Origin of the sequence: Enterobacter sp. MGH 38, assembly GCF_000492855.1 — a bacterium.
GTDB lineage: Bacteria > Pseudomonadota > Gammaproteobacteria > Enterobacterales > Enterobacteriaceae > Enterobacter > Enterobacter hormaechei_C.
Map to the genome: position 1 here is coordinate 79670 of NZ_KI535608.1, position 114910 is coordinate 194579.

A 114910-nucleotide genomic window follows, 5' to 3' on the forward strand; every position below is an offset into this window, starting at 1 on the left:
GCGCATTGAACTTAATCGTTATTCATTAAAAACGCAGGGCTTACTCGGCCGCCGCTGTCCAACTCCGATGATGTCCGGTTTCTGGAAGAACGATCCGTTTAGCCCGGAAGAGGAGTCACGCTTAATCACGTCGTCATCTTCTGATGGTAAATTGCTGGAGGTGCCCTTCAGCCCGGTGTACCAGAATTTTGACAAAGCGCTGAAAGAGATCACACGCTGGATCACGCAGAGATTGTGTTAATAGTTTGCTAAATTTCGTTGGTTTGGTAAAACAGTGCTTCACAAAAGGAGATCGCAATGACGTTACCGAGTGGACACCCGAAAAGTAGACTGATTAAGAAGTTCATGGCTCTTGGCCCGTATATTCGAGAAGAGCAGTGTGAAGAGAATCGCTTTTTTTTCGACTGCCTGGCTGTTTGCGTCAACGTGAAGCCTGCACCCGAAAAACGTGAGTTCTGGGGCTGGTGGATGGAAATGGAAGCACAGGAAAACCGTTTTACCTATACCTATCAGTTTGGCCTGTTTAATAAAGACGGGCACTGGCAGGCGACGAGCATCAAAGATCAGGAAGTGATCGATCGCCTGGAGCATACGCTAAAAGAATTTCACGGCAGAGCTCGCGACCTGCTGGCAACATTGGATCTGAAGCTGGAGCCTGCGGACGATTTTTCCAGCGAAGCGGTGAAACTGAGAGCCTGATGATGTCCCAGCCCCGGGTGGCGGCTACGCCTTACCCGGTCTGAAAAATGTACTATCCCGTACGCCCGGTAAGCACAGCGTCACCGGGCACAAAAAAACCGGCTCAGCGCCGGTTTTTTTATTACCACAACATCAGAACTGGTAGGTCATGCCCAGCGCAACGATATCATCGCTGCTTACGCCCAGTTTATTATCGTCATCAATCTGATTGATCTTATAATCAACAAACGCAGACATATTTTTGTTGAAATAATATGTCGCACCTACGTCGATGTATTTCACGATATCTTCATCGCCGATACCTTCGATATCTTTGCCTTTAGACTGCACGTAACCCAGAGATGGACGCAGACCAAAGTCAAACTGATATTGCGCGACCACTTCGAAGTTTTGCGCTTTATTTGCAAAGCCACCGGAAATAGGGGCCATATTGCGGGTTTCGGAATAGATAGTGGCCAGATAAATATCATTGGCATCATATTTCAAACCGGTTGCCCAGCCTTCTGCTTTTTTACCTTCGCCGCGTGCCTGAAGGTTTTGCTCGTTGGTGCGGTCGGAGCTGGCATACGCACCAATCACAGAAAAATCGCTGCCGCCGAAGTCATAGCTCAGTGAGGTACCGAAGCCGTCACCGTTTTGCTTCTTCACGTCGCGGTTTTCATTTTTGCCCTGGTATTGCAGGGTCATATTCAGGCCGTCAACCAGGCCAAAGAAATCGGTATTACGGTATGTGGCCAGACCGGAGGCGCGTTTCGTCATGAAGTTATCGGTCTGTGCCAGGCCGTCACCGCCGAACTCCGGGAACATATCGGTGTATGCGGCGACATCATACAGCGCGCCCAGGTTACGGCCATAATCCAGTGAGCCGAAGTCTTTCAGTTTCAGCCCGGCAAATGCCAGACGTGTTTTTTGAGAAGAGTCGCTTTCAGCTTTGTTACCCGCGAACTCAGCTTCCCAACGTCCGTAGCCCGTCAGCTGATCGTTAATCTGCGTTTCACCCTTAAAGCCGAAACGAACATAAGTCTGGTCACCATCCTTAGCGTCATCATCACTGATGTAGTGCATTGCTTTTACTTTGCCGTACACGTCCAGTTTATTCCCGTTTTTATTATAAACTTCTGCTGCCTGAACAGATGCGGAAGCAACTACGCCCATTACCACTAATGCCAGAGTGCTCTTTTTCATTTTCAATCCTGATTTTATAAAAACGCGCTAATATTCGCTGAGTAATAAGATTCGGCTTATTACCCCGTGAAAAACAGGAAGGGTTTTATCGTTCGTGGGTGAAAGTTTTATGACAAAGTAAGAATATGTCTAAAAAAGTATGTTTTAATTTTTCGGTAATAAAATTGTCAAAATCTGCCGCTACGCTTCCTGATCCCGCGCAACAAAGTGACGGGTCATGCGCTAAGGCAGTTGGCAACGGGGCTGACACCTGTTAAAACGTCTGACTGACATCATTTTCCCTTATTGTTGAACGGCAGAGAATCATGAGTGACAGCCAGACGCTGGTGGTAAAACTCGGTACCAGTGTGTTAACAGGCGGATCGCGCCGCCTGAATCGTGCCCATATCGTTGAGCTTGTACGTCAGTGCGCTCAGTTGCATGCCGCAGGGCATCGTATTGTAATTGTGACATCCGGGGCGATTGCCGCCGGGCGTGAACACCTGGGCTACCCCGAACTCCCCGCGACGATCGCTTCCAAACAGCTGCTGGCCGCCGTGGGACAAAGCCGACTCATACAGCTCTGGGAACAACTGTTCTCCATCTACGGCATTCACGTCGGGCAGATGCTGCTGACGCGTGCGGATATGGAAGACAGAGAACGTTTCCTGAATGCCCGCGATACGCTGCGTGCGCTGCTGGATAACCATATCGTTCCGGTCATTAACGAAAACGACGCTGTTGCCACCGCTGAAATCAAAGTGGGCGACAACGATAACCTCTCTGCGCTGGCGGCGATCCTGGCAGGGGCCGATAAGCTGCTGCTTCTGACCGATCAGCAGGGGCTGTTTACCGCTGATCCGCGCTCTAATCCACAGGCTGAACTGATCAAAGACGTTCACGGCATTGACGATGCGCTGCGCGCCATCGCGGGTGACAGCGTTTCTGGTCTGGGGACAGGCGGCATGGGCACCAAGCTCCAGGCCGCGGACGTGGCGTGCCGGGCCGGTATCGACACCATCATCGCCGCGGGCAGCCGTCCGGGCGTAATCGGTGATGTGATGGAAGGCATCTCTGTGGGTACTCGCTTCCACGCCCAGGCGACCCCGCTGGAAAACCGAAAACGCTGGATCTTTGGTGCGCCCCCGGCTGGCGAACTGACCGTGGATGAAGGCGCGACCGCCGCTATTCTGGAAAGAGGAAGCTCGTTACTTCCAAAAGGAATTAAAAGCGTGACAGGCAACTTCTCGCGTGGTGAAGTGATCCGAATCCGTAACCTTGAAGGTCGCGACATCGCTCATGGCGTAAGTCGTTATAACAGCGACGCGCTGCGTCGGATTGCTGGCCACCATTCCCAGCAGATCGACGCCATCCTGGGCTATGAATATGGCCCGGTTGCCGTGCATCGTGACGACATGATTATTCGTTAAGGAGCCAGAACATGCTGGAACAAATGGGCGCAGCCGCGAAAGCCGCCTCGTATAAACTGGCGCTCCTTTCCAGCCGCGAGAAAAACCGCGTGCTGGAAAAAATCGCTGATTATCTGGAATCTCAGTCGCAGGAAATTTTGCTCGCCAACGAGCAGGATCTGCTGGAAGCGCGTCGCAACGGCTTGAGCGAAGCGATGCTCGACCGTCTGGCGCTGACCCCGGCGCGTTTGAAAGGTATTGCCGACGACGTCCGTCAGGTGTGCAACCTCGCCGACCCGGTAGGGCAGGTGATTGACGGTGGGGTGCTCGACAGCGGGTTACGCCTTGAACGTCGTCGCGTGCCGCTTGGCGTCATTGGGGTGATTTACGAAGCGCGTCCAAACGTGACGGTGGATGTCGCCTCCCTGTGCCTGAAGACCGGTAACGCCGCGATCCTGCGTGGCGGGAAAGAGACCTGGCGCACCAACGCCGCGACGGTAAACGTCATCCAGCAGGCGCTAGAGGAGTGTGGTTTACCGGCGGGTGCCGTGCAGGCGATTGAAAGCCCCGACCGTGCTCTGGTTAACGAGATGCTGCGCATGGACAAATACATCGACATGCTCATCCCACGCGGCGGTGCGGGCCTGCACAAGCTGTGCCGCGAGCAATCTACCATTCCGGTGATCACCGGTGGTATTGGCGTATGCCATATCGTGGTGGATGACACCGCGGAGGTAGAACCTGCGCTGAAGATTATCGTCAACGCTAAAACCCAGCGTCCAAGCACCTGTAATACGGTAGAAACGCTGCTGGTGCATCAGGGCATCGCCAGTACCTTCCTGCCAGCGCTGAGCAAGCAGATGGCGGAAAGTGGCGTCACGCTGCATGCGGACGAGAGCGCTTTCGCCCTGCTGAAAGACGGTCCGGCGAAGGTCGTTCCGGTTAATGCGGAGCAGTACGACGATGAGTATTTGTCGCTGGATCTGAACGTGAAGGTAGTTGCGGATCTCGATGACGCTATTGCGCACATTCGTGAACACGGAACCCAGCATTCTGACGCGATCCTGACGCGCACCCTGCGCAATGCCGATCGGTTTGTGAATGAAGTGGATTCGTCTGCGGTTTACGTCAATGCCTCGACGCGCTTTACCGATGGCGGCCAGTTTGGTCTGGGCGCGGAGGTGGCGGTGAGCACACAGAAGCTGCACGCCCGCGGTCCGATGGGGCTGGAAGCGCTGACCACCTACAAGTGGATCGGCTTTGGTGATGATACCATTCGTGCGTAAATAATCGCGGGTGATGCAAAAATAGCCGTTTGATTCAAAAGGGCATTGACGCATCACCCGGTTAGATCTACTCTTTTGCCCCGTGGTTACGCTCGTAACCGGCCTTTCAGGGCCGATATAGCTCAGTTGGTAGAGCAGCGCATTCGTAATGCGAAGGTCGTAGGTTCGACTCCTATTATCGGCACCATTCAAATCAAGTAGTTACGCGTCATTTGTACCTTCCTTATTTTCACTATGGGACAGATTTGGGACTGAACACCCAAAAATCGAGTCTATTTGCCGCGCATGTTCGGTCAAGTGATTGGGTGCCAGATGAGCATAGCGACGAACCATTTCGATTGACTCCCATCCTCCCATCTCCTGCAACACAGAAATAGGCACTCCAGCCTGAACAAGCCAACTTGCCCACGTATGTCTCAGGTCATGAAATCGGAAATCCTCAATCCCTGCTCGTTTTAGCGCACCCCTCCATGCAGTGTTGGCATCGTAGCGCATCTTCCTCACTACAGGTGATTTGGTTCCGTCAGGCTTAGTGCTGCTTTCCTTGTAAACGAACACCCACTTGTGGTGATTTCCGATTTGCTTTTTCAGCACCCTGCAAGCAGTATCATTCAGCGCCACGCCAATGGCCTGATTAGACTTGCTCTGCTCCGGGTGAATCCACGCAACTTTTCTCTGCATGTCTATCTGCTGCCATTCCAGATTGATGATGTTCGAACGTCTTAAGCCAGTAGAAAGCGCAAACTCTACGACTGACTTAAGCGGCTCCGGGCATTCATCAATCAACCTTCTCGCCTCGTGAGGTTCAAGCCATCTGATACGCTTGTTCTTCGGTTGAGGAACTTTGACGATCGGAGCCTTATCCAGCATCTTCCATTCACGTTCTGCTGCCCTGAGCAACGCCTTAATGAATGATAGGTGAGTTGCTTTTGTGGCTACCGCTGCTGGCTTTGGTTTGTATTCTGGAGGCTTCTTCCCTTTCTTGCGACACGCCTCTTCCATGAGCTTCCAGTTCTCCTCGTGACGGCGATTTGTCATCTTCTGGATAGCAGAGTAAATCTTCGTTTCTGTAATGTCCTTCAACTGCATCCCTGCAAAATGCTGTAGCCAGAATCCGATCCGGCCCTTGTCGTCGTCCAGTGACTTCTTATGAGACTTCTCCTCAAGCCACCTGACACAAGCCTCCTCAAAGGTCATTTCAGGGGTTTCTCCTAATTTACTCACCCTCCATGTTTCGGCCTTTAGCTTGTCATGAAGCTCCGTGGCCTGCCTTTTGTCCTTTGTCCCAAGAGACTGCTTAAATCTTTTGCCGTCCGGCAATGTGAAGCTGGCGTACCAGGTTTCACCTCTGCGGAATAGTGACATTTCAGTTCCTCTGTTATGCCATCACCCGCGCTCACGCCGACAGTATGCAGCGGAGACTGAAGCGCCGCAATGCAGGCTTGCCGTGTAGTGAGGTATGGGGATTTTGGTTTGGAAGGGTCTTTGCGTGTTGCCTGAAGTCGGCCTGTGCGAATCCAGTTGGTTGCGGTAGGTCTGGATATCTTGAGAAATGCACAGGCCTCATCGAGTGTGAGGCTGTGTGATTCCATGGTTACTCCGATAGCTTGAATCGCTTCTGGAATTCTTTCCTTGTTACGCAATATTCAAGATAACTTTCGTTGAATTTAATCATCGGAAAGTCAGCAAACAGGACGCGGGAGAGTCCAACCACTGTAACGATGAACTTTGAATTATCGCCATCAATATTCTGTGACTCGTAAATGCAGCCGCCTTCGATTTTGATTTCTTCGCTGTCTGACATTATCTATCTCCAATAAAAAACCGCCATTGCGGCGGTCTAGTCGATGCGGATGTGTGGAATCTTTCCTGCTGCAACATCTGCGTACAGTCTGTTTAGTTGCTCTTCTGTAACCGATCCATTTGCCCGGAGAGAATGAGACAGTTGTCGCATTGTCTCGTGGCGTCTCTTATCTGCTTCTGATCGGATAGGGCGGAAAGAGCCTGACTTTTGCACTCCGACACAATCAAGCCCATTGTAAGCCTGGCTATTTGACAGCCATGTAAAGGCGATCCCTTCAGATTTGATTAGCTCAATTCGTACTGGCTGCCATCCATCAAATTTAGTTTCATACTCACATTCACACCCCACAGGAGGCAATCCCTCACCATCCCATTCTGGCTTGCTGGCAACTAGTGCGGCTTCGTATTGCTCGCGGGTTACTTCATCATCACCAAAGTCATCTGCCCTTTGGAACTTAAAGTTACTTTGATAATTAGGACCATCAAACAGAGCCCCATCAGGATATTGCTCAAGGCGTTCAACGCCATCGGGCCACCCGCCCCTAGATGGCAATTCCTTAACCAGCAATTCAAGCAAAGTCATCATCAATCTCCTTACGCTAATTTCTTATACACGCGAGGCTCATCAACAGTAGCCGCGCGAAGTTCGTATTCGTGATGCACCGAGTAGTTGCCGTCATCCCACCTGCACCAGTATTTCGGGTGGTCACCCTCTGGCTCAATCTGGCTCTCAACCATCCCTCTGATGCCTCCAGACTTAAGCTGCACTAACGCGCCCACAGCAAATTTAGCCATTTCACACCTCACGCTGCGTCTGTGAATTCAAATAAAAAACCGGCCTGAGCCGGTTCTTTTGCCTTTCTTTCTACCCACTCCGGTATTGATGGAGGGTGGACATTTTCTATGGCTGCGCGCAGCACAGCTGTGCGAGCTAATTTGTCTGTTATCTCAGGAAATCGTTTCTCGGTTTTTGGTACGTTAATAGCAACATTGGTAGAATCTGCGCTGGCGAATGGGTACATACCAAGCACCCTGACATCTAGCATCCTCAATCCGTGAAGCTTAACTTCCGAATTTCTATTGATGTATAGCTCGGTAAACACCTCATTCATGCGATGCTCCCACCACTTTGAACGTATATGCCTGTGAGGTCCGCAGCATCCTATTGCCACCCATTCATACCGATCTGATAGCCTTACAAGTCTTTCAATTGATTCATCAGAGTGCCAAACTGGAACGGCCTTTGAAGCAAGCCAGTGAGGCACAAGCTCTAACTGCTCATCATTCTCTTCCTCAGACCCCTCAATAACATCAGGTATAAGAAACCACTCAATGCGGCTGAACCATTTCCCTACGAAGTCATAAAACTTCTCACTTCGCCTCCCCCAATCCACGGCTATCTTTTTCTTTTTGGATTTATCCCATGCAGAAAACGCTCCGTTATCAAGCCTGATGTCACATGGAAACATCGCGACTTTCTTCATCTGTTCAGGCCTTGCAAAGGAAATAAACGCCCCACCGTCACGGTACAGAGCCTTTATGAGCATATCTGTAGGTGAATCCTTATCACCCCAAATAGGACCTCCGTGAAAGTGGACTGTCATCATCTCTTCCTTAAAATTAATGACCAGATAAAACCTCCGCCAACCTTAGCAATGAACTGGCCGGCAATGATTCCTGGCATAAGAGAGCCGAATGCGATAAGCGGGAACGATATAGAGTCAATGGCTGAAGCAGTTATATTTGAGGCATTTGCCTTAACTGACCACGGCTTGCGAATCAATAATTGATAGACACTACCGTCACCTAGCGATGCGAGAACGAACGAGATTGAAGAGGCAATGGCTATCATCCCGCCTGCTGGATTTATGGTGTAACTGATGACTCCGGAGAGAACAGAAAGCCCAGTAACCTTTATAAATCCAATCCGTTCATGAAGAACGTCGCGAAGGATGAAGTCGAGTCCAATGAGAACGAAGGAGTTGATGATTGACCACCATGGGCCGAACACAAACACCAGGTAGTTAGCTGCGCAAATTGCTAATACATATACCAGTGCAGCCATAACAAGCCCTCTGACATGTGAATGAGTGAAGAGATAGCCGCCCATGCAATAAGAGCCATGATGACGGCTGCCACTGGGTTGAGTTGCATACGGGCTCCGGATAAAGAAAAACCCGCGATGTGCGGGTTTGTTATTTGGCTGGAGGTGAGGGGAGTGGCATCCAGTGAGTTGGCTGGCAGTAAACTCCACCTCCGTTTGGTAGGGGCGCAAAACGGAAATAACCATCCTGTTCATTGCGCTCCATGTAGCCTACCATTACTGCGGGCTTCCTGCCTATCGGTGACCTGTGCGTCATTCAGATGGGTCCAGGTCGCACAGTAGAGTACGCACAAGCATTCACTAAGGCGTTACGCACAAGCATTCACTAAGGCGTAATGAAATATGGGCGAAGAAAATAAAATCGGTCGCCCATCAGATTACTCAGAAGAGTTAGCGGAAAGCATCCGCCTGAGACTGGCGGAGGGTGAATCGCTGCGCTCCGTCTGTCGTGATGATGGGATGCCATGTAAGCAAACGGTGTTGAGATGGATTAGCCGAATCACCTGACCAGTTCCTGCGACAGGTTAACCTGATGTCTAACCAGACTGGAATCGCGTTTAAAGGCCGTGATGCTGCTTATCTGAGAGGGCTGAAGAACTATCTGGAGTCAACGAAGAGAGCGGGGCAGGCAGGGGTAACAACGCCAACCGGACAGCAGGCGATCCCGTTTATAATGGGAATTGGCACTGTAACTAACCCAGCATTATTAGGGGTTGGTGGTGGATATGGATTGCTGGCAAGGATGTATGAGAGCGAGCCAGCACGTAATGCAATGCTGCGTCTGGCAAACACCCCAAGAGGATCCACTGCTTTTGAGAAAGCGCTATCTGACGTCGAGAGAGTCGTTAACTCATTCGCTCAGGGTGCGAAGTCTGAAGCGCTAAGTGAATAGGGCGACGCCAAGACAGATACCGAAAATCAAGAATGCAAAGTTCAACCAGTCTCGTTCCATAAGTCCTCCATTTTTTTAACTAATTATAACCGACCTTAACGCAACGCTGCGCAAGTTCTAGCTTGTGCGGCTTTGCTGCGCCCGGAGCACAGTAAATGTCAGATATCACCGCAAATGTTGTAGTGAGTATGCCTAGCCAGTTATTCACTCTGGCGCGTTCATTCAAAGCAGTTGCAAACGGAAAAATCTATATCGGTCAGATTGATACCGACCCAACTATACCCGCTAACCAGATTCAGGTTTACATTGAAGGTGAGGATGGGGATTTAATTCCTGTATCCCAGCCAATCTTGATCAACGCCGGTGGTTATCCAGTTTACAATGGTCAGATAACCAAGTTCGTGACGGTTAAAGGTCACTCCATGTCTGTGTATGATGCATATGGAGTCCAGCAATTTTATTTCCCGAATATTTTAGGCTATGAGCCTGACCAATTTGCAAGCACTCTTAATCTTTCATGGCTAAGGGGGATGAACGGATTTTTGGGCGGGGATGTATACCCGCCATCAATTGGCGTAAATGCAAATGTTGGAGAAATTATTCCTGCCGGCACGAGATATATCAGGCTAAATGGAGTTGTGATGATGCTTAGCGCACCATTATCATCTCCTTTAACTATTGCGAGTTATGACACAACGTCTATCAATGGTTCTGTAGAACTTTACCCTGTAACCTTTTTTCATGAGGTTAATTCAGGGTGGAAAATCGCACAGAATGACGCCCAGTTACAGAGGTTGCTTGGTGTTGGTGGAAATATAATTCTGTCCTCAGAAAACTATACGCTGTCAGGCGATTTCACGGTAAATAGTGATTTAACTATTAAATCAAAATGGAAAAAAACAAAATTCACAGTCAACCAATTTTGGCTGAGAACACCATTAACAGCGTCAATCAGGCAACCATATGACATAACAATTGATGGTTCGATAGATTGGGAATTTCACAGCAATCAGATAACAATGCACCAAATCCATCATTTGCAATCATAACTGGGGGGAAATGTTTCTTAAGGGATATTTCTATGCATGGATCGTGGTACAGCAATGCAGAGTGCAACACTGGAACAGAATTCTATGCATACAACGTATATAGCTACGATGCAGGGCTAGGGAAGCAATCTGGAGGGTCAGGAGATGCAGAAACTAGGCTAGGCTCTGGCCTTGTAGTTAAAAACTTTGGTAAAGTATTTATAGATGGCTTCAGAGGCATAAACACCTACCAGTCAACCCTATTTGTCTACGCTGACATTGCAAACAGAACAAGCACCATTGATATTTCAAGGACTGAAATTAACAGCTCAGGAGGTAACGGTATCAGGGTGATGGGGTCGGATACAGATCACGTTGGTGCAACCAGGGTAGTTATAAGCAACTTCATCATCAAAAACTGTGAGTCTCATGGAATTAGGTGCAACTTTAGACTCGGTGTTATTAACACAGGTTATATTGAGTCTAGCAATGCATCTTTGGCGATAGAATATGCAAGTGATTTGCTGATATCTGATGTAGTGTCTAGCAGGTGTGCCACCGGGATACTATGTAGATATTATCCATTAGATGGCACAGATAAATTAACATTTTCCAATATCAAGATAAGCAACCCATCTGTACAGGCAATTTATTTCGCAAGAAACTCAGGTAACACTACGAACGCGTTGGGAGAAATAAGGTTCTCTGATATTGAGATAGATATCACAGACACAAACGCGAGAGCTATCGATTTTAGCGGGAAACCGACAGGTACATCAGGAAACTGTGATGTAACATTCAGTGATATCTCAATTACAGGAGCCTGGGCTGACACAAACAGGGCTTTTGTCGAGGTTACTGATTGCAGGCATATTAAATTCGCAGGTGTTACATTCCTGTCAACTCAGGGAACGCCTAGTTCATATATCAAAACAGGAGCATCAACAAGCGTCATAATGAAAGAAGTAACAGCTCTTTCGCACTTCGGCTCCTCATCTGTTGTAAGGCCATTTGAGATCTTGACAGGAACCGAAACTGTTAATATTACTGGATGCGTTATACATGTGACCAGTAATGGTAATGTTGCATATTCCAGTACCCCCACATATAGATATGAGTCGTGCAATCAATTTTTGAATAGCAGCAACAATAAAACATGGACACTGACCAACTACTCCACACAAACAAGGAGCGTAGATGCGGCAAGTAACCCTGCATTAGCAACCCTTATTGCAGATATTGCAAGCAACAATGCGATAACAAGGTAAGCCGAATTCAGCTTACCATTCAATCAGCAACCAACGGGAGATGAGGAAAACCCTCTCTCTCTAATACCTTCTTTTCCAAGGGCATACAAGACAAGGCATAGAGGTATTACAGCAGTTCCAGAGTACACAATATGTCCAGCAACGAATGAAACAAAGAGCGTCATCCAAAAAAATGCCACGCAGATTAAATTATTTTTAGCTTCGTAAGTGATCTTGTTGAGGAGTCGTTTTAGCTTATAGAAATAACTTACAAAGAAAATAATTCCTGGAATTCCAAACCATAAGTAAACATCAACAAAGTCCATTTCTGTTGAGCTTTTAACACCAGAGAATGTCAAATAATCCCTTCCAAATCCAAATACGTAACCGGCACTGAAGTCTAGTAAATTCAACTGGTTTAATGCATCTATTATAAACGTATCACGGTCAGAAAGAACCGCCCTTAACAAACCACCAGTCTCATACATCCATGATAATCTGCTAACAATATCTGAAGAAGTCACTTTAGAAATTAAATCGTCAAAAAACAATACTGTAAATATCATTATGATAATAGTAGTGAACGCCTTTACAACTGCATTTGTTCTGCCAAACGCCCAAACAGCAAATATTATTGCAGTAGATGCCAGAGATGCTTTTGTAGAAAGCATGACTGAACAAAAGAGAAGCATTGACATTGCAAATATGCATACAATTTCATTTTTAAAATAGCATACAGAAAATAATGAGAAAATCATAATAACGAAGGAAAGCTCATTTCCCGAGTAAAAGTATCCTTTTACGCCCATGCTATCACCAGCTGATACTAGTTCGTTGCCATATGAAGAATACCCAAAGCCAAAGAAACCAAGCAAGAAATTAACAAAAAGCAATATAAGCAGTATTGCACATATTTTTCCGATAAATTCTTTACTTGGATTTAAATATGTTAATGTTGTCATTACGATGAAGAACATCATGCATCTTATTGCTATCTGCACTGTTTCAGATATTGTTTCTCCACCTCCGCTTAACGCGAGCACAAATGCCGAGCCGCAAACAAGGAATATTACTGCGGAGATATACCATGATACAACTAAAGGTTTTTTTATTATCAAAATGGAAAAGCAAACTAATATAATGAATGATTTGTATATTTGCGAAACCACCCCAGTATCATATGTATTCAATACATAACCGTTAAGCATATCAATGGGGATTGACATGCTTAACAGCGCAGGGAAAATCAAGTTTATCACTTTCATTCTACTTACCTTGCTTATATTCTAATTTATTTAACAACTTATTACACCTAACATAGTATAAGTCAGAATTATTTTTCGCATAAAAGCCGTCCATTTCCTTATTGAAGGACGTTGCGTACCCTTCAAAGTCTTCTTTTAAAGCTGGCAATCTTTTTATGCAATCATCATATTTCAAATCGAATGATGACCTAATTGTGAAGTTAATATTTGAATCAGGCTTGGCGGTGCTTTCATCTGCACTCTTAGGATAAAAAACAAAAACTACAATGAATATTATTAATGTCAATATTAAAAGGTTGATATATTTCATAGTATCTATTATTAATGAATAGTGTTTTATCATGATATCATCTTACGACATTTTTAGTAAATAATTGACATGAAATCATTTTTAACCATGCCATAACATGCTGCCTTTATTTTGACCGGCAAGACAAAAACTCATCCTAACGCCACCTAATTCTGGTGATCTGCGCTGCTGCGTAGAACGGTTCTTTCTGATAAATGCACTGGCAGCATCAATGCTGACTAGGCAACCCTAAAAAATTTAACATGATAAAAATTAGTGAATTCGGAAAGGTCTGAAGTGTAGCACCATAAAGACTATTGATCGATACCGCCGATAGATAATGCTGTATGCATATACAGTAATTATCGGAGGTGAGTTATGGGGTTCCCGAGTCCAGCTGCTGATTACGTTGAAACGCGCCTGTCACTTGATGAGGTGCTTATCCAGAAACCAGCCGCTACGTACTACATGCGAGCTGGTGAGACTATCTACAGGTGCGGCATCATGAAGGATGCGCTCCTTGTCATCGATTCGTCGCTTAAGCCGTGTGACGGATCGCTTCTTATCTGTGACTGCAACGGTGAGTTTAAAGTAAAGAGGTATCGCACATATCGTCAGCTCCGCCCGAACCTCCTGCGCGAAGTCATCGTCTGGGTTTTCCTCCAGCCAGCGCCGCATGGTCATCCATTTTGCGGCTTCGTACCTGTCCCAGCCTTCCTGGTCAGCCAGCACCATTTCAACCAGGTCATAGCCCTGTTGATCGAAAGACGCAACCAGACCGGGCAGAGTGAGAAAGTCTGCAATCGACGAGACGCCGCAGGCCTGGGCTGTCTCCTCCGTCGCGGGTACCTGACGCCAGTACGGTTCGCCGATGAGCATTATTCCCCCGGGCTTGAGGCTTTTTGCCAGCAGATCCATTGTCCCGGCTACGCCCCCCGCAATCCAGGTTGCGCCAACGCAGGCCGCCACGTCACATTTTTCATTCGCGACGTAGCCGGCCGCATCGTTATGAATGAAATGGACGCGTTCGCTGACGCCAAGTTCCTCTGCGCGCAGTGTGGCCTGCGCGGTGAAGAGCGGGCTCATGTCGATGCCGGTACCGGTAATACCGTAATCACGTGCCCAGGTACAAAGCATCTCTCCCGAGCCGCTGCCAAGATCGAGAATGCGTGTGCCTGGCTTCATGCGTAACACGCGGCCCAGCGTCGCGTACTTCTCTGGCGTAAAGGGGTTATGAATGCGGTGTTCGCTTTCGCTAACAGTAAAAATACGTGGGATATCCATCATCCTCTCCTCAACGATTATCAGGCTGAGCGCGAACGTTGTTCAGCCCCGTAGTGTTAATGCGGTAGGGCTGACCGTTAACGGATTTGATCAGCTTTTTGGTTTTGAGCTTTTTGAAAACGGCGAGCGTGCAGTCAGCCAGCAGTATTCCTTCGCGGCTATAGCATTCAACGGCGGTGACGCGGCCGGAGGTATCGCGGACGTGCACAATACGGCCACCTTTGGCGAGAACGTGTAAGGTACGTTGTTCCTGACGGGATAAATTCATACTGGAAAACCTGTTTAATCATCATGGGCAAAACGTGCAAACACACAGCGGTGTCCGCATACGGTTTCAGCGCATTGATAATCAGTCCGGCCTGGAATGGTCGGGAAGCTGATTATCGGATGATTACATTCTCCAGCATCAAAGCCTCGGATTGAGTTGATAGATATTTACGGGGTGAATGATAACACCTGTTTATTGTCAGTGAATACCCAGGGGTGAAAAATGTGATCCCGGTTGGTATCGGGCTGAGGAGAGGGAATCATTCCGGGCCGCTCTTGATTTTGCTGTCGACCTGAGGCTGTGGTTTGCTGAAAAGATATCCCTGCACAAGCTCGCAACCCAGAGCCTGAAGCCGCTCAAGCTGCTCTTCGGTCTCAACGCCCTCAGCTATGACGCCCATATTAAGGCTTTTAGCCATACCGGTAATCAGCTTCACAATATTAAGCGCATCTTCCTGCGTAGATATCGGATTGACAAAAGATTTATCGATCTTGATTTTATCAAAATTCAGTTCGCTGAGTCTGGAGAGCGACGAATAGCCCGTGCCAAAATCATCAATGGAGATTCTTACGCCCAGTGCGCGGAGTTTTTTCAGAATCGCAATGGGGTTATTTCTGTCACTGAAGAGGGAGGACTCCGTGACCTCTAACTCAAGACGGTTAGCCGGGAGCCCGGTTTCAGCCAGAACGGACTGCACCGTATTAATAAATGATTTGCTGCCCAATTGAACAGGCGAGACGTTGACGGAGATCCTGGCCGGAACAGTCCAGGAGACCGCTTCCCTACAGGCCAGTTTAAGTACGGTTTTACCTATCTCGTTGATCATGCCTGTTTTTTCAGCGGCGAAAATAAAGCTATCCGGGGCAAGCATTCCCTTTACAGGATGCATCCAGCGAATAAGCGCTTCATAGCCGTAAATTTCCTTGCTGACGGAATTCACAATAGGCTGGTAATAAACAACAAATTCATCATTCTCTATTGCTCTTGCCATATCATTTTCAAGGGTTCTGCTTTCCTGCAACTTCTGTAGCATTCGCTGGCGGAATACTTTGATTTGCTGAGAACCTTCTTTCTTGGCTTCATAGAGCGCCAGATCGGCAAATTTATAAAGGTAATCTGAACGTCGTTCGTTATCCGATAAAACAATACCTACACAGGTGGCTATTTTTATGAGTTGATTATTGATTGTATAGGGCTTGCTGATGCTATCACTGATTTCTCGCGCGCGTGAGACGGCTGCGGTTTCGGTTAAGCCACTGGAGAGAAACGCAAATTCGTCGCCGCCCAAACGATAAAATGTCTCTGAAAAGCGGCCCAAAGCATTAAGGCGCGTGGATACCTCACGTAACAGTAAATCCCCGGTATCATGACCGTAGGTATCATTCACCTCTTTGAACCGGTCTAAATCGAATAACATCACCGTGACCGAAATATGTTTTTTCTCAGCCTGTAGATTAAGTTTATTGAGATCATCCCAAAAGAAAAGACGGTTTTTCATGCCGGTAAGGGAGTCATGATAAACATCGTATTCCAGTTTTGTATTCTGGATTTGCAGGGTTTCTTTGGATAGCTGAAGTTCTTCAGCCAGCGTTTTCACCTGCATATGGGCTTTCAGGATATTTTTATTTTGATAGATAATCAAAAAGCCCAGTATGAAGCTTAAAATAACCAGCAACAGAGAAAGTGCCGAGTAAATATAATACAGAACCTGTATTTTAAGGTTGGTTTCATTGATTGTATTAACATCTTTTGTTAAAGCCGTGGATGAAAGCTGGCTTAGCGGGGCATCCAGTGAATGCATATTTTTCAGATAGAGCTTTAACTCTGAACGGCTCATTTTCTCAAGATGACCATCCAGATAGTTCAGTATATTTTCCAGGCGTAAGGCGAGCGCCTGATGCGCTTTTTCGCTGTTTATATAACGACCCAGGCCGCCCTCTTTCAATAAATCATTCTGGCTCAGCATGATTTCCAGGCGCATGCGAACCTGGTCTACCGTAACGTCATCAGTCTCGGTTGCGTACAGTCCAATCCATGATTCAAATCGGTAATATTCAGATACCAGTTGGGCTACAGACCAGGACTCAGTGTAGTGAGTCAATTTTTGCAACTCTTGCTGACGATCGTAAACAAGAAATGCTATATATCCCGTAGTGATAAAAAGAGAAAAAATGATACCAACCAGTATCCTGTTCATTATGTTCTCCTGAACTACTATTCAATCTTCATTTTGCTGACCTGCCATGCCGATCGCGAGTAATAAATCTGATTATTGAGTTCAGGAAGACTGTCATAAGGGTAGACGATGAATGACGGACCTTTATCGCGGATGCGCATATATTCGCCATTGACCTTTAAAGCCAGGATGGCGTTGTATTTCTGGAAGTCGCTGAGAGGGATGACGGTAGTGTAATCATTGAGTGCAATCACATTCAGGACAGAACCCTTTGCACCCACATACTCCATGAGTTTGCGCATCGGGATACCCTCAAACTTCGTGCGGCCATTATACCAGGGAGAGGTCGTCTGGAAACTCACCATGCCCAGTTTTTCAAGGCTGGCAATATCAAAAACGGCATTTCCATTTTCGTTCGTATTTTCTATATTACCGCTAATGGTTAAGATGGGTTTGCCCACAGGCTTTGGCAGTTCGCCAGCCCAGCTTAAACTTTGTACCAAAAAGCAGCACAGCATTAGGATTATTCGCATATTGGCCTCCTCTTTTTAACAGAAGTATAAGAATTATAAGTTATTTATCCTATAAGTTTGTCTATTTTGTTGAACGCCACGCCTTTTTGCAAACGCTACTTGATTAAAATCATAAAAATCAAAATGATAGCTGTATTTTGCCCCGTGATTGCAGACCGCTGGCTGAAGCTTACGTTTTTTAAAACATAAAAACTTAGTGTAATAAACCACCCGAGTTTAAAAAATGATCGCTTTGATTTATTGATATATTTACGCACCCCCATTTTTTATCAATGGTGGCATCGTTAAGATGAATTTATTTGTACAAAGAATGATAACGCACCCTCAATGTGAGGGAATAAGAGAGTGCGCGTACCTCTGACGTCGTTGGCACTGAGTTTCGCTTAACCCGCCTCCAGCATACTGAAACTGACGATCCGCGAGCGCCCCAGCTCTTTCGCCCGGTAAAGCGCAACGTCTGCCGCGCGCAGCAGGTCGTCGCTTTGGGCGTGCTGCGGGTAACTGGCGATCCCGATCGACACATCTACCGGGCCAATCTCAGCAAGCCCATAACGTAGCGACAGCGTATGGACGCCGTTATAAATCTCCGTTGCGCAGGCGTGAGCCGCTTCCTCATCCGCACCCGTAAGTAGCACCAGAAACTCTTCGCCACCAAAGCGGAAGGCCAGGCCGGCATCGTGCACGGCACGCTGAACAATTGTCGCCACGCTCTTAATCACATGATCGCCAGCCTCATGGCCGAAGCGATCGTTAATGCTTTTGAAGTGATCGATGTCGATCATCATGCAGCTCACCGGTTCATCATTGCGCATCGCCTGAGCTATCTGAGTGCGCAGGGTATCTTCAAGGTGGTGGCGGTTACGCAAGCCGGTGAGCGGGTCGAATAGCGCTTTTTCCAGCAGGGCATCGCGCAGACGCTGGTTGGCCAGCGCCAGACCCAGGGCTTCCGCCATTAATTCGAGATAGGCGCGGGACGGTGCCGTTTCAGGCGTGATGTTCTGAAACGACAGCAAACCAATGGCTTCCCCCTGCGCAATGAGCGGCACGCAGAATGAACTGTCTTTTTGTGATTCAGGCAGATGCTGGCAACCGATATCCGGCTCGCCGTTGACCGGTGGGTGGCTCTGACCACGGCGTATGGCCCAGCATTGATCGGGGTGGAAAGCATTTTTTTCTCCCTGGGGAGATAACCATTCCGCCGCACAGCGCATCTCCCACGGGTTTCGATCCAGAATATACAGACGCCCGGCGACACCCGGCGCAATGTTGGGAGCAAACAGCTCTGCCACCTCAATCACGTCGCTAACGTTCTCGCAGCCCTGCAAGCGCTGGGTCATTCGCGCGAGCAGCTCGCGGATGGCCCAGTCTGCGTCGCGTTCTTTTTCAAGCCGCTGCCTTGCCAGCCCGTTCTCGCGGAAAATGCGAATGGCCTGCGCCATATCGCCTATCTCATCGACCTGGTTGAAATTTGGCGTTTCGACGGCGTAATCCTGTGAGGCCAGCCGGTGAACCACATCACTGAGGCGCACCACCGGGCGCAGCACGCGGTGCTTGAGAATAAAACCCATCACGAATAAGAAGAGCAGGGCGGTCAGGCCGACCATCATTTCAGAGGCGGTACGCAGGGTTTTTGACGTGTTGGTCGCTGCCTGGACATCGGCGATAATGCGCTTATCCAGAAGCACACGAAAATGGTCAATCTTGCTTTGGGCGCGTTCCATTTCAAGTTCGTAGATTTTGCCGAAGAGTAACGCAATGGCCTGTTGTTCCTCACCCCTGGCGACGCTGGCAATTGCTGCCTGCTGTTCATCCTGTAGGTCATCGACAATCTTCAGCCCTTCGTACAGCAGCGCCAGCTCTTCGCCCGTTGCGCCCGTATCTTTTAACTGGCCCAGCTTGCGCTCGATATTCTTCAGTTCGCCTTCTTTCGCCTGGTACGTTTTCAGCACATCGGGCTCTTTTTTGATGGCGTAAAGGCGCGCTAAGTCGGAGAGCATCCAGGTTTCTGCTTCAATCTCTTCCGTAAGCTGGTCAAAAATTTGTCGTTGCTTAACAGCCTGACGTTCTACGTTGTCGGCATGGGAAGCCATCAGCATGACGATACCGGAAGCAATGGTCAGGCACACCGTGACACCATAGGCCCAGTTTGTGATCGTGGCGATTCGCACCTGTTGGATCCTTCTACGACAAATGTGGAAGAGCGTTCATTAAAGATTATAGAAAACCCCTGATTTATCGCGAAAAAAAAGGCGGCACCGGGCCGCCTGTCAAAACGCGTTTAGTTAGAGATCCGGAGGATTTTTTCCTTCTTCGATAAAATCTGCGTCCAGCTCCTCGGCGTTGCCTGCGTGGTCGCGGCCGGAGAAGAGGTTCCAGCAGGCGATAAACAGGGCGGCAATCAGCGGCCCAATCACAAAGCCGTTAATGCCGTACAGCTCCATACCGCCGAGCGTGGTGATCAGTATCAGGTAGTCCGGCATTTTGGTGTCTTTGCCCACCAGCAGCGGACGTAAAAGGTTGTCCACCAGCCCGACGATAATGACAAAGAAGCCCACAATGAACAGACCCTGCCACAGCTGGTGAGTGGCAAACAGGAAGATGGCGGCGGGAACCCAGACGATAGCCGAGCCGACGGCGGGCACCAGGGAGAGGAACGCCATCAGCGCTCCCCACAGTACGCTACCGTCAATACCGACGATGGCAAAGGCGATACCGCCAAGCGTACCTTGAACCACCGCCACGACCGCCGTACCTTTTACCGTAGCTCGCGAGACGCCGACAAACTTCGCGAACAGGTGCTGTTTGACGAAGTCAGACAGCGGCAGCGAGTCGAGGATCTGGCGCACCAGATAGGGCCCGTCTTTGAGCAGGAAAAACAGCAGGTACAGCATAATGCCGAAGCTAATAGCAAAGCCGAACGTCCCTTTACCAATCAGGAACGCGCTACCCGCCAGATACTGTCCGCCCTGTAACGCGACATCGGAAAGCTTTTTCTGGATCTGCGCGGCGTTGGTCAGGTTGTGATCCGCCAGGAAGCCGCTGGCCCAGTCCGGCAGGCGGTTGAAGATACCGGCGATGACTTCCGGGAACTGCGTGTTGTTCTGTTGCAGCTTGGTGTAAACCATGTTCAGTTCCACCGCGAGCGAGGAAAGGATCACCATCAACGGAATAAACACGATCAGGCAGATAATGCCGAGTGTGAGGAGGGAAGCCAGCCCGTTGCGATCGCCCAGCGCGGTACGCAGCTTGTTTTTCACCGGGTTGAAAATGATGGTCAGGATCGCGGCCCACAGAATCGCCGAGAAATAGGGTGACAGCACGTCAAAGAAAGCCCAGGTTACAAGGGCCAGGATGAGAATAAAGAAACCTTTGGTCAGTCCGTTAAATCGCATAGTGAGTCCTGGTGAAGAAGAAACTGTGTCGACTATAGAACTGATTTAAGGATTTACCAATAATTGCGCCGAAGTCGTGCCGGGTGGCTTTTTGTTAACAATCGCGGTATAACACCCTTCTTTGGATGTTTAGATGTCCATACGTTTAGAAGGTAATATGCAAACAGAACAACAAAACGGGCAGCTTAAGCGCACCATGAAAACCCGCCACCTGATTATGCTCTCGCTGGGTGGCGTTATCGGCACAGGGTTATTCTTCAATACCGGATACATCATTTCGACAACTGGCGCGGCGGGCACGCTGCTGGCGTATCTTATCGGTGCGCTGGTGGTCTGGCTGGTTATGCAGTGTCTGGGCGAGCTCTCCGTGGCGATGCCGGAAACCGGGGCGTTCCACGTCTACGCCGCTCGTTATCTCGGCCCGGCGACAGGGTATACCGTGGCGTGGCTGTACTGGTTGACCTGGACGGTGGCGCTCGGATCGAGCTTTACCGCAGCCGGGTTCTGTATGCAGTACTGGTTCCCGCAGGTTCCCGTCTGGACGTGGTGCGTCGTCTTTTGCGTGGTGATTTTTGCTCTTAACGTGATTTCCACGCGTTTCTTCGCCGAAGGGGAATTCTGGTTCTCGCTGGTGAAAGTCATCACCATCATCGCCTTCATTATTCTCGGCGGAGCGGCGATCTTCGGTTTTATCCCGATGCAGGATGGTTCACCGGCGCCGGGCTTGAGCAACATTACTGCCGAAGGCTGGTTCCCGCACGGCGGTCTGCCGATCCTGATGACCATGGTGGCGGTCAACTTTGCCTTCTCAGGTACAGAGCTTATCGGCATCGCGGCAGGGGAAACGGAAAACCCACACAAGGTTATTCCGGTTGCTATTCGCACCACCATCGCCCGGCTCATCATCTTCTTTATTGGCACCGTGTTTGTGCTGGCGGCGCTGATCCCCATGCAGCAGGCTGGCGTGGAGAAAAGTCCGTTTGTGCTGGTGTTTGAAAAGGTCGGCATTCCGTATGCGGCGGATATCTTTAACTTCGTGATCCTGACGGCGATCCTCTCGGCGGCGAACTCGGGCCTGTACGCCTCTGGCCGTATGCTGTGGTCTCTGTCTAACGAGAAAACGCTGCCGCGCTGCTTTGCCCGCGTCAACAAAAACGGCGTGCCGCTGACGGCGCTCTCCGTTTCCATGCTGGGCGGCGTGCTGGCGCTGTTCTCCAGCGTGGTCGCGCCGGATACGGTGTTTGTGGCGCTGTCAGCCATTTCCGGTTTTGCGGTGGTGGCAGTGTGGATCAGCATCTGCGCGTCGCACTTTGTGTTTCGTCGCCGTCACGTGCAGTCCGGGCAACCGCTTTCGGCGTTGCAGTATCGCGCGCCATGGTATCCGCTGGTGCCCGTGCTTGGCTTTATCCTCTGCCTGGTGGCCTGCGTCGGCCTGTGGTTTGACCCCAGCCAGCGTATTGCCCTTTATTGCGGGCTTCCGTTTGTCGCCCTGTGTTATGGTGCGTACTATCTGACCCGAAACCTGACCACGCAGGAGCCTGAACATGTCGCAGAATAATCCGCTTACCGCCCTCCTTGAAAACCAGCCGTTTGTCGTGCTGGATGGGGCAATGGCAACGGAGCTGGAAGCGCGCGGTTGTAACCTTGCCGACAGCCTCTGGTCGGCTAAAGTGCTGATGGAAAACCCGGAGCTGATCCGTGACGTACACCTCGACTACTACCGCGCGGGGGCACAGGTGGCGATCACCGCCAGCTATCAGGCGACACCCGCGGGCTTTGCCGCTCGCGGGCTGGACGAGTCGCAATCCCGGGCGTTGATTGGCAAAAGCGTAGAGCTGGCACGCAAAGCGCGGGAAGCGTACCTGGCTGAGAACGCAAATGCAGGCACGCTGCTGGTGGCGGGATCTGTGGGCCCTTACGGCGCGTATCTGGCCGATGGTTCCGAGTATCGCGGCGATTACGTGCGTAGCGCTGAAGAATTCACCGCCTTCCACCGCCCGCGTGTAGAGGCGCTATTGGATGCGGGCGCGGATTTGCTGGCCTGTGAAACGCTGCCTTCGTTCACTGAGATTAAGGCGCTGGCGGCGTTGCTGACGGCGTATCCCCGCGCCCGGGCATGGTTCTCATTTACCCTGCGTGACAGCGAGCACCTGAGTGACGGAACGCCGCTGCGGGATGTCGTTTCTGCGCTGGAAAACTACCCGCAGGTTGTCGCACTGGGGATCAACTGTATCGCGCTGGAAAACACCACCTCGGCGCTGACGCATCTGCACAGCCTGACATCGCTGCCGCTGGTGGTCTATCCGAATTCCGGCGAGCATTATGATGCGGTGAGCAAAACCTGGCATCACCACGGTGAAGCGTGCGAGACGCTGGCGGGGTATTTACCGCAGTGGCTGGCGGCTGGCGCTAAATTAATCGGGGGATGTTGCCGGACCACGCCGAAAGATATTGCTGCGCTGACGGTTCAGCGCTGAGGTCTTTGCCGGGTGGCGGCTGCGCCTTACCCGGCGAAACAACCGCACAAAATTCACTATCCTTTCCCGCTTTTTTTCTAAAAACGAATCGTCATTAGCGATTCTTTTTTATTCCTTTATCAAAATTCTCGCGCCGGAAATACTGCTCTCATAACAACAAGGGAGCAGACATTATGGCAATTTCATCGCGGATCACACTTCTCGGCGCACTGGCGCTGTGGGCATTTCAGGCGCAGGCGGTGGACGTCACCGTCGCGTATCAGACTTCCGCTGAGCCGGCGAAAGTCGCGCAGGCGGATAACACCTTCGCCAAAGCGAGCGGGGCGAACGTCGACTGGCGCAAGTTCGACAGCGGCGCGGCGATTGTGCGGGCGTTAGCCTCGGGCGACGTGCAGATTGGCAACCTGGGCTCCAGCCCGCTGGCGGTGGCCGCCAGCCAGCAGGTGCCGATTGAAGTTTTCCTGCTGGCGTCGCAGCTCGGAAATTCCGAAGCGCTGGTGGTGAAGAAAAGCATCACGAAACCCGAAGATTTGATCGGCAAACGCATCGCGGTGCCGTTTATCTCCACCACGCATTACAGCCTGCTGGCAGCGCTGAAACACTGGGGCATTAAGCCCGGCCAGGTGCAGATCATCAACCTGCAACCTCCGGCCATTATTGCCGCCTGGCAGCGTGGCGACATCGACGGAGCATACGTCTGGGCGCCCGCCGTCAACGAACTGGAAAAAGAGGGCACCGTGCTGACCGACTCCGAAAAAGTGGGGCAGTGGGGCGCGCCAACCCTTGATGTCTGGGTGGTACGTAAGGACTTTGCCGAGAAACACCCTGAAGTGGTGAAAGCCTTCGCCAAAAGCGCCATCGACGCACAGCAGCCATACATCAGCAACCCGGATGAATGGCTGAAACAGCTCACCAACCTGGAGAAACTCTCACGTCTGAGCGGCGTGCCGGAAGCTGACGTGCCGGGGCTGGTAAAAGGCAACACCTATCTGACGCCTGCTCAGCAGGTCCAGCAGCTGAACGGGCCGGTAAGCAAAGCGATTGTTGACACTGCGACGTTCCTGAAAGAGCAGGGCAAAGTGCCTGCGGTGGCGGCGGATTACAGCCAGTTTGTGACCGATCGCTTTGTGAAATAAGGGGGCTGCAATGCTGAACATTACAAACCTGTCTGCCGATTACGGCGGCAAACCCGCCCTGGAAGCGATCAACCTGACGCTGGACAGCGGTGAACTGCTGGTGGTGCTGGGACCGTCCGGCTGCGGGAAAACGACGCTGCTGAACCTGATCGCCGGGTTTGTACCGTATCAGCACGGCTCGATCCAACTGGAAGGGAAACGGGTCACGGGGCCGGGCGCAGAGCGCGGCGTGGTTTTCCAGAACGAAGGGTTACTCCCGTGGCGAAACGTTCAGGAAAACGTTGCGTTTGGTCTGCAACTGGCCGGTGTAGCGCGTGAACAGCGCCTGAATACGGCGCGCGATATGCTGAAAAAGGTCGGGCTGGAGGGGGCTGAAAAACGCTTTATCTGGCAGCTTTCAGGCGGGCAGCGTCAGCGCGTCGGGATCGCCCGTGCGCTGGCGGCTAACCCACAGCTGCTGTTGCTGGACGAACCTTTCGGGGCGCTGGATGCCTTCACCCGCGAGCAGATGCAAACCCTGCTGCTGCGCCTGTGGCACGAAACCGGCAAGCAGGTGCTGTTAATCACCCACGATATCGAAGAGGCCGTGTTTATGGCGACGGAGCTGGTGCTGCTCTCACCGGGGCCGGGACGCGTGCTGGAGCGCCTGCCGCTCGAGTTTGCCCGGCGCTATGTGGCGGGAGAACCGGTACGCAGCATCAAATCCGATCCGCTGTTTATTGAACAGCGTGAATACGTCTTAAGCCGCGTGTTTGAGCAACGGGAGGCGTTCTCATGAGCATTGTTTTCAGTGAAAAAACGCGGCGGACGCGCCTTGCCTTACGCTGGCCGTTCTCTCGCCAGCTCACTTTAAGCGTCAGCACGCTGGTGGTGTTGCTGGCGGTATGGTGGGCGGTTGCCGCGCAGCAGTGGGTCAACCCGCTGTTTCTGCCCCCGCCAGGCCAGGTTCTGGAAAAACTGATTACTATCGCCGGGCCGCAGGGCTTTATGGATGCCACGCTCTGGCAGCATTTAGGCGCCAGTCTGACGCGTATTCTGGTGGCGCTGCTGGCGGCGGTCATTATTGGCGTTCCGGTGGGGATCGCGATGGGACTGAGCCCGACGGTACGCGGCATTCTCGACCCGCTGATAGAGCTTTACCGTCCCGTCCCGCCGCTGGCTTACTTGCCCCTGATGGTGATCTGGTTTGGCATCGGCGAGACGTCAAAGATCTTACTGATATACCTGGCGATTTTTGCGCCGGTCGCGATGTCGGCCTTGGCTGGCGTAAAGAGTGCGCAGCAGGTGCGCATACGTGCGGCGCAGTCGCTCGGCGCCAGCCGCGCGCAGGTCCTGCTGTTCGTCATTTTACCGGGCGCGCTGCCGGAGATATTGACCGGGCTGCGCATCGGCCTTGGGGTGGGCTGGTCTACGCTGGTGGCGGCAGAGCTGATAGCCGCCACGCGCGGCCTTGGGTTTATGGTGCAGTCGGCGGGAGAGTTCCTGGCGACTGATGTGGTACTGGCAGGGATCGCAGTGATCGCCGCGATCGCCTTTGGATTAGAACTGGGACTGCGCGCGCTACAGCGTCGCCTGACGCCCTGGCATGGAGAAATACAATGAGTGAACGTCTGACGATTATCCCGTTGGGGCCGTACATTGGCGCGCAAGTGTCGGGCCTGGACGTAACCCGTCCGCTGAGCGATAACCAGTTTGAGCAGCTGTACCACGCGGTGCTGCGTCATCAGGTGGTGTTCCTGCGTGAACAGGCCATTACCCCGCATCAGCAGCGCGCGCTGGCCCTGCGTTTTGGCGACCTGCATATCCACCCCGTCTATCCGCATGCGGAAGGGGTGGAGGAGATTATCGTCCTCGACACCCACAACGATAACCCGCCGGATAACGATAACTGGCATACCGATGTGACCTTTATCGACACACCGCCAGCCGGGGCGATTCTTGCGGCGAAGCTGTTGCCTGAGACGGGGGGCGATACGCTGTGGGCCAGCGGGATCGCAGCGTTTGAGGCGCTCTCCGCGCCGCTCCAGACCCTACTGAGCGGCCTGCGGGCGGAGCATGACTTCAAAAAATCATTCCAGGAATATAAGTACCGTAAAACGGAAGAGGAGCACCAGCGCTGGCTGGATGCGGTCGAAAAACATCCCCCGCTGCTGCACCCGGTGGTGCGTACGCATCCGGTGACCGGAAAGCAGGCGCTGTTTGTGAATGAAGGGTTTACCACGCGTATCGTGGACGTAGCGGAGAAAGAGAGCGAGGCGCTGCTCAGCTTCCTGTTTGCGCATATCACGAAACCCGAGTTTCAGGTGCGCTGGCGCTGGCAGGAGAACGATCTGGCGATCTGGGATAACCGCGTCACGCAGCATTACGCCAATGCGGATTATCTGCCGCAGCGAAGGATTATGCAGCGGGCGACGATTTTGGGGGATAAGCCGTTCTACCGTGCGGTTTGAGCCCCTCACCCTAACCCTCTCCCCAAAGGGGCGAGGGGACTGACCGGTGCGGTTTTCACCCTCTCCCTTTTAGGGAGAGGGCAGGGGGGAGGGTATTAAGTGCGCCTCTATATACCGCTGATAGCGGTTCGCCTTCAGATAACACAAATCCACCAGCACCAGCCCGTCGATACAGTTATTGAACGCCGGATCGCTGCCGAAATCGACAAACTGCACGCCGCCGGGTTCGCATAGCTCGGAATACTGTTTGTAGAGCGGCGGGATGCCGCAGCCCAGGTTGCCGAGCAGGGATTTGAGCTTTGTCAGGTCATCCACGTAATCCACCCCGCCAAATTGCGCCAGCACGTCTGGCAGGGATGCGGGATAGGGCTGGCGCGAGGCGGCTAGAGGATGCGTCGCCGGGAACCACAAGCGGTAAAAGGCGACCAGCAGATCCCGCGCGGCAGGCGGTAACCCCCCGGAGATGGAGACCGGGCCAAACAGGTAACGGTAATGAGGATAGCGTGCCAGATAGGCGCCAATACCTGACCACAGATAGTCCAGACCGCGACGCCCCCAGTAGCGCGGCTGTATAAAGCTACGCCCCAGCTCAATGCCGTGCTCCAGTATGTCCTGCATTTTTTCGTCGTAGTGGAACAGGCTGTAGCTGTACAACCCCTCGACGCCGCGCTTTTCCACCTGCATGGCCGTTGGCATAAAGCGGTACGCGCCGACAATCTCCAGGTCATCGTCATCCCACAAAATGAGGTGCAGATAGTCATCATCGTAGCTGTCCGTATCCCGCCGCTTCCCGCTGCCTTCCTCCACGGCACGAAAGGCAATCTCGCGCAGCCGCCCCAGCTCGCGCAGCAGAGGCGCCTCTTCCTGCCCGTTGCGCTGCCAAAGATAGATGGCCTTACCATCGCTCGTTTTTCCCAGACACTCGGCCTGCGCCAGTTCGCGCTTCAGCGTGGCCCTGTCTTCCGGGCGGGCAATGGCGCACTGGGTTTTAAAGACGCCAGGCAATCCCTTGCCAAGACGTATCACGTGCTGACGACACTGCTCGGCCATCTCACGCGATGAAAGGGTAGAACTAAACCGGTCATTCCAGGCAATCTGCTGGCCGATTTTGATCGGCAACTGACTGTGACGGCGGCGAAACATCTGTTGCATCAACAGCAGCATGGATACCGTTGGCGAGACCAGGGTACTGGCATAAAACAGCAGGCTGTTGTGCGCCTGGATATGTACCGGAAGTAGCGGCACCCGTAATTTGCCAGCCAGCTTGATAAAGCCCGGATGCCATTTTTTATCGCGTATGCCTTTGCGCGTTGGGCGGGAAACTTCGCCCGCCGGAAAGAAGATCAGCACACCGGCGTTTTGCAGGTGCTGCTCCATCTGTATCAGCGAAGCTTTTGCGGTTCTGCCGCCCATATTATCCACGGGAATAAACAATGAACTGAGGGGCTCAAGGTGGGACAGCATCCTGTTGGTAACAACCCTGACGTCGCGGCGCACGCGGGAAACGGCGTACAGCAACGCCAGCCCATCCAGCGTGCCAGTGGGGTGGTTCGCTATCACAATGAGTGGGCCGTGTTCGGGGATTTGTTCGAGATCGCGGGCGGAAACGGAGCAGTGAATATCAAGGTGTTCCAGAACCTGATCCACCATATCCAGCCCTTTCAGGTGACGGTGGCTGGCGGCAAACTGCTGAAATTCGTCTTCGTGAAGCAGTCTTTTTAACAGACTTTTTTGCCAGGGTGCGGGCCTCGCCTGAGGCCAAAGGTCATCAAGAACGCTGTCGAGACTAAACATTGATCACTCCTCCTGCCGTCTTGCCCAGACAGTAGAAGGAGGAGATGTCGTTTGTATTGCAGTTTGGTGAAGATTAGCGCAGAGAGCAGGCCGGGTAAGGCGAAGTCGCCACCCGGCGCTAAAGCGGATTAACGCAGAATTTTCTTCTCGGCCAGATCCAGCGCGAAATAGCTGAAGATCAGATCCGCGCCCGCACGTTTGATCGCCCCCAGGCTTTCGAGGATCACTTTCTCTTCGTCGATGGCACCCGCCTGCGCGGCGAATTTGATCATCGCGTACTCACCGCTCACCTGGTATGCGCCCAGCGGCAGTTCGGTGCGTTCGCGAATGTCGCGCAGGATATCCAGGTACGCGCCAGCCGGTTTCACCATCAGGCAGTCAGCGCCCTGGGCTTCATCAAGCAGAGATTCACGAATCGCTTCGCGGCGGTTCAGCGGGTTCATCTGATAGGTTTTACGATCGCCTTTCAGCGCCGTGCCCGCTGCTTCACGGAACGGACCGTAGAAAGAGGAGGCGAATTTGGTGGAGTAGGACATGATGGCGGTGTCGGTGAAGCCCGCGGCATCCAGCGCATGGCGAATCGCCTGTACCTGCCCATCCATTGCCGCAGAAGGCGCAATGAAATCCGCACCCGCGGCGGCGGCAACCACCGCCTGCTTGCCCAGATTCAGCAGGGTCGCATCGTTGTCCACGCCGTGATCGCACAGCACACCACAGTGGCCATGAGAGGTGTATTCGCAGAAGCAGGTATCGGACATGACGATCATCTCCGGCACACTCTCTTTGCAGATGCGCGACATGCGTGCCACGAGGCCGTCTTCTTTCCAGGCATCGCTGCCGGTCGCGTCAGTGTGGTGGGAGATACCGAACGTCATCACCGAGCGGATGCCCGCATTCGCAATGCGTTCGATCTCGCGGGCCAGATGCTTTTCAGGAATGCGCATCACGCCCGGCATCGCGTCGATGGCTTTGTAGTCATCGATCTCTTCTTCAACAAAAATCGGCAACACCAGATCGTTTAAGGTCAGTGTTGTCTCTTCAAACATGGCGCGCAGTGCGGGTGACTTGCGCAGGCGACGGGGACGTGCAATTAAATCGGTCATGGTATGCCTGATGTTTGTGGAACAAAGAGGTATAGTGTACCTGAAAGCAGGGAGCGGTGTTTTACTAAAGTTGTCTTTTAGATTTTCGAAATCGACTAATATACGCTGCATGTATTTAGTCTATATTATAAATCTTATTCTGATGTTCAGCGTGGCGTGTAATATTGGTGAGGCTTCTATATTGGTTTGGGATTATAAATATAAATGATTAATTGCTTTTTATTATATGTGTCGAAGCAACTAAAGTAGTTTGCAATCAGTTGAATTTATAATATTTATTCATAATGATTGATATTGCCGTGGGTTTATAAGCTTATTTGTCTGAATACGGACTTAATGGAATCATTCATTGAACCTTTTCGAAGTGAAACTGCATAATTCCTTCCGCAATTTAATGTTGCTAAATGATTTGATGGACAAACTTGCTTACGTCCCTGAGGAGGGATGACCCAATGCAAACATGGAAAAAGAAACTGGTTGTATCACAACTTGCATTAGCCTGCACACTGGCTATCGCTTCTCAGGCCAATGCGAAAGATATATCCGGCACGACATATAATACTTTTGGATATGACAATACTGCGTCCACGCCCTGGTATTATGGTTATGCTGACTGGAATTATTCAGATGCCACACATGATGGTGACATTTATCCGGTCGTCAATAAATCAACCGTAAACGGAGTTATTTCGACATACTATCTGGATGATGGTGTCAATGGCCGTGCGAACGCGTTGAGTATTTCTAACAGCACCATTAATGGCATGATCACCTCAGAGTGTATGACCACGACGTGTGCAGATGGCGTAGATACTGACGGCACCGCTCATACCCAGTATGATCGTTTTAGCCTGACCGTTGATAACTCCACCATCAACGATACCTACGAGCATTACGCGTATGATGTCGTCAATGGCGAAACCACTGAAACGCATTATCTGGACACCTATGAGCTGGGTAACGCCATCACGCTGGACGTTGAATCTGATATCGTTATTCAGAACAATTCCCACGTTGCGGGTATCACGCTGACGCAGGGTTACCAGGATCTGGATAACACGCCATACGACGGTGTTGAAGGCGTTGCTAACAGCAGCAATGTCTTTACCGATACGCTGGTGGTGAAAGACTCTGTGCTGACCTCCGGTGCGTACAGCGATCTGGGTACCAGCGGCTTCTACGGTCAAACGGCGAAGCCGAGCGACTACGGTGAAACCAACGCCACGGCTGCGGATGATGCGGCGCTGATCGTTGTGGCTGGCGCGTCTGATAACGCTATGCAGACCACCGCTACCTTCGATCACTCTACCATTACCGGCGACATCCTTTTCTCCAGCACCTTTGATAACAACTTCTACGAGAATGGCGATCCGGCAACGGATACCACCGATGACGGCATCTATAACCCAACTACCAACGGCTGGGATGATACCGACAAGCTGGATGTCACGCTGACCAACGGCAGTAAATGGGTGGGTGCCGCGCAGTCCAGCGTTGAGGCCATCGGCACGGCGCAGATGTATGGTGAAGGCTACAGCAATGTAGACTGGCATGCACTTTCTCCAAACAGCATCTGGCCTGATTCTACCTTTGATAGCAACGGTCACGTTGCAGGTGAAGAGGTTTATCAGAGCGGCCTGTTCAACGTGGCGCTGGATAACGGTTCCGAGTGGGATACCCGTAAGATCTCCAACATCGACGCGCTGACGGTGAACAACCAGTCTCAGGTCAATGTTGAAAACTCCGGCCTGCTGGCGGATTCCATCACCCTGACCAATGCGTCTAGCCTGAACATCGGCGACAACGGCGCGGTAGCAACCGATAGCCTGTATCTGGATAGCTACAGCCGTGCGGCACTGACTGAAGAGACAGCTGAGCTGTATGCCAACACCATTACCGTGGACAACGGTGCAGAGCTGGCGCTGGGTCTGGGTCAGGTTGATACGCACAATATGGTGCTGACCGATGGCGGTGTACTCAACGTTGCCAGCCGCGATTATGTGCTGAACAGCGACCTGAACAACGCACGGTATATCACCAACGATCGCAATAAAGCGGACTACGACTATGGTGTTGTCGCGCTGAACTCTGACGGTCATCTGGCGGTGAACGGTGACGTTGCCGGTAACTATAAAGTGCGCATCGACGATGCGACCGGCGCAGGCTCCGTAGCTGACTACAAAAACAAAGAGATCATTCGCGTCTATGACAATAACGCGGATACCGCTGCCAGCTTTACTGCGGCAAATAAAGCTGATTTAGGTGCATACACCTATCAGGCGCAGCAGAAGGGCGACACCGTTGTTCTCCAGCAGGAAGAGCTGACTGACTACGCCAACATGGCGCTGAGCATTCCTTCTGCTAATACCAACATCTGGAATCTGCAACAGGATACCGTGGGTACCCGTCTGACCAACAGCCGTCATGGCCTGGCAGATAACGGCGGCGCATGGGTGAGCTATTTCGGCGGCAACTTTGACGCGGATAATGGCACCGTTAGCTACGATCAGGACGTAAGCGGCATCATGGTAGGTCTGGATACTCAGATCGACGGTAATAACGCGAAGTGGATTGTCGGTGGTGCGGCTGGTTTCGCGAAGGGTGATATCAGCGATCGTACGGGTCAGGTCGATCAGGACAGCCAGACTGCGATGATCTACGCGTCGGCGAAGTTCATGAACGATATCTTCCTCGACAGCTCACTGAGTTACACCCGCTTCAACAACGACCTCTCTGCCACCATGAGCAATGGTCAGTATGTTGACGGTAATACCACGACTGACGCCGTTGGTTTCGGGATGAAACTGGGCTATGACTGGAAACCAAACCTGTCTGGCTACGTCACGCCTTACGCGGCGATTTCTGGCCTGTTCCAGTCCGGTGATGACTACCAGTTAAGCAACGACATGCGTATCGATGGTCAGTCTTACGACAGTATGCGTTATGAAGTCGGCGTGGATGCAGGTTATACCTTCAACTACGGCGGCGAGCAGGCATTAACGCCTTACTTCAAACTGGCTTACGTGTATGACGATGCTGACAACAATGCTGATATCAACAACGACAGCATTGATAACGGCGTAGAAGGCTCTGCGGTTCGCGTGGGACTGGGTACTCAGTTCAGCTTCACGAAAAACTTCAGTGCTTACACTGATGCGACTTATCTGGGCGGCGGCGACGTTGACCAGAACTGGGGAGCAAACCTGGGTGTGAAATATACCTGGTAAGAAAAAAACGCGGGGGATTTTGCCCCCGCTTTTTTATGTGCTTTAAAAATAATAAAGAACCGACAGATACAGATGACTTGAGGTATGCATGAACGTTAATGCGAAACCACTTTCTGAATTAAGCCGGCTCATTAAGTGTCTGGAAATCGCCGGTACCCCATTTAAGACCGAACCACAACAATTAATAACTACCGGCAATAATGATGATGAACCATTGACCGTTGTCATACAATCCGGTCTGACTGCCGTCCACCGTAAATCAGACGAATTACTTATGGGTATTGCGCGGGCACCGTATATCCACGGTTTAAGCGCATGGATAAATGACAACTATCTTGAATATTCTCTGATTGCACAAACACCTTGTACCGGATTTTATTTGCCTGCCTCTACTGCATGCGAACTTATTCAAGAAGCGCATGTTTGGCAAGAAGCTTTCTGCTGGCTGTCATGGCTAAACCATTTACTGGGAAAACGTGATATACAGCTGATTGGAAATAATTCCTATAGCCAAATTCGGGCGATGCTGTTGAATATGGCCGAGTGGGATGATGCGCTACGTTCAAAAATTGGTGTTATGAATCATATTCAGCGTAGCACGCGTATTTCTCGTTCGGTCGTTGCGGAGGTTCTGGCGGCGCTGCGTCAGGGGAACTACATCAATATGAGCCGGGGCAAACTGGTCAGTATCAACCGTTTGCCCACGGACTATTGAGATCAGTTAGAGGCCGTAAGCACCTGCGCTTTATTGGCGCTCAGCTCGGCCACCAGATTATTTACGCCATCACTCATATTCACGAAGCGTGTATTTGGCGACCGGGTGACCACCACAAAAGCACCTACGTTTGATTGCGGAATCATCGCCATATAGGTGATGAATCCGCCACCTCCACCGGTTTTTTGAATAATCCCCGGTCGGCCATCTTTTGGCGCCATATACACCCAGCCCATGCCGAGGGCATCGGCTTTACCGGGTACATCCATGCCAATGACGCGACGTAACTGAGCACGCTGGTAGATGAGCGTCTGCATGCGGTCGGCCTGATTGCTGCGCGCGTAAAAATCCGATGAGAGGAACTGTTGCATCCAGCGCATCATGTCGCCAGGCGTAGAGTAAACTCCACCGCTGCCAATGGCGGCCAGCGTGTTATTGCACGGGCTGGCCCCTTTTTCCGCCACCATCAGACGCTTGCACTGGTCCGGGGAGGGGGTGTAAGTGGTATCTTTCATCCCGAGCGGACGCGTGATCTGCTCTTCAAACAGTTGAGGGTAGGGCTTACCCGAGGCCGTCGCTAAAGCGTCGGCCAGCAGATCAAACGCCAGGTTAGAATAGCCGGCCTGCGAGCCCGGGGCCGATTTCAGGGTTGCTGTGCTCAGGTAGTTCCAGCGTTGCTCACGGGTTGGCCAGACAAAGACAGGGCGATGCGCAGCTCCACCGGGCTGTTCTCGCGGCAGGGCGCTGGTATGGGTCGCCAGATTCACCAGTCTGATCGGCGTTCCCTGATATGTCGGAACGCGAGCGCCGGGCGGCGCATATTTGCTGAGCGGATCGTCGAGTTTCACCACGCCCTGATCGAGCAGTTTCACCAGCATTTCGCTGGTCATCAGCTTGGTTATCGACGCGACACGGATAACGGAATCCAGCTGCGGACGAACGTTATTTCCCGGTCGTGTTTCACCGAAGCTGCGAAACACCCGCTGGTTACCGTCGATCACGACCAGCGCCATTCCCGTCGCACCGCTGCCGTAATAAATAAGGTTCGCGTAGCGATCGGCAATGTCAGAGGCCAGAACCGGGGCCGTCAGAGGCTGTGCTGCCTGGGCGGTGGACAGGCTCACCGCACACAGCGCGGCGATAGAGAGCAGACAACGTTTCAACGAAAAGCATCCATCAAGTGAATAAGGAAAGTTACGGGTAGTTATACTACTAATCGGCGTCGGGCAATGGCCCGATTTGCATAACGATAGCGAGAAAAACGTAACCGTGGGTAAATTTGAACAATTTACTTGCAGCGTGGCTCCCATTTTGTGACATCGACCGTATGATAGACGCTACGATCGCTGTTGCGAATGAAACGCACCGAAACAATTCTTGAAAACTGGGAAGCGAACTAATAATTCACCCGCAGGTCTCACTTTTTTGCCTGAGCCGGGAGGCTGGTACAGGCAAGGTTTCGTGTGGCGATATGTTGAACGCAGCAACAGCCATAACAACAAGAAGGAAGCACAATGTTTAAGTCTTTTTTCCCAAAGCCGGGGCCCTTTTTCCTGTCGGCATTTATTTGGGCACTGCTGGCTGTCATTTTCTGGCAGGCCGGTGGCGGCGCGTGGCTGACCCGTCTTACGGGGGCTACGGGCGATATTCCCATTAGCGCAGCGCGCTTCTGGTCCATGAGCTATCTGCTTTTCTATGCTTATTACGTGCTCTGCGTAGGGCTTTTTGCCATGTTCTGGTTTGTCTATTCTCCTCACCGCTGGCAATACTGGTCGATTCTCGGCACGTCGTTAATCATCTTTGTCACCTGGTTCCTGGTTGAGGTGGGCGTAGCGGTCAACGCCTGGTATGCGCCGTTTTACGATCTGATCCAGACGGCGCTGAGTTCGCCGCATAAAGTGACCATTAACCAGTTCTACCATGAGGTGGGGATCTTCCTCGGCATCGCCCTCATCGCCGTGGTGATCGGCGTGATGAATAACTTTTTCGTCAGCCACTATGTGTTCCGCTGGCGTACCGCGATGAACGAACACTATATGGCGCACTGGCAGCACCTGCGACATATCGAAGGTGCCGCACAGCGTGTGCAGGAAGACACCATGCGTTTTGCCTCTACTCTGGAAGATATGGGCGTGAGCTTTATCAACGCCATCATGACGCTGATCGCCTTCCTGCCGGTGCTGGTGACGCTCTCGTCGCACGTTCCGGAGCTGCCGATTGTCGGCCATCTGCCCTACGGCCTGGTGATTGCCGCGATTGTCTGGTCGCTGATGGGAACGGGGCTGCTGGCGGTGGTAGGGATCAAGTTGCCGGGGCTGGAGTTTAAAAACCAGCGCGTGGAAGCGGCCTACCGTAAAGAGCTGGTGTATGGTGAAGACGATGCCAACCGTGCGTCACCGCCTACCGTGCGTGAGCTGTTTGGCGCCGTACGTCGTAACTACTTCCGCCTCTATTTCCATTACATGTATTTCAATATCGCGCGCATTCTTTATCTTCAGGTTGATAACGTTTTCGGGTTGTTCCTGCTGTTCCCGTCCATCGTTGCGGGTACGATTACGCTCGGTCTGATGACCCAAATCACCAACGTCTTTGGTCAGGTTCGCGGTTCGTTCCAGTATCTGATTAGCTCCTGGACTACGCTTGTGGAGCTGATGTCCATCTACAAACGTTTACGCAGTTTCGAGCGTGAGCTGGACGATAAGGACGTGCAGGAAGTCACCCATACATTAGGTTAAAAAGGAATTGCTATGCCATTTGCCGTACCACGTGCATTACCTCTGACGTTACTCGCCGCTTTCGTGCTGGCGGGCTGTGCCGAAAAAGGGGCTGCCCCGCTCAAAGAAGGGGAGAAGCCTGTGGATGTGGCGAGCGTGGTGCGGCAGAAGATGCCCGCCAGCGTGAAGGATCGCAGTGAGTGGGCTGATGCGCTGGCAACGACCTTCAAAAGCCAGAAGATCGCGCCTACCGAAGAGAATATCTGCTCGGTGCTCGCGGTGGCGCAGCAGGAATCGATGTATCAGTCAGATCCTGTTGTGCCTGGCCTGAGCAAAATCGCCTGGAAAGAGATCGACCGCCGGGCCGAATCGATGCATATCCCTGTTTTCCTGGTACATACCGCCCTTAAAATCACCTCGCCAAACGGTAAAAGCTATAGCGAACGGCTGGATACGGTGAAAACCGAGAAGCAGCTTAGCGCCATTTTCGATGATTTCATCAATATGGTGCCGATGGGGCAGAGGCTGTTTGGATCGCTGAATCCGGTGCATACCGGCGGTCCGATGCAGGTGAGTATCGCATTTGCGGAAAAGCATACCGACGGCTATCCGTGGGATATCGATGGTACGGTGCGTCAGGAGGTCTTCTCCCTGCGCGGTGGGCTGTGGTTTGGGACGTATCACCTGCTGAATTATCCGGCCAACTACGATAAACCGCTGTATCGCTTTGCCGACTTTAATGCGGGCTGGTATGCCAGCCGAAATGCAGCCTTCCAGAATGCGGTAAGCCGCGCCAGCGGTGTGAAGCTCGCTTTGGATGGCGATCTCATTGCATACGGCAGCAGTGAGGCTGGGACCACCGAACGTGCGGTGCGAAAACTCTCGACGAAGCTGGAGATGAGCAACAGCGACATTCGCCGACAGCTGGAGAAGGGCGACAGCCTGGCGTTTGAGAAAACGGATCTCTATAAGCAGGTCTTTGCGCTGGCCGAGAAGAAAAGTGGAAAGGCATTACCCAGAGCCATTCTGCCAGGGATTCAACTGGAAAGCCCGAAGATCACGCGTAACCTGACGACCGCCTGGTTCGCGAAACGCGTGGACGATCGTCGGGCACGCTGTATGGGACTGTAATCAGTGGCGATTGCGCCAGCGCAGGACGAGGGCAATCACGCCCAGAACCATGCTGCCCGCGAGGAAGGGAATGAGTCCAAATACGGTGCTCACGCCTAAACCGATTTCAACGCGTGGGCGGCCTGTATCCTGCACCTGCATCAGATGCTCATACACGCCAGGAGCATGCACCAGCATATTCAGCAGTTGGGTTCCTGCCCAGAAACAAAACAGAACAAACAGGGCATAGGCAATATTCCCCGCCGTGGAGGTTTTTGGTTGTTTTCCGCCAAAAATCGGTTTCGACAATGTAAAGTCTGCCATAAGACCTCCCGAAAATATCACTCTGTTTTAATACGCGTCGTACAGGGTGAGTGTGACAGGTCATAGCATTTGTCAATATCAGAATCGTGGGAAATTCGGTTCAGGATTTCTCCTGGATTGTCGAATTCTGCATCACGTCACAAATTGATAACATAAGTGAAACTGCGCTGCTTTTCAGAATTTACGTATCCGCCACAGACGCCTTTATCAAACTGTGAGAGGATAGTTTTTTTTCTGCCGGAGTTGTCATGAAGCTCACTTCCAAACTACGCCGTGACTGGCATTACTACGCCTTTGCGATCGGGCTGATCTTTATTCTCAACGGTGTTATCGGGCTGCTGGGATTTGAAGCGAAAGGCTGGCAAACCTATGCGGTTGGGCTGGTGACCTGGGTAATCAGTTTCTGGCTGGCGGGATTCATTATCCGCCGTCGCCCCGATGAGACGACGACGGCAGAGAAAACCGACTAACCGTTAGTTAACGGAGCTTTTCAGGGCGCTGTCAGCGGCGTGACGCTCCAGCGCCAGTTCAATCAGGCGGGTGATCAGTTCCGGATAGCTTATCCCGCTGGCCTGCCACAGTTTCGGGTACATGCTGATATTGGTAAAGCCCGGCAGGGTGTTGATTTCGTTAATCACCACCTCGTTATCCGGCGTCAGAAACACGTCGACGCGCGCCATCCCACAGCATCCCAGCGCCTGATAGGCTTCAACGGCGATCGCGCGGATCTTGTCGTTAACGTCAGGATCGAGCGCGGCGGGGACCACAACCTGGGCACCTTTGTCGTCAATATATTTGGTGTCGTAGGAATAGAAGTCGCTGTTCAGCACTACTTCACCGCAGGTACTCGCCTGCGGGAAGTCGTTGCCCAGTACGGCGCACTCAATTTCGCGTCCGTTAATTCCCTGCTCAACCACCACCTTATGGTCAAACTCAAAGGCCAGACGAACGGCTTCGTTAAACTGCGCTTCGCTGGTGACTTTGCTGACGCCAACGGACGAGCCCTGATTTGCTGGTTTCACAAATAGCGGCAGGCCGAGTTGCGCCTGGATCTGCGCGAAGCTATGTTTATCGCGGTTGGCACGAGTAAGCGTCACGAACGGCGCAATATTCAGACCGGCGTCGCGCAGGAGACGTTTTGTGACGTCTTTATCCATGCAGGCGGCAGAGCCCAGCACATCGGAACCGACAAACGGCAGGTTCGCCATCCGCAGCATGCCTTGCAGGGAGCCGTCTTCGCCCAGCGTGCCGTGAACGATAGGAAACACCACGTCAATCTGTGCCAGCGCCTGCGCGTTCCCGGCATCGATAAGCTGTCCCTGTACCACGCCTGGAACCGTTGCGACGCTGATATCAGAAGGATTAAGGGCGATGTGCGCCGGATCGTCAGCGTGTAACAGATACTGGCTGGCATCGTTAACATGCCACTGGCCCTGTTTATCTATGCCCAGCAGCACCACGTCAAAACGGCTTTTATCAATCGCATCAACGATATTTTTAGCCGATTGCAATGACACCTCGTGCTCTGCCGATTTTCCCCCAAAGACAATACCTACGCGCTGCTTTGCCATCTCACTCTCTTCCAGTCTGACGAAAAGCCAATAACATACCACGATGCCCGGCGGGTTTCGCGGCCTTCTGCCATAATGTTTTGAGGGATGCTGAAGGGGGGCGCGTGAAAGGAAAAGGTCTGTTTATTCTTATTGTTATTGCCGGGATCGTCACGGTGGGCTACCGCTGGTTGCCGTCGCAGTACAACCCTTTCGTGCCGCTTACGCTTGACGATCCGCCCGGAAAAATAACCCAGTTTAAACTTCGGCGTTTAACCCCCCAGGCGTGCGAAAGCCTGTTAACGCAGGCGAACCAACGTCGGCTTATCCGTACCCAGGCGGTCGCTGACAGCGCCGGGGAGTGTCCACTGAGTAACGTGGTGCGCGTACGTGATTTTGGCCCGGTCAGTCTGAACAGCAGCTTTCTTGCCAGTTGCCCGCTGGCGTTAAGTTCGGCGCTGTTTGTCAGCCAGCAGGCCCGGCCGCTCACCAAAACCTGGACGGGAAGCGAGCTTGCGCGTATTGAACATCTGGGCAGCTTTGCCTGCCGCAATATCTACAGCCGCCCGGATGCGCGGCGCAGCGAACATGCCACGGCGGATGCGCTGGATATCAGCGCTTTCAGGCTGGCAAACGGACAGCGTGTTACCGTTCTAAACGGCTGGAAAGCGGAAAAGACGCAGCCCTGGCTACAGGCGCTGCTCTCGGCAAGCTGTGGTTATTACGGTAACAGTCTGGGACCGGACTATAATGCCGCCCATGCCAACCATTTCCATCTGGGAATGCGCGGATATGGATTATGTCGATGAAGCATAATCTTCCGCCGAAATTTGGATGAATTGTGACTTATTTCACAAATATGATGACTGGGAAGATAAAACACCAAAGTCTGCAAGGCCGCATCTCTGGCGCTATGTCATTGCGCGTAACTTGCTAATCTGTCGGCGAATTCGCCTAAAAATGAAGACTATTTCTGTTATGGAATCCTGGAAAGTTAACCTCATTTCAGTCTGGTTCGGCTGCTTCTTCACCGGACTGGCTATCAGCCAGATATTGCCCTTCCTGCCGCTGTATGTGTCGCAGCTGGGGGTCACTTCCCATGAAGCGCTCTCCATGTGGTCCGGCCTGACGTTCAGCGTGACGTTTCTGGTCTCCGCCATTGTGTCGCCGATGTGGGGTAGCCTGGCAGATCGCAAGGGGCGCAAGTTGATGCTGCTCCGCGCCTCGCTGGGGATGGCGATAGCCATTTTGCTCCAGGCCTTCGCCACCAACGTCTGGCAGCTGTTTATTCTGCGGGCGATAATGGGGCTGACCTCTGGGTACATTCCGAATGCCATGGCGCTGGTGGCCTCACAGGTACCGCGTGAGCGAAGCGGCTGGGCGCTCAGCACGCTTTCCACCGCCCAGATCAGCGGGGTCATTGGCGGCCCGCTGCTCGGCGGCTTCCTGGCGGACCATGTCGGGCTGCGTGCGGTCTTTATCATTACTGCGATCCTGCTGACGATCAGCTTTCTGGTCACCCTTTTTCTGATTAAAGAGGGCGGGCGGCCTGTTGTCAGCAAATCCGAACGCCTGAGCGGAAAAGCGGTTTTCGCCTCGCTGCCTTATCCTGGCCTGATGATTAGCCTCTTTGTGACGACGATGGTGATCCAGCTTTGTAACGGCTCGGTGGGGCCGATTCTGGCGCTGTTTATCAAGTCGATGGCGCCGGACAGCAGCAACATTGCGTTTCTGAGCGGGATGATTGCCGCCGTGCCGGGCGTGTCGGCGCTGATGTCTGCTCCGCGCCTGGGGAAACTGGGCGACAGGATCGGTACGGCACGTATTCTGATGGCAACGCTCATCATTGCGGTGATCCTTTTCTTTGCCATGTCATTCGTCACCACACCTCTTCAGTTGGGCATCCTGCGCTTCCTGCTTGGCTTCGCGGATGGCGCCATGCTGCCCGCTGTTCAGACGCTGCTGGTGAAATATTCCAGTGACCAGGTAACCGGCCGCATTTTTGGCTACAACCAGTCGTTCATGTATTTAGGCAACGTAGCGGGTCCGCTTATTGGCGCCTCGGTCTCGGCGATGGCGGGTTTCCGCTGGGTATTTGCCGCGACGGCGGTGGTGGTACTGCTGAATATTATTCAACTGGCCTTTGCCTTACGCCGTCGCAGGCGAATCGCTGAGGCAAAGTCGGCCCGGTAAACACGATAATATATTATTTATTCTTATGAACGCCGCATTTTTATATAACGAAATGCGGCGCCTTTCTTTTAGAAAAACGTTTCGCTTTCTCCACGAAATATCTTTTTTGGCAGCGATGTCACTTTTGCATAAGATAAAGCCAATCCATGCTTTTCATTATTCAGTGAGGGTGTTAATTTCAGGGGAAATCACATAAGGAAATAGCACCATGAAAAATCTCATTGCTGAGTTGTTGGTTAAGCTTGCCCAAAAAGAAGAAGAGTCGAAAGAGCTGGTTGCCCAGGTCGAGGCGCTGGAAATCGTTGTGACGGCGCTGCTGCGACAGATGGCAAAACCAGAGCAGGAGGCGTTGATCGACAACGTTGAAGGCGCGCTGGAAAAAGCTCGCCCTGATTCACAGGTTCCCGCAGAGGATGCGGAGCTGCTTCAGCAATACGTAAAAAAGCTTTTGAGGCATCCTCGCAGTTAACCGGCCAGAGGTGAAATGACATGTCACAGAATTGTCATGCAGGATGCCTGGCGTCGCTCTGTTTTTATTTTTACACATTTTTCAGGGTAAATTAAATTGAGACAGAGCACAGTTTTCACCGCATAATTTCTGCTATTAATTACCGCCTCCCTGCCGGCGAAACCGGATAATGATCATTGTGCCGCTACAGGGCTGAAATAACCGCGAAGCCCGGCGAAAATCAGGTGCGCAGGGTGGTTTTTTTTTCGTAACGAACCAGACTTAACGTGGAACTTCACATAAAGGATGGTGCAATGAAAACAACAATACTGATTACCCTGCTCTCTGGCCTGTGTCTGATGGCATCAGCACATGCGGAAGAGAAAACGTTGACGCCCCAGCAGCAACGCATGACGACCTGTAACCAACAGGCGACATCGCAAAGCCTGAAAGGGGATGCCCGTAAAACGTACATGAGCGACTGCCTAAAAAATGGTGCGACAAAACCCGGTGAAAAAAGCCTGACCCCGCAGCAGCAAAAAATGCGCGAGTGCAATGCCCAGGCGACACAGCAGATGCTGAAAGGCGACGATCGCAGCAAGTTCATGAGCGCGTGCCTGAAAAAACAGGCGTAGTGCTAACGGGTGAGTCACGGCTGTGGCTCACCCAAAATTTCATACTTTCCCCGCTATCCCCCTCTCTATAATTTGGGAAATTGTTTCAGAATATTCCCAAAGATGATGAATGATGAGTTTTATGACAGTCACGAGAACATTCGGGAAGCGTGGCACCAGCAGCTTTCTCAGGATGATTCATACCGTTCCGGTCTGCGATTTGCCCGGCGAATACGGCTGGCACGCATCGTTGGTCTGGCGGCGCTATTTGTTCCGCTTGCCAGCGTTCTGGTGAGCCAGTTTCTTTCCGGCGTTTGGTGGTTATTGCTGGTGGGCTGGGTCTTTGTCTGGCCCCATCTGGCCTGGCAGCTGGCTTTTCGTTCGGCTGAACCCCACAGAAGTGAAATTGTTAATCTGAAAATCGATGCCATTCTTGCCGGTGTCTGGATGGGGCTAACAGGGTTCAATGCGCTACCAACGGCGGCGCTGATCATGATGATCGGCATGAATATGATGGGATCGGGGGGATGTCGCTTATTTCTGACAGGACTGGCGCTGCTTGCCCTGTCTGCTCTGCTCACCGTGCAATCCACGGGTACTCCTGTGCTATTGACCTCTGAACCGCTGGCGTTGTGGCTGACGCTCCCCGTGCTGGTGGTCTACCCCATGCTGTTTGCATGGCTCAGCCACCGCACGGCGATCCGGCTGGCAGAGCATAAGCGTCGGCTTGAGCTGATGAGTACCCGCGACGGAATGACCGGCGTGTTCAATCGCCGTCACTGGGAAACGCTGCTGCGTTACGAATTTGAGGCCTGCCGTCGCAGCCATCGACAGGCGACGATACTGCTCATTGATATCGATCACTTCAAGACGATCAACGACACCTGGGGGCATGACGTGGGAGATGAAGCGATTGTTGCCATTACGCGCCAGCTTCAGCTGACTCTGCGCTCAGGCGATTATATTGGCCGCTTTGGTGGGGATGAGTTCGCGGTGATCATGTCCGGCACGCCTGCCGACAGCGCGATTGCAGCGATGTCGCGCGTCCATGAACGGCTGGTCAACATGCCGCTGCACGGAGCACCAACGGCGAGGTTGTGTATCAGCGTTGGGGTTGCCCCCTGGGGAGCGCAGTTCACCCACTATCGTGAATGGCTAAAGGCGGCGGACGTGGCCCTCTATAAAGCCAAAAATGCCGGACGGGGCCGCACCGAAGTGGCCGCCTGACGCCCGGCGTAGCGCATCAGGACTTACTGAGCTTCTCTGATTTTTCCATGCATTTTTCCATCGCCTCGATCACGGCGGAGCGGAATCCGCGATCTTCCAGCACGCGCACGGCTTCAATGGTTGTGCCCCCCGGCGAGCACACCATATCTTTCAATTCGCCCGGATGCTTACCCGTTTCCAGCACCATTTTGGCCGAGCCCATCACCGCCTGCGCTGCAAATTTGTAGGCCTGCGCGCGCGGCATTCCGCCCAATACGGCGGCATCGGCCATGGCTTCGATAAACATAAAGACATACGCCGGGGCAGAGCCGCTCACGCCGACCACCGGGTGGATCATCGGTTCGGCAATCACTTCCGCTTCGCCGAAGCAGCGGAAGATATTCAGTACATCTGCCACGTCTTCAGATGTGACCAGTGCGTTCGGGGTAACGGAGGTCATACCGGCATTCACCAGCGACGGGGTGTTTGGCATGGCGCGAACAATCTTACGGTCGTGACCCAGCGCGCGGGCGAGCTGATCGAGGGTCACGCCTGCGGCAATCGACACCACCAGGGTCTCTTTGTTAAGGCTGGAGGTGATCTCGCTCAGGACTTTAATCATGATATTCGGCTTAACGGCGCCAAAGACAATATCCGCCACCTGAGCCACTTCCTGCGCGCTTTCGGCAGCGTTGACACCATACTCATCACGCAGCGCCGCGACTTTATCCGGGGATGGGGTATAGACCCAAATCTGCCCCGGCAGCACCTGCCCGCTGGCAATCAGTCCGCCGAGGATAGCTTTGCCCATGTTTCCGCAGCCGATAAACCCGATTTTCTTATCCATCACGTCTCTCCGTTATTATGCGTTGTTATCTCTCATTGATAGCTTAACAACGAAATGCAGGCGACAATAGTCGCCAGAATCATAATGGGGAGAGACGATGGCGATTTGGGTTGATGCGGATGCGTGTCCGAATGTGATTAAAGAGATTTTATTTCGTGCTGCCGAGCGCGTGCAGATGCCGCTAACGCTGGTGGCGAACCAGAATATCCGCGTGCCGCCCTCCAGATACATCCGATCTCTGCGCGTTCCGGCCGGGTTTGACGTGGCGGATAACGAGATAGTACGCCTGTGTGACGAAGGAGATCTGGTGATCACGGCGGATATCCCGCTGGCTGCCGACGTGCTGGCGAAGGGGGCCGCGGCGCTTAACCCGCGCGGCGAGCGCTACTCTCCGGCAACGATCCGGGAGAAGCTCACCATGCGTGATTTTATGGATACGCTGCGTTCCAGCGGCGTGCAAACCGGTGGGCCGGACAGCCTGTCGCAGCGCGATCGCCAGCAGTTTGCCGCCGAGCTGGATAAATGGCTGCTGGAAGTGAAGCGCCGCCCGGCGTAGCCCACCTCCGGGCGGTTTTGTGGTACAGTGTGGCTTCCACAGGCTTGTCATTCCGTACCGCTTTGCAGTAAAGTTAGCGCAACATCTACTGCAATCATTTCTTTACAGCCTTCAGTTATCCGGCAGCAAGGGGAACACCTGGTTATGAACCCACCCATCTTTTTAGTTGGCCCTCGCGGCTGTGGGAAAACCACCGTTGGTCTGGAGCTGGCGCGTTTGTGCCAGAGTCAGTTTGTCGATACTGACCACTGGCTTCAGGAGAATGCGGGTAAGACTATCGCCGATATCGTTGAAGATGAGGGTTGGGAGAGCTTTCGTGCGCGTGAAACGGCCACGCTGGAAGCGGTGACCGCGCCGTCAACCGTGATTGCGACCGGTGGGGGCATTATCCTGGCGTCGTATAACCGCCAGTTTATGCGCGAAAAGGGTGTCGTGATCTACCTCTGTGCCCCGGTCTCTACGCTGGTGGGGCGGCTGGAGGCGTTTCCGGAAGAGGGGCAGCGCCCGGCGCTGACCGCGAAACCGCTGAGTGAAGAGGTCAGCGAGGTCCTCGCCGAACGCGATGCACTGTACCGCGAGGCGGCACACCACGTTGTGGATGCGTCGGCGTCACCCGAAAAAGTTGCGATTCAGATTATTACCGCCCTGCGTTTGGCTTGCGCCAGCTAACAGCCGTCTATACTCATAGCTCAGACATAAAAAAAGGATGAGCTATGCCAACCAGACCTCCCTATCCACGTGAAGCCCGCATCGTTACCGTTGAAAAAGGTAATGGTGATCAAACCGTAACCTGGTACCAGCTGCGTGCCGATCACCCTAAACCTGATTCGCTGATCAGCGAACATGAAACCGAACAGGAAGCGCTGGATGCGAAACGGCGCTATGAGGATCCTGAGAAGTCCTGACAGGAATCCGAATTCGTTACAACCGTGCCTGAATCACACTTTTAACTTATCGCTGATGTTAAGCAGCAGTTAATATTTAGTTATTACAGGTGGATTCGGAAAGGCCAGTCGATCTTTACACTACGGTGTTGAGATCCCCTGCTACGCTTGGTGCTGTTTTGTTGAATAAATGAACAGCGCAGCGTAGTGAGCCTGCACCTGTGTGGCAGTTGTGGTAGTAACGGAAGGCGATCAAAATGAAGGCGACGTTGGCGATCCTCACGATTGGTGTGGTGCCTGTAAGCGAAGTATTACCGCTCTTAACCGAGCATGTCTCTGAACAACAAATTACGCATCTCAGTCTGTTAGGGAAGCTCAGTCGGGAAGAGGTCATGGAAGACTACGCGGTCGGAGAGGGGGAAGATCCCCTGGCAACGTTACTCAGTGACGGTAAACTGGCGCATGTGTCGCGCCAGAAAATCGAGCGCGCGCTACAGGGCGTGATCGAAGTGCTCGACAATCAGGACTATGACGTCATTTTGCTGATGAGCACGGCACCCGTTAAAGGACTCAGCGCGCGTAATGCCATTCTGCTCGAACCGATGCGGATTATCCCCCCGCTGGTGGCCTCTATTGTTGATGGTCATCAGGTTGGGGTCATCGTTCCCGTTGAGGAACTGCTGGATAACCAGACGGTGAAGTGGGCTGCGCTGGAGCACACCCCGCTGTACGCGCTGGCTAACCCGTTCTGGGACAGCGAAGCGAAGCTGATTGCGGCCGGGCAGGAATTGATCGACAGAGGGGCGGATGTCCTGATGCTCGACTGCCTGGGCTTCCATCAGCGGCATCGTGATTTATTGCAAAAGGCGCTGGATGTTCCGGTGCTGCTCTCTAACGTCCTGATGGCGCGTCTGGCGTCAGAATTACTGGTGTAATGATTTTGCGTGACAGGTCATGAGCATGGCCCCTATAGTGGATTTTTCTCTATAAATATAAGGGCCAGTTCATGCTTCAAAGTAACGAATACTTTTCCGGTAAAGTGAAATCCATTGGTTTTACCAGCAGCAGCACTGGCCGCGCCAGTGTCGGCGTAATGGCGGAAGGGGAATACACCTTTGGCACCGCAGAAGCGGAAGAGATGACGGTGGTCAGCGGCGCGCTGAACGTCCTGCTGCCGGGTGAAACGGAGTGGAAAGTATATAGTGCCGGGCAGGTCTTCAACGTGCCGGGCCACAGCGAGTTCCATTTACAGGTTGCAGAGCCAACCTCTTATCTGTGCCGCTATCTGAAATAAAAGCATGCCGGGTGGCGCATTCGCTTACCCGGCCTACGTTTTGCCTGTCAGCGCTGCGCTTCGCCGCCGAGACCTTCCACCAGGTTCTGAATTAGCGCCGCCAGCTCGCCGGCCATCAGGATAAAGTCTGCGTCAAAGCGCTGAGCATAATCTTCGCGGTCGATATCTTCGTTCTGATCGCGCAGTTCATCGCAGAATTTCAGGCGCTTCACGGAGCCGTCATCACACATCACAAACTGAATGCGCTGCTGCCAGTCGAGAGCCAGTTTGGTCACCACTTTGCCCGCTTCAATGTGCACGGCGATTTCGTCGCTCACCAGTTCCTGTTTCTTCGCTCGGATCACGCCGCCATCTTCCAGCAACGCTTTCAGCTCTGCTTCATCAAGGATCTGGAAGCCCTGCGCGGCAGTCCCGCTGCGCACCCACTCGGTCAGGGTCAGCTCAATCGGCGTTTCCAGCGCCAGCGGTACCACCGGTAATGAGCCAAGGCTCTTACGCAGCAGCGCCAGCGTATCTTCGGCTTTTTTGGCGCTGGCGCAGTCCACCATAATCAGCCCGTTAACGGTGTCGATCCACATCATGGTCTGGCTAAAGCGGCTAAAGGCGCGCGGCAGCAGCGAGTGCAGCACTTCATCCTTCAGCGAATCTTTTTCGGTTTTTTTAAGCTTACGGCCCTGTTCAGCTTCCAGCTTGAAGATCTTCGCTTCGAGTGCCTGCTTAACCACGGGCGTCGGCAGGATCTTCTCTTCTTTGCGGGCGCAAACGATGATTTGCCCCGTGCTGCTGGCGTGGGTCAGCGCATCGCTTTGAGAACCCATTGGCGGAACCCAGCCGGTTTTTGCCATATCCTGGCTACCGCAAGGGGTAAAGGAGTAAGCGGCTAACTGTTTTTCCATCTCTTCTGCACGCAGCGAAACGTCGCGGCTGAGACGGTAAACCATCAAATTTTTGAACCACAGCATGATAATTTCCACGGCCTTGTCGTTAAATCAGCGGGCATGATAACGAATTGTCGCATCGCTTGCATTGCTAATCGGGAAGCGGGCTTCTACTCTGTTGATAATCAAAATAATGAGGAGTGTCTTGTGCGTATTGGGATTGATTTGGGCGGCACCAAAACAGAAGTCATTGCGTTGAGCGAGCAGGGGGAGCAACTGTTTCGCCACCGTCTGCCTACGCCGCGCGATGATTATCACCAGACCATAGAGACGATTGCCCGCCTGGTCGATATGGCAGAGCAGGCAACGGGCGAGACGGGCACAGTCGGGATGGGGATCCCTGGCTCCATTTCGCCGTATACCGGCGTGGTGAAAAACGCCAACTCCACCTGGCTCAACGGTCAGCCGTTTGATAAAGACTTAAGTCAACGCCTGAACCGGGAAGTGCGTCTGGCGAATGACGCAAACTGCCTGGCGGTGTCTGAGGCCGTGGATGGCGCAGCGGCTGGCGCGCAGACCGTATTTGCCGTAATTATCGGCACCGGCTGCGGGGCGGGCGTGGCCTTCGGAGGGCGCTCGCATATTGGCGGCAACGGCACCGCGGGCGAGTGGGGGCACAACCCGCTGCCGTGGATGGATGAAGATGAACTCAAATACCGCGCCGAAGTGCCGTGCTACTGTGGCAAGCAGGGCTGTATAGAGACCTTTATCTCCGGTACGGGGTTTGCCACCGATTATCATCGTCTGAGCGGCCAGCCGCTGAAAGGTAACGAGATTATGCGTCTGGTTGAGGAGCAGGATCCGGTGGCTGAACTGGCGCTCAGCCGCTACGAAATGCGGCTGGCTAAGTCACTGGCGCATGTGATCAATATCCTCGATCCGGACGTGATTGTGCTGGGCGGCGGCATGAGCAACGTCGACCGACTTTACGCCACGGTGCCAACGCTGGTGAAACAGTGGGTATTTGGCGGCGAGTGCGAAACACCGATCCGCAAAGCCGTCCACGGTGACTCCAGCGGCGTGCGAGGCGCGGCGTGGCTGTGGCCGGAATAAACGCAAAACGGTAACTTGCGTTGCCGTTTTTGATGTTTGTACCCTCTCCCACAGGGAGAGGGCCAGGGTGAGGGCATCAGACCGCACCGTCCCCCATTCAATTCACCGCAAACTCCCTGTCCAGCCTGCTATACCCCAGCCCGTTGATCTTCTTCACCTTGATCTGCACCGGAATACGCTCTTTCATCGCCTCAACGTGGCTGATCACGCCGATGGTTTTCCCGGTGGCGTTCAGTGCGTCGAGCGCATCCAGCGCGGTGTCCAGCGTTTCACTGTCGAGCGTGCCGAACCCTTCATCCAGGAACAGCGAATCAATGCGCGTTTTGTGACTGACCAGATCGGAAAGCGCTAAAGCCAGCGCCAGACTGACCAGGAAACTCTCCCCGCCGGAAAGGGTACGGGTATCGCGTATCGCATCGGCCTGCCAGGTATCGACTACTTCCAGCTCCAGCGCGTCGCTGGCTTTACGCTGAAGCAGATAGCGGCCATGCAGACGGTTGAGCTGCTGGTTGGCAAGCCACACCAGATTATCCAGCGTTAGCCCCTGGGCGAATTTACGGAATTTATCGCCGGTGCTGGAGCCTATCAGCGCATTGAGATAGCCCCAGTCGTCGGCCTGACGCGCCGCCTCCTCAATCTGCTGCATAAGCGCCTGCTGGTGCAGACGGTTATCGGCGTCCTGTTTGAGCTGCTGGCGGATCTCCCCCTGATGCGTGGTGTTGTCCCGAAGCTGTTGCGCCAGCTGATGTAACTGCGCCTGAAGCGTTGCGGCATCGGTTTCCAGCCCCTCGGGGCGCTGTGCCTGATGCGCCTGAAGCTGCTGGCTTGCCTGCACCGAAAGCGCCGTGGTCTGCTGGAGCTGGTTTTCCAGCGTCTGCTTTTGCTGTTCAAGCTGGCGGATCGACGCTTCATCCAGCAGGGCGGAGAGAAATGCCTCCCGATCGGCAAAGCAGCTCGCGGTCAGCGCGGCGTTGAACTGAGCCTGTGATTGCTGGAGCCGTTCACGCTCAAGCGTCTCCTGCTGCTGGAGGGTGGTGAGCTGGCTTTGCAGCGACACGCATTCGTCGTGGATGCCGCGCCAGTTCTCAGGTATAACCGCGTCGGCTTCTGTATCATCGGTAACCGGCAGCGTCTCCAGGATTGGCATCAGGGCGTTAATACGTTCCTGAATCGTACCGTGCTGGGCCTGTTTTTCCTGCCACAGTGTATATTCGCTTTCGCGCGCGCTCAGCCAGGCGCTTTCGGCCCCTTCATCGGGCACGCTAAGCGACAGCGACTCTAGCGAGGCCGCCAGCGCCTGACGCGTCGCCGTCAGCTGCTGCTGGTACTGGCGCGCCTGACCTTCCTGTTCAATGAGCTGGTTTTGCAGCGTCAGACGCTGGCTGAGCTGATACAGCTGGCGTTCATACTGCTCCTGTGCGCTCATCCAGAGTGCTATATCATCCTGAATATTCAGCGCTATGTTCAGGGAGGTGCAGACCTCCAGCCACTCTTTAGTGAGTGCTTGCTCTTCCTCAGAGAGAGCCTGTGCTTCCTCAGTCTCGCGCTGGATCTGTTGGGTCAGCGCATTCACCTGCCCGAGCACCAGCAATCCTTCCTCTTTTAGCGCAGCAACCTCTTTCTCCAGCGCGTCGCGGCGGCGCTGATTGTCAGTCAGTTCAAGCGCCTGATACTGCACAACTGCCGGGTGTTCGCGTGAACCGCAGAGCGGGCAAGGCTTACCCGCTTCCAGCTGAGCACGATAATTCTCAAGATCCTTGATTGTCGCCTCACGCTCACAGAGCGCTTTCAGGTCGGCATAGTGCTGATTTTTTTCTTTGAACTGCTGACGCCGCAGGATCAGCGTTTCATTGAGCTTACCCTGCTCAGCCTGCGCTTTCTGCACGCTTTCCGCATTCTGGCGCAGTCGTTTTTGCAGCGGCTGATAGCGAGCGTGAAGCGCAGTCAGACGCTGGCGGAGCGCCCGCGATTGTGCCTGTTGCTCCATTGCCGTCGCGAGATCCTCAGCCGTCAGCGTCAGCGTACTCTCCGGCAGCTCAGCCAGCTTCTGACGAAGCTCAGCCATGCGCGCTGCCTGGGCAACAAGCTGATTTTTATCGCGATTCAGCTGCGTAAAATGCGCCCGCCAGCCGGCAATTTCCTGTCCCCACTGACGGAAACGATCGTGTTCGGTTAGCCACTGCGTCAGCGCCGTGTGCTCTGTCTGCAACTGTTCACGGTTGCGCTGCGCACCGTTGCGGATACGCGCGCGCTGTGCCGCTCTGTCGAGTAAGCGAGTATTTACTTCGACAATTCGCTCTGCGGTTTGCGACAGGCGGGCGGTCTGCTCCTGCTGGTGCTGCCATAGCGGACGTAGCTGGGCGGCGGGCTGCGCCAGCTGGAGCTTAGCCAGTTGCGGCGCGGCGTCCGTCAGAGCCTGTTGCGCCTGCTGCTGCGAAGCGGCTGCGCGCTGCTGCTCACGTATCAGTTCGTCGTTACGCGTAAGCCACTGAAAATCTTTCTGTTGGCTCTGCTGCTGTGCCAGCAGGATTTTCTCTTCGTCAGTAAGTGCCTGCAAACTTTGCTGCAAGTGCTGCTGCTGTTCCTCGCTCAACAGCACAACCCCTGCGGCCTGCGCTTCGCACATCTCCAGCGCGTTACGTGCCGCTTTGTGTTTTTCAAAAACCATGGCGGAAATCTGGCCGTAAATTTCCGTGCCGGTCAGTTCCTCCAGCAGCTCAGCGCGATCGCTCGGTTTAGCATTCAGGAAGGCGGCAAACTGCCCCTGCGAGAGCAACATCGAGCGGGTAAAGCGACCATAGTCCAGCCCGGTGAGTGCGGCGGTTTGTTCCAGCTTATCCGTGACTTTGTCGGCCAGAATTTTGCCGTCTTCGCAGCGGGCCAGCTCTACGCGCGGTGCCTGTAAGTTCCCGTCCGGCTGGTTGCGGGCGCGGTTCTGGCTCCAGAAAGCGCGATAAGCAACGCCTTTGACCTCAAATTCCACTTCCGCCAGGCATTCGGCGGTATCGCGCGTCATCAGGTCGTTTTGCGCCTGAGAGACCTTATTAAGACGCGGCGTTTCGTGGTACAGCGCCAGGCAGATGGCATCCAGCAGCGTGGTTTTACCAGCGCCGGTTGCGCCGGTGATGGCAAACAGCCCGTTGCTGGCGAACGGCTCCGCGGTGAAATCAATTTTCCACTCACCCTTTAGCGAATTCAGATTTTTCAGACGCAGGCTCAGAATTTTCATGCGTTTTCGTCCTCGTCATGGAGGGAGTGCAGGGTCTGGGCAAACAGCTCGTTAAGCCTGGTGCGTCTGGCCTCGTCCACCTCTTCATGCGCAAGCCGCCGCGCGAACACCTCTTCAACCCGAAGTTCGCTAAGCGTTTCACGCTGGGCGTTGAGCAGAATTTTCTCGCGCTGCTCGCGGCTGCGGCGTACCAGCAGTACTTCCACGGGAAGGTCTTCCGTCAGCGTCTGAATTTTACGCTGCATATCGTACAGGTAGTCGTCGGTGGTGATTTCGATATCGAGCCAGACGGGGGGATTAAGCGCTGCGTCGCGCCACTGCTCAAGCTGAGCGGTAATGGCGGCCAGATCGCCTTTCAGCACCGCCAGCGGCTGGGTTACCGGCACCTCGAGCGTCTCAACGGCGCTAAGTTTGCCTTCGGTGAAGCTCACCAGATGGACGGATTTGGCTTTGCCCGTTTCGTCAAAACTGAGCGAAATGGGCGAGCCGCAGTAGCGGATATGCTCGCAGCCGCCGATGATCTGCGCCCGGTGAATATGCCCGAGGGCAATGTAGTCGGCGGGGGGGAAGTTTTGCGCCGGAAACGCGTCCAGCGTACCGATATAGATCTCGCGCACCGCATCACTCTTACTGGCTCCGACGGTGGTGAGGTGTCCGGTGGCAATGATCGGAATGGCCTGATCGCCGCGCAGGGCGCAGGCTTCCGTATGCTGCTGGTGATAATAGCGGGTGATGGCCTGCAACAGATGCTGCTGTTTTTCGCTGCCGGACAGACCCGCCTGGCTTTGCACGATATCTCGCGGACGTAAAAACGGGATTGGGCACAGCACCGCGCCCGGCGTGCCGTCGCGTTTTTTCAGGATCTGCGGCGCGTGCCCGACGCTGGCCACCACGGTGGTATTGAGGAACGCCAGAATATCGCGGGATTCATTCAGCGTCGCCACCGAGTCATGATTTCCGGCGACAATCACCAGGTGACAACCGGTTTGCTGGAGGTTGACCACAAAACGGTTGTATAGCTCACGCGCATAGCTCGGCGGCGATCCGGTATCAAAAATGTCGCCCGCCACAATAATCGCGTCCACCTCGTGAGCCTGAGCCGTCTCCAGCAGCCAGTTCAGGAACGCTTCATGTTCCGCGGCGCGGCTTTTGCTGTAAAAATTTTGACCCAGGTGCCAGTCTGAGGTGTGAAGTATGCGCATAAAAGATCCGTGGCAATAATAAGAAAGCAGGATTATAAACGTTCGGGGAACGGAAAATAACCGCTGTAATAAAACAACAGTTTGCCATTTATAGTGGTAATGTTTTTCATAAATCTGTCATAAATCTGACGCATAATGACGCCGCATTACAGACTTGTAACTTAAATACGATAAGACAGGGCAAAGTATGGCGAGACGTATTCTGGTCGTAGAAGATGAAGCTCCGATCCGTGAAATGGTGTGCTTCGTGCTTGAACAAAATGGCTTCCAGCCGGTTGAAGCGGAAGATTATGACAGCGCGGTGAACCAGCTGAATGAACCCTGGCCCGATCTGATCCTGCTGGACTGGATGCTGCCTGGCGGTTCCGGATTACAGTTTATCAAGCATATCAAACGCGAGGCGATGACCCGTGATATCCCGGTGGTGATGCTGACGGCGCGCGGCGAGGAAGAGGATCGCGTGCGCGGTCTGGAAACCGGCGCGGACGATTACATCACCAAACCGTTCTCCCCGAAAGAGCTGGTGGCGCGTATCAAAGCCGTGATGCGCCGTATTTCACCGATGGCGGTGGAAGAGGTGATTGAGATGCAGGGGCTGAGCCTGGATCCTACCTCACACCGGGTCATGACCGGCGAAAATCCCCTCGATATGGGACCGACCGAATTTAAACTCCTGCACTTCTTTATGACCCACCCGGAGCGCGTTTACAGCCGCGAACAGTTGCTGAATAACGTCTGGGGAACTAACGTCTATGTCGAAGACCGAACGGTTGACGTCCATATTCGCCGCCTGCGTAAAGCACTGGAACTGAGCGGCCACGATCGCATGGTACAGACGGTCCGCGGCACGGGTTATCGCTTCTCGACCCGTTTCTGAACAATGACAGGAGTGTGACGCGTGCTGGAACGTCTGTCATGGAAAAGGCTCGTCTTTGAACTGATCTTATGCTGTATTCCGGCCCTCATTCTGGGGGCTATCTTTGGCTATCTGCCGTGGTTTTTACTGGTGGCCGTGACGGGATTGCTCGTCTGGCATTTCTGGAATTTACTGCGTCTTTCCTGGTGGCTGTGGGTCGACAGAAGTATGACACCCCCGCCGGGAAGCGGGAGCTGGGAACCGCTACTCTACGGCCTGCACCAGATGCAGATGCGTAATAAAAAGCGCCGTCGTGAGCTGGGAAGCCTGATCAAACGCTTTCGTAGCGGTGCGGAGTCGCTGCCGGACGCGGTGATCCTGACGACAGAAGAAGGGACAATCTTCTGGTGTAATGGCCTCGCGCAACAGCTGCTGGGCCTGCGCTGGCCGGATGATAATGGTCAGAACATCCTGAACCTTCTGCGTTATCCCGAGTTCACGCTGTATCTGAAAAAGCGGGATTTTTCGCGCCCGCACAATCTGAAGCTCAATAACGGTCGCCATCTGGAGATCCGCGTGATGCCCTACAGCGATCGGCAGTGGCTGATGGTGGCGAGGGACGTTACCCAGATGCACCAGCTTGAGGGCGCGAGACGTAACTTCTTTGCCAACGTCAGCCACGAGCTGCGTACGCCGTTGACGGTGCTTCAGGGCTACCTGGAGATGATGCAGGAGCAAACGCTTGAGGGGGCGCCGCGTGAGAAAGCGCTGCATACCATGAGGGAGCAGACGTTCCGCATGGAAGGGCTGGTCAAACAGCTGCTGACGCTTTCAAAAATTGAGGCAGCCCCGTCGCTGGCGCTAAATGACATCATTGATGTGCCGATGATGTTGCGGGTGGTGGAGCGCGAAGCCCAAACGCTGAGTCATAATCAGCACACCCTGAGTTTTGACGTTGATAACACGCTGAAAGTGCTCGGCAGTGAAGATGAGCTGCGAAGCGCTATCTCAAACCTGGTCTATAACGCCGTGAATCATACCCCGAAAGGGACGCATATCGCGGTACGCTGGCAGCATACCCCGGCGGGCGCTGAGTTTAGCGTCGAGGACAACGGGCCGGGGATTGGGCCTGAACACCTCCCGCGTCTCACTGAACGGTTCTACCGGGTGGATAAGGCGCGCTCGCGGCAGACCGGCGGAAGCGGACTGGGGCTGGCAATTGTGAAGCATGCCGTCAGCCACCACGAAAGCCGGCTCAATATCGAAAGCACCCTCGGTAAGGGCACGCGCTTTAGCTTCGTGATTCCGGAACGATTAATTGCCAAAAAAAGCGCCTGACAGCGTGTGTGTCAGGCTACCTTTCCACGGGCCAGCGTTGCTGGCCCGTTTGCTTTGCAGTCAAGCGAAACGCGGATGAATATTATACGGCTGGTGCTTTTTTGTTCGCATGATTAGCCATGAGTTTTTCTTATACATGGCATATTATGTTGGTCTGGATTTTCATGCTGGCATATTGTTCTGGTTTTACGATCCCTTCTTGCCTTTAAACGTTATAAGCGTTTAAATTGCCCCCCATATACTGTCAGACCGACTGTATTTGCGTGGTAAATCGAAAAACTATTCTTCGCCACGCCAGGACGGGAGCATATCCCGCTGAAATTGAGCAAATTTTCCGCTGTATCGTCCCATCAGGGATGGCGAAAATCTCAACGTATTCAACACCACATCCACAGGCAGTAAGGTTTTATGACCCATCACTTGAAATCGCGTGACATTATCGCGCTGGGCTTTATGACATTTGCGCTGTTCGTTGGCGCAGGTAATATCATTTTTCCTCCAATGGTTGGCTTACAGGCGGGTGAACACGTCTGGACGGCTGCGTTTGGCTTCCTGCTTACTGCCGTGGGCCTGCCGGTACTGACCGTTATCGCGCTGGCGAAAGTCGGTGGCGGTGTGGACAGCCTCAGCACCCCGATTGGCAAAGTGGCTGGCGTTCTGCTGGCAACCGTCTGCTATCTGGCCGTTGGCCCGCTGTTCGCGACCCCGCGCACGGCGACCGTCTCCTTTGAAGTGGGTATCGCCCCGCTGACCGGTGACGGCGCGATGCCACTGTTTATTTACAGCCTCATTTACTTCGCCATCGTGATTCTGGTTTCTCTCTATCCGGGCAAACTGCTGGATACCGTAGGTAACTTCCTGGCACCACTGAAAATTGTGGCGCTGATTGTGCTGGCGGTTGCGGCCATTGTCTGGCCTGCGGGGCCCATCAGCTCCGCGATGGACGCCTACCAGAACGCGGCGTTCTCAAACGGTTTCGTGAACGGCTATCTGACGATGGATACGCTTGGCGCGATGGTGTTTGGTATTGTTATCGTTAACGCCGCGCGTTCCCGTGGGGTGACCGAAGCGCGCCTGCTGACTCGTTACACTATCTGGGCTGGCCTGATGGCCGGTGTCGGCCTGACGCTGCTGTATCTGGCGCTGTTCCGTCTGGGTTCAGATAGCGCAACGCTGGTCGATCAGAGCGCAAACGGCGCGGCGATCCTGCATGCTTACGTGCAGCACACCTTTGGTGGTGCAGGCAGCATGCTGCTGGCGGCGCTGATTTTCCTGGCCTGTCTGGTGACGGCTGTGGGTCTGACCTGCGCCTGCGCGGAGTTCTTCGCTCAGTATCTGCCGCTCTCTTACCGCACGCTGGTGTTTATCCTCGGCATCTTCTCCATGGCGGTTTCAAACCTCGGTCTGAGCCACCTGATCCAGGTGTCAATTCCGGTGCTGACGGCTATCTATCCGCCATGTATCGTGCTGGTGGTGCTGAGCTTCACCCGCCCGTGGTGGCATAACTCGACGCGAATTATTGCGCCGGCCATGTTTATCAGCCTGATTTTTGGTATCCTTGACGGGATCAAAGCATCAGCATTTGCAGAAATCCTGCCAGCCTGGACACAGCGTCTGCCGCTGTCCGAGCAGGGCCTGGCCTGGCTGATGCCTTCCGTTGTAGCGCTGGTTCTTGCGATTATCTGGGACCGTGCGGCCGGGCGTCAGGTGACATCCAACGCCCATTAATCAACGGCAACAAATTGTTTAACCACGGGGCTTAAGGCCCCGTGGTTTTTTGTTTTTTTCGTGTTGAATGGCAAGATTTTAATGGAAAGCACTAACAAACTTAAACGTGGATTGAGCACCCGCCACATCCGCTTTATGGCGCTGGGCTCGGCTATCGGCACCGGTCTTTTTTATGGCTCGGCAGATGCCATCAAAATGGCCGGTCCAAGCGTTCTGCTGGCCTACATCATCGGCGGTGCCGCGGCCTATATCATCATGCGTGCGCTGGGGGAGATGTCGGTTCACAACCCGTCTGCCAGCTCGTTTTCACGCTATGCACAAGAGAACTTAGGCCCGCTGGCCGGGTTTATCACCGGCTGGACTTATTGCTTTGAAATCCTGATTGTCGCCATTGCCGATGTGACGGCGTTTGGCATCTATATGGGGGTCTGGTTCCCTGCCGTGCCGCACTGGATCTGGGTGCTGAGCGTGGTGCTGATTATCTGCGCCGTTAACCTGATGAGCGTGAAGGTGTTTGGCGAGCTGGAGTTCTGGTTCTCCTTCTTCAAGGTCGCGACCATTATCATCATGATCCTCGCCGGTTTCGGCATCATCATCTGGGGTATCGGCAACGGTGGGCAGCCAACCGGCATCCATAACCTGTGGAGCAACGGCGGCTTCTTTAGCAACGGCTGGCTTGGGATGGTCATGTCGCTCCAGATGGTCATGTTCGCCTATGGCGGAATCGAGATTATCGGCATCACCGCCGGGGAAGCGAAAGATCCGGAGAAGTCTATTCCGCGCGCCATCAACTCGGTGCCGATGCGTATCCTGGTGTTCTACGTGGGCACGCTGTTTGTGATTATGTCCATCTACCCGTGGAACCAGGTGGGCACCAACGGCAGCCCGTTTGTCCTGACTTTCCAGCATATGGGCATTGCGTTTGCCGCCAGCATTCTCAACTTTGTGGTGCTGACCGCCTCGCTGTCGGCCATCAACAGTGACGTGTTCGGCGTGGGCCGTATGCTGCACGGCATGGCGGAGCAGGGCAGTGCGCCGAAGGTGTTTGCCAAAACGTCGCGTCGCGGCACCCCGTGGGTAACGGTGCTGGTCATGACCGTGGCGCTGCTGTTCTCGGTCTACCTGAACTACATCATGCCGGAGAACGTCTTCCTGGTGATTGCGTCACTGGCGACCTTCGCCACCGTGTGGGTATGGATCATGATCCTGCTGTCGCAGATTGCGTTCCGTCGCCGCCTGTCGCCAGAAGAGGCCAAAGCGCTGAAGTTTAAAGTGCCGGGCGGCGTGCCAACGACCATTGTCGGTCTGATCTTCCTGGTCTTCATCATTGGCCTGATTGGTTATCACCCGGATACCCGTATTTCCCTGTACGTGGGCTTCGCGTGGATCGTCCTGCTGCTGGTGGGCTGGATGTTTAAATGTCGCCGCGATCGTCAGCTGGCGGAAGCACAGTAACATTCTTTTCCCCTCTCCCCGTGGGAGAGGGTTAGGGTGAGGGCATCAGGCTGCACTGATGCCTCCTCCCCCGTCCTCCTCCCCCAATAAATCCCATCATGGTGAGCTATCCTTAATCACCCTGTGGCAAGGTGACGTCAATTTCATCAAAGGGGATTCGTGATGTTAAACGCCTGGCACCTTCCGGTTGCCCCATTTGTTAAGCAAAACAAAGACAACCTTGTGATTACGCTCTGGCTGGCAGGGGACAATCAGCCTGAACGTGTGACCCTGCGCGCCGAAGTGGATAACGAAGAAACGTCGCTGAAAATGCACAAAGTGCGCAGCCAGCCGCAGCCGGGCGTCACGGCGTGGCGGGCAAATATCGATTTGCGCAGCGGGCAACCGCGTCGCCGCTACGGCTTCAAGCTGCTGTGGAACAACCGCCAGCTGTGGTTTACCCCGCAGGGTTTCAGCCGTTTCCCTCCGGCCAGGCTGGAGCAGTTTGCCGTGGATCACCCGGATAACGGCCCGCAGTGGGTTAACGATCAGGTCTTTTACCAGATTTTCCCGGACCGCTTTGCGCGCAGTGAAAAGCGCACCGTCGATCAGGACAAGGTTTATTACCATCATGCGGTCGGTCACGACATCATTCTGAAAAAATGGGACGAGCCGCTGACCGCCCAGGCGGGGGGATCGACCTTTTACGGCGGCGATCTCGACGGTATCAGCGAAAAACTGCCGTACCTGAAAAAGCTCGGCGTGACGGCGCTGTACCTGAACCCGGTGTTTAAAGCGCCAAGCGTGCACAAATACGATACGCAGGACTACCGCCACGTTGACGAGCAGTTTGGCGGTGACGAAGCGCTGCTGCGGCTGCGGCACAACACGCAAAAAGAGGGTATGCGCCTGATCCTTGATGGCGTGTTCAATCACAGCGGTGATTCTCATGCGTGGTTTGACCGTCACAATCAGTCGATGGGCGGCGCATGCCATAATCCGGACTCACCGCAGCGTGACTGGTACAGTTTTGACGAGAATGGCCGCGCCCTGGACTGGCTGGGCTACCCGAGCCTGCCGAAGCTCGATTTCCAGTCGCCATCGCTGGTGAATGAGATCTACGGCGGCGACGACAGCATCGTGCGCCACTGGCTGAAAGCGCCGTGGAACATGGACGGCTGGCGGCTGGACGTGGTGCATATGCTGGGTGAAGCAGGCGGGGCGCGGAATAACCTTCAGCATGTCGCCGCCATTACCCGGTCGGCAAAAGCGGCCCGGTCGGAAGCATTCGTCTTCGGGGAGCACTTTGGCGACGCGCGTCAGTGGTTGCAGGCTGATGCAGAAGACGCGGCGATGAACTATCGCGGCTTCACCTTCCCGCTGTGGGGTTTCCTCGCTAACACCGATATCTCTTACGATCCGCAGCATATTGACGCCGAAACCTGCATGGCGTGGATGGAAAACTATCGCGCTGGCCTGTCGCATCAGCAGCAGCTGCGGATGTTTAACCAGCTCGACAGCCACGATACCGCACGCTTTAAATCGTTGCTGGGTAAGGATGTGGCGCGTCTGCCGCTGGCGGTGACCTGGCTCTTTACCTGGCCGGGCGTACCCTGCATCTACTATGGCGATGAAGTCGGGCTGGACGGCAACAACGATCCGTTCTGCCGTAAAACCTTCCCGTGGGAGCCTGAAAAGCAGGATCAGGATCTGTTCAGCCTCTACCAGCGCATGGCGACGCTGCGCAAGCAGAGCCAGGCCCTGCGATACGGGGGCTGTCAGGTGATGTACGCCCACGATAACGTGGTGGTGTTTGTCCGCGTCTATAACCAGCAGCGCGTGCTGGTGGCGATCAACCGGGGCGAGGCGTGTGAAGTCGTGCTGGAAGATTCACCGCTGTTGGCTGGTAAAATGTGGAAGAGCAAAGAGGGTAAAGCGACGTTCCAGGGGAGCGTGCTCACGCTGCCAGCGATCTCCGCTGCGGTCTGGTTCGGCAGCTAAGCGCAGGCAGAATGGTTTTCACCTTTTAAGATGGCGCAAATGCAACGATTTGTGTCAATCTTAACGGATCGTTTACGGTGAAGGTGGAAACATGGACGAGCTTTACATCCTTGGCTGTTTGTTCCTGGTTTTTGCGCTGGTCGTGGCACCCGTGCTCGCGGTGATAGGCTTTAACCGAAGCACGGCGGCGCGGCAGGAGATCGCCCGGCTTCGCCAGCGCATTGAGGCGCTCGAGCAGCGTAGTGTGGCTGAGAAAGCACCGGAGCAGGTGCAGACCGCCGCGCCGGTGAAGACGCCAGCGCCGGTGTCAGAGGCCGTTAACGCACCTGTCGATCCCTGGCGTCCCGAACCGCCCGTCACTGAAGCAGAGCCTGTGCCTGTACCGGCGGCAAAACGTCCTTCCGCCTTTGGCGGCATCCTGTCCTCGCTGACGCGCTGGTTTATGCAGGGCAATCCGCTGGCAAAACTGGGGATTGTACTGCTCTTCCTCGGCCTCTCTTTCCTGCTGCGCTATACCGTTGAACATTCACTGTTTCCGCTTGAGCTGCGTCTTGCCGCCACGGCGCTGTTTGCCATGGTTCTGCTGGCCGTTGGATGGCGGCTGCGGCACAGGCAGCGGATCTACGCGCTGATCCTCCAGGGCGGAGCGACCGGCGTGCTTTATCTGACCGTCTTTGGCGCATTCCGGCTGTGGCAGATGCTGCCGATGACGCTGGCGTTTGCGCTGCTGGTGGTGATTTGCGCGGCGAGCGTCGGGCTGGCCGTGTTGCAAAAGGCGCTGAGCCTTGCCATGCTGGCGAGCCTCGGCGGATATCTTGCGCCGCTGCTCCTGTCTACCGGGGGCGGTAGCTTTGTGGCGCTATTCTCCTTCTATCTCCTGCTGTCCATCGGCATTCTCGTCATCAGCATCTGGCAGCACTGGCGCGAGCTCAACCTGCTCGGGCTGCTCTTCACGTTTGGCGTTGGCGGGGTGTGGGGACTGAGCGACTACCAGCCGGAAGACTATGTTATTTGTCAGCTGTTCCTGATTGCCAATACGCTTATTTTTGGCGTGTTTAGCGTGGCGCTGTCGCTGCGGGCGCAGGAAAAAGGCAAACAGATTATTGACGGCGTACTGCTGTTTGCTCCGCCGCTGATTGGTTTTGGGATGCAGTATGGCATGACGTCTCACTGGACGTACGGCCCGGCGCTAAGCGCGCTGGGCTATGGTGCGTTTTACCTCTCGCTGGCGTTTCTCGCGCTGCGGCGTTACCCCTCCATCGGACGACCGCTGGTTATGGCGGCGCTGGCGATCGGCGGCGGGTTTGCCACGCTTGCCATTCCGCTGGCGCTTTCAGCGCGCTGGACGGCGATGGCCTGGGCGCTGGAAGGGCTGGGTATTCTTTGGTTGGGCGTGCAACAGCAGCAGCGGCGCATGAGCTATAGCGGGACGGCGTTGCTGGTGCTGGCGCTCGGCAGCGCGATATGGGCGCAAATGGACGGCGTCACTTCGCTGAGCCTCCTGCTTATTTTCGCAGTGCTCAGTCTTTGCTGGCTGGCTGCGGCCTGGCTGTGGCAGAAAATCGCGCTGCCGGGCAGCTGGGCATTGCTGGCCGGTGGGTTGCTGTTCTGGTTAGTGGCGTTGCTGGGCGCGTCGCAGTTGTTCCTGAAGCAGGAGTTATCGCTTCTGGCAGGCGTGCTGGCGCTGACGGCGGCGTCGGCCTGGGGATGGCGGCAGGCTGCCGCTCGTCTGGCATGGTGGGAGCTGGATGCCAGCAAATGGCTGCTGTGGCCGGTGATGCTGCTGATGGTGCTGTATCAGGTCTCGCACCAGCAGATTCTGGCGGCCGGCTGGGCAAATCTGGCCTGGGCTATCGCGCTGCCTGCCGCCCTGATGCTGCTGCGGCGCGACGAAGATAAACTTCTGCCGCGCATCTCAATGGGGCTGCATCTGTCGCTGTTGTGGATGATTTTACTCGCCCTTGCCGCCGAGCTTTACTGGTTTGCCCGCTCCCTGCCATGGGGCATGGCGGCCTGGGGAAGCGGCATTGCGATGGCTGTCGGCGGTGGGGTGATTATGGCGCTCTCCGCGGCCGTACGGCGTCGCGGATGGCCTTTCCGGGTATGGCCTGCGCTCTACGCCTGCCTTGCCGCGATCCCTGTGGTTGTGGCGCTGGTGGTATTGCTGGTCGTGACCAATTTCCAGGACGGTGTGGTCTATCGACAGACCTGGCTGCCGCTGGTGAACCCGCTTGAGGAAGGGGCGGCGTTCGCGCTGCTGGGGCTGGTAGTATTTTATCGGGCAGTGGATCGCTACTATCCGGCATCGCTTGCGCAGTCCCGACCTTGGCCCGCCGTTGTGCTGATGGCGCTTGGCTTCTGGTGGCTCAACGGCGCGTTGCTGCGTGCGCTGGCGTGGTACGGCGAGGTGGCCTGGAACATGGAATCGCTGTGGCATTCGCGGCTTATTCAGACCACCTTTGCCCTGTTCTGGATGTTCTGCGCGCTGGTGGTGATGATCCGCGCCACCCGTCAGGCCTCCCGTCAGCAGTGGCTTGGCGGTGCGGCGCTGCTGGGGGTGGTGATGCTCAAACTGATGCTGGTGGACAGCGCGGGCGGTGGCGGCCTGGCGCGCGCCGTCGCGTTTATTGGCGTGGCGATCCTGGTCCTGATTGTGGGCTATTTCTCGCCGCTACCGCCTAAAGCAGGAGAAGAAAAATGAAATGGATGAATGCGGTTGTTTGTGCAGCACTGCTGGCCATGGCCGGTCCGGCATTCAGCGAGGGCGCGCCAGCGGAATCCCCGCGGGATTATGCCTACGGCCTGTCCCTTGATACCTTTGCATCTTCGCCGTGGTATCGGGTCATGCTGCCGCTGGCGATTTATCAGCAGAGTACATCGCCCGATCTGCGCGACGTGCGCGTGTTTAATCAGTCGGGCGAGCCTGTACCGTTCAGCCTGGTTACTACGACGCGTCCGCAGCCGGCACCGACCACCACGGCGCTGCGCCTTTTTGCGCTTAACGCCTCGCCGGGCGGGGAAGAGGACAGCGGCGATAAAATTATGCTACGGGCCAGAAACGGTGTGGAAATTGTGCTGGAAGGGCAACACGCTGCGGCTGCCGGACAGCACTATCTGCTGACCCTGCCGGAAAACGCGACGGAGGTTCCGCTCTCTCAGCTCCAGCTTTTCTGGGACACGCCGCAGGGCTCGTGGCAGGGAACGGCATCGGTCTATTACAGCGAGGATCTGAAAAACTGGTATACCTTGCGCGAAGAGATGCCCCTGCTGGACGTGATGAGTGGACAGGATCGCCTGAAGCTCGACCGCATCGATACCGATCTGGTGTTATCACCTGAGGCGAATCGCTATCTGCTGCTGGTGCTGAACACGGGACGTTCTGCCCTGACGTTAACCGGCGTCAACGCGATTAACGCGCCTGCGCCGCCGGAATCAGAGCACATTAGCCTGGCGGGAGAGGGGGAGCGGTTATCCGAAAGTGAAGCCGTGTGGCGCTGGAAACATCCGCAGCCTCTGAGTGCGATCGCCTTCATGCTGAATGGCGACGGCGTTCTCCCGGCAGAAATAGCCTGGCGGGGGGCGGATAAGGATCGGTGGCATACGCTGAAAAAAGAGGTGATCTACCAGCTCGGCGGCAAAACGTCTGAACCTGTTCCGCTCCCTGGCGGGCTGGTCGAGGCGGTAAAAATCAAGACCCTCAATGCGCGTTTGCCCGAGAACCTGCCGGGCGTGATAGGGCAGCGCGTGCGCTACGATCTGGTGTTTAACGCGCAGGGGAAGGGGCCGTACCTGCTCGCGTGGGGGAACGGGGCTGCGAAACCGGCGAGCGTGGAGACGGATATGCTGATCCCGACCGAACTGCGTAAAACCTACGATCTGGCAGCCTTGCCGATGGCGGATACGCTGGAACCTGTCCCGCTGGGGGGCGAGGCGCGTTTAACCGCGACGTCTGCGGCTGAGCAGGAAAGCAGAATGAAAACGCTGATGGTCTGGGGCGTACTGATTGCGGGGGTGATGGTGCTTGCGGGTATGGCATGGCGCATCTGGCGCGAGGTAAAAAAAGACGGCGCAGCATAAGCCATAAAAAAACCCGCGTATTCGCGGGTTTTTTCGTAAACCGTGCCGATTACAGGCTGGATACGTTCTCAGACAGGTATTTAGCTACGCCGTCTGGGGAAGCCGCCATACCTTCTTTACCTTTTTCCCACTGAGCCGGGCACACTTCACCGTGCTCTTCGTGGAACTGGAGCGCGTCAACCATGCGCAGCATTTCGTCGATGTTACGACCCAGCGGCAGATCGTTCACAACCTGGTGACGAACGATGCCGTTTGCATCGATCAGGAAAGAACCACGCAGTGCAACGCCAGCGTCCGGATGTTCGATACCGTAAGCCTGCTGGATTTCGCGTTTGATGTCCGCAACCATCGCGTATTTCACCGCACCGATGCCGCCGTTTTCGACAGGGGTGTTACGCCATGCGTTGTGTACAAATTCAGAGTCGAAGGAGACGCCAACCACTTCCACGCCACGCTTCTGGAATTCTTCGTAACGTTTGTCGAACGCGATCAGCTCAGACGGGCAAACGAAAGTGAAGTCCATTGGCCAGAAGAACAGAACGGTCGCTTTACCGTTGGTATGCTGTTTGAAGTTGAAGTTTTCAACGATTTCACCATTGCCCAGAACGGCGGCAGCTGTAAAATCCGGAGCCGGACGAGTTACCAGAACCATATGATTCTCCTGTAGATACTAAGGTTATTTGGAACGCAACGCGGGCCAGTATAGAGGCAGTACGGGAATAAGACAAAGAGGTGGTAACAATCGTTCCACCAGCTTTTACCTATCAATCATACCGGCATCACAGTTCTTTATTTTTCGCCTGCGTCATCATACGCGGGTAGAACTGCCAGAAGCGGGTTTCCAGCGCATCGTAATGTTCATCCAGGTCATGCCATGAGTCGCGCAGCGCGTCCAGACGCGGTCGACGGCTCGCCATGCCGTTCAGGACGTTCTGAATGAAATCCATCTCGCGGTATCGCTCCAGCCAGCGTTCAGACCAGAGATAGTTATTCAGATTCACAAAGCGCGGCGGGGAGTCCGGCAAAATGATCGACACCTGCGCGTGGGCGTAGCGCACAAACTCAGGCAGCGACATATCAGGCGACAGCTGCGGCCAGTGGCGCGACAGGAAATGATCCCACATGACGTCGAGCGTGATCGGCGCCACCCGTCGCGTTTCGGGGCGGAACCAGGTTTTGGCTTCCGTCACTTCCGGCAGGTTATCGGTCAGCACGTCGATGCGGCGGTGCATAAAAATCCCGTCGACAACCTCAGGGGAATACTCTTCCGCCGGGTTGCCGCGTACAAAATCGGCCAGCAAATTGCCGGAGAGGGAGCTGTCCGCGAGGTGAGCGAGATGCAGGTGAGCGAGAAAATTCATGCGTTTTCGTTGTCCGGTGGCGGCTAGTTGTTGCAGCAAAAGGGTGTGAGCACTAGACTATGCCGCCTGTTTTTAAGTCACGAGTATACGTCATGCGCGTCGCCGATTTCTCCTTTGAACTACCTGAATCCCTGATTGCTCACTACCCCATGCCTGAGCGTAGCAGCTGTCGCTTGCTGTCACTGGACGGGCCAACGGGCGCGCTGACGCACGGTACTTTCACCGATCTGCTCGACAAGCTCAACCCTGGCGATCTGCTGGTCTTTAATAATACCCGCGTGATCCCGGCGCGTCTGTTTGGCCGTAAAGCCAGCGGCGGCAAGATTGAGGTGCTGGTCGAACGTATGCTCGATGATAAACGTATTCTGGCACATATTCGCGCCTCCAAAGCGCCTAAGCCGGGCGCGGAGCTGCTGCTGGGGGATGACGAGAGCATCAAAGCGACCATGACCGCGCGTCACGACGCGCTGTTCGAGGTGGAGTTCAACGACGAACGCACGGTGCTTGATATCCTCAACGCCATCGGCCACATGCCGCTGCCGCCGTACATTGAACGCCCGGACGAAGAGGCCGACCGCGAGCTGTATCAGACCGTCTACAGCCAGAAGCCGGGTGCGGTGGCGGCGCCAACGGCGGGCCTGCACTTTGATGAACCGCTGCTGGAAAAGCTGCGCGCCAAGGGCGTTGAGATGGCCTTCGTGACGCTGCACGTCGGCGCGGGGACGTTCCAGCCGGTACGCGTGGACAGCATCGAAGATCACATCATGCACTCTGAGTACGCCGAAGTGCCGCAGGAGGTTGTGGATGCGGTGCTGGCGGCGAAAGCGCGCGGAAGCCGCGTCGTGGCCGTCGGTACAACGTCGGTACGTTCCCTTGAGAGCGCCGCGCAGGCCGCGAAAAGCGAGCTGATTGAACCGTTCTTTGGCGATACGCAGATTTTTATCTACCCGGGCTATCAGTACAAAGTCATTGATGCGCTGGTGACCAACTTCCATCTGCCTGAATCGACGCTGATTATGCTGGTTTCCGCGTTTGCGGGGTATCAGCATACGATGAACGCCTACAAGTCTGCGGTAGAACAAAAATATCGCTTTTTTAGCTACGGTGACGCGATGTTTATCACGTACAATCCGCAGGCTTTGAATGAGCGTGTCGGGGAATAAGTCCGCGGCACTGTGTTACAACGTTGGACTGTTTTTCTGACGTCGGAGAAAAAATGAAATTTGAACTCGATACCACCGATGGTCGCGCGCGTCGCGGTCGTCTGGTGTTTGATCGCGGCGTGGTAGAAACCCCCGCGTTTATGCCTGTGGGCACGTACGGCACCGTAAAAGGAATGACGCCGGAAGAAGTTGAAGCCACTGGCGCACAGATTATCCTCGGCAACACCTTCCACCTGTGGCTGCGTCCAGGCCAGGAGATCATGAAGCTCCACGGCGATCTGCACGACTTCATGCAGTGGAAAGGCCCCATCCTCACCGACTCCGGCGGTTTCCAGGTCTTCAGCCTGGGCGATATCCGTAAGATCACTGAGCAGGGCGTACACTTCCGTAACCCGATCAACGGCGATCCAATCTTCCTCGATCCAGAAAAATCCATGGAGATTCAGTACGATCTCGGCTCCGATATCGTAATGATCTTCGACGAATGTACGCCATACCCGGCGGACTGGGACTACGCCAAGCGTTCTATGGAGATGTCCCTGCGTTGGGCGAAGCGTAGCCGCGACCGTTTTGACTCCCTGCAAAACAAAAATGCGCTGTTCGGCATTATCCAGGGCAGCGTTTACGAAGATTTACGCGATATCTCGGTTAAAGGTCTGGTAGAGATAGGCTTTGATGGCTACGCTGTCGGCGGTTTGGCTGTGGGTGAGCCGAAGGAAGATATGCACCGCATTCTGGAGCATGTCTGCCCGCAAATCCCGGCGGATAAACCACGATACCTGATGGGTGTGGGTAAACCAGAAGATCTGGTGGAAGGCGTACGTCGCGGCATTGATATGTTCGACTGCGTTATGCCAACCCGAAACGCGCGTAACGGTCATCTGTTCGTTACCGATGGCGTGGTGAAAATCCGTAACGCGAAGCATAAGAGTGACACCAGCCCGCTCGATTCCGAGTGCGATTGCTATACCTGTCGCAATTATTCTCGCGCGTACCTGCATCATCTCGATCGTTGCAACGAGATTTTGGGGGCGCGTCTCAATACCATTCATAATCTTCGTTATTATCAGCGCTTAATGGCTGGTTTACGTAAGGCTATCGAAGAGGGTAAATTAGAGAGCTTCGTGACCGATTTCTACCAACGTCAGGGGCGGGATGTTCCACCGTTGAACGTTGATTAATTTTAATAATGAGGGAATTTGAATGAGCTTTTTTATTTCTGATGCGGTAGCAGCAACGGGTGCACCAGCGCAGGGCAGCCCGATGTCTCTGATTCTGATGCTGGTTGTGTTCGGTCTGATCTTCTACTTCATGATCCTGCGTCCACAGCAGAAGCGTACTAAAGAGCACAAAAACCTGATGAACTCCATCGCGAAGGGCGATGAAGTCCTGACCAATGGTGGCCTGGTGGGTCGCGTAACCAAAGTAGCGGAAAACGGCTACATTGCTATCGCCCTCAACGACACCACTGAAGTGGTTATCAAACGTGACTTCGTAGCTGCCGTTCTGCCGAAAGGCACCATGAAGGCGCTGTAATCCCAACTTTTCCCAAAGGGAACTGCCGTGTTAAACCGTTATCCTTTGTGGAAGTACATCATGCTGGTCGTCGTGATTATCGTCGGCCTGCTGTACGCGCTTCCCAACCTGTATGGTGAGGATCCGGCCGTTCAAATCACTGGCGCGCGCGGTGTCGCCGCCAGTGAGCAAACGCTGATCCAGGTCCAGAAAACGTTACAAGAAGAAAAAATTACCGCTAAGTCTGTGGCACTGGAAGAGGGCGCAATTCTTGCTCGCTTCGACACCACCGACACGCAGCTCCGCGCACGTGAAGCGCTGATGGGCGTGCTGGGTGATAAATATGTCGTGGCGCTTAACCTTGCTCCTGCAACCCCACGCTGGCTGGCTGCGCTGAACGCAGAGCCAATGAAACTGGGTCTTGACCTGCGTGGCGGCGTTCACTTCCTGATGGAAGTGGATATGGATACCGCGCTCGGCAAGCTACAGGAACAGAATATCGACAGCCTGCGCAGCGATCTGCGCGATAAGGGCATTCCGTACACCACCGTACGTAAAGAAGATAACTACGGCATGAGCATCACGTTCCGCGACAGCGCGGCACGCGATCAGGCTGTGACCTATCTGTCTCAGCGTCACCGCGATCTGGTTATCACCTCTCAGGGCAGCAATCAGCTGCGTGCGGTAATGACCGACGCGCGTCTGAGTGAAGCACGTGAATACGCCGTTCAGCAGAACATTAACATTCTGCGTAACCGTGTAAACCAGCTGGGCGTGGCTGAGCCACTGGTACAGCGTCAGGGTGCAGACCGTATCGTGGTCGAACTGCCGGGTATCCAGGATACCGCCCGTGCGAAAGAGATTCTGGGCGCGACGGCGACCCTGGAGTTCCGTCTGGTTAACTCCAACGTTGACCAGGCTGCTGCGGCTTCAGGCCGTGTGCCGGGCGATTCCGAAGTGAAGCAGACCCGCGAAGGCCAGCCGGTTGTGCTGTACAAACGCGTGATCCTGACCGGTGACCATATCACCGACTCCACTTCAAGCCAGGATGAGTACAACCAGCCGCAGGTTAACATCTCGCTGGATAGCGCAGGTGGCAACATCATGTCTAACTTCACCAAGGACAACATCGGCAAGCCGATGGCGACCCTGTTCGTGGAGTACAAAGACAGCGGTAAGAAAGACGCCAATGGCCGTGCCGTGCTGGTGAAAGAGGAAGAGGTGATTAACATCGCCAACATCCAGTCTCGTCTGGGTAACAGCTTCCGTATTACCGGTATCAGCAACCCGAACGAAGCGCGTCAGCTCTCTCTGCTGCTGCGTGCCGGTGCGCTGATTGCGCCAATTCAGATTGTTGAAGAACGTACCATCGGTCCAACCCTGGGTATGCAGAACATCAAACAGGGTCTGGAAGCGTGTCTGGCCGGTCTGGCGGTGTCCATCATCTTCATGATCTTCTTCTATAAGAAGTTCGGCCTGATTGCGACCTCCGCGCTGATTGCCAACCTGGTGCTGATCATCGGTATCATGTCCCTGCTGCCAGGGGCGACGCTAACCATGCCAGGTATCGCGGGTATCGTTCTAACCCTTGCGGTGGCGGTCGACGCCAACGTACTGATAAACGAACGTATCAAAGAAGAGCTGAGCAACGGTCGTTCTGTACAGCAGGCGATTGAAGAAGGCTACAAAGGGGCGTTCAGCTCCATCTTCGATGCGAACGTAACAACACTGATTAAGGTTCTTATCCTGTATGCAGTGGGTACTGGCGCGATCAAAGGCTTTGCGATTACTACCGGTATCGGTGTCGCAACGTCGATGTTTACCGCTATTGTCGGCACCCGTGCCATCGTGAACCTGCTGTACGGCGGCAAGCGCGTCAAAAAGCTGTCTATCTGAGGAGTGCGTTGTGGCACAGGAATATACTGTTGAACAATTGAACCACGGCCGTAAAGTCTGGGACTTTATGCGCTGGGACTACTGGGCCTTCGGCATTTCAGGTTTTCTGCTGATCTTGTCCATCGTCATTATGGGCGTGAAAGGCTTTAACTGGGGCCTGGATTTCACCGGTGGTACGGTGATCGAAATTACCCTGGAAAAACCGGTCGATATGGACCAGATGCGTGAGTCTCTGCAAAAAGCGGGCTTTGAAGAGCCGCTGCTACAGAACTTCGGCAGCAGCCGCGACATCATGGTGCGTATGCCGCCGGTACACGATGCCAACGGCAGCCAGGAGTTGGGCAGCAAGGTCGTTCAGGTTATTAACGAAACGACCAGCCAGGACGCAACGGTTAAGCGTATTGAGTTTGTCGGCCCGAGCGTTGGTGCTGACCTGGCGCAGACCGGTGCGATGGCGCTGCTTGTGGCGCTGATCTCGATCCTGATTTACGTCGGTTTCCGCTTTGAGTGGCGACTGGCGGCAGGCGTGGTTATCGCCCTGGCGCACGACGTGGTGATCACCATGGGCATACTGTCCCTCTTCCACATTGAGATTGACCTGACGATTGTGGCATCCCTGATGTCCGTTATCGGTTACTCACTGAACGACAGTATCGTGGTATCTGACCGTATTCGTGAAAACTTCCGTAAGATCCGTCGCGGCACGCCGTACGAAATCTTTAACGTGTCGTTGACCCAGACGCTGCACCGTACGTTGATCACCTCCGGCACCACCCTGATGGTGATCCTGATGCTGTTCCTGTTCGGTGGCCCGGTGCTGGAAGGCTTCTCGCTGACCATGCTGATCGGTGTGTCTATCGGTACGGCCTCGTCTATCTACGTCGCGTCCGCGCTGGCGCTGAAGCTGGGCATGAAGCGCGAGCATCTGATCCAGCAGAAAGTCGAGAAAGAAGGGGCGGATCAGCCGTCCATTCTGCCGTAAGCGTCTTATGCGGTATCGAAATCCCGGCCTGCTGGCCGGGATTTTTTTTGTCTGCATCTCACAAACACTCCTGACAGTATGTTGTCAGGAGCCCTGTCGTAGACTCCTTCTGAACCCTAACAACAGGCAGGAGGACGTATGAAAAGTGTCATTAACTGGTTTGAAATTCCGGTCGCCGATATGGATCGCGCCACCAAATTTTATGAGTCGGTGATGCAGGTCGCGCTGCGGCGCGAGAAGATGGACGTGGCTGAGCTGGCGATTTTCCCGCACGAGGATCCGGCCACCGGCGGCGCGCTGGCGAAATTTGACGGCGTTACACCCTCTTCGCAGGGCGCTATTATTTACCTGCATACTGACAATCTGGCGGCCACGCTCGATCGTATTGCTTCTGCGGGCGGTGAGTGCGTGTTTGGCCCGCTGGAACTGCCGCAAGGCATTGGCACTATAGCCCTGTTTACCGACAGCGAAGGTAATCGCGTCGGCCTCCATCAACCGGTATGAGAGTAAACCGATGACCCGACGCGCTGACCGTTTGTTCCAGATTGTGCAGATCCTGCGGGGCAGGCGTCTGACAACGGCAGCGCATCTGGCGGAAAGGCTTGGCGTGTCCGAGCGCACGGTGTACCGCGATATCCGCGACCTGTCGCTTTCCGGCGTGCCGGTGGAAGGCGAGGCGGGAAGCGGATATCGGCTAATGTCGGGTTTTGATTTACCCCCGTTGATGCTGACCAACAAGGAGTCCGAGGCGCTGATGGTGGCGATCCGTCTGCTCAAAACCTGGGGCGGGGAATCGCTGTCGCGCGAGCTGGAGTCGGCCCAGGAAAAAGTGCTGGCGATCCTGCCAGAAGAGAGCCGCCGCAAAGCTGAACAGACGCGAATTTACGCGCCGGATATTGCCCTTCAGCCACACTCCCGTAGTGGTTTCGACGTGATCCACCAGGCAATTTCTGCCCTGCGTGTGCTGGCGCTGCACTATCGCGATGAAGCCGGGCAGTTAACCTGGCGTGAGGTTCAGCCGCTGGGGCTGTTCTTCTGGGGTGAGCACTGGCTGCTGGCCGCGTGGTGTGAATGGCGCGATGACTATCGCTGCTTCCGTCTCGACCGGTGTTTGCATATTACGCTGACGGAAAGACGCTTTAGCGAAAGCGCGGACAGGTCGCTGGCGGATTTTTTGCGCAAGGTGAAGCAGTAAAAAGCCGGGTGGCGAGGTAAAAGCAAAACGGCAACGATGTTGCCGTTTTTTGTGTTTGCGCCCTCTCCCGTGGGAGAGGGAAGGGGTGAGGGCACCAGCCCGCACAATCCCGCACTAATTAGAAGTTGTAACCCACGACCAGGTAACCGCCCCAACCGGTAGAACGAACGCTGAAGTCGCCGTTGCCGAAGTTCAGGCTGGCGTCGTCGTTCCACTGACCACCGTTGTGCCAGTAACGCGCAACAACAGAGTAGTGCCAGTGATCGTAGTTCAGCGCCAGGATGTGGCTGGACGCGATGGAGTCGTTAGTGCGCGCTTTTCTGCCGTTCAGGTCGCGGAAATCGTTATCGCCCAGGTCTGAACCCCAGTCAAAGTTGGTGAAGCCGATATAGCTCAGGTTGCCGCCCCACAGTTGGGTAATTGGCACAAAGTATTTCACTTTGAAACGGTAGCCATCCCACTCGTTCTCGTTCGCAGCGCCGTAGTTCTGCCACTGGTATTTTGCGTAGACGTTCATGGACAGGCTCATCGGCAGGCCAGTCTCAATGTCTGTACCCAGACCCATATACCAGGTGCTCTGGCGACCGGACTTGTTGCGGCCCATGTCGTAGATGTAGTTGTTTGCGAAATACCACTCTTTGAACGGACCAAACGCCAGGCTGGTACCAGTCAGTTTATCAATGGAGAAGCGTGGTTCGATCTCCATGAACAGTGGGGAACCGTGGTTCCAGATACCTTTCGCGTCGGTGTTACCGCCGAAGAATACCGGTGCGTCCATGTAGCCATAGAAATCAAACCAGTCTTTTTTAGCGAATGCTTCGTACTCGAGGTAAGTATCGTTACGGATCTGCGGTCCGAAACGGGTATGGTAGCTGCCTACCACGTTAACGCTCTGGTGCCACCAGTCGGAGAGGTATTGTGGTTTGTCGTTTTCCGCTGCGTTAACAGTGAAAGAGGAGGACAGTGCCAGAACTGCACCGGCTGCGAGTAATGTTTTTTTCATAATCATGCCACTGATTGAAATTCCCTTCCGGGAGTGAAAAATGCGCGAATTGCGTTTCTAAATATTTAGTGTTTCTGCGGAGCCTATTATAGGAATCCTTGCTCACAAAAATATGTGTTGTTTCACATATCTCTCACATACGTAATCGATTGCGTTCACGTTTGCGTACTTTAGACGGGCGCGATTGTAGCGGCAATCATTTATGTTGCCAATCCATACGAAATGTAAATGTTAGCGGAGTGACATTTCACTCCGCTAAAAGGGCGGGTTATTGCGCGGCGGGTTGAATGTCGTGAATACGGATAAAGCCCAGCTGTTCTGGCGTCAGTCCGCTCAGCTGGAGCGGGATGTCAACATCGCTCGGCGCCAGCGTGCTGGCGGGGGCGGTGAAGAGCTGATTCTTCACGTTCACTTCCTGATAGCTCTCCGTGGTGCCCTGAATCTGGCCCCACTCTACGGTGCCGCTGAACGCGGGCAGCGGATCGTTGGACTCACCCTGAATGCGTAATGTTGCGCGAGTACCATCGGCATTCGCTGCAACATTCACCAGAGACATCTTTAGCGTGCCAATCTGGCTGTTCAGACGCGCGGGCGTGTTTGCACCTGGCAATAAATAAACGCCATTGCTGGATTTGGCATTCAGCGCGTTCTGCTGGGTGATCTTCACGGTTTCTTTATTAAGTTTGTCCATCGCCACGTTAAGCGTATTCACGCTTTGTTTCATCTCGCGGACTTCGCTTTGCTGTGCGCAGGCGCTAAGCGTGAACAGGCTCCCCACCAGCACTATTTTCAGGTAACGTCTTGTCATTGCGTTTAATTCCTTGAAATCACAGATTGCTGCAATGGTAGACAGGATAGTGCCGTCAGGCATAGATCCTTTGTCTCAAAAAGCTCTTCCTTTGTTGTCGGGCCAGTTCAGGGTAAAATAGAAATCAGTTAACCAGATAACAGGGACATCGTATGCATTGCCCATTTTGCTCCGCTGTGGATACCAAAGTCATCGACTCACGTCTTGTAGGCGAAGGGTCTTCCGTGCGTCGTCGTCGGCAGTGTCTGGTGTGCAACGAGCGTTTTACCACCTTCGAGGTGGCAGAGCTGGTAATGCCGCGCGTGGTAAAAAGTAACGATGTGCGCGAACCGTTCAATGAAGAAAAACTGCGTAGCGGGATGCTCAAGGCGCTGGAAAAACGGCCCGTCAGCTCCGATGGCGTCGAAATGGCGTTAAACCACATTAAATCTTATCTGCGGGGGTTAGGTGAGCGCGAAGTGCCGAGCAAAATGATCGGCAATCTGGTGATGGAACAGCTGAAAAAGCTCGATAAAGTCGCCTATATCCGCTTTGCCTCCGTTTACCGCAGCTTCGAAGACATCAAAGAGTTTGGCGAAGAGATCGCCCGCTTACAGGATTAAGACCATGCACGACGAGATGTACATGGTGCGAGCCATGAAGCTGGCGCAGCGCGGTCGGTTTACCACTCACCCTAACCCCAATGTCGGGTGCGTCATTGTTAAAGATGGTGAGATCGTGGGGGAAGGTTTTCACTATCGCGCAGGCGAGCCGCATGCTGAAGTGCATGCCTTGCGCATGGCGGGGGAGAAAGCGCGTGGCGCGACGGCCTATGTGACGCTGGAGCCATGCAGCCACCATGGGCGTACGCCGCCGTGCTGTGAAGCGCTGATTGCGGCGGGCGTCTCGCGCGTTGTCGCCGCCATGCAGGATCCTAACCCGCAGGTAGCGGGCCGCGGACTGTATCGTCTGCAACAGGAAGGAATCGACGTCAGCCACGGCCTGATGATGCAGGATGCGGAAGCCCTGAATAAAGGCTTCCTGAAGCGTATGCGCACCGGCTTCCCGTTTATCCAGCTTAAGCTTGGCGCGTCACTGGATGGCCGCACGGCGATGGCGAACGGCGAGAGCCAGTGGATCACCTCGCCACAGGCAAGGCGCGATGTGCAACGTCTGCGCGCGCAAAGCCATGCTATTCTCACCAGCAGTGAAACGGTACTGGCTGACGATCCGGCCATGACCGTACGCTGGGAAGAGCTGAATGCAGATACGCAGGCGCTCTATCCGCAGGAGAACCTGCGTCAGCCGCTGCGCATTATTATTGATAGCCAGAACCGCGTGACGCCGGAGCACCGCATCGTGCAGCAGCCGGGGGAAACCTGGATTGCACGCACCAAAGAAGATACGCGCGAATGGCCGCAAGGCGTGCGCAGCATTACGGTGCCGGAACATAACGGGCATCTGGATCTGGTGGTGCTGATGATGTTGCTCGGCAAACAGCAGGTCAACAGTATCTTGGTTGAAGCCGGTCCGACGCTCGCCGGCGCACTGCTTCAGGCGGGGCTGGTGGATGAGCTTCTCGTCTACGTTGCGCCTAAACTGTTAGGTAACGACGCGCGCGGCCTGTTTGTGCTGCCCGGCCTTGAAAAACTGGCCGATGCGCCGCAACTCTCATTCAGTGAGATTCGTCCGGTAGGCCCGGATGTCTGCCTCCATTTAACGACAGCGTAATTGCTCCTGAAATAGGGAAGCAGTACGCAAAGTATTATGATAAAATCCGCCCCCCTGCGGGGCCAAATGAACCCGTAAAGGAAGAGTATGAACATTATTGAAGCTGCTGTAGCTACCCCGGACGCTCGCGTCGCCATCACCATTGCGCGTTTCAACAACTTCATCAATGATAGCCTGCTGGAAGGTGCGGTTGACGCCCTGAAACGTATCGGCCAGGTTAAAGATGACAACATTACCGTCGTTTGGGTACCAGGTGCTTACGAACTGCCACTGGCAGCGGGCGCGCTGGCGAAAACCGGTAAATACGACGCGGTGATTGCGCTGGGTACTGTTATTCGTGGCGGCACTGCGCACTTCGAATACGTTGCGGGCGGTGCAAGCAATGGTCTGGCGCACGTTGCGCAGGATGCTGAAATTCCTGTCGCGTTCGGCGTGCTGACCACCGAAAGTATTGAACAAGCCATCGAACGTGCTGGCACCAAAGCCGGTAACAAAGGTGCAGAAGCTGCACTGACCGCGCTTGAAATGATCAATGTATTGAAAGCCATCAAGGCCTGATTTTTTTGTAAGGGGAATTCCGTGAAACCTGCTGCTCGTCGCCGCGCCCGTGAATGTGCCGTCCAGGCACTTTACTCCTGGCAGTTGTCCCAGAACGACATCGCTGATGTTGAATACCAGTTCCTGTCAGAACAGGACGTGAAAGACGTTGACGTTCTGTACTTCCGTGAACTGCTGTCGGGAGTGGCGACTAATAGCGCGTATCTCGATGGTCTGATGAAGCCATACCTGTCCCGTCTGCTCGAAGAGCTGGGCCAGGTCGAAAAAGCAGTGTTGCGTATCGCGCTGTTTGAGCTGTCTAAACGTGATGATGTGCCGTACAAAGTGGCCATCAACGAAGCGATCGAACTGGCGAAAACCTTCGGCGCTGAAGACAGCCACAAGTTTGTTAACGGCGTGCTGGATAAAGCCGCACCTGCGATCCGTCCCCACAAAAAGTGATCCGCAAACCGGAGTTCTGCATTGCCTGACGGGCAGTGTGGCTCCGGTTTTTTCTTTTATTTGCTGAGGCATAACGTATGGCATGCGGCGAATTCTCCCTGATTGCCCGTTATTTCGACCGTGTCAGAACCTCTCGTCTTGATGTTGAAACCGGCATTGGCGATGACTGCGCACTTCTCAATATTCCCGAAAAACAGACGCTGGCAATCAGCACCGACACCTTAGTGTGTGGGCGACATTTCCTGCCCGACATCGATCCTGCCGATCTGGCGTATAAAGCGCTGGCGGTGAACGTCAGCGATCTGGCGGCAATGGGCGCCGACCCGGCCTGGCTGACGCTGGCTCTGACCTTGCCAGAGGTGGATGAAGCCTGGCTTGAAGCCTTCAGCGATGCCCTGTTTGAGCAGCTGAATTATTACGATATGCAGCTGATTGGCGGTGATACCACTGCCGGTCCGCTGTCGATGACCCTGGCAATCCACGGCTATGTGCCTGCCGGGCGCGCGCTGAAACGTTCGGGCGCAAAACCGGGCGACTGGATCTACGTGACCGGTACGCCGGGGGATAGCGCGGCAGGGCTGGCAATCCTTCAGAACCGTTTAACGGTTGAAGATGCTGACGATGCGGCGTACCTGGTGAAGCGCCATCTCCGGCCCACGCCGCGTATTTTGCACGGCCAGGCGCTGCGCGAGCGGGCCAGTTCGGCTATCGATTTGTCTGACGGGCTGATCTCCGATCTCGGCCATATCCTGAAAGCCAGCGGCGTGGGCGCGCGGATCGATCTGGATCTGTTTCCTCTGTCAGAGCCGTTGCGTCGCCATGCCGAGCCTGAGCAGGCGCTGCGATGGGCGTTATCCGGTGGAGAAGATTATGAGCTGTGCTTCACGGTGCCTGAGCTGAATCGCGGAACACTGGATGTGGCGTTAGCGCATCTGGGGGCGAAATTTACCTGCATCGGGCAGGTGATGCCGGAAAGTGAAGGGCTGCTGTTTGTCCGCGACGGCGCCCCGGTTACGCTTGACTGGAAAGGGTACGATCACTTCGCGTAATTTTGGCGCTCTGTATTGCCGGGTGGCGCTGCGCTTACCCGGCCTACGGATTTTGTTCCCTGAATTGTTTATTTAAACCCTACCACCGGATGTTGCTGATACGGCGTCTCCAGCTCGGCAATCTGCTCCGGCGTCAACGATAAGTCCACCGCACTCAACAACTCATCCAGCTGTTCTTCCCGCGATGTGCCCACAATCGGCGCGGCGACACCGCGCTTGCTCAGCAGCCACGCCAGTGCCACCTGCGCGCGCGTTGCACCGATATCGTCGGCGATCCCGGCTAAGCGTTCGGCAATTAACGCATCGCTGGTTTCTGTATCGTCATACAGGTTTTTACCCACTTCGTCCGATACCAGCCGGGCGGTGGTTTCGCCCCACGGACGGGTTAACCTTCCGCGCGCCAGCGGGCTCCACGGGATCACCGCCACGCCTTCCTGGTAGCAGAGCGGCAGCATCTCGCGCTCTTCTTCCCGGTAAATCAGGTTGTAGTGATCCTGCATGGTGACAAAGCGCGCCCAGCCGTGCTGTGCCTGGAGATCGAGCGCCTGGGCAAACTGTGAGGCATGCATGGACGATGCGCCGATGTAGCGCGCTTTACCGGCTTTCACGACGTCGTTCAACGCTTCAAGCGTCTCTTCGATCGGGGTGTTGTAATCCCAGCGGTGGATTTGCAGCAGGTCGACGTAATCCATGTTCAGGCGTCTGAGGCTGTCATCAATAGAACGCAGGATCTGCGCGCGAGAAAGGCCTTCCGCCAGGTCGCCTGACGGGTAGTACACCTTAGTGGCAACCACAACGTCATCACGACGGGCAAAATCTCGCAGGGCGCGGCCAACAATCTCTTCGCTGCTGCCGTCGGAGTAGCTGTTGGCGGTATCGAAGAAGTTGATGCCGCCGTCAATGGCGCGCTTGATGATGGGGCGGCTGCTCTCTTCCGGCAGCGTCCAGGCATGATTTCCCCGGTCAGGCTCGCCAAACGTCATGCATCCCAGGCAAAGCCGGGACACCTTAAGGTCCGTTTTTCCTAATGTCGTGTATTGCATGGTTCCGCTCCTGCTGTTTAAACAATACGTTTAAGCATAGCAGGAGCAGAAAAGGGGAGGGATCAGGCCAGCCAGGTGCGGATTTTGGCTTCGATACCGGCGGCGTCCAGACCAATGTCGGCGCGCGCCTCATCCTGGGTGCCTTGCGGGATGAAGTGGTCCGGCAGGCCGAGATTAAGCACCGGAACGGCTTTACGGTTCGCCATCAGCACTTCGTTCACGCCGCTACCCGCGCCACCCATGATGGCGTTCTCTTCCAGCGTGACCAGCACGTCATGGCTTTCCGCCATGCTCAGAATCAGAGATTCATCGAGCGGCTTCACGAAGCGCATATCGACCAGCGTCGCATTCAGGTTTTCAGCGACTTTTGCCGCTTCCGGCATCAGCGTACCAAAGTTCAGGATCGCCACTTTTTCACCGCGACGTTTCACCAGACCTTTACCGATGTCCAGTTTTTCCAGCGGCTGTAATTCAACGCCAAGGGCATTACCGCGTGGATAGCGTACCGCGCAGGGACCGTCCTGATAGTGGTAACCGGTATACAGCATCTGACGACACTCATTTTCGTCGCTTGGCGTCATGATCACCATGTCCGGGATACAGCGCAGGAAGGAGAGATCAAACGCGCCCTGGTGCGTCTGGCCGTCAGCCCCCACAATGCCCGCGCGATCGATAGCAAACAGCACCGGCAGCTTCTGAATGGCAACGTCATGGATAACCTGATCGTAGGCGCGTTGCAGGAAGGTAGAGTAGATCGCTACCACCGGCTTGTAGCCGCCAATCGCCAGGCCCGCAGCAAAGGTTACCGCGTGTTGCTCGGCAATGGCGACGTCGAAATACTGGTCCGGGTATTTTTTGGAAAACTCCACCATGCCGGAGCCTTCACGCATGGCAGGCGTCACCGCCATCAGCATGTTGTCTTTCGCCGCCGTTTCGCACAGCCAGTCGCCAAATATTTTTGAGTAGCTTGGCATCCCGCCGCTGCTTTTCGGCAGGCAGCCGCTGGTATGGTCGAACTTAGGCACCGCGTGGAAGGTGATCGGATCTTTCTCCGCCGGTTCGTAACCACGCCCTTTTTTGGTCATGATATGCAGGAACTGAGGGCCTTTCAGGTCGCGCATGTTTTTAAGCGTCGTCACCAGACCCAGCACATCGTGGCCGTCCACCGGGCCGATATAATTAAAGCCCAGCTCTTCGAACAGCGTACCCGGTACGACCATGCCTTTGATGTGTTCTTCGGTACGCTTAAGCAGCTCTTTGATCGGCGGTACGCCGGAGAAGACTTTTTTACCGCCTTCACGCAGTGAGGAGTAAAGCTTGCCGGACAGCAGCTGCGCCAGATGGTTATTCAGCGCGCCGACGTTCTCGGAGATCGACATTTCGTTATCGTTGAGGATCACCAGCATGTCCGGTTTGATATCGCCCGCGTGGTTCATGGCCTCAAAGGCCATCCCGGCGGTGATCGCCCCGTCGCCAATCACGCAGACAGTGCGACGTTGTTTATTCTCTTTTTCGGCGGCAACGGCAATACCAATGCCCGCAGAAATGGAGGTGGAAGAGTGGCCGACGCTTAACACGTCATATTCACTCTCGCCGCGCCACGGGAACGGGTGCAGGCCCCCTTTCTGGCGAATGGTGCCAATTTTATCGCGACGTCCGGTCAGAATTTTGTGCGGATAGGCCTGGTGGCCGACATCCCAGATCAGCTGATCGAACGGCGTGTTATAGACGTAATGCAACGCCACGGTCAGCTCAACCGTGCCAAGTCCGGAGGCGAAGTGGCCGCTGGAGCGGCTAACGCTGTCGAGCAGGTAGCGACGCAGCTCGTCACACAGCTTCGGCAGACTCTCTTTCGGCAACAGACGTAACTCCTGAGTGGAGTCAACTAACGCCAGTGTCGGGTATTTGGCAATATCAAAACTCATCAAAGGCTCATCGAGATTTATAGTTTATTTATCACGCTGGATTATGTAGTCCGCTAGCGCTTCCAGTGCCGAGGTATCCAGCGATTGCGCGGCCAGCTCATTCAGCGACTGGCGGGCATCGTCTATCAGATCCCGGGCTTTACGTTGGGCATGCTCAAGGCCCAACAGGGCGGGATAGGTACTTTTGCCAAGCTGCTGATCCGCACCCTGACGTTTTCCCAATGTTGCAGTATCGCCCACCACATCCAGAATGTCATCCTGAACCTGGAATGCCAGACCGATACTTTCTGCGTATCTGTCCAGAATCGGCAGGGCTTTACGCCCGCGTTCACCCGCGCTCAGCGCGCCCAGGCGAACGGCTGCACGCATCAGTGCGCCCGTTTTGTGACGGTGGATGCGCTCCAGCTGTTCCAGAGTAACCTGACGACCTTCAGCCTCTAAATCCAGCGCCTGGCCGCCGCACATCCCGGCGACGCCGCTGGCCATTGCCAGTTCGGACACCATTGCCAGACGATCGCGATCGCTCACTTCAACCATCGGCGCATCGCTCAGAATGGAGAAGGCCAGAGTTTGCAGCGCATCACCCGCCAGAATGGCATTCGCTTCGCCAAATTTGATATGGCAGGTTGGCTGACCGCGACGTAGATCGTCATCGTCCATGGCTGGCAAATCATCGTGGATCAGCGAATAGGCGTGGATACACTCCACGGCGGCTGCCGGGGCGTCCAGCGTGTTATCGCTGATACCGAACATGTTGCCCGTGGCATATACCAGGAACGGACGCAGGCGTTTACCCCCCAAGAGTGCGCCATAGTGCATGGCTTCAACCAGTGGAGTGTTCTGAAAAGGCTGCGGCTCAATGAATCGGCGCAGCGCATCGTTGGCGCGGATGACGCGCGCCTGAAGCGCGTTGGAGAAATCCATTTACTCGGCGTCCGGTGTGAATGGCGTGGTTTTAGCGTCTTCGCTGTCGGAAAGCAGGATCTGCACACGCTGCTCGGCCTGCTGAAGCTTTACCTGCCCCTGGCGCGCAAGCTGCACACCGCGTTCAAATTCGTTGAGGGCATCTTCCAGCGGTAAATCGCCGCTCTCGAGGCGGGTAACAATCTGCTCAAGCTCACTCAGCGCAGTTTCAAAACTGGCCGGTGCGTCGTTCTTCTTCGGCATAGTGAATTAACTCTTATATTCTTCGCCCCAACATGGTAACGGACTCGGGGCAATTATCAAATAACGCGAGTGGCGCGATGGTGGTATACTTGCGCGCCTGGATGCAGCCACGGGTGTGGGCTGCTGTATCATTTTCCACTACAAGCCTTTATAAGCTTGCCTAAGAAACATTGCCGCCATGAAGTTTATCATTAAATTGTTCCCTGAAATCACCATCAAAAGCCAATCTGTGCGTTTGCGCTTTATTAAAATTCTCACCGGGAACATTCGTAACGTATTAAAACACTACGACGAAACGCTCGCTGTGGTGCGTCACTGGGACCACGTTGAAGTCCGCGCGAAAGACGAAAGCAAACGTCTTGATATTCGCGACGCGCTGACCCGTATTCCTGGTATTCATCATATTCTGGAAGTGGAAGACGTTCCGTTCAGCGATATGCACGATATCTTCGAAAAGGCGCTGGTACAGTACCGCGACCAGATCGAAGGCAAAACCTTCTGCGTGCGCGTGAAGCGTCGTGGTAAACACGAGTTCAGCTCGATTGAAGTCGAGCGCTACGTTGGCGGCGGTCTGAACCAGCACGTTGAGACGGCGCGCGTGCGCCTGACTAACCCGGACGTTACCGTTAATCTTGAGATCGAGAACGATCGTCTGCTGCTGGTTAAGGGTCGTTATGAAGGTATTGGTGGTTTCCCGATCGGCACGCAGGAAGATGTGCTGTCGCTGATCTCGGGCGGCTTCGACTCCGGCGTCTCCAGCTACATGCTGATGCGTCGCGGCTGCCGCGTGCACTACTGCTTCTTCAACCTGGGCGGGGCGGCGCATGAAATCGGCGTACGTCAGGTGGCGCATTACCTGTGGAACCGCTTCGGCAGCTCTCACCGCGTGCGTTTTGTGGCGATCAACTTTGAGCCGGTGGTCGGCGAAATCCTCGAAAAAGTGGACGACGGCCAGATGGGCGTGGTCCTGAAACGTATGATGGTGCGCGCGGCGTCCAAAGTGGCTGAGCGCTACGGCGTGCAGGCGCTGGTCACCGGTGAAGCGCTGGGGCAGGTCTCCAGCCAGACGCTGACCAACCTGCGTCTTATCGACAACGTGTCTGATACGCTGATCCTGCGCCCGCTGATCTCTCACGATAAAGAGCACATCATCGATCTGGCGCGTAAAATCGGTACTGAAGATTTTGCCCGTACCATGCCGGAATATTGCGGTGTGATCTCAAAAAGTCCAACCATTAAAGCGGTGAAGGCGAAGATCGAAGCGGAAGAAGAGAACTTCGATTTCAGCATCCTGGAAAAAGTGGTGGCGGAAGCGTCCAACATCGATATCCGTGAGATCGCCCAGCAGACCGAGCAGGAAGTGGTTGAGGTGGAGACGGTCAGCGGCTTTGGTGCTAACGATACGATTCTGGATATCCGTTCTGTTGATGAGCAGGATGACAAGCCGTTGCAGGTGGAAGGCGTGGAGGTGGTTTCGCTGCCGTTCTACAAGCTGAGCACCCAGTTTGGCGATCTCGACCAGAGCAAAACGTATCTGCTGTGGTGTGAGCGTGGGGTCATGAGCCGTTTGCAGGCGCTGTATCTGCGCGAGCAGGGCTTCGCGAATGTGAAGGTCTATCGCCCGTAGTTTATTGTCGAGGAGTGCGGCCTGATGCCCTCACCCCGACCCTCTCCCACAGGGAGAGGGCGCAAACATTAAAAACGGCAACCTCGGGTTGCCGTTTTGCTTTTACCTTGCGCCACCCGACTTTTTTATAACTACTCTTCAAAGTAGTTATAAATCCCCGCCGCCATCACCAGCGACGAAGCCACTTCGTACGCTTTTTCGCGCCCAACCAGCAGGTCAATAATCTTCAGGCCAAAATCAATGGCGGTGCCCGGCCCCTGGCTGGTGAGCAGGTTAACGCGCGGATCCCAGACCACGCGTTTATCCACCCACTGGTCTTCCGGAATTGTATCCTTCAGACCAGGGAAGCCGGTCATATTGCCGATGGGGAAAATGTCGTGCGGAACCAGCACCGTACCTGCGGCTGCACAGATTGCCGCGACGATACGCCCGGAAAGATGAAACTGACGAACGGTTTCAACCAGCAGCGGGCTGTCGCGGAAACACTCAGCCCCCTTCAGACCACCCGGCAGAACGATAATGTCGTAATCACCGTCCGCCACCTGTACAAGCGGTGCATCCGCCAGAATCTTCACCCCACGCGAGCAGGTAATCGCCAGGCTTCCGTCGCTGGCGACGCTGGCGGTAGTAACCTTAATACCACCACGTACCAGCAAATCAATGGTGGTGACCGCTTCTGTCTCTTCGCTACCAGGGGCGAGGCATACCAGTGCCGATACGCTCATACTCACTCTCCTTTCGTTTTACTAACTCAAACAGACGGCTATTTTCCGCAACGGTAATGCCGTGTGCCCGGGCGCGTTTTAACAGATAACCGGTAATGTAATCAATTTCGGTATGCCGCATAGCCCGGATATCCTGCAACATTGAGGAGATATTTTCTGCCGTACTCTCAATGACCTGGTCGACATAATAACGTAAATCGGACTCTGAGGTGTGGTAGCCTTCGCGTTCAATGACGGCGGCAACTTCCCGGCAAATCAGCGCTACCCGATCAGGATGCTGGCGCAGTTCACCGTTAGGGCAATCCAGCAGGGCGGTCAGCGGATTAATCGCGCAGTTCACCGCCAGTTTGCGCCACAGTTCCGCGCGAATGTTATTGTGCCAGGCGACGTCAGGCAGCGTGCTTTGCAGGGTATCCGCAAGATAGCTGTAATCGCCGGGCTGTTCACGCGCGGGACCGATATGAGTGATACCACTGGCAACATGGATAATGACGTTACCGTCGCGACGCGCCGCGTGGGTGGTTGTCCCCATCAGCAGCGGTTGCCGGACAGATTTTAGCTCTTCAATGGTACCCATACCGTTGTGAATCAGCAGGATTGGCGTGCTTTCAGGTAACTGGGCGGCCAGGCTTTTCACCGCATCGGAGACCTGCCAGGCCTTCAGCGTGACCAGCAGCAAATCGCTGGTGGCAAGAAATTCCGGATCGTTTGCCGTCAAAGACTCATTAAAAATTGAACCGTCTGTACCCATCACGTTCACACTGCAATAGGGCTGGGGAATTCGCAGCCAGCCCTGAACGTCGTGTCCCTGTTTGCATAGCGCTGTAAGCCAGAGTTGGCCAAGGGCTCCGCATCCAAGCACTGTTACTTTCATCGTTCCTCCTCACCTGCAACGGCGCCAGGTGCTATGACGCTAAGTATAGCGCCATCAGCTAAGCTTCTCGTTATGCCTCGTTGCGGGTATTATGCAACGCAACAAAAATGAAGGGAGAAGAAAAGATGCCATCTTTCGATATTGTTTCTGAAGTTGATTTGCAGGAAGCGCGTAACGGCGTAGAAAATGCTGTCCGTGAGGTTGAGTCACGTTTCGATTTTCGTGGCGTTGAGGCGACCATTGAACTGAACGACGCGAACAAGACGATCAAAGTCCTGAGCGAGTCTGATTTCCAGGTCAACCAGTTGCTGGATATCCTGCGCGCCAAGCTGCTCAAGCGCGGCATTGAAGGGACCTCACTCGATGTGCCGGAAGATTTTGTTCACAGCGGCAAAACCTGGTTTGTGGAAGCGAAGCTGAAGCAGGGTATTGAAAGCGCCGTGCAGAAGAAAATCGTGAAGCTTATCAAAGACAGTAAGCTCAAAGTGCAGGCGCAGATCCAGGGGGAAGAGATCCGCGTGACCGGAAAATCCCGTGATGACCTGCAATCCGTGATGGCGCTGGTGCGTGGCGGCGATCTCGGTCAGCCATTCCAGTTTAAAAACTTCCGCGATTAAGACAATCATGCCCGGCTAAACCGGGCATTTTTTCAGGCCTTCAGCGCCTGCTCTACCTCAAAGCGGTTAGTCACTTTGCTGTCAATTTTGACATACGCACTGCGCTCTTCCGGGACAATCAGCACTTCGCTCACGCCCTCTGTCGCTTCCAGACGCTGTTGTAACGCGTCACCGATTGCCACGTCATCGGGAATTTCTACCCGCAGGCTACTCACGTAACGCGGCTCTTTCATGGTGCTGGCCACAAACAGCCAGAGCATCGCCAGCAGCGCACCGGCGAGGAAAACGGTCTGGGAGTCAAACAGACCATCCACCCAGCCGCCGAGTGACCCGCCGATCGCCACGCCGAGAAACTGGCTGGTGGAGTAAATGCCCATCGCGGTGCCTTTGTATCCTGCCGGAGACTCTTTGCTGATAAGCGACGGCAGCAGGGCTTCCATCAGATTAAAGGCCAGGAAGAACAGTTGTACGCCAGCGATCAGCTCCCAGAAATGCGGGCCGGCGCCCCACAGCACAATCTCGGCAATCAGCAGTAACGCCACGCAGCCCACGAAGACGCGTTTCATTTTGCGCTTCACTTCGGCGTAAATAATGAAGGGCACAACGGAGACAAACGAGATCAGCATTGTGACCAGATAAATTTTCCAGTGCTCTGCCGCCGGAAAACCTGCTGAGGCCAGTTGACCGGGCAGGGCGACAAAGGTGGACATCAGCAGAATGTGCAGGCACATAATGCCGAAGTTCAGCTTAAGCAGGCGCGGCTCGGCGATGACTTTGCTGAAGCAGCCTTTGACCATCCCGGATTCACGGTTGAGGACGTGGTTTTTACTGTCAGGTACAACCCACAGCGTGAGTGCGATCCCGATGGTCGCCAGCACCGCAATCATCCAGAACAGGGCGTGCAGGCCGAGTGAATGGGTGATAACGGGCCCCAGCACCATGGCAATGGCAAACGTGACGCCAAAGCTGACGCCGATAAACGCCATGGCTTTGGTGCGGTTTTGCTCGCGGGTTAAGTCTGACAGCAGCGCCATCACGGCGGCGGCAATCGCCCCGGAACCTTGCAGGGCGCGCCCAAGAATAATTCCCCAGATGGAGTGGGAGAGGGCGGCGATGATGCTGCCGAGCACAAACACCAGCAGCCCGCCGACAATCAGCGGTTTGCGACCCACTCGGTCGGAGAGCAAGCCAAAGGGGATCTGGAATATTGCCTGCGCCAGGCCGTAGATACCGATCGCCAGACCGATCAGCGCTTCGCTGGCACCCTGTAACGCCATGCCATATGTGGTCAGAACGGGCAGGACCATAAACATGCCAAGCATCCGCAGCGAGAAAACAGTCCCTAAACCCCAGGTCGCACGCAGTTCGCCTGGCGTCATTTTATAATCGTTCATTACCACCTCAGTTCAAAAGCAGGCCATAGTGTAGTGCGGGGAAGGGGCGGGGTAAATAATCGGTTATTTAACAAATATTACATACGTTACTAATAGATTTCATGAATAAAAAAGGGGTGCCGAAGCACCCCTTTATGTCCTTGCTATAGCTTACCAGACGTAAGTCAGCAGGTTTTGTGAATCAGGCACCATGAAGTCTACGGACATCATCACGGACAGGGAGGTGATGGCGACAATCGAGAACACAAACAGCTTGCGTGCCCAGACCTTGTCATCTTCCACTTTGTAACCGCGCAGGGCCATGCCGAGCCACCAGACGCTCACCGCAGCTGCTACCACCAGATATTTATATCCGGCGTAACCGCCCAGAGAGAGCATCAGCGTTGCCACGGCAAAAGCGATGATGTAGAGCGTGATGTGGTTCTTGGCAACCGAAATGCCTTTCACGACCGGCAGAACCGGAATGTTCGCCGCCTGATAATCCTTAAAGCGGAAAATCGCGATGGCGTAGGAGTGCGGCATCTGCCACAGGCTAAAGATAGCCAGCAGGATCAGCGCACCGCTGTCGAACTCGTTCGTGACGGCGCAATAGCCAATCACCGGCGGCGCAGCGCCGGAGAGAGAACCAATCAGCGTGCCGTAGACGGAGTGACGTTTCATATACAGGCTGTAGACGCCTACATACACCACGAACCCCATCACCCCCAGCCAGCAGGCCAGTGGGTTAGCACCAAACCACAGCAGCATAAAGCCAGCAATACCCAGCAAGGTGGCGTACACCAGCGAGACGGAAGGGGCAATCAGGCCTTTAACCAGCACCCGATTTTTGGTCCTTTCCATCTTCTTGTCGATATCCATGTCGATGTAGTTGTTAAATACACAACCGGACGCAACCACCAGTGACACACCGACCAGCGTGTAAATAAAGAGGGTGTAATCAATGCTGCCTTTAGAGGCCAGCAGGAACCCTCCGATTACGGAGATCAGGTTGCCAAAGATGATGCCTGGTTTCGTGACTTGCAGGTATTGCTTAAACATACTCGCCGCTCTTAGTGAACCATCATGTTGTAGTTAAGGTTCCACATAATCCAGATGGAACCGACTACCAGGATAGCGATGATAATCACGGTAAAGATAAAGGCCGTCATGTTCCAGCCTTCATCGGACTTGGTGTTCATGTGCAGGAAGCAAACCAGATGCACCAGAATCTGAATCACCGCGGTCACCAGGATTGCGCCCAGGATAACCGGCTTAGATGCAGAACCGTTCATCACCATCCAGAACGGGATCACCGTCAGAATGATCGACAGGATGAAACCTGTCATGTAGGTTTTTACGCTGCCGTGGGAAGCGCCATGATCGTTAGAATGACTCATTACATCGCCCCCATCAGATAGACAACAGAGAACACACAGATCCATACCACGTCCAGGAAGTGCCAGAACAGGCTCAGGCACATAATACGGGTACGGTTAGTACTGGTCAGGCCGCGACGGGAGATCTGGAACATCAGTACCGCCATCCAGATCAGACCCGAGGTCACGTGCAGACCGTGGGTGCCGACCAGCGCGAAGAACGCTGACAGGAAGCCGCTACGATCCGGGCCGAAACCTTCCATGATCAGGTGATGGAATTCATAGATTTCCATCCCGATAAAGCCAGCACCAAACAGCCAGGTCAACGCCAGCCAGGAGACAACCTGGCTCTTGTTGTTTTTGTACATGGCGATAGCCGCCATGCCGTAGGTGATGGAGCTGAATAACAGCAGTGCGGTTTCAACCAGTACGAACGGCAGCTCAAAGATGTCCTTACCGGTCGGGCCGCCCGCTGTGCCGTTCACCAGAACGGCATAGGTTGCGAACAGACAGCAGAACAGGATGCAGTCGCTCATCAGGTAGATCCAGAAACCGAAGACTTTCGTCGGTCCTGTATCATGGTGCGCATGTTCATGCGCGTGGGCAGTCGAGTGCGCCAGAGTATCAGTTGCCATTTTTCAGCCCCGCTTTAGAAATCTCGTCAAAATGCTGGTTTTCCAGCTTTTCAACTTCACGGACTGGTACGTAGTAGTCCACGTCCTCGTCAAAGCTCTTCACAATCCAGCTGATTACGATGCCAGCGAAGCCAACAATCGCCATCCACCAGATGTGCCAGATCATTGCGAAACCAAATACCGTTGCGAAGGCGGCAATGACGATGCCCGCACCGCTGTTTTTCGGCATATGGATCTCTTCGTAATGTTCAGGTTGCTTGTACGCTTCACCTTTTTCTTTCATTTCCCAGAATGCGTCACGCTCATGAATGTGTGGCACTACGGCAAAGTTATAGAACGGAGGTGGAGAAGAGGTAGACCACTCCAGCGTACGGCCACCCCACGGGTCACCGGTCAGGTCGCGGTTCAGGTTACGGTCACGGATAGACACGTAGTACTGAATCAGCTGGCACAGAATACCGCAGGCAATCAGCGCTGCGCCGCCCGCTGCAATCATCAGCATTGGGTGGAACTGCGGATCGATCTGCTGGCTCAGACGACGGGTCATACCCATGAAGCCCAGCACGTACAGCGGCATAAATGCTACGAAGAAGCCAATGATCCAGAACCAGAACGCGCGTTTACCCCATTTCTCGTTCAGCGTGAAGCCGAACGCTTTTGGCCACCAGTAGGTTACGCCAGCGAAGCAGCCGAAGACCACGCCACCGATGATAACGTTATGGAAGTGCGCAATCAGGAACAGACTGTTGTGCAGAACGAAGTCAGCACCAGGTACCGCCAGCAGTACCCCGGTCATCCCACCTACGGAGAAGGTCACGATGAAGCCGATGGTCCACAGCATAGCTGAGTGGAACACGATACGGCCCTGGTACATGGTGAACAGCCAGTTGAAGATCTTAACCCCGGTCGGGATCGCGATAATCATGGTGGTAATACCGAAGAAGGCGTTTACGTTGGCGCCCGCACCCATGGTGAAGAAGTGGTGCAGCCAGACAATGAACGACAGAACGGTAATACATACGGTTGCCCACACCAGAGAGGTGTAACCAAACAGACGTTTACGCGAGAAGGTTGCCGCGATTTCGGAGAACACACCGAACACCGGCAGAACCAGGATGTACACTTCCGGGTGACCCCAGGCCCAAATCAGGTTGATGTACATCATCATGTTGCCACCCATATCATTCGTGAAGAAATGGGTACCCAGATAGCGATCCAGGGTCAGCAGCGCGATGGTGACGGTCAGAATTGGGAACGACGCGATAATCAGGACGTTGGCGCACAGAGATGCCCAGGTAAATACTGGCATCTTGAACATCGTCATACCTGGTGCACGCATCTTAAGGATGGTCACGAAGAAGTTAATACCGGTCAGAGTGGTACCGACACCGGAGAGCTGAAGCGCCCAAATCCAGTAGTCAACGCCCACGCCCGGACTGTATTCAATTCCCGACAGCGGCGGGTAGGCCAGCCAGCCGGTCTGAGCAAATTCGCCCACACCCAGTGACAGGTTAACCAGGATAACGCCGACAACCGTGAACCAGAAGCTCAGGTTGTTCAGGAACGGGAACGCAACGTCGCGCGCGCCGATTTGCAGCGGAACGACCACGTTCATCAGACCGATTACCAGCGGCATCGCCACGAAGAAGATCATGATAACGCCGTGGGCGGTAAAGATCTGATCGTAGTGGTGCGGTGGCAGGAAGCCGGCTTCGCCCGCAGACGCAAGCGCCTGCTGGCTACGCATCATGATTGCATCCGCAAAGCCACGAATTAACATGACGATACCGACGATGCAGTACATGATACCGAGTTTTTTGTGGTCAACCGAAGTCAGCCACTCATTCCACAGGTAGCTCCACTTACCGAAGTAAGTGATCAGGCCAACTAAGGCCGCGCCACCAATGATAATTGCAGCCACCGTAACCATAATAATCGGTTCATGGTAGGGCACTGCATCCAGTGTCAATTTTCCGAACATTTTCTTCCTCGGCCCCTTAGTGAGCGGTTTCCGCGTGGCTCATGTCCATGCCTTCCATACCCTGGTGCGTGTTGTGCTCGCCTTCAGGCTGGGTCATGTCCATGCTCATGCCGTGATCCATAAATTTGCCAATAACATCTTTGAACAGATTCGGTTTCACGTTAGAGAAGTACTCCACCTTGTTGTATTCGCTAGGTGCAGCCACTTTTTCGAACGCCGCCATGTCAGACATGGTGTTGGTAGACTGCTTCGCTTTTGCAACCCACTGGTCGAAAGTCGCGCGGTCTGGCGTAGCGATAGCTTTGAACTTCATACCCGAGAAGCCCGGGCCACTATAGCTGGCGGAGATACCGTCGTAGGTGCCTGCTTCATTCGCGATCAGGTGCAGGTTAGTCTGCATACCGGCCATCGCGTAAATCTGGCTACCCAGACGTGGGATGAAGAAGGAGTTCATTACGGAGTTGGAGGTCACTTTGAACTGAACCGGAGTGTTCGCCGGGAAGGCGATTTCATTCACGGTAGCAATGCCCTGTTCTGGATAGATGAAGAACCATTTCCAGTCCATGGAGACCACTTCAATGGTAATAGGTTTTTCATCGTGAACCAGCGGTTTGCTCGGCTCAAGTGCGTGAGTGGTTTTCCAGGTCAGTACAGCAAGGAACAGGATGATCAGAATAGGTACCGTCCAGACCACAGCTTCCACTTTATTGGAGTGTGACCAGTTAGGGCTATACTTCGCATCTTTATTGCTCGCACGATACTTCCAGGCGAAACCAACAGCCATCAAGATGGCAGGAATAACCACAATCAACATCAGGCCAAAAGCCGTCAGTATCAATGAACGTTGTTCCAGTCCAATCTGTCCTTTGGGGTCTAGTAGTGCAGAATCGCAGCCACTGAGTAATACAGTGCCTGCGAATAATGACAACCATCCCAAACTTTTATTGTATTTCCTGAGTCTCATTTAACGACCTCAATTCCACGGGAGTCTGGTGGCGTTTAAAGTGTGGGGGCATTTTACGGGAAGGTTACATTACTGTAAACATCATTAGCCCTGTGTCAGGAAGGTGTTACCGGGTTCTGCCGCACATGTCACAAGTGTTGCAAATTATGTCGCGTTTTCCGGGGGAAGCCGCACGGAGTGGGCGTTATAACGAAAGGGTGTCCCAGCATACCGCAAAAGGGACAATTGGTATAACCATTGCGGAAAATACACAAATAATTAACAATTAATTATCAATAAAAAGACAACTAAAAAACGAAAATTCAATCTTTCGAATGCTGAATCGTTTAACGGAAAATAGCGTAGCGAAATAAGCTCCAATAATTTCCGAATGCTATCCCGCACAAAACAACAAATATTTTTTTTTGCCGATGGCGGTTATTTCGCCGTTATAATTTCGTGTCGTTATTACAACGGGAAATAACCTTTCGCTTTTTACTTCATGTCATCTGCGTTTTCCGCAGTGACATGAAATCCAGCATCCCACCGGTCAGGATACCCACGATGGCGAGAAACACGCCTGCATCAAGCAGCTGGGTTTCAAAAGGAAGCGACAAGGTGGTCGTCGCATTGATAATGAGAACCGCGAGCCACACTACCAGCGCAAGACAACCTGCCATCAGCAGACGCAGGGCAAACCGGTAAGCAGCCTGATATTCCGTGCGCGGCATGAAGTGTTCCGTCCGCTGGGTATATTCCAGCGTCTGGCGACAGACCAGCAACAATAAAATCCCCGGCACAGCCGCCACCACAGAGAAGAGATAAAATGTCGGCCAGCCGTGGGCTTCAACAAACCAGCCCGCGACGGGACCTACGTACACGCGCCCGACGGCTGAGAGGGCAGAGAGCAGGGCAAACTGGGTGGCGGAAAATGACTTATTGCACAGCGTCATCAGCAGGGCGACAAATGCCGCAGTGCCCATACCTCCGCACAGATTTTCAAAGAATACCGCCGTCGCCATGCTGATCATATGCTTGTCGGTGATCGACAGCAGCCAGTAACCGGCATTCGAAGCGCCCTGAAGGATGCCGAAGATCAGCAGAGCACGGAACAGCGACAGACGCTGCATCAATACGCCGCCGTACAGCGCGCCGACGATCGTGGCAAACAGCCCCAGGGTTTTGTTCACCACGCCGACCTCGCCCGCATCAAACCCGACGCCGCGGATCAGGAAGGTGGTGGTCAGACTCATGGCGAAAGCGTCGCCGAGCTTATAAAGGACAATCAGCAGCAGGATCAGCCAGGCATTATTGCGACCAAAGAAGTCGCGGAGCGGTGCGGCAACGGCCTGCTCCAGCGAGCGGGGAACCGGAATCACATCGCTCGGTTCAGGCGCGAATAGCGTGGCAAAAATGCAGGGGATCAGCAGAGCGGCCATCAGCCAGTACATTCCCTGCCAGCCGAGATAGCGGTCGGCAAGCCAGAGGGCCAGCCCGCCGGAAACCAGCATACCCAGGCGGTAGCCAAGCACGCTGATTGCCGCACCGGCACCACGCTCTTCCGCTGGCAGGACGTCCGTCTTCCAGGCGTCAAAAACAATGTCCTGCGAAGCGGAGCAGAAGGCGATGACCACCGCAAGCGCGGCCATCCAGCGCAGCTGTGTTGACGGCTCAAGGAAACCCATTGCGGCAATGGCCAGCAACAGCAGCACCTGCGTCATCGCTAACCAACCGCGACGGCGCCCGAGGAACGGTGGGGTATAGCGATCCATCACCGGCGACCACAGGAACTTAAAGACGTAAGCCTGGCCGACGAGCGAGAAGAAACCAATGGTTTTAAGATCGATGTTCTCAACCGTCATCCACGCCTGTAACGTGCCGGAGGTGAGCGCAAGGGGCAAACCGGAGGCGAAACCAAGGATCAGCAGAATAGCTGATTTCGGTTGCTGGAAAATGCGTAAGTAGTGACTGGACATGTTCTTATGAACTGACCCGGTGAAGCACCGGGTCAGTCAGCAGGATTAACGGGCGTTCTGCTTGATGAAGTCGTGAATGCTGGTGTCCTGTGCCATGTCGGCAATGGTGTCAGTCAGCACGCTGTTAACCGCGTCAGCGATATTTTTGTTGGAGGCCTGGAATGCGCCTTCAACGGAATAGCTCGCACGGTAGTTTTTGTTCATTTTGTTGCCGTTCTTCGCGGTAGCGATGATGGCGATATCGGCTTTAGTCGCAATGTTGTAGCGAACGTTACCCTGGGAGACGTCAGCGTACAGGTTGTTCACGATGATTTGCAGATCAACCGCGCCGCTTGGGCCAATCATGTAGCCGCGGGAGGTCATCTGTTTCTCCAGCACTTCCTGCAACAGGAAGCGCAGGTCGCGGGAGGCGGTCAGCGTGACCTGCTGGTTGTCGCGAGTCACTTTCGACAGCGCCTGGTCCTGACGCTGATCGGCGCCATTAATGCTGACCGTAACGCCCATCAGGCTTGGATCCTGCTGAGGCAGGGTAATTTTTGGTGAAACGTCAATGGTCGTCGGCGGAGTCGCGCAGCCGGCGAGCATAAAGAGTGCTACCAACGGAAAGAAGAGTTTTTTTAACATTTTCGGGTTCTCAACGAATCGTAAGCAAAGAGAGAAAAATTGCCGCCATCATAACATCGCTAACGGCCAGGGGAAGTGGTCAACGCATGTAAATTCATCGCCTTGTCCGAAAACTGACCACCTTTCCGCTTTTCTCTGTCTGTAAGTGACAAAACGTATGAACCTCATAGTGAACTTCATTCGTTTGGGTGAGAAAATCAGACGAAAGCTAAATATTTGTTGTCAAGGTGTAATGGAACCGGTAAAAGCGGCTAATATTTAAAGGGATGGGTGACATCTTAGCGTTGTCGGAGGAGTGATTTCATGATGATACGTGAACAGATAGAAGAAAAATTAAGGGCAGCGTTCAACCCTGTGTTTCTCGAAGTTGTCGACGAAAGCTATCGTCATAACGTGCCGGCAGGTTCTGAAAGCCACTTTAAAGTGGTTCTGGTCAGCGATCGCTTCACGGGAGAACGTTTCCTGAACCGACACCGCTTGATCTACAGCACCTTGACGGAAGAACTCTCCACAACCGTACATGCGCTGGCGCTGCATACCTACACCATTAAGGAATGGGAAGGGCTACAGGATACGGTATTCGCATCACCGCCTTGTCGGGGTGCAGGCACCATCGCCTGATAAATCGGATTTGCAACCGCCGGAGTTTTTCCAGTATGTTGCTTACAGATTTCGTCAAGACGGCCTTCGGGCCGTTTTGTTTTGTCTGAGTTTTGAGCGGATGGCGCGTTTTTAAGGCTAAAAATAGCCTTAAAGTGTGAAAAAAGCCGCAGCAACATGCTCCAACCGTTCTCGACTCACCTAAGTGATGCCGCTATAATGCCGCGTCTTATTGAATGTCTTCGGGATGATTCTGGCGACAGGGAATGTGAATCTGCACATAAGAGAGCATCCCGGTATAACAGACAGATTCAGAGTTGACCGAGCACTGTGATTTTTTTGAGGTAACAAGATGCAAGTTTCAGTTGAAACCACTCAAGGCCTTGGCCGCCGTGTAACGATTACTATCGCTGCTGACAGCATCGAAACTGCTGTGAAAAGCGAGCTGGTCAACGTAGCAAAAAAAGTACGTATTGACGGCTTCCGCAAGGGCAAAGTACCAATGAATGTTGTTGCTCAGCGTTATGGCGCTTCCGTGCGTCAGGATGTGCTGGGTGAACTGATGAGCCGCAACTTTATCGACGCGATCATCAAAGAAAAAATCAATCCAGCCGGTGCGCCGAACTACGTTCCAGGCGAATACAAGCAGGGCGAAGACTTCACCTACTCCGTAGAGTTCGAAGTGTACCCGGAAGTTGAGCTGAAAGGTCTGGAATCTATCGAAGTTGAAAAACCGATCGTTTCCGTGACCGACGAAGACGTTGACGGCATGCTGGATACCCTGCGTAAGCAGCAGGCGAACTGGAAAGAGAAAGAAGGCGCTGTTGACGCAGAAGACCGCGTAACCATCGACTTCACCGGTTCTGTAGACGGCGAAGAGTTCGAAGGCGGTAAAGCGTCTGATTTCGTACTGGCGATGGGCCAGGGTCGTATGATCCCAGGCTTCGAAGACGGTATCAAAGGCCACAAAGCGGGCGAAGAGTTCACCATCGACGTGACCTTCCCTGAAGAATACCACGCTGAAAACCTGAAAGGTAAAGCAGCGAAGTTCGTTATCAACCTGAAGAAAGTGGAAGAGCGCGAACTGCCAGAACTGACTGAAGAATTCATCAAGCGTTTCGGCGTGGAAGATGGTTCTGTTGCGGGCCTGCGTACCGAAGTGCGTAAAAACATGGAGCGCGAGCTGAACGGCGCTGTACGTAACCGCGTGAAGTCTCAGGCGATTGAAGGTCTGGTGAAAGCGAACGACATCGACGTTCCTGCTGCCCTGATCGACAGCGAAATCGACGTTCTGCGCCGTCAGGCTGCACAGCGCTTCGGTGGCAACCAGCAGCAAGCGATGGAACTGCCACGCGAGCTGTTCGAAGAGCAAGCGAAACGTCGCGTTGTTGTTGGCCTGCTGCTGGGCGAAGTGATTCGTACCCACGAGCTGAAAGCTGACGAAGAGCGTGTGAAAGGCCTGATCGAAGAGATGGCTTCTGCATACGAAGATCCATCAGAAGTGATCGAGTTCTACGGTAAGAACAAAGAGTTGATGGACAACATGCGCAACGTCGCACTGGAAGAGCAGGCTGTTGAAGCGGTACTGGCGAAAGCGAAAGTGACCGAAAAAGAGACCTCTTTCACCGAACTGATGAACCAGCAGGCGTAATTTCGCCCCAACGGTTTAAAGTTTGAACAAAAAACCCGTTGCCCTCCGGCGACGGGTTTTTTTTATCACAGCTTTAGTCCTGGAAGGGTGCTAAAACGCCCTTTCAGTGTTAGCGTTACAACAAAACGTTGTTATGCTTGAAATAGGGCATGGCGACCCCCATTAGTATGTAATCACGATGATTGAGACTGGCTGATAATCCGTCCATAAGGTTACAATCAGTACAGCAGGTGTTTTCAATTTTGAACCAGGAGACGGAAATGTCATACAGTGGCGAACGAGATAACTTTGCACCCCATATGGCGCTGGTGCCAATGGTTATTGAACAGACATCACGCGGTGAGCGTTCTTTCGATATCTATTCCCGTCTGCTCAAGGAACGCGTTATCTTTCTGACCGGCCAGGTGGAAGACCATATGGCTAACCTGATCGTGGCGCAGATGCTGTTCCTGGAAGCGGAAAACCCGGAAAAAGACATTTACCTGTATATCAACTCGCCGGGCGGTGTTATTACGGCGGGCATGTCTATTTATGACACCATGCAATTCATCAAGCCGGATGTCAGCACCATCTGTATGGGGCAGGCGGCGTCCATGGGGGCTTTCCTGTTAACCGCAGGGGCGAAAGGTAAGCGTTTCTGCCTGCCTAACTCCCGCGTGATGATTCACCAGCCGCTGGGTGGTTACCAGGGCCAGGCGACGGATATTGAAATCCACGCCCGAGAAATTCTGAAAGTAAAAGCGCGCATGAATGAACTTATGGCGCAGCATACGGGTCAACCTCTCGAGCAGATCGAGCGCGATACCGAGCGCGATCGCTTCCTCTCTGCGCCAGAGGCAGTTGAGTACGGCTTAGTCGACTCCATTTTGACCCATCGTAATTGATGCCCGCGACGCGAGTGTGCCGCTATACTAAGGTAGGGCGGCACGTTGCCTGTAAGCAGCTTGCGTCTGAGAATGGCATTTGCGTCGTCATGTGCGGCACATAGAACTTAAAAAGAGGTTTGGACTCATGACAGATAAACGCAAAGATGGTTCGGGCAAACTGCTGTACTGCTCTTTTTGCGGCAAAAGCCAGCATGAAGTGCGTAAACTGATTGCCGGGCCGTCCGTGTATATCTGCGACGAATGCGTCGATTTATGTAACGACATCATTCGCGAAGAGATTAAAGAAGTCGCGCCGCACCGTGAGCGCAGCGCGTTACCAACGCCACACGAGATTCGCCACCACCTGGATGACTATGTCATTGGTCAGGAGCAGGCGAAAAAAGTGCTGGCGGTGGCGGTATACAACCACTACAAACGTCTGCGTAACGGCGATACCAGCAATGGCGTAGAACTGGGCAAAAGTAACATTCTGCTGATCGGGCCTACCGGTTCCGGTAAAACCCTGCTGGCAGAAACGCTGGCGCGCCTGCTGGATGTTCCGTTCACTATGGCGGATGCCACCACCCTGACCGAAGCCGGTTATGTGGGTGAAGACGTTGAAAATATTATCCAGAAGCTGCTCCAGAAGTGCGATTACGACGTACAGAAAGCCCAGCGCGGGATCGTCTATATCGATGAGATCGACAAAATCTCTCGTAAATCAGACAACCCGTCCATCACCCGTGACGTCTCGGGAGAGGGCGTGCAGCAGGCGCTCCTGAAGCTGATTGAAGGTACGGTTGCGGCTGTTCCACCGCAGGGTGGGCGTAAACATCCGCAGCAGGAATTCTTGCAGGTTGATACCTCTAAGATCCTGTTTATCTGTGGTGGTGCGTTTGCAGGCCTGGATAAAGTGATCTCTCACCGTGTGGAAACCGGCTCCGGCATTGGTTTTGGCGCAACGGTGAAAGCCACGTCTGAAAAACCAAACGAAGGCCAGCTGCTGGCGCAGGTTGAGCCGGAAGATCTGATCAAATTCGGTTTGATTCCGGAATTTATCGGCCGTCTGCCGGTTGTGGCGACCCTGAACGAACTGAGCGAAGACGCGTTGATTCAGATCCTGAAAGAGCCGAAAAACGCGCTGACCAAGCAGTATCAGGCGCTGTTTAATCTGGAAGGCGTTGAGCTGGAATTCCGTGACGAAGCGTTGGACGCGATTGCCAAGAAAGCGATGGCTCGTAAAACCGGTGCCCGTGGCCTGCGTTCTATCGTGGAAGCAGCATTGCTCGACACGATGTACGATCTTCCTTCTATGGAAGACGTCGAAAAAGTCGTGATCGACGAGTCCGTCATTGGTGGCCAGACCAAGCCGTTACTGATTTACGGTAAACCGGAAGCGCAGCAGGCATCTGGCGAATAATTCACCATTTCATACAATCAGTTAATCAAAAAGGGGGGATTTTATCTCCCCTTTACTTTTTCCGTATTCATGGCGTTGAATGTATGGGAAACATCCCCATATACTGGATTACATGTTAATGGTTGTGTGAAGCACAGTTACATGACCAGTTTACCTGGCGGACACTAAACTAAGAGAGAGCTCTATGAATCCTGAGCGTTCTGAACGCATTGAAATCCCCGTATTGCCGTTGCGCGATGTGGTGGTTTATCCGCACATGGTCATACCCTTATTTGTAGGGCGGGAAAAATCTATCCGTTGCCTCGAAGCCGCCATGGATCATGATAAAAAAATCATGTTGGTCGCGCAGAAAGAAGCATCAACGGATGAGCCGGGTGTAAACGATCTTTTCACCGTCGGGACCGTGGCCTCTATTTTGCAGATGCTGAAGCTGCCAGACGGCACCGTGAAGGTGCTGGTGGAAGGCTTACAGCGTGCGCGTATTACCACTCTGTCAGACGATGGCGAGCACTTCTCTGCGAAGGCAGAGTACCTTGATTCACCGGAACTTGATGAGCGCGAGCAGGAAGTGCTGGTACGCACCGCGATTAGCCAGTTCGAAGGCTACATCAAGCTGAACAAGAAAATCCCACCTGAAGTGCTGACGTCGCTGAACAGCATCGACGATCCTGCACGTCTGGCGGATACCATCGCTGCGCATATGCCGCTGAAGCTGGCTGACAAACAGTCCGTGCTGGAAATGTCCGACGTTAACGAACGTCTGGAATACCTGATGGCGATGATGGAGTCTGAGATCGATCTGCTCCAGGTTGAGAAGCGCATTCGCAACCGCGTCAAAAAGCAGATGGAAAAATCTCAGCGTGAGTACTATCTGAACGAGCAAATGAAAGCCATTCAGAAAGAGCTCGGCGAGATGGACGATGCGCCGGATGAAAACGAAGCGCTGAAGCGTAAGATCGACGCGGCGAAGATGCCGAAAGAGGCGAAAGAGAAAGCCGAAGCTGAGTTGCAGAAGCTGAAAATGATGTCTCCGATGTCGGCGGAAGCGACCGTTGTACGCGGCTACATTGAGTGGATGGTGCAGGTTCCGTGGAATGCCCGCAGCAAGGTCAAAAAAGACCTGCGTCAGGCCCAGGAGATCCTGGATACCGACCACTACGGCCTGGAACGTGTGAAAGACCGCATTCTTGAGTACCTCGCGGTACAGAGCCGTGTGAACAAAATCAAAGGCCCAATCCTGTGCCTGGTAGGGCCTCCAGGGGTGGGTAAAACCTCTCTGGGCCAGTCCATCGCCAAAGCGACAGGGCGTAAGTACATCCGTATGGCGCTGGGCGGCGTGCGTGATGAAGCGGAAATCCGCGGTCACCGCCGTACCTACATCGGTTCCATGCCGGGCAAGCTTATCCAGAAAATGGCGAAAGTGGGCGTCAAAAACCCGCTGTTCCTGCTCGATGAGATCGACAAAATGTCTTCGGACATGCGTGGCGATCCGGCGTCGGCGTTACTGGAAGTGCTTGATCCAGAGCAGAACGTGGCGTTTAGCGATCACTACCTGGAAGTGGATTACGACCTGAGCGATGTGATGTTTGTGGCGACGTCGAACTCCATGAACATTCCGGCGCCGCTGCTGGACCGTATGGAAGTGATCCGTCTGTCAGGTTATACCGAAGACGAGAAGCTGAACATTGCCAAACAGCACCTGCTGCCGAAGCAGATTGAGCGTAACGCGCTGAAAGCCAACGAGCTGACCGTTGAGGACAGCGCCATTGTCGGCATTATTCGTTACTACACCCGTGAAGCGGGTGTGCGTAGCCTCGAACGTGAGATCTCTAAGCTGTGCCGTAAGGCGGTGAAACAGCTGCTGCTGGATAAGAGCCTGAAGCACATCGTGATTAACGGCGACAATCTGCATGCGTACCTGGGCGTTCAACGCTTCGACTACGGTCGCGCAGACAACGAAAACCGTGTTGGTCAGGTGACCGGTCTGGCATGGACGGAAGTGGGCGGCGATCTGCTGACCATCGAAACCGCCTGTGTTCCGGGCAAAGGCAAGCTGACCTACACCGGTTCGCTGGGTGAAGTGATGCAGGAGTCCATCCAGGCGGCGCTGACCGTGGTGCGCGCGCGTGCGGAAAAACTGGGTATCAACCCGGATTTCTACGAAAAACGCGACATTCACGTTCACGTTCCGGAAGGGGCGACGCCGAAAGATGGCCCAAGCGCGGGTATTGCCATGTGTACTGCGCTGGTTTCCTGCCTGACAGGTAATCCGGTTCGTGCTGATGTGGCCATGACCGGTGAAATTACGCTGCGTGGTCAGGTACTGCCTATCGGCGGGTTAAAAGAAAAACTGCTGGCGGCACACCGCGGTGGGATCAAAACCGTATTGATCCCTTACGAGAATAAACGCGATCTGGAAGAGATTCCGGACAACGTTATTGCCGATTTGCAGATCCATCCGGTGAAACGCATTGAGGAAGTTCTGACTCTCGCACTGCAAAATGAACCGTCCGGAATGCAGGTTGTAACCGCAAAATAGTGACCTCGCGCAAAGAGCGCCAATAAAAACAAGGCTGGTAAGTCATTTCGTACTTGCCAGCCTTTTTTTGTATAGCTAATTTAGATTGCTGATTGGGTTAGCCATCAACAACGGGTGTTGTAAGGTCATAGCAGGACTGATATAACTGCTGCGCGGTCGCGCTGTGAAGGATTCAGGTGCGATATAAATTATAAAGAGAGGAAGAGAACAGTGAATAAATCTCAACTGATTGACAAAATTGCTGCGGGTGCTGATATTTCTAAAGCGGCAGCTGGACGTGCTTTAGATGCTTTAATTGCTTCTGTTACTGAATCTCTGCAAGCTGGGGACGACGTTGCACTGGTAGGCTTCGGTACTTTTGCGGTTAAAGAGCGTGCAGCCCGTACTGGCCGCAACCCTCAGACCGGCAAAGAGATCACCATTGCTGCCGCTAAAGTGCCGGGTTTCCGTGCAGGTAAAGCGCTGAAAGACGCAGTAAACTGATTGCTTTCCCGCTCCAGGGAAGCTGAAAAGTACAAGGGCGCATCGTTTGATGTGCCTTTTTTGTTTGTCCAGACCTGATTTGTGCGAGTTTATGCGAGTTGTGGGCTGACAATTGCCCTGTTTTCTTGTCACAATACGCCTTTACGCGCGACGGTCAGGATTTTCCGTCAGCGTCAGGTAACCAGTCACCTACAGCGGAGTGTTGTTACACCATGATGGACAGCTTACGCACGGCTGCTAACAGTCTCGTGCTCAAGATTATTTTCGGTATCATTATCGTGTCGTTCATATTGACCGGTGTGAGTAGTTACCTCATCGGCGGTGGCGCGAACTACGCCGCAAAAGTGAATGGCCAGGAAATTAGCCGTGGGCAGTTCGAGAACGCTTTTGCTGGTGAACGTAACCGCATGCAGCAACAGCTGGGCGACCAATACTCTGAACTTGCAGCCAACGAAGGCTATATGAAAAACCTGCGTCAGCAGACGCTGAACCGCCTTATTGACGAGGCGCTGCTGGATCAGTACGCGAAAAGCCTGGGTCTGGGCATCAGCGATGAGCAGGTTAAAAAAGCCATCTTCTCGACGCAGGCTTTCCAGTCTAATGGGAAGTTCGACAACGCGCGTTACAACAGCATTGTTAACCAGATGGGTATGACGGCTGACCAGTACGCTCAGGCACTGCGTAACCAGTTGACCACGCAACAGCTAATCAACGCGGTGGTGGGCACCGATTTCATGCTGAAAGGCGAAACTGAAGAGCTGGCGGCACTGGTGGCGCAGCAACGTGTGGTGCGTGAAGCGACGATTGATGTCAACGCACTGGCAGCGAAACAGCAGGTTAGCGACGCTGAAGTTAATGCTTACTACGAGCAAAACAAGAACAACTTCATCTCTCCGGAACAGTTCCGCGTAAGCTATATCAAGCTGGATGCAGCTGCGATGCAGGAAAATGCGACTGACGCCGAGATCCAGTCTTATTACGACCAGCATCAGGATCAGTTCACTCAGCCGCAGCGTAACCGTTACAGCGTGATCCAGACCAAAACGGAAGCAGAAGCGAAAGCCGTGCTGGACGAGCTGAACAAAGGCGCTGATTTCGCCACCTTAGCGAAAGCAAAATCTACCGACATTATTTCTGCCAAAAACGGCGGTGATATGGGCTGGCTGGAAGAGTCAACTACCCCGGATGAGCTGAAAAATGCAGGCCTGAAAGAGAAAGGCCAACTGTCTGGTGTAATCAAATCCTCCGTCGGCTTCCTGGTGGCGCGTCTGGACGATGTTGTGGCGGCGAAAACCAAGCCGCTGACTGACGTTCGTGATGATATCGCTGCGAAAGTGAAGCAGGAGAAAGCGCTGGATGCCTTCTATGCTCTGCAACAGAAAGTGAGCGATGCCGCAAGCAACAACAACGAATCACTGGCGGGCGCTGAGCAGGCTGCTGGCGTGAAAGCGGTTGAGACGGGCTGGTTCAGCCACGAAAACCTGCCGGAAGAACTGAACTTCAAACCGGTTTCAGATGCCATTTTCAATGGTGGTCTGGTCGGTGAGAATGGTACGCCGGGCAGCAACTCAGATATCATTACCGTTGACGGTGATCGTGCGTTCGTACTGCGCGTCAGCGAGCACAAAGCCGAGGCAGTGAAGCCCCTGGCGGAAGTGAAAGATCAGGTGGTGGCGCTGGTGAAACACAACAAAGCGGCACAGCAGGCAAAACTGGATGCAGAGAAAATTCTGGCCGACCTGAAAGCCGGTAAGAACGATGCGCTGAAAGCGGCTGGCCTGAGCTTTGGCGAAGCAAAAACGCTGAGCCGTACCGGTCAGGATCCTGTCAGCCAGGCGGCGTTTGGTCTGAGCCTGCCGGCGAAAGACAAACCTGTCTTTGGCACCACGACCGATATGCAGGGTAACGTGGTGGTTCTGGCGCTGGATGAAGTGAAAGCCGGCACGCTGCCAGACGCGCAGAAGAAGGCCATGGTTCAGGGAATTACCCAGAACAATGCCCAGATTGCTTTCGAAGCGTTGATGAGCAACCTGCGTAAAGAAGCCAAAATCAAGCTGGGTGATGTGGTCACTCAGGAGCAATAATTACGTGTCTGCTCGCAGATTTTCGTAACGTTCTGCAAAAACTAAAGGCCGCTTTCGCGGCCTTTTCCATTTCTGCAATCTGCTGTTTGTCCCTGTTTTCCCGTGCGGCTATCGTGGCATGGCTGTCAACAAACAAGGAGAAAACAGCATGAAATGTGGAATCAAAGCACTGTTAATTACACTGGCTATTGCCACTTCCGGGATGAGTGCGGGCGCGCTGGCGGCGTCACCCTCGTCTAAAGCCCAGGCTGCACAAACTCAGGCCGATGCAACGTCACAAGGTCAGGTTAAAGCCAACGCGACGGCCAGCACGAAAGCCATTGAGGACGAGGGTACGCGGGTCAGTATTAATACTGCCTCTGCGGACGATCTTGCCCGCGTAATGAATGGCGTGGGCCTCAAAAAAGCGCGGGCCATCGTCAGCTATCGTGAAGAGTATGGTCCTTTCAAAACCCTTGACGATCTCAAGCAGGTGCCGGGTATGGGCAGCGCGCTGGTTGAGCGCAATCTCGCACACCTGACGCTGTAATCGCGTAATCACTTGCACTGCGGCAAAAATTTGCCAGGATAAAGAGGTCATACCAGTTATGACCTCTGAACCTATAACAACGAAAGGCTATTGCGCTATGCAGACACAAATCAAAGTCCGTGGTTATCACCTCGATGTTTACCAGCACGTCAATAACGCCCGCTACCTTGAATTTCTTGAAGAGGCGCGCTGGGACGGCCTGGAGAACAGCGCAAGCTTCCTGTGGCTAACCGCACACAACATCGCGTTTGTGGTCGTCAATATCAACATTAACTACCGCCGCCCGGCTGTGCTGGGGGATGTGCTCACCGTGACCAGTGAGGTTCAACAACTGAATGGCAAAAGTGGTGTATTGAGCCAGGTCGTTACGCTGGAGCCAGAAGGGCAGATTGTGGCCGATGCGCTGATCACCTTTGTCTGTATCAATCTCAAAACCCAGAAAGCGTTGCCGCTGGAAGGGGAGTTGCGCGAAAAGCTGGAGCTGATGATCGCGTAAATATTTGTCTTTTATAAAAGACAAGAAGGGTTTTCAGGGATAAAATCATGAACAGGGACTACGTTGTTAAACGTTACCGAACCCGCGACGGAAAAATACCGTTTGAGGATTGGGTAGCAAAGTTGAGACGAAAGGATCCGGAGCTGGCGTTTCGGATCCTTCTGCGAATCGACCGCGCTGAGAAGGGGAATTTTGGCGATTACCGTTATCTCAGAGAGGGTGTCTGGGAGTTGAAGGTTGATAGTGGTCCCGGTTATCGAGTCTATTTTGCGGTCCAGCATCGGGAAATCTTATTGTTGCTGATCGGCGGTGACAAAAAGAGCCAGAAAGCGGATGTGATGCTGGCAATAGATTACTGGAAAGATCATCAAAAGGATAAACTCCATGAGCAAAAGTGAGCGAAAATTCTCAAGTACCGTCAGCCATGATGAAGCTGTAGTCAAAATGCTGCGCGAAAATCCTTCTTACGCGCAACTCTATCTGCAAATTGCACTGGATGAAATTTACGAGGACCAGGGGATCCCAGCCTATTTGATTGCCCTCAGACGCGTTATCGAAGCGCGCGGCGGTATTGGAGAGATTTCAGCCAAAGCGGGGCTTTCACGTCAGCAGCTATACCGTACCCTGTCCGAAAATGGTAACCCAACGCTGACTACACTGATGAAAATTACCCGTGCTGCCGGTGTAAAACTGTTCGACAGCACGGTCAGGTAGCCCTTATTTCAGCCCGGTCTTTTTCTGCATTGCGGCCATAACGCCCGCTTTATCCGCAAAATAATGATTCAGACCGTTCGCGCGCAGGTTACAGGCGGCACACTGCCCACAGCCGTCCCCTTTAATGCCGTTGTAGCAGGTCAGGGTCTCGTTGCGAACGACATCCAGCTTGCCCCAGTAGTCGGCCAGCGCCCAGGTTTCAGCCTTATCCAGCCACATCAGCGGCGTTTCGAAGCGGGTCTCTTTTGCCATTCCCAGATCGACGGCGTGATTGAGTGCTTTCACGAATTCATCCCGGCAGTCCGGGTAGCCAGAGAAGTCGGTTTCGCACACGCCCGTGATCACCGCTTCGGCCTTCACCTGATAAGCGTATATTGCCGTCAGGGTCAGGAAGAGAATGTTGCGGCCCGGTACGAAGGTGTTCGGAATGCCGCTGGCATCAGGTTCGTAATCAGGCACCGGAATGCTGTCGCGGGTGAGGCTGCTGACGGCCAGTTCATTTAACAGCGTCACGTCCAGCACTTTATGAGCGCGGGCGCCCAGTTTGAGAGCCAGTTCACGAGCGACATCGATTTCAGCGCGATGACGCTGACCATAATCAAAAGTGACGCAGTGCACTTCATCATACTGGTGAAGCGCCTGAATCAGGCAGGTGGTGGAATCTTGTCCTCCGCTGAACACGACGACGGCACGTTTCATAGATCATCTCGACAGTTACAGTAAAAGCGTCATGTTAACGCCTGGCTAAAGCGGCGACCAGCTTCTTCACGCGTTTGGTGGAGGAAGCCAGGCTTCGGTGAAGTCAAACCAGCCGCGAGTGTTAAGGCGTATGCCGTTGACGCCCGGAGGCGCGCTGATTTGATACTGGTAGTTAAAGAGCGGCGTCAGGACGGCTGTCTCCATTAACCGGCTGAATATAGCCTGAAGTCCTGCGTGTCGGTCACGCTCGTCGGCCTGCGACTGCACCGCATCCAGCGTGGCCTGCAAATGGGCGAATGCCGGTGCGCTCAGCAGATGCGGCCAGAGCGCATCGCAGCGGAGCCACTGCTCAAGCGTGTACGCCGGCGCTTCGCCAATCAGTCTGTCTCCCATCATGATGTCTGCATCGGCAAGCTGCTGGCACCCGTCCCACGTTTTGGCGTCGTGAAAGATGACGGTCAGTTCACAACCCTGCCGCGCAAGGTATGCTTTTAACTGGCTGGCCATGGTGTGAAGCTCAACCGGCAGGTGGTAGACCAGCGTCAATGCCTCTGGCAGCGCAACGTCGGTTAAATCAGGCCACTGGGGGATCGCCCAGCCGGGAAGCAGTTCCTCGGTAGGAGTGATGAGCCCTTCGTTCAGGGGAAGCGTGTGCAGCAGCGTTGAGAGATGAATGATATTAATCAGCCGCTTTGCCTGAAGTTCGCTCAGACGTGGACTCTGTTTTAGCGTGAGGTAGCAGAAGCCCAGACTGGTGCTGTTACTCACCAGCCGCAGGCTGGCCAGCTCGTCGGCCTCGCCAATGGCGATTTGCACCGGGTGGCGACAGCTGGTGCCCAGACTGTAGTCAAAAAGCTGGGGCGTGATCCAGTACTCGATAGCCTTAAGCAACGGATGGCCAAGATGATACTGCTCGTGGCTTTCCAGACGCACCAGTTCAGGCTCAAAAACGCTCAGCCGAAAGGGACCGCTGCCTACCACAGGGTAATCGGGATGCGCCAGACGGCTACAGTAGGTTGCCAGCCTGTGCGCCAGCCAGTAGTCAGGTTGATGGAGAATAAACGTCAGGCACTGCGGGTGCGTGGTTTCGATACGTAAGACGCTGCGGAACAGCGTGCCCATGCCGGGCTGCGATAACAGCGCCGTCAGGCTTTGCCGGAGCTGTGCCGTCTCTATTTTATCGCCGTTATGCCAGTGCAGGGTGGAGCGAATGTAGAAATGCCAGCGCAGGCCGTCAGCAGAGACTTCCCAGTGATGCGCCAGATCGCCCGTGGGTTCACTGCTGTTACCATTAAAACGCGTCAAACCAGAGAATACCTGTCCCGCCAGATGCTGCTCCGCCCGGCCAGGGAGAAACCCCGGCTGAAGCGGCTCCAGCGAGCGATAGTAGGGAATACGCAGCGTCGGCGTATCGTTCTGCCACTGCCCGCCCATAAACGGATGCAGCAGCGATCGCAAATCTTCAGGCGCGAGCTGGGCCAGCTCCAGCGCGTTGTGCTGCTGTCCACTTTTCAGGGCCTCTTCCATCATCGTATTACGCAACGAATCCGGGGTGACGTGAAAGCGTAATTCCCCACGCTTACCTCGTCCGGAGCGGGCGTGCCAGCTTAGCCAGCCCGCCTCCTGCGCCTGGCGCAGCAGGGTGCGAACATGTCGCTCGCTGCAAAAGCAGCGGCTGGCAAGTTCACTGATGGTCACCTGCTGTGGTGCGCCGGCAGACGGGTGCCACAGACGCTGATACTGGTTAAGACGGTTAAGCTGGCGCATGAAAAACCCGGAACAATAATTATCATCTATTCACTATTACTTCCGTATATCCCACGTAATACTGATGCACAAGTTAACCGCATCACATTTCGGGAGTAATCATGGCTCGGCTCGCTGCATTTGATATGGACGGCACGCTGTTAATGCCGGATCACCGTTTAGGGGAGAAAACCCTGAACACTCTTAAGCGCCTGCGCGAGCGTGAAGTTACCCTGACGTTTGCTACTGGTCGTCATGTGCTGGAGATGCGCCATCTGCTGGGGACATTTGCCCTCGATGCGTTCTTGATCACCGGCAACGGAACGCGCATTCACTCCGTCGACGGCGATGTGCTGCACCGTCAGGATCTGAATCCGGAGGTGGCGGACATTGTCCTGCACAGCACCTGGGATACGCAGGCCAGCGTGCATGTTTTTAATGATGAAGGCTGGTTTACCGGGCGTGAGATCCCGGCCTTGCTGCACGCACACGTTTACAGCGGCTTTAAATATCAGCTTATCGATTTGCGCCGCATTCCGGCACACAAGGTGACCAAGATCTGCTTCTGTGGCGATCACGACGATCTCTGCCGTCTGCGTATTCAGCTTAACGAGGCGCTGGGCGAACGGGCGCACCTGACCTTCTCGGCGGTGGACTGTCTTGAAGTGCTGCCGGTGGGCTGTAACAAAGGATCCGCGCTGGCGGTGCTGAGCGATCATCTTGGGCTGACGATGCAGGACTGTATGGCCTTTGGTGACGCCATGAACGACCACGAGATGCTGAGCAACGTAGGTCGTGGGCTGATTATGGGGAACGCGATGCCGCAGCTTATCGCCGCGCTCCCGCATTTACCGGTTATCGGACACTGTCGTAACGAAGCGGTGTCCCATTTTTTGACGCATTGGCTGGACAAAAATAACCTCCCATATTCCCCCGAATAGTAAGACCCTTCCAGCAAGCCAGGCTAAGCCTGGCTTTTTTTATTTCACCAGCTGCGAAATCTGCGCTTTCCACGGCTCAACATCGCCAATATTGGCCTGCACCCATTCTGCGTTGTAATAGGTGTCCAGGTATCGCTCCCCGCTGTCGCACAGCAGCGTGACGACAGAGCCGGTACGGCCTTCTTCACGCATCCTCGCGGCCAGCTGTAGCGCGCCCCACATATTGGTGCCGGTAGAAGCCCCGACTTTACGGCCAAGCTGTGTCTCCAGCCAGTGCGCCGTCGCGACGCTGGCGGCATCCGGCACGCGGAGCATCTCATCCACAACGTCCGGAATGAACGAGGGTTCGACGCGCGGGCGACCAATCCCTTCGATCTTGCTCCCCACGGGGCTGCGCAGGCTCGCATCGCGGGATTGCCAGTAATCGAGGAACACCGAGTTTTGCGGGTCAACCACCATCAGCTGCGTATCATAACCCTGACAGCGGATATAACGTCCGATGGTGGCGGAGGTTCCGCCCGTGCCCGCGCTCATGACAATGTAAGAGGGGACAGGATGCGGCTCATGGGTCATCTGGCGGAAAATGCTGTCCGCAATGTTATTATTGCCGCGCCAGTCGGTGGCGCGTTCGGCGAAGGTGAACTGGTCCATATAGTGACCATTCAGCTCGCGGGCCAGCATTTCGGAGGCCGCATAGATTTCGCAGGCACTGTCCACAAAGTGGCAGCGTCCGCCGTAAAATTCGATCTGTTCAACTTTACGTTTCGCCGTGCATGAGGGCATCACGGCGATAAACGGCAGACCCAACAGGCGGGCAAAGTAGGCTTCGGAGACGGCAGTTGATCCGGACGACGATTCAATAATCGTGGTGCCTTCTTTAATCCAGCCGTTACATAAACCGTATAAAAAGAGTGAACGCGCCAGGCGATGCTTCAGGCTACCGGTAGGATGGGTACTTTCATCTTTCAGATAGAGCTGAATACCGGGAAATCCCGGCAGAGGCAGGCGGATTAAGTGGGTGTCTGCCGAGCGCTGATAGTCGGCATTTATTTCGCTGATGGCATGTTTAACCCAGGTGCTATTCATCGTAGTTATCCGTTTGTCATTTTGTGCCCAGCATAGCGAAAAGCACAGAAAAAATTGTTGCTATCTGACCTTTAAAATAGAATGTAAGGAGAATAATTTTCTCTTCGAGGTGGCTATGTTAGATAAAATTGACCGTAAGCTGCTTTCTTTGCTGCAAAGCGACTGTACCCTCTCTTTGCAGGCGCTGGCAGATGCCGTTAATCTGACCACCACACCGTGCTGGAAGCGCCTCAAGAAGCTGGAAGATGATGGCATTCTGCTGGGACGTGTGGCGCTGCTGGATCCCGAAAAACTGGGGCTTGGACTGACCGCCTTCGTCCTGATAAAAACGCAGCATCACAGCAGCGAATGGTACTGCCGCTTCGTCACGCAGGTTTCCGACATGCCCGAGGTGCTCGGCTTCTGGCGCATGGCGGGGGAATACGACTATCTGATGCGCGTTCAGGTGGCAGACATGAAGCGCTACGATGATTTTTACAAGCGGCTGGTCAATAGCGTACCGGGCTTGTCCGATGTCACCTCCAGCTTCGCCATGGAACAGATTAAATACACCACAGCGTTACCCATTGAATAACTTCTTAAAATACCTTCAGGAAAAGACCGCGTGCGATTATTTGCCCAATTAAGCTGGTACTTTCGTCGGGAGTGGCAACGCTACCTCGGCGCAGTGGCCCTGCTTATTATCATTGCCATTCTGCAACTGATCCCCCCCAAAGTGGTGGGCTACGTCGTGGATGGCGTTACCGAACAACATTACACCGCCGCACGGGTGATGATGTGGGTCGGTACGCTGGTGCTGACGGCCGTGGTGGTTTACCTGCTGCGTTATGTCTGGCGCGTGCTGCTGTTCGGTGCGTCCTATCAGCTTGCCGTTGAGCTGCGCGAGGACTTTTACCGTCAGCTGAGCCGCCAGCACCCTGAGTTTTATCTGCGTCACCGTACCGGGGATCTCATCGCCCGCGCCACTAACGATGTAGACCGCGTGGTGTTTGCCGCCGGTGAAGGGGTGTTAACGCTGGTGGATTCCCTGGTGATGGGCTGCGCGGTATTGATTGTGATGTCTACGCAAATTAGCTGGGAGCTCACGCTGCTGGCGCTGCTGCCAATGCCGCTGATGGCGCTGGCAATTAACCGCTACGGCGAGCAGCTCCATGAACGCTTTAAGCTGGCGCAGGCGGCGTTCTCGTCGCTGAACGATCGCACCCAGGAGAGCATGACCAGCATCCGCATGATCAAAGCGTTTGGTCTGGAAGACCGCCAGTCCGCGCTGTTTGCCGCCGACGCCGCCGATACCGGCGCGAAAAACATGCGCGTGGCGCGTATTGATGCCCGTTTCGATCCGACAATTTATATTGCGATTGGTATGGCGAACCTGCTGGCGGTGGGCGGCGGCAGCTGGATGGTGGTGCGAGGCTCCATGACCCTCGGGCAGTTAACCAGCTTTGCGATGTACCTTGGGCTGATGATCTGGCCGATGCTGGCGCTGGCCTGGATGTTTAATATCGTTGAACGTGGGAGCGCCGCTTACAGCCGTATCCGCGCCATGCTGGCGGAAGTGCCGGTCGTGAACGATGGCAGCGAGCCGGTACCGGAAGGTCCGGGTATTCTCAAGGCTGATATCCGCGCCTTTATCTACCCGCAAACGGAACATCCGGTGCTTGAGAACGTCAGTTTCACGCTGCGTCCTGGTCAGATGCTGGGCATCTGCGGCCCGACGGGTTCCGGTAAAAGCACCATTCTGTCACTGATTCAGCGCCATTTTGACGTGAGCGAAGGCGATATCCGTTTCCACGACATCCCTCTGCCACGTCTGCTGCTGGATGACTGGCGCAGCCGCCTGGCGGTCGTCAGCCAGACGCCGTTTTTGTTTTCAGACACCATTGCCAACAATATTGCGCTCGGGTGTCCGACGGCGACACAGGACCAGATCGAGCACGTGGCGCGTCTGGCCAGCGTCCACGAGGATATTCTGCGCCTGCCGCAGGGCTACGACACGGAAGTGGGTGAGCGGGGCGTTATGCTCTCCGGCGGACAAAAACAGCGTATCTCTATTGCCCGCGCGCTACTGCTGGACGCTGAGATCCTGATTCTGGATGATGCGCTGTCCGCGGTTGACGGGCGTACTGAACATCAAATTCTGCATAACCTTCGCCAGTGGGGAGAGGGGCGCACGGTCATCATTAGCGCGCACCGTCTGTCGGCGCTTACCGAAGCCAGTGAAATTCTGGTGCTTCAGCACGGGCATATTGCCCAGCGTGGTCAGCATGAGCAGCTCGCCGGGCAGACCGGCTGGTATCGGGATATGTACCGCTATCAACAGCTTGAAGCCGCGCTGGATGAGGAGGTGGCCGATGCGTAAGTTTGGACAGATGTGGCCGACGTTAAAACGGCTGCTGGCCTATGGCTCACCGTGGCGCAAACCGCTTTCCATCGCCGTGCTCTTGCTGTGGATCGCCGCGATTGCGGAGGTGACCGGTCCGCTGCTTATCAGCTATTTCATCGATAACATGGTAGCGAAAAGCTATTTGCCTCTCGGCCTGGTCGCCGGGCTGGGCGTGGCGTACGTCGGGCTACAGCTGACGGCGGCAGGGCTGCATTACGCACAGTCACTGCTCTTTAACCGGGCCGCCGTGGGCGTGGTGCAGCAGCTGCGCACGGACGTGATGGATGCCGCGCTGCGCCAGCCGCTGAGCGAGTTTGATACCCAGCCGGTCGGGCAGGTTATTTCGCGCGTCACCAATGACACCGAGGTGATCCGCGACCTCTATGTAACCGTTGTTGCAACGGTTCTGCGCAGTGCCGCGCTAATTGGCGCGATGCTGGTGGCGATGTTCAGCCTGGACTGGCGGATGGCGCTGGTGGCAATCACCATTTTCCCGGCGGTGCTGATCGTGATGGTGATTTACCAGCGCTACAGCACGCCGATCGTGCGCCGCGTGCGCGCTTACCTTGCAGATATCAATGATGGCTTCAACGAAGTGATCAACGGCATGAGCGTTATTCAGCAGTTTCGCCAGCAGGCGCGTTTTGGTGAGCGAATGGGGGAAGCCAGCCGCTCGCATTATATGGCGCGGATGCAGACGTTACGCCTGGACGGTTTCCTGTTACGTCCGCTGCTGAGCCTCTTCTCGGCGCTGGTGCTGTGCGGACTG

The 114910-nt window shown here is 54.3% G+C and carries 109 protein-coding genes, 1 tRNA gene and 4 pseudogenes (2 of these 114 cut by a window edge); 68 read left to right on the top strand and 46 right to left on the bottom strand.

The features are described 5' to 3' along the window. Positions 1-241, top strand: the 3' end of a protein-coding gene (frsA, locus tag L384_RS10915) for an esterase FrsA (protein WP_023295967.1). The gene continues 1004 nt to the left of window position 1, outside the view; only the last 241 of its 1245 coding nucleotides appear in the window; its start codon lies beyond the left edge, outside the window; the stop codon is at positions 239-241. 56 nt (positions 242-297) lie between these two features. After that, complete coding sequence (crl, locus tag L384_RS10910; RefSeq protein ID WP_003863201.1) at positions 298-699, top strand: sigma factor-binding protein Crl; 402 nt, start codon at positions 298-300, stop codon at positions 697-699. Between the two features lie 132 nt (positions 700-831). Here crl and phoE read toward each other — a convergent pair whose 3' ends face one another. Then, complete coding sequence (gene phoE, locus L384_RS10905; RefSeq protein ID WP_003863199.1) at positions 832-1884, bottom strand: phosphoporin PhoE; 1053 nt, start codon at positions 1882-1884, stop codon at positions 832-834. A gap of 305 nt (positions 1885-2189) precedes the next feature. Between phoE and proB the strand changes: the two genes are divergently transcribed. From proB to L384_RS10890, 3 genes are all read left to right on the top strand, one after another. After that, the gene (proB, locus tag L384_RS10900) at positions 2190-3293 is read left to right on the top strand and encodes a glutamate 5-kinase (protein WP_023324200.1); all 1104 of its coding nucleotides are present in this window, start codon (positions 2190-2192) and stop codon (positions 3291-3293) included. A gap of 11 nt (positions 3294-3304) precedes the next feature. Continuing rightward, complete coding sequence (gene proA, locus L384_RS10895) at positions 3305-4558, top strand: glutamate-5-semialdehyde dehydrogenase (RefSeq protein ID WP_023324201.1); 1254 nt, start codon at positions 3305-3307, stop codon at positions 4556-4558. Between the two features lie 111 nt (positions 4559-4669). Then, positions 4670-4745: transfer RNA gene (locus L384_RS10890), tRNA-Thr, on the top strand. 14 nt (positions 4746-4759) lie between these two features. Here L384_RS10890 and L384_RS10885 read toward each other — a convergent pair. The 8 genes from L384_RS10885 to L384_RS22905 form a co-directional block, all read right to left on the bottom strand. Continuing rightward, positions 4760-5878, bottom strand: a complete 1119-nt coding sequence (locus tag L384_RS10885; protein WP_233094110.1) for a tyrosine-type recombinase/integrase — start codon at positions 5876-5878, stop codon at positions 4760-4762. Then, on the bottom strand, positions 5800-6150 hold the full coding sequence (locus tag L384_RS22770) for a helix-turn-helix domain-containing protein (RefSeq protein ID WP_071789847.1): 351 nt from the start codon (positions 6148-6150) through the stop codon (positions 5800-5802). Before L384_RS22770 ends, L384_RS10885 begins: the two co-directional genes overlap by 79 nt. A gap of 2 nt (positions 6151-6152) precedes the next feature. Further along, positions 6153-6362, bottom strand: a complete 210-nt coding sequence (locus tag L384_RS10880) for a hypothetical protein (RefSeq protein WP_003863189.1) — start codon at positions 6360-6362, stop codon at positions 6153-6155. Positions 6363-6398: 36 nt separating this feature from the next. Then, complete coding sequence (locus tag L384_RS10875) at positions 6399-6947, bottom strand: hypothetical protein (protein WP_032628143.1); 549 nt, start codon at positions 6945-6947, stop codon at positions 6399-6401. 8 nt (positions 6948-6955) lie between these two features. Then, positions 6956-7156, bottom strand: a complete 201-nt coding sequence (locus tag L384_RS10870; RefSeq protein WP_003863184.1) for a YodC family protein — start codon at positions 7154-7156, stop codon at positions 6956-6958. Positions 7157-7164: 8 nt separating this feature from the next. After that, positions 7165-7968, bottom strand: a complete 804-nt coding sequence (locus L384_RS10865; protein ID WP_225622201.1) for a hypothetical protein — start codon at positions 7966-7968, stop codon at positions 7165-7167. Next, on the bottom strand, positions 7965-8426 hold the full coding sequence (locus tag L384_RS0121095) for a VUT family protein (RefSeq protein WP_022650433.1): 462 nt from the start codon (positions 8424-8426) through the stop codon (positions 7965-7967). Before L384_RS0121095 ends, L384_RS10865 begins: the two co-directional genes overlap by 4 nt. 130 nt (positions 8427-8556) lie before the next feature. Then, complete coding sequence (locus L384_RS22905) at positions 8557-8721, bottom strand: DUF551 domain-containing protein (protein ID WP_108082275.1); 165 nt, start codon at positions 8719-8721, stop codon at positions 8557-8559. Positions 8722-8807: 86 nt separating this feature from the next. Between L384_RS22905 and L384_RS22910 the strand changes: the two genes are divergently transcribed. From L384_RS22910 to L384_RS22455, 4 genes and pseudogenes are all read left to right on the top strand, one after another. Then, complete coding sequence (locus L384_RS22910; protein WP_331252503.1) at positions 8808-8972, top strand: terminase small subunit-like protein; 165 nt, start codon at positions 8808-8810, stop codon at positions 8970-8972. After that, positions 8965-9357: pseudogene (locus L384_RS10860) on the top strand (lytic transglycosylase domain-containing protein); the annotation flags it as partial. The gene L384_RS22910 and the pseudogene L384_RS10860, both read left to right, overlap by 8 nt. Before the next feature lie 155 nt (positions 9358-9512). Further along, a pseudogene (locus L384_RS21925) lies at positions 9513-9866 on the top strand (phage head-binding domain-containing protein); the annotation flags it as partial. A 572-nt stretch (positions 9867-10438) separates the two neighbouring features. Further along, entirely contained in the window at positions 10439-11653 is a 1215-nt protein-coding gene (locus L384_RS22455) for a hypothetical protein (RefSeq protein ID WP_023324205.1), read from the top strand. Between the two features lie 23 nt (positions 11654-11676). Here the strand turns inward: L384_RS22455 and L384_RS10855 are convergent, their stop codons facing one another. Beyond that, positions 11677-12897 (bottom strand): hypothetical protein, encoded by a 1221-nt coding sequence (locus L384_RS10855; RefSeq protein ID WP_022650438.1) that lies wholly within the window; start codon positions 12895-12897, stop codon positions 11677-11679. Positions 12898-13564: 667 nt separating this feature from the next. On the opposite strand from L384_RS10855, the pseudogene L384_RS22775 reads away from it, so the two are divergent. Continuing rightward, positions 13565-13735: pseudogene (locus L384_RS22775) on the top strand (LexA family transcriptional regulator); the annotation flags it as partial. Positions 13736-13795: 60 nt separating this feature from the next. Here the strand turns inward: L384_RS22775 and L384_RS0121110 are convergent. The 6 genes and pseudogenes from L384_RS0121110 to L384_RS10830 all read right to left on the bottom strand — a co-directional run. Continuing rightward, positions 13796-14470: pseudogene (locus tag L384_RS0121110) on the bottom strand (cyclopropane-fatty-acyl-phospholipid synthase family protein); the annotation flags it as partial. 10 nt (positions 14471-14480) lie between these two features. Further along, positions 14481-14738: a YjhX family toxin gene (locus L384_RS10850; RefSeq protein ID WP_023324207.1), complete on the bottom strand. Its 258-nt coding sequence runs from the start codon at positions 14736-14738 to the stop codon at positions 14481-14483. 259 nt (positions 14739-14997) lie between these two features. After that, positions 14998-16935: a putative bifunctional diguanylate cyclase/phosphodiesterase gene (locus L384_RS10845; RefSeq protein WP_023324208.1), complete on the bottom strand. Its 1938-nt coding sequence runs from the start codon at positions 16933-16935 to the stop codon at positions 14998-15000. Positions 16936-16952: 17 nt separating this feature from the next. Further along, entirely contained in the window at positions 16953-17447 is a 495-nt protein-coding gene (locus L384_RS10840; protein ID WP_023324209.1) for a putative pterin-binding protein, read from the bottom strand. Positions 17448-17830: 383 nt separating this feature from the next. Beyond that, complete coding sequence (locus L384_RS10835; RefSeq protein ID WP_023324210.1) at positions 17831-19615, bottom strand: diguanylate cyclase; 1785 nt, start codon at positions 19613-19615, stop codon at positions 17831-17833. Positions 19616-19729: 114 nt separating this feature from the next. Continuing rightward, entirely contained in the window at positions 19730-20839 is a 1110-nt protein-coding gene (locus tag L384_RS10830) for an AI-2E family transporter (protein WP_003863175.1), read from the bottom strand. A gap of 157 nt (positions 20840-20996) precedes the next feature. On the opposite strand from L384_RS10830, the gene mmuP reads away from it, so the two are divergent. The 6 genes from mmuP to tauD all read left to right on the top strand — a co-directional run bounded on the left by mmuP (position 20997) and on the right by tauD (position 26902). Further along, the gene (mmuP, locus tag L384_RS10825; RefSeq protein WP_017383140.1) at positions 20997-22397 is read left to right on the top strand and encodes an S-methylmethionine permease; all 1401 of its coding nucleotides are present in this window, start codon (positions 20997-20999) and stop codon (positions 22395-22397) included. Beyond that, entirely contained in the window at positions 22384-23316 is a 933-nt protein-coding gene (gene mmuM / locus L384_RS10820) for a homocysteine S-methyltransferase (protein WP_022650442.1), read from the top strand. Before mmuP ends, mmuM begins: the two co-directional genes overlap by 14 nt. A gap of 173 nt (positions 23317-23489) precedes the next feature. Then, positions 23490-24452 carry a taurine ABC transporter substrate-binding protein gene (gene tauA / locus L384_RS10815; protein WP_023324211.1) on the top strand — a complete coding sequence of 321 codons (963 nt, stop codon included), beginning with the start codon at positions 23490-23492 and terminating at the stop codon, positions 24450-24452. Positions 24453-24462: 10 nt separating this feature from the next. After that, positions 24463-25230, top strand: coding sequence for a taurine ABC transporter ATP-binding subunit (gene tauB, locus L384_RS10810; RefSeq protein WP_003863171.1), 768 nt, complete (start codon positions 24463-24465; stop codon positions 25228-25230). Next, positions 25227-26054 (top strand): taurine ABC transporter permease TauC, encoded by an 828-nt coding sequence (gene tauC / locus L384_RS10805; protein WP_023324212.1) that lies wholly within the window; start codon positions 25227-25229, stop codon positions 26052-26054. The genes tauB and tauC overlap by 4 nt, the downstream gene beginning before the upstream one ends. Further along, positions 26051-26902 carry a taurine dioxygenase gene (gene tauD / locus L384_RS10800; RefSeq protein ID WP_022650444.1) on the top strand — a complete coding sequence of 284 codons (852 nt, stop codon included), beginning with the start codon at positions 26051-26053 and terminating at the stop codon, positions 26900-26902. The genes tauC and tauD overlap by 4 nt, the downstream gene beginning before the upstream one ends. A gap of 69 nt (positions 26903-26971) precedes the next feature. On the opposite strand, the gene L384_RS10795 is transcribed toward tauD, so the two are convergent. Together L384_RS10795 and hemB are read right to left on the bottom strand one after the other, a co-directional pair. Beyond that, the gene (locus L384_RS10795) at positions 26972-28696 is read right to left on the bottom strand and encodes a bifunctional ornithine lipid synthase OlsF (protein WP_023324213.1); all 1725 of its coding nucleotides are present in this window, start codon (positions 28694-28696) and stop codon (positions 26972-26974) included. A gap of 128 nt (positions 28697-28824) precedes the next feature. After that, entirely contained in the window at positions 28825-29799 is a 975-nt protein-coding gene (hemB, locus tag L384_RS10790; protein WP_003859169.1) for a porphobilinogen synthase, read from the bottom strand. A 452-nt stretch (positions 29800-30251) separates the two neighbouring features. Here hemB and L384_RS10785 point away from each other — a divergent pair, with 452 nt between their 5' ends. Together L384_RS10785 and L384_RS10780 are read left to right on the top strand one after the other, a co-directional pair. Further along, positions 30252-33026: an autotransporter outer membrane beta-barrel domain-containing protein gene (locus L384_RS10785; RefSeq protein ID WP_023324214.1), complete on the top strand. Its 2775-nt coding sequence runs from the start codon at positions 30252-30254 to the stop codon at positions 33024-33026. A gap of 88 nt (positions 33027-33114) precedes the next feature. Beyond that, on the top strand, positions 33115-33741 hold the full coding sequence (locus L384_RS10780; RefSeq protein ID WP_003859165.1) for a helix-turn-helix domain-containing protein: 627 nt from the start codon (positions 33115-33117) through the stop codon (positions 33739-33741). 2 nt (positions 33742-33743) lie between these two features. On the opposite strand, the gene ampH is transcribed toward L384_RS10780, so the two are convergent. Next, positions 33744-34904, bottom strand: coding sequence for a D-alanyl-D-alanine-carboxypeptidase/endopeptidase AmpH (ampH, locus tag L384_RS10775; protein ID WP_003859164.1), 1161 nt, complete (start codon positions 34902-34904; stop codon positions 33744-33746). A 351-nt stretch (positions 34905-35255) separates the two neighbouring features. Here ampH and sbmA point away from each other — a divergent pair, with 351 nt between their 5' ends. Beyond that, positions 35256-36476, top strand: a complete 1221-nt coding sequence (gene sbmA, locus L384_RS10770) for a peptide antibiotic transporter SbmA (protein WP_003859162.1) — start codon at positions 35256-35258, stop codon at positions 36474-36476. A 12-nt stretch (positions 36477-36488) separates the two neighbouring features. Further along, positions 36489-37586, top strand: a complete 1098-nt coding sequence (locus L384_RS10765) for a DUF1615 domain-containing protein (RefSeq protein WP_023324215.1) — start codon at positions 36489-36491, stop codon at positions 37584-37586. Here the strand turns inward: L384_RS10765 and L384_RS10760 are convergent, their stop codons facing one another. Further along, positions 37587-37889 carry a DUF2755 family protein gene (locus tag L384_RS10760; RefSeq protein WP_003859159.1) on the bottom strand — a complete coding sequence of 101 codons (303 nt, stop codon included), beginning with the start codon at positions 37887-37889 and terminating at the stop codon, positions 37587-37589. 248 nt (positions 37890-38137) lie between these two features. Between L384_RS10760 and L384_RS10755 the strand changes: the two genes are divergently transcribed. Further along, on the top strand, positions 38138-38359 hold the full coding sequence (locus L384_RS10755; RefSeq protein WP_023324216.1) for a DUF2754 domain-containing protein: 222 nt from the start codon (positions 38138-38140) through the stop codon (positions 38357-38359). Between the two features lie 3 nt (positions 38360-38362). Here the strand turns inward: L384_RS10755 and ddlA are convergent, their stop codons facing one another. After that, complete coding sequence (gene ddlA, locus L384_RS10750; RefSeq protein ID WP_003859156.1) at positions 38363-39460, bottom strand: D-alanine--D-alanine ligase; 1098 nt, start codon at positions 39458-39460, stop codon at positions 38363-38365. 104 nt (positions 39461-39564) lie between these two features. On the opposite strand from ddlA, the gene L384_RS10745 reads away from it, so the two are divergent. The 5 genes from L384_RS10745 to adrA all read left to right on the top strand — a co-directional run bounded on the left by L384_RS10745 (position 39565) and on the right by adrA (position 43921). Beyond that, positions 39565-40248, top strand: a complete 684-nt coding sequence (locus L384_RS10745) for an extensin-like domain-containing protein (protein ID WP_023324217.1) — start codon at positions 39565-39567, stop codon at positions 40246-40248. A 169-nt stretch (positions 40249-40417) separates the two neighbouring features. After that, positions 40418-41632, top strand: a complete 1215-nt coding sequence (locus L384_RS10740; protein WP_015571317.1) for a multidrug efflux MFS transporter — start codon at positions 40418-40420, stop codon at positions 41630-41632. Between the two features lie 208 nt (positions 41633-41840). Then, the gene (iraP, locus tag L384_RS10735; protein WP_003859148.1) at positions 41841-42101 is read left to right on the top strand and encodes an anti-adapter protein IraP; all 261 of its coding nucleotides are present in this window, start codon (positions 41841-41843) and stop codon (positions 42099-42101) included. Positions 42102-42394: 293 nt separating this feature from the next. Continuing rightward, the gene (psiF, locus tag L384_RS10730; protein ID WP_022650447.1) at positions 42395-42715 is read left to right on the top strand and encodes a phosphate starvation-inducible protein PsiF; all 321 of its coding nucleotides are present in this window, start codon (positions 42395-42397) and stop codon (positions 42713-42715) included. A gap of 102 nt (positions 42716-42817) precedes the next feature. Beyond that, entirely contained in the window at positions 42818-43921 is a 1104-nt protein-coding gene (adrA, locus tag L384_RS10725) for a diguanylate cyclase AdrA (RefSeq protein ID WP_023324219.1), read from the top strand. Between the two features lie 16 nt (positions 43922-43937). Here adrA and proC read toward each other — a convergent pair whose 3' ends face one another. After that, the gene (gene proC / locus L384_RS10720) at positions 43938-44747 is read right to left on the bottom strand and encodes a pyrroline-5-carboxylate reductase (protein WP_022650449.1); all 810 of its coding nucleotides are present in this window, start codon (positions 44745-44747) and stop codon (positions 43938-43940) included. Between the two features lie 97 nt (positions 44748-44844). Between proC and L384_RS10715 the strand changes: the two genes are divergently transcribed. From L384_RS10715 to ppnP, 5 genes are all read left to right on the top strand, one after another. Beyond that, entirely contained in the window at positions 44845-45303 is a 459-nt protein-coding gene (locus tag L384_RS10715) for a YaiI/YqxD family protein (RefSeq protein ID WP_023324220.1), read from the top strand. A gap of 144 nt (positions 45304-45447) precedes the next feature. Next, positions 45448-45972: a shikimate kinase AroL gene (gene aroL / locus L384_RS10710; protein ID WP_023315502.1), complete on the top strand. Its 525-nt coding sequence runs from the start codon at positions 45448-45450 to the stop codon at positions 45970-45972. A 44-nt stretch (positions 45973-46016) separates the two neighbouring features. After that, positions 46017-46208 carry a protein YaiA gene (yaiA, locus tag L384_RS10705; RefSeq protein WP_003859135.1) on the top strand — a complete coding sequence of 64 codons (192 nt, stop codon included), beginning with the start codon at positions 46017-46019 and terminating at the stop codon, positions 46206-46208. A 236-nt stretch (positions 46209-46444) separates the two neighbouring features. Further along, positions 46445-47122 (top strand): AroM family protein, encoded by a 678-nt coding sequence (locus tag L384_RS10700; protein ID WP_003859133.1) that lies wholly within the window; start codon positions 46445-46447, stop codon positions 47120-47122. A gap of 71 nt (positions 47123-47193) precedes the next feature. Further along, positions 47194-47481, top strand: coding sequence for a pyrimidine/purine nucleoside phosphorylase (gene ppnP, locus L384_RS10695; protein WP_003859131.1), 288 nt, complete (start codon positions 47194-47196; stop codon positions 47479-47481). A gap of 47 nt (positions 47482-47528) precedes the next feature. Here ppnP and rdgC read toward each other — a convergent pair whose 3' ends face one another. Beyond that, entirely contained in the window at positions 47529-48443 is a 915-nt protein-coding gene (gene rdgC, locus L384_RS10690) for a recombination-associated protein RdgC (protein ID WP_023324221.1), read from the bottom strand. A gap of 123 nt (positions 48444-48566) precedes the next feature. On the opposite strand from rdgC, the gene mak reads away from it, so the two are divergent. Then, the gene (gene mak, locus L384_RS10685; RefSeq protein WP_003859127.1) at positions 48567-49472 is read left to right on the top strand and encodes a fructokinase; all 906 of its coding nucleotides are present in this window, start codon (positions 48567-48569) and stop codon (positions 49470-49472) included. Between the two features lie 97 nt (positions 49473-49569). Here mak and sbcC read toward each other — a convergent pair whose 3' ends face one another. Together sbcC and sbcD are read right to left on the bottom strand one after the other, a co-directional pair. Further along, positions 49570-52701, bottom strand: a complete 3132-nt coding sequence (gene sbcC, locus L384_RS10680; protein ID WP_023324222.1) for an exonuclease subunit SbcC — start codon at positions 52699-52701, stop codon at positions 49570-49572. Next, positions 52698-53903: an exonuclease subunit SbcD gene (sbcD, locus tag L384_RS10675; protein WP_023324223.1), complete on the bottom strand. Its 1206-nt coding sequence runs from the start codon at positions 53901-53903 to the stop codon at positions 52698-52700. Before sbcD ends, sbcC begins: the two co-directional genes overlap by 4 nt. A gap of 187 nt (positions 53904-54090) precedes the next feature. Here sbcD and phoB point away from each other — a divergent pair, with 187 nt between their 5' ends. The 7 genes from phoB (at position 54091) to L384_RS10640 (ending at position 65337) form a co-directional block, all read left to right on the top strand. Next, positions 54091-54780, top strand: coding sequence for a phosphate response regulator transcription factor PhoB (gene phoB / locus L384_RS10670; protein ID WP_003859122.1), 690 nt, complete (start codon positions 54091-54093; stop codon positions 54778-54780). A gap of 21 nt (positions 54781-54801) precedes the next feature. After that, the gene (phoR, locus tag L384_RS10665; protein ID WP_023315505.1) at positions 54802-56097 is read left to right on the top strand and encodes a phosphate regulon sensor histidine kinase PhoR; all 1296 of its coding nucleotides are present in this window, start codon (positions 54802-54804) and stop codon (positions 56095-56097) included. A 408-nt stretch (positions 56098-56505) separates the two neighbouring features. Then, entirely contained in the window at positions 56506-57825 is a 1320-nt protein-coding gene (gene brnQ / locus L384_RS10660) for a branched-chain amino acid transporter carrier protein BrnQ (protein ID WP_003859118.1), read from the top strand. Positions 57826-57906: 81 nt separating this feature from the next. Further along, positions 57907-59280, top strand: a complete 1374-nt coding sequence (gene proY / locus L384_RS10655; RefSeq protein WP_003859117.1) for a proline-specific permease ProY — start codon at positions 57907-57909, stop codon at positions 59278-59280. Between the two features lie 162 nt (positions 59281-59442). Beyond that, the gene (malZ, locus tag L384_RS10650) at positions 59443-61260 is read left to right on the top strand and encodes a maltodextrin glucosidase (RefSeq protein ID WP_023315506.1); all 1818 of its coding nucleotides are present in this window, start codon (positions 59443-59445) and stop codon (positions 61258-61260) included. Between the two features lie 91 nt (positions 61261-61351). Continuing rightward, on the top strand, positions 61352-63961 hold the full coding sequence (locus L384_RS10645) for a DUF2339 domain-containing protein (RefSeq protein ID WP_003859115.1): 2610 nt from the start codon (positions 61352-61354) through the stop codon (positions 63959-63961). Beyond that, entirely contained in the window at positions 63958-65337 is a 1380-nt protein-coding gene (locus L384_RS10640) for a DUF3999 domain-containing protein (protein ID WP_023324224.1), read from the top strand. The genes L384_RS10645 and L384_RS10640 overlap by 4 nt, the downstream gene beginning before the upstream one ends. Before the next feature lie 49 nt (positions 65338-65386). Here L384_RS10640 and L384_RS10635 read toward each other — a convergent pair whose 3' ends face one another. Continuing rightward, positions 65387-65989, bottom strand: a complete 603-nt coding sequence (locus L384_RS10635) for a peroxiredoxin C (RefSeq protein ID WP_003859113.1) — start codon at positions 65987-65989, stop codon at positions 65387-65389. Between the two features lie 127 nt (positions 65990-66116). After that, positions 66117-66698, bottom strand: coding sequence for an ACP phosphodiesterase (acpH, locus tag L384_RS10630; RefSeq protein WP_023315511.1), 582 nt, complete (start codon positions 66696-66698; stop codon positions 66117-66119). A gap of 92 nt (positions 66699-66790) precedes the next feature. Here acpH and queA point away from each other — a divergent pair, with 92 nt between their 5' ends. The 7 genes from queA to L384_RS10595 all read left to right on the top strand — a co-directional run bounded on the left by queA (position 66791) and on the right by L384_RS10595 (position 73449). After that, positions 66791-67861, top strand: coding sequence for a tRNA preQ1(34) S-adenosylmethionine ribosyltransferase-isomerase QueA (gene queA / locus L384_RS10625; protein ID WP_003859111.1), 1071 nt, complete (start codon positions 66791-66793; stop codon positions 67859-67861). A 53-nt stretch (positions 67862-67914) separates the two neighbouring features. After that, on the top strand, positions 67915-69042 hold the full coding sequence (gene tgt / locus L384_RS10620; RefSeq protein WP_003859110.1) for a tRNA guanosine(34) transglycosylase Tgt: 1128 nt from the start codon (positions 67915-67917) through the stop codon (positions 69040-69042). A gap of 22 nt (positions 69043-69064) precedes the next feature. Then, entirely contained in the window at positions 69065-69397 is a 333-nt protein-coding gene (yajC, locus tag L384_RS10615) for a preprotein translocase subunit YajC (protein WP_003859109.1), read from the top strand. A gap of 27 nt (positions 69398-69424) precedes the next feature. Next, entirely contained in the window at positions 69425-71272 is a 1848-nt protein-coding gene (secD, locus tag L384_RS10610) for a protein translocase subunit SecD (protein ID WP_003859106.1), read from the top strand. A gap of 10 nt (positions 71273-71282) precedes the next feature. Then, positions 71283-72254, top strand: a complete 972-nt coding sequence (gene secF / locus L384_RS10605) for a protein translocase subunit SecF (RefSeq protein ID WP_003859105.1) — start codon at positions 71283-71285, stop codon at positions 72252-72254. A 138-nt stretch (positions 72255-72392) separates the two neighbouring features. Continuing rightward, a complete protein-coding gene (locus L384_RS10600) occupies positions 72393-72758 on the top strand; it encodes a VOC family protein (protein WP_023324225.1) in 366 nt (121 codons plus the stop codon). Positions 72759-72768: 10 nt separating this feature from the next. Next, complete coding sequence (locus L384_RS10595; protein ID WP_023324226.1) at positions 72769-73449, top strand: helix-turn-helix transcriptional regulator; 681 nt, start codon at positions 72769-72771, stop codon at positions 73447-73449. 118 nt (positions 73450-73567) lie between these two features. Here the strand turns inward: L384_RS10595 and L384_RS10590 are convergent, their stop codons facing one another. Together L384_RS10590 and L384_RS10585 are read right to left on the bottom strand one after the other, a co-directional pair. Then, positions 73568-74452, bottom strand: a complete 885-nt coding sequence (locus L384_RS10590) for a nucleoside-specific channel-forming protein Tsx (protein WP_032610182.1) — start codon at positions 74450-74452, stop codon at positions 73568-73570. 268 nt (positions 74453-74720) lie between these two features. Next, positions 74721-75260, bottom strand: a complete 540-nt coding sequence (locus L384_RS10585) for a SadB/YajI family lipoprotein (protein ID WP_003859100.1) — start codon at positions 75258-75260, stop codon at positions 74721-74723. A gap of 152 nt (positions 75261-75412) precedes the next feature. Between L384_RS10585 and nrdR the strand changes: the two genes are divergently transcribed. The 5 genes from nrdR (at position 75413) to thiL (ending at position 79018) form a co-directional block, all read left to right on the top strand. Further along, positions 75413-75862 (top strand): transcriptional regulator NrdR, encoded by a 450-nt coding sequence (nrdR, locus tag L384_RS10580; RefSeq protein ID WP_023324227.1) that lies wholly within the window; start codon positions 75413-75415, stop codon positions 75860-75862. Positions 75863-75866: 4 nt separating this feature from the next. Then, the gene (gene ribD, locus L384_RS10575) at positions 75867-76970 is read left to right on the top strand and encodes a bifunctional diaminohydroxyphosphoribosylaminopyrimidine deaminase/5-amino-6-(5-phosphoribosylamino)uracil reductase RibD (RefSeq protein WP_023324228.1); all 1104 of its coding nucleotides are present in this window, start codon (positions 75867-75869) and stop codon (positions 76968-76970) included. 87 nt (positions 76971-77057) lie between these two features. Then, entirely contained in the window at positions 77058-77528 is a 471-nt protein-coding gene (gene ribE / locus L384_RS10570) for a 6,7-dimethyl-8-ribityllumazine synthase (protein ID WP_003859098.1), read from the top strand. Between the two features lie 21 nt (positions 77529-77549). Continuing rightward, entirely contained in the window at positions 77550-77969 is a 420-nt protein-coding gene (gene nusB, locus L384_RS10565; protein WP_006809908.1) for a transcription antitermination factor NusB, read from the top strand. Positions 77970-78046: 77 nt separating this feature from the next. Further along, positions 78047-79018 (top strand): thiamine-phosphate kinase, encoded by a 972-nt coding sequence (gene thiL / locus L384_RS10560; RefSeq protein ID WP_023315516.1) that lies wholly within the window; start codon positions 78047-78049, stop codon positions 79016-79018. Between the two features lie 68 nt (positions 79019-79086). On the opposite strand, the gene L384_RS10555 is transcribed toward thiL, so the two are convergent. From L384_RS10555 to xseB, 4 genes are all read right to left on the bottom strand, one after another. Beyond that, positions 79087-80061, bottom strand: coding sequence for an aldo/keto reductase (locus L384_RS10555; protein WP_023315517.1), 975 nt, complete (start codon positions 80059-80061; stop codon positions 79087-79089). A gap of 62 nt (positions 80062-80123) precedes the next feature. Continuing rightward, positions 80124-81986, bottom strand: coding sequence for a 1-deoxy-D-xylulose-5-phosphate synthase (gene dxs, locus L384_RS10550; protein WP_015571294.1), 1863 nt, complete (start codon positions 81984-81986; stop codon positions 80124-80126). A gap of 24 nt (positions 81987-82010) precedes the next feature. Further along, entirely contained in the window at positions 82011-82910 is a 900-nt protein-coding gene (ispA, locus tag L384_RS10545; protein ID WP_003859095.1) for a (2E,6E)-farnesyl diphosphate synthase, read from the bottom strand. Beyond that, positions 82911-83153 (bottom strand): exodeoxyribonuclease VII small subunit, encoded by a 243-nt coding sequence (gene xseB / locus L384_RS10540; protein ID WP_003859094.1) that lies wholly within the window; start codon positions 83151-83153, stop codon positions 82911-82913. A gap of 178 nt (positions 83154-83331) precedes the next feature. Here xseB and thiI point away from each other — a divergent pair, with 178 nt between their 5' ends. Beyond that, positions 83332-84780, top strand: coding sequence for a tRNA uracil 4-sulfurtransferase ThiI (gene thiI, locus L384_RS10535; RefSeq protein WP_022650463.1), 1449 nt, complete (start codon positions 83332-83334; stop codon positions 84778-84780). Between the two features lie 131 nt (positions 84781-84911). Here the strand turns inward: thiI and yajL are convergent, their stop codons facing one another. Both yajL and panE read right to left on the bottom strand, forming a co-directional pair. Then, positions 84912-85505 (bottom strand): protein deglycase YajL, encoded by a 594-nt coding sequence (gene yajL / locus L384_RS10530; protein ID WP_023324229.1) that lies wholly within the window; start codon positions 85503-85505, stop codon positions 84912-84914. Then, positions 85468-86379, bottom strand: a complete 912-nt coding sequence (gene panE / locus L384_RS10525) for a 2-dehydropantoate 2-reductase (protein WP_022650464.1) — start codon at positions 86377-86379, stop codon at positions 85468-85470. Before panE ends, yajL begins: the two co-directional genes overlap by 38 nt. Positions 86380-86504: 125 nt before the next feature. Here panE and L384_RS10520 point away from each other — a divergent pair, with 125 nt between their 5' ends. Further along, the gene (locus L384_RS10520) at positions 86505-86996 is read left to right on the top strand and encodes a YajQ family cyclic di-GMP-binding protein (RefSeq protein WP_017383179.1); all 492 of its coding nucleotides are present in this window, start codon (positions 86505-86507) and stop codon (positions 86994-86996) included. 32 nt (positions 86997-87028) lie between these two features. Here the strand turns inward: L384_RS10520 and L384_RS10515 are convergent, their stop codons facing one another. The 8 genes from L384_RS10515 to L384_RS10480 form a co-directional block, all read right to left on the bottom strand. Then, positions 87029-88390 carry an MFS transporter gene (locus L384_RS10515; protein ID WP_022650465.1) on the bottom strand — a complete coding sequence of 454 codons (1362 nt, stop codon included), beginning with the start codon at positions 88388-88390 and terminating at the stop codon, positions 87029-87031. A gap of 150 nt (positions 88391-88540) precedes the next feature. Next, positions 88541-89428 (bottom strand): heme o synthase, encoded by an 888-nt coding sequence (gene cyoE, locus L384_RS10510; RefSeq protein ID WP_003859062.1) that lies wholly within the window; start codon positions 89426-89428, stop codon positions 88541-88543. 11 nt (positions 89429-89439) lie between these two features. Then, positions 89440-89766: a cytochrome o ubiquinol oxidase subunit IV gene (locus L384_RS10505; protein ID WP_006809888.1), complete on the bottom strand. Its 327-nt coding sequence runs from the start codon at positions 89764-89766 to the stop codon at positions 89440-89442. After that, the gene (locus L384_RS10500; protein ID WP_003859057.1) at positions 89766-90380 is read right to left on the bottom strand and encodes a cytochrome o ubiquinol oxidase subunit III; all 615 of its coding nucleotides are present in this window, start codon (positions 90378-90380) and stop codon (positions 89766-89768) included. The genes L384_RS10505 and L384_RS10500 overlap by 1 nt, the downstream gene beginning before the upstream one ends. Continuing rightward, on the bottom strand, positions 90370-92361 hold the full coding sequence (gene cyoB / locus L384_RS10495; protein ID WP_022650473.1) for a cytochrome o ubiquinol oxidase subunit I: 1992 nt from the start codon (positions 92359-92361) through the stop codon (positions 90370-90372). Before cyoB ends, L384_RS10500 begins: the two co-directional genes overlap by 11 nt. Before the next feature lie 16 nt (positions 92362-92377). After that, the gene (gene cyoA / locus L384_RS10490) at positions 92378-93325 is read right to left on the bottom strand and encodes a cytochrome o ubiquinol oxidase subunit II (RefSeq protein WP_003859054.1); all 948 of its coding nucleotides are present in this window, start codon (positions 93323-93325) and stop codon (positions 92378-92380) included. Positions 93326-93804: 479 nt separating this feature from the next. Next, positions 93805-95280: a muropeptide MFS transporter AmpG gene (ampG, locus tag L384_RS10485; RefSeq protein ID WP_023324230.1), complete on the bottom strand. Its 1476-nt coding sequence runs from the start codon at positions 95278-95280 to the stop codon at positions 93805-93807. Positions 95281-95325: 45 nt separating this feature from the next. After that, positions 95326-95904, bottom strand: a complete 579-nt coding sequence (locus L384_RS10480; RefSeq protein WP_023324231.1) for a lipoprotein — start codon at positions 95902-95904, stop codon at positions 95326-95328. 303 nt (positions 95905-96207) lie between these two features. On the opposite strand from L384_RS10480, the gene bolA reads away from it, so the two are divergent. The 11 genes from bolA (at position 96208) to L384_RS10425 (ending at position 107286) form a co-directional block, all read left to right on the top strand. Continuing rightward, on the top strand, positions 96208-96525 hold the full coding sequence (bolA, locus tag L384_RS10475) for a transcriptional regulator BolA (RefSeq protein ID WP_003859051.1): 318 nt from the start codon (positions 96208-96210) through the stop codon (positions 96523-96525). 331 nt (positions 96526-96856) lie between these two features. Beyond that, positions 96857-98155, top strand: coding sequence for a trigger factor (gene tig / locus L384_RS10470; protein ID WP_015571277.1), 1299 nt, complete (start codon positions 96857-96859; stop codon positions 98153-98155). A 260-nt stretch (positions 98156-98415) separates the two neighbouring features. Next, a complete protein-coding gene (gene clpP, locus L384_RS10465) occupies positions 98416-99039 on the top strand; it encodes an ATP-dependent Clp endopeptidase proteolytic subunit ClpP (protein ID WP_006809880.1) in 624 nt (207 codons plus the stop codon). Between the two features lie 127 nt (positions 99040-99166). Beyond that, positions 99167-100441 carry an ATP-dependent protease ATP-binding subunit ClpX gene (clpX, locus tag L384_RS10460; RefSeq protein ID WP_006809879.1) on the top strand — a complete coding sequence of 425 codons (1275 nt, stop codon included), beginning with the start codon at positions 99167-99169 and terminating at the stop codon, positions 100439-100441. A gap of 184 nt (positions 100442-100625) precedes the next feature. Continuing rightward, positions 100626-102980 carry an endopeptidase La gene (gene lon / locus L384_RS10455; RefSeq protein ID WP_006809878.1) on the top strand — a complete coding sequence of 785 codons (2355 nt, stop codon included), beginning with the start codon at positions 100626-100628 and terminating at the stop codon, positions 102978-102980. Positions 102981-103190: 210 nt separating this feature from the next. Then, positions 103191-103463 carry a nucleoid-associated protein HU-beta gene (gene hupB, locus L384_RS10450; protein ID WP_002444653.1) on the top strand — a complete coding sequence of 91 codons (273 nt, stop codon included), beginning with the start codon at positions 103191-103193 and terminating at the stop codon, positions 103461-103463. A 212-nt stretch (positions 103464-103675) separates the two neighbouring features. Then, entirely contained in the window at positions 103676-105547 is a 1872-nt protein-coding gene (gene ppiD / locus L384_RS10445; protein WP_023324232.1) for a peptidylprolyl isomerase, read from the top strand. 148 nt (positions 105548-105695) lie between these two features. Continuing rightward, positions 105696-106076, top strand: a complete 381-nt coding sequence (locus tag L384_RS10440; protein WP_023324233.1) for a helix-hairpin-helix domain-containing protein — start codon at positions 105696-105698, stop codon at positions 106074-106076. A gap of 97 nt (positions 106077-106173) precedes the next feature. Then, positions 106174-106572, top strand: coding sequence for a YbgC/FadM family acyl-CoA thioesterase (locus tag L384_RS10435; RefSeq protein ID WP_023324234.1), 399 nt, complete (start codon positions 106174-106176; stop codon positions 106570-106572). 47 nt (positions 106573-106619) lie between these two features. After that, the gene (locus L384_RS10430; RefSeq protein ID WP_023324235.1) at positions 106620-106970 is read left to right on the top strand and encodes a type II toxin-antitoxin system RelE/ParE family toxin; all 351 of its coding nucleotides are present in this window, start codon (positions 106620-106622) and stop codon (positions 106968-106970) included. Beyond that, positions 106957-107286: a helix-turn-helix domain-containing transcriptional regulator gene (locus tag L384_RS10425; RefSeq protein WP_022650480.1), complete on the top strand. Its 330-nt coding sequence runs from the start codon at positions 106957-106959 to the stop codon at positions 107284-107286. The genes L384_RS10430 and L384_RS10425 overlap by 14 nt, the downstream gene beginning before the upstream one ends. Before the next feature lie 3 nt (positions 107287-107289). Here L384_RS10425 and queC read toward each other — a convergent pair whose 3' ends face one another. Then, on the bottom strand, positions 107290-107985 hold the full coding sequence (gene queC, locus L384_RS10420; protein WP_015571271.1) for a 7-cyano-7-deazaguanine synthase QueC: 696 nt from the start codon (positions 107983-107985) through the stop codon (positions 107290-107292). A 66-nt stretch (positions 107986-108051) separates the two neighbouring features. Beyond that, positions 108052-109752 carry an SgrR family transcriptional regulator gene (locus L384_RS10415; RefSeq protein WP_023324236.1) on the bottom strand — a complete coding sequence of 567 codons (1701 nt, stop codon included), beginning with the start codon at positions 109750-109752 and terminating at the stop codon, positions 108052-108054. Positions 109753-109853: 101 nt separating this feature from the next. Between L384_RS10415 and cof the strand changes: the two genes are divergently transcribed. Further along, positions 109854-110672: an HMP-PP phosphatase gene (gene cof / locus L384_RS10410; protein WP_003859037.1), complete on the top strand. Its 819-nt coding sequence runs from the start codon at positions 109854-109856 to the stop codon at positions 110670-110672. A gap of 39 nt (positions 110673-110711) precedes the next feature. Here the strand turns inward: cof and L384_RS10405 are convergent, their stop codons facing one another. Then, complete coding sequence (locus L384_RS10405) at positions 110712-111758, bottom strand: PLP-dependent cysteine synthase family protein (protein WP_003859036.1); 1047 nt, start codon at positions 111756-111758, stop codon at positions 110712-110714. Between the two features lie 115 nt (positions 111759-111873). Here L384_RS10405 and L384_RS10400 point away from each other — a divergent pair, with 115 nt between their 5' ends. The 3 genes in view from L384_RS10400 to L384_RS10390 are tightly spaced (at most 30 nt apart) and all read left to right on the top strand, a layout consistent with a single transcriptional unit that may run on beyond the window. Continuing rightward, positions 111874-112332 carry an Lrp/AsnC family transcriptional regulator gene (locus L384_RS10400; protein ID WP_015571267.1) on the top strand — a complete coding sequence of 153 codons (459 nt, stop codon included), beginning with the start codon at positions 111874-111876 and terminating at the stop codon, positions 112330-112332. 30 nt (positions 112333-112362) lie between these two features. After that, on the top strand, positions 112363-114117 hold the full coding sequence (locus L384_RS10395) for a SmdA family multidrug ABC transporter permease/ATP-binding protein (RefSeq protein WP_023324237.1): 1755 nt from the start codon (positions 112363-112365) through the stop codon (positions 114115-114117). Continuing rightward, a protein-coding gene (locus L384_RS10390; RefSeq protein ID WP_022650484.1) for a SmdB family multidrug efflux ABC transporter permease/ATP-binding protein crosses the window boundary here: on the top strand, positions 114110-114910 show its 5' end (the start). It continues 981 nt past the right edge of the window; only the first 801 of its 1782 coding nucleotides appear in the window; it begins with the start codon at positions 114110-114112; the stop codon falls past the right edge of the window. The genes L384_RS10395 and L384_RS10390 overlap by 8 nt, the downstream gene beginning before the upstream one ends.

Coding starts and splice junctions, on each gene's coding strand:
- crl (WP_003863201.1), top strand. CDS start 298: ATGACGTTACCGAGTGGACACCCGAAAAGTAGACTGATTAAGAAGTTC.
- phoE (WP_003863199.1), bottom strand. CDS start 1,884: ATGAAAAAGAGCACTCTGGCATTAGTGGTAATGGGCGTAGTTGCTTCC.
- proB (WP_023324200.1), top strand. CDS start 2,190: ATGAGTGACAGCCAGACGCTGGTGGTAAAACTCGGTACCAGTGTGTTA.
- proA (WP_023324201.1), top strand. CDS start 3,305: ATGCTGGAACAAATGGGCGCAGCCGCGAAAGCCGCCTCGTATAAACTG.
- L384_RS22770 (WP_071789847.1), bottom strand. CDS start 6,150: ATGGAATCACACAGCCTCACACTCGATGAGGCCTGTGCATTTCTCAAG.
- L384_RS10880 (WP_003863189.1), bottom strand. CDS start 6,362: ATGTCAGACAGCGAAGAAATCAAAATCGAAGGCGGCTGCATTTACGAG.
- L384_RS10875 (WP_032628143.1), bottom strand. CDS start 6,947: ATGATGACTTTGCTTGAATTGCTGGTTAAGGAATTGCCATCTAGGGGC.
- L384_RS10870 (WP_003863184.1), bottom strand. CDS start 7,156: ATGGCTAAATTTGCTGTGGGCGCGTTAGTGCAGCTTAAGTCTGGAGGC.
- L384_RS10865 (WP_225622201.1), bottom strand. CDS start 7,968: ATGATGACAGTCCACTTTCACGGAGGTCCTATTTGGGGTGATAAGGAT.
- L384_RS0121095 (WP_022650433.1), bottom strand. CDS start 8,426: ATGGCTGCACTGGTATATGTATTAGCAATTTGCGCAGCTAACTACCTG.
- L384_RS22905 (WP_108082275.1), bottom strand. CDS start 8,721: ATGACGCACAGGTCACCGATAGGCAGGAAGCCCGCAGTAATGGTAGGC.
- L384_RS22910 (WP_331252503.1), top strand. CDS start 8,808: ATGGGCGAAGAAAATAAAATCGGTCGCCCATCAGATTACTCAGAAGAG.
- L384_RS22455 (WP_023324205.1), top strand. CDS start 10,439: ATGCATGGATCGTGGTACAGCAATGCAGAGTGCAACACTGGAACAGAA.
- L384_RS10855 (WP_022650438.1), bottom strand. CDS start 12,897: ATGAAAGTGATAAACTTGATTTTCCCTGCGCTGTTAAGCATGTCAATC.
- L384_RS10850 (WP_023324207.1), bottom strand. CDS start 14,738: ATGAATTTATCCCGTCAGGAACAACGTACCTTACACGTTCTCGCCAAA.
- L384_RS10845 (WP_023324208.1), bottom strand. CDS start 16,935: ATGAACAGGATACTGGTTGGTATCATTTTTTCTCTTTTTATCACTACG.
- L384_RS10840 (WP_023324209.1), bottom strand. CDS start 17,447: ATGCGAATAATCCTAATGCTGTGCTGCTTTTTGGTACAAAGTTTAAGC.
- L384_RS10830 (WP_003863175.1), bottom strand. CDS start 20,839: ATGCGATTTAACGGACTGACCAAAGGTTTCTTTATTCTCATCCTGGCC.
- mmuP (WP_017383140.1), top strand. CDS start 20,997: ATGCAAACAGAACAACAAAACGGGCAGCTTAAGCGCACCATGAAAACC.
- mmuM (WP_022650442.1), top strand. CDS start 22,384: ATGTCGCAGAATAATCCGCTTACCGCCCTCCTTGAAAACCAGCCGTTT.
- tauA (WP_023324211.1), top strand. CDS start 23,490: ATGGCAATTTCATCGCGGATCACACTTCTCGGCGCACTGGCGCTGTGG.
- tauB (WP_003863171.1), top strand. CDS start 24,463: ATGCTGAACATTACAAACCTGTCTGCCGATTACGGCGGCAAACCCGCC.
- tauC (WP_023324212.1), top strand. CDS start 25,227: ATGAGCATTGTTTTCAGTGAAAAAACGCGGCGGACGCGCCTTGCCTTA.
- tauD (WP_022650444.1), top strand. CDS start 26,051: ATGAGTGAACGTCTGACGATTATCCCGTTGGGGCCGTACATTGGCGCG.
- L384_RS10795 (WP_023324213.1), bottom strand. CDS start 28,696: ATGTTTAGTCTCGACAGCGTTCTTGATGACCTTTGGCCTCAGGCGAGG.
- hemB (WP_003859169.1), bottom strand. CDS start 29,799: ATGACCGATTTAATTGCACGTCCCCGTCGCCTGCGCAAGTCACCCGCA.
- L384_RS10785 (WP_023324214.1), top strand. CDS start 30,252: ATGCAAACATGGAAAAAGAAACTGGTTGTATCACAACTTGCATTAGCC.
- L384_RS10780 (WP_003859165.1), top strand. CDS start 33,115: ATGAACGTTAATGCGAAACCACTTTCTGAATTAAGCCGGCTCATTAAG.
- sbmA (WP_003859162.1), top strand. CDS start 35,256: ATGTTTAAGTCTTTTTTCCCAAAGCCGGGGCCCTTTTTCCTGTCGGCA.
- L384_RS10765 (WP_023324215.1), top strand. CDS start 36,489: ATGCCATTTGCCGTACCACGTGCATTACCTCTGACGTTACTCGCCGCT.
- L384_RS10760 (WP_003859159.1), bottom strand. CDS start 37,889: ATGGCAGACTTTACATTGTCGAAACCGATTTTTGGCGGAAAACAACCA.
- L384_RS10755 (WP_023324216.1), top strand. CDS start 38,138: ATGAAGCTCACTTCCAAACTACGCCGTGACTGGCATTACTACGCCTTT.
- ddlA (WP_003859156.1), bottom strand. CDS start 39,460: ATGGCAAAGCAGCGCGTAGGTATTGTCTTTGGGGGAAAATCGGCAGAG.
- L384_RS10740 (WP_015571317.1), top strand. CDS start 40,418: ATGGAATCCTGGAAAGTTAACCTCATTTCAGTCTGGTTCGGCTGCTTC.
- iraP (WP_003859148.1), top strand. CDS start 41,841: ATGAAAAATCTCATTGCTGAGTTGTTGGTTAAGCTTGCCCAAAAAGAA.
- psiF (WP_022650447.1), top strand. CDS start 42,395: ATGAAAACAACAATACTGATTACCCTGCTCTCTGGCCTGTGTCTGATG.
- adrA (WP_023324219.1), top strand. CDS start 42,818: ATGATGAATGATGAGTTTTATGACAGTCACGAGAACATTCGGGAAGCG.
- proC (WP_022650449.1), bottom strand. CDS start 44,747: ATGGATAAGAAAATCGGGTTTATCGGCTGCGGAAACATGGGCAAAGCT.
- L384_RS10715 (WP_023324220.1), top strand. CDS start 44,845: ATGGCGATTTGGGTTGATGCGGATGCGTGTCCGAATGTGATTAAAGAG.
- aroL (WP_023315502.1), top strand. CDS start 45,448: ATGAACCCACCCATCTTTTTAGTTGGCCCTCGCGGCTGTGGGAAAACC.
- yaiA (WP_003859135.1), top strand. CDS start 46,017: ATGCCAACCAGACCTCCCTATCCACGTGAAGCCCGCATCGTTACCGTT.
- L384_RS10700 (WP_003859133.1), top strand. CDS start 46,445: ATGAAGGCGACGTTGGCGATCCTCACGATTGGTGTGGTGCCTGTAAGC.
- ppnP (WP_003859131.1), top strand. CDS start 47,194: ATGCTTCAAAGTAACGAATACTTTTCCGGTAAAGTGAAATCCATTGGT.
- rdgC (WP_023324221.1), bottom strand. CDS start 48,443: ATGCTGTGGTTCAAAAATTTGATGGTTTACCGTCTCAGCCGCGACGTT.
- sbcC (WP_023324222.1), bottom strand. CDS start 52,701: ATGAAAATTCTGAGCCTGCGTCTGAAAAATCTGAATTCGCTAAAGGGT.
- sbcD (WP_023324223.1), bottom strand. CDS start 53,903: ATGCGCATACTTCACACCTCAGACTGGCACCTGGGTCAAAATTTTTAC.
- phoB (WP_003859122.1), top strand. CDS start 54,091: ATGGCGAGACGTATTCTGGTCGTAGAAGATGAAGCTCCGATCCGTGAA.
- brnQ (WP_003859118.1), top strand. CDS start 56,506: ATGACCCATCACTTGAAATCGCGTGACATTATCGCGCTGGGCTTTATG.
- proY (WP_003859117.1), top strand. CDS start 57,907: ATGGAAAGCACTAACAAACTTAAACGTGGATTGAGCACCCGCCACATC.
- malZ (WP_023315506.1), top strand. CDS start 59,443: ATGTTAAACGCCTGGCACCTTCCGGTTGCCCCATTTGTTAAGCAAAAC.
- L384_RS10645 (WP_003859115.1), top strand. CDS start 61,352: ATGGACGAGCTTTACATCCTTGGCTGTTTGTTCCTGGTTTTTGCGCTG.
- L384_RS10640 (WP_023324224.1), top strand. CDS start 63,958: ATGAAATGGATGAATGCGGTTGTTTGTGCAGCACTGCTGGCCATGGCC.
- L384_RS10635 (WP_003859113.1), bottom strand. CDS start 65,989: ATGGTTCTGGTAACTCGTCCGGCTCCGGATTTTACAGCTGCCGCCGTT.
- acpH (WP_023315511.1), bottom strand. CDS start 66,698: ATGAATTTTCTCGCTCACCTGCATCTCGCTCACCTCGCGGACAGCTCC.
- queA (WP_003859111.1), top strand. CDS start 66,791: ATGCGCGTCGCCGATTTCTCCTTTGAACTACCTGAATCCCTGATTGCT.
- tgt (WP_003859110.1), top strand. CDS start 67,915: ATGAAATTTGAACTCGATACCACCGATGGTCGCGCGCGTCGCGGTCGT.
- yajC (WP_003859109.1), top strand. CDS start 69,065: ATGAGCTTTTTTATTTCTGATGCGGTAGCAGCAACGGGTGCACCAGCG.
- L384_RS10600 (WP_023324225.1), top strand. CDS start 72,393: ATGAAAAGTGTCATTAACTGGTTTGAAATTCCGGTCGCCGATATGGAT.
- L384_RS10595 (WP_023324226.1), top strand. CDS start 72,769: ATGACCCGACGCGCTGACCGTTTGTTCCAGATTGTGCAGATCCTGCGG.
- L384_RS10590 (WP_032610182.1), bottom strand. CDS start 74,452: ATGAAAAAAACATTACTCGCAGCCGGTGCAGTTCTGGCACTGTCCTCC.
- L384_RS10585 (WP_003859100.1), bottom strand. CDS start 75,260: ATGACAAGACGTTACCTGAAAATAGTGCTGGTGGGGAGCCTGTTCACG.
- nrdR (WP_023324227.1), top strand. CDS start 75,413: ATGCATTGCCCATTTTGCTCCGCTGTGGATACCAAAGTCATCGACTCA.
- ribD (WP_023324228.1), top strand. CDS start 75,867: ATGCACGACGAGATGTACATGGTGCGAGCCATGAAGCTGGCGCAGCGC.
- ribE (WP_003859098.1), top strand. CDS start 77,058: ATGAACATTATTGAAGCTGCTGTAGCTACCCCGGACGCTCGCGTCGCC.
- thiL (WP_023315516.1), top strand. CDS start 78,047: ATGGCATGCGGCGAATTCTCCCTGATTGCCCGTTATTTCGACCGTGTC.
- L384_RS10555 (WP_023315517.1), bottom strand. CDS start 80,061: ATGCAATACACGACATTAGGAAAAACGGACCTTAAGGTGTCCCGGCTT.
- dxs (WP_015571294.1), bottom strand. CDS start 81,986: ATGAGTTTTGATATTGCCAAATACCCGACACTGGCGTTAGTTGACTCC.
- ispA (WP_003859095.1), bottom strand. CDS start 82,910: ATGGATTTCTCCAACGCGCTTCAGGCGCGCGTCATCCGCGCCAACGAT.
- xseB (WP_003859094.1), bottom strand. CDS start 83,153: ATGCCGAAGAAGAACGACGCACCGGCCAGTTTTGAAACTGCGCTGAGT.
- thiI (WP_022650463.1), top strand. CDS start 83,332: ATGAAGTTTATCATTAAATTGTTCCCTGAAATCACCATCAAAAGCCAA.
- yajL (WP_023324229.1), bottom strand. CDS start 85,505: ATGAGCGTATCGGCACTGGTATGCCTCGCCCCTGGTAGCGAAGAGACA.
- panE (WP_022650464.1), bottom strand. CDS start 86,379: ATGAAAGTAACAGTGCTTGGATGCGGAGCCCTTGGCCAACTCTGGCTT.
- L384_RS10520 (WP_017383179.1), top strand. CDS start 86,505: ATGCCATCTTTCGATATTGTTTCTGAAGTTGATTTGCAGGAAGCGCGT.
- L384_RS10515 (WP_022650465.1), bottom strand. CDS start 88,390: ATGAACGATTATAAAATGACGCCAGGCGAACTGCGTGCGACCTGGGGT.
- cyoE (WP_003859062.1), bottom strand. CDS start 89,428: ATGTTTAAGCAATACCTGCAAGTCACGAAACCAGGCATCATCTTTGGC.
- L384_RS10505 (WP_006809888.1), bottom strand. CDS start 89,766: ATGAGTCATTCTAACGATCATGGCGCTTCCCACGGCAGCGTAAAAACC.
- L384_RS10500 (WP_003859057.1), bottom strand. CDS start 90,380: ATGGCAACTGATACTCTGGCGCACTCGACTGCCCACGCGCATGAACAT.
- cyoB (WP_022650473.1), bottom strand. CDS start 92,361: ATGTTCGGAAAATTGACACTGGATGCAGTGCCCTACCATGAACCGATT.
- cyoA (WP_003859054.1), bottom strand. CDS start 93,325: ATGAGACTCAGGAAATACAATAAAAGTTTGGGATGGTTGTCATTATTC.
- ampG (WP_023324230.1), bottom strand. CDS start 95,280: ATGTCCAGTCACTACTTACGCATTTTCCAGCAACCGAAATCAGCTATT.
- L384_RS10480 (WP_023324231.1), bottom strand. CDS start 95,904: ATGTTAAAAAAACTCTTCTTTCCGTTGGTAGCACTCTTTATGCTCGCC.
- bolA (WP_003859051.1), top strand. CDS start 96,208: ATGATGATACGTGAACAGATAGAAGAAAAATTAAGGGCAGCGTTCAAC.
- tig (WP_015571277.1), top strand. CDS start 96,857: ATGCAAGTTTCAGTTGAAACCACTCAAGGCCTTGGCCGCCGTGTAACG.
- clpP (WP_006809880.1), top strand. CDS start 98,416: ATGTCATACAGTGGCGAACGAGATAACTTTGCACCCCATATGGCGCTG.
- clpX (WP_006809879.1), top strand. CDS start 99,167: ATGACAGATAAACGCAAAGATGGTTCGGGCAAACTGCTGTACTGCTCT.
- lon (WP_006809878.1), top strand. CDS start 100,626: ATGAATCCTGAGCGTTCTGAACGCATTGAAATCCCCGTATTGCCGTTG.
- ppiD (WP_023324232.1), top strand. CDS start 103,676: ATGATGGACAGCTTACGCACGGCTGCTAACAGTCTCGTGCTCAAGATT.
- L384_RS10440 (WP_023324233.1), top strand. CDS start 105,696: ATGAAATGTGGAATCAAAGCACTGTTAATTACACTGGCTATTGCCACT.
- L384_RS10435 (WP_023324234.1), top strand. CDS start 106,174: ATGCAGACACAAATCAAAGTCCGTGGTTATCACCTCGATGTTTACCAG.
- L384_RS10430 (WP_023324235.1), top strand. CDS start 106,620: ATGAACAGGGACTACGTTGTTAAACGTTACCGAACCCGCGACGGAAAA.
- L384_RS10425 (WP_022650480.1), top strand. CDS start 106,957: ATGAGCAAAAGTGAGCGAAAATTCTCAAGTACCGTCAGCCATGATGAA.
- queC (WP_015571271.1), bottom strand. CDS start 107,985: ATGAAACGTGCCGTCGTCGTGTTCAGCGGAGGACAAGATTCCACCACC.
- L384_RS10415 (WP_023324236.1), bottom strand. CDS start 109,752: ATGCGCCAGCTTAACCGTCTTAACCAGTATCAGCGTCTGTGGCACCCG.
- cof (WP_003859037.1), top strand. CDS start 109,854: ATGGCTCGGCTCGCTGCATTTGATATGGACGGCACGCTGTTAATGCCG.
- L384_RS10405 (WP_003859036.1), bottom strand. CDS start 111,758: ATGAATAGCACCTGGGTTAAACATGCCATCAGCGAAATAAATGCCGAC.
- L384_RS10400 (WP_015571267.1), top strand. CDS start 111,874: ATGTTAGATAAAATTGACCGTAAGCTGCTTTCTTTGCTGCAAAGCGAC.